The organism is Sulfitobacter sp. F26169L (genome assembly GCF_026410285.1).
In the GTDB taxonomy this organism is placed as follows: domain Bacteria; phylum Pseudomonadota; class Alphaproteobacteria; order Rhodobacterales; family Rhodobacteraceae; genus Sulfitobacter.
In genome coordinates this window covers 1-115,343 of the sequence record NZ_JAPMLP010000007.1, presented here as the reverse complement: position 1 = coordinate 115,343, position 115,343 = coordinate 1, and the positions used below count along the sequence as shown (strand labels likewise).

At 57.5% G+C, this 115,343-nt stretch carries 114 protein-coding genes, 1 tRNA gene and 1 pseudogene; 52 read left to right on the top strand and 64 right to left on the bottom strand.

The window, feature by feature from the left end:
- Window positions 1-153: 153 nt before the first annotated feature.
- From OS189_RS14905 to OS189_RS14890, 4 genes are all read right to left on the bottom strand, one after another.
- Window positions 154-1,392, bottom strand: coding sequence for an aspartate kinase (locus OS189_RS14905; RefSeq protein ID WP_267168120.1), 1,239 nt, complete (start codon window positions 1,390-1,392; stop codon window positions 154-156).
- A 61-nt stretch (window positions 1,393-1,453) separates the two neighbouring features.
- Window positions 1,454-2,098, bottom strand: coding sequence for an SDR family NAD(P)-dependent oxidoreductase (locus OS189_RS14900; protein WP_267168119.1), 645 nt, complete (start codon window positions 2,096-2,098; stop codon window positions 1,454-1,456).
- A 21-nt stretch (window positions 2,099-2,119) separates the two neighbouring features.
- Window positions 2,120-2,521, bottom strand: coding sequence for a DUF1178 family protein (locus tag OS189_RS14895; RefSeq protein WP_267168145.1), 402 nt, complete (start codon window positions 2,519-2,521; stop codon window positions 2,120-2,122).
- A 28-nt stretch (window positions 2,522-2,549) separates the two neighbouring features.
- Window positions 2,550-3,047, bottom strand: a complete 498-nt coding sequence (locus OS189_RS14890; RefSeq protein ID WP_267168118.1) for an NUDIX hydrolase — start codon at window positions 3,045-3,047, stop codon at window positions 2,550-2,552.
- A gap of 119 nt (window positions 3,048-3,166) precedes the next feature.
- On the opposite strand from OS189_RS14890, the gene modA reads away from it, so the two are divergent.
- Genes modA through modC form a run of 3 tightly spaced genes read left to right on the top strand, consistent with a single transcriptional unit; the run spans window position 3,167 to window position 5,654 of the window.
- Window positions 3,167-3,889 (top strand): molybdate ABC transporter substrate-binding protein, encoded by a 723-nt coding sequence (gene modA / locus OS189_RS14885; RefSeq protein ID WP_267168117.1) that lies wholly within the window; start codon window positions 3,167-3,169, stop codon window positions 3,887-3,889.
- Window positions 3,886-4,578 carry a molybdate ABC transporter permease subunit gene (gene modB / locus OS189_RS14880; RefSeq protein ID WP_267168116.1) on the top strand — a complete coding sequence of 231 codons (693 nt, stop codon included), beginning with the start codon at window positions 3,886-3,888 and terminating at the stop codon, window positions 4,576-4,578. The genes modA and modB overlap by 4 nt, the downstream gene beginning before the upstream one ends.
- Window positions 4,575-5,654 carry a molybdenum ABC transporter ATP-binding protein gene (gene modC, locus OS189_RS14875; RefSeq protein WP_267168115.1) on the top strand — a complete coding sequence of 360 codons (1,080 nt, stop codon included), beginning with the start codon at window positions 4,575-4,577 and terminating at the stop codon, window positions 5,652-5,654. Before modB ends, modC begins: the two co-directional genes overlap by 4 nt.
- A 28-nt stretch (window positions 5,655-5,682) precedes the next feature.
- Here modC and OS189_RS14870 read toward each other — a convergent pair whose 3' ends face one another.
- The 3 genes from OS189_RS14870 to OS189_RS14860 all read right to left on the bottom strand — a co-directional run bounded on the left by OS189_RS14870 (window position 5,683) and on the right by OS189_RS14860 (window position 7,307).
- Window positions 5,683-5,940, bottom strand: coding sequence for a hypothetical protein (locus OS189_RS14870; protein WP_267168114.1), 258 nt, complete (start codon window positions 5,938-5,940; stop codon window positions 5,683-5,685).
- Window positions 5,941-6,014: 74 nt separating this feature from the next.
- The gene (locus OS189_RS14865; protein WP_267168113.1) at window positions 6,015-6,776 is read right to left on the bottom strand and encodes an EcsC family protein; all 762 of its coding nucleotides are present in this window, start codon (window positions 6,774-6,776) and stop codon (window positions 6,015-6,017) included.
- A 45-nt stretch (window positions 6,777-6,821) separates the two neighbouring features.
- The gene (locus tag OS189_RS14860) at window positions 6,822-7,307 is read right to left on the bottom strand and encodes a GNAT family N-acetyltransferase (RefSeq protein ID WP_267168112.1); all 486 of its coding nucleotides are present in this window, start codon (window positions 7,305-7,307) and stop codon (window positions 6,822-6,824) included.
- 91 nt (window positions 7,308-7,398) lie between these two features.
- Between OS189_RS14860 and OS189_RS14855 the strand changes: the two genes are divergently transcribed.
- Entirely contained in the window at window positions 7,399-8,004 is a 606-nt protein-coding gene (locus OS189_RS14855; protein ID WP_267168111.1) for a flavin reductase family protein, read from the top strand.
- Window positions 8,005-8,266: 262 nt separating this feature from the next.
- Here the strand turns inward: OS189_RS14855 and OS189_RS14850 are convergent, their stop codons facing one another.
- From OS189_RS14850 to OS189_RS14840, 3 genes are all read right to left on the bottom strand, one after another.
- On the bottom strand, window positions 8,267-9,319 hold the full coding sequence (locus tag OS189_RS14850; RefSeq protein WP_267168110.1) for a permease: 1,053 nt from the start codon (window positions 9,317-9,319) through the stop codon (window positions 8,267-8,269).
- 53 nt (window positions 9,320-9,372) lie between these two features.
- Window positions 9,373-9,687 carry an ArsR/SmtB family transcription factor gene (locus OS189_RS14845; RefSeq protein ID WP_267168144.1) on the bottom strand — a complete coding sequence of 105 codons (315 nt, stop codon included), beginning with the start codon at window positions 9,685-9,687 and terminating at the stop codon, window positions 9,373-9,375.
- 196 nt (window positions 9,688-9,883) lie between these two features.
- Window positions 9,884-11,554, bottom strand: coding sequence for a SulP family inorganic anion transporter (locus OS189_RS14840; RefSeq protein WP_267168143.1), 1,671 nt, complete (start codon window positions 11,552-11,554; stop codon window positions 9,884-9,886).
- Between the two features lie 241 nt (window positions 11,555-11,795).
- On the opposite strand from OS189_RS14840, the gene OS189_RS14835 reads away from it, so the two are divergent.
- The 4 genes from OS189_RS14835 to OS189_RS14820 all read left to right on the top strand — a co-directional run bounded on the left by OS189_RS14835 (window position 11,796) and on the right by OS189_RS14820 (window position 14,493).
- Entirely contained in the window at window positions 11,796-12,668 is an 873-nt protein-coding gene (locus tag OS189_RS14835) for an S-methyl-5'-thioadenosine phosphorylase (RefSeq protein ID WP_267168109.1), read from the top strand.
- A 398-nt stretch (window positions 12,669-13,066) separates the two neighbouring features.
- Window positions 13,067-13,327: a hypothetical protein gene (locus tag OS189_RS14830; protein ID WP_267168108.1), complete on the top strand. Its 261-nt coding sequence runs from the start codon at window positions 13,067-13,069 to the stop codon at window positions 13,325-13,327.
- Window positions 13,328-13,336: 9 nt separating this feature from the next.
- Window positions 13,337-13,966, top strand: coding sequence for a LysE family translocator (locus OS189_RS14825; protein ID WP_267168107.1), 630 nt, complete (start codon window positions 13,337-13,339; stop codon window positions 13,964-13,966).
- Window positions 13,963-14,493, top strand: coding sequence for an adenine phosphoribosyltransferase (locus OS189_RS14820; RefSeq protein WP_267168106.1), 531 nt, complete (start codon window positions 13,963-13,965; stop codon window positions 14,491-14,493). Before OS189_RS14825 ends, OS189_RS14820 begins: the two co-directional genes overlap by 4 nt.
- An 81-nt stretch (window positions 14,494-14,574) precedes the next feature.
- On the opposite strand, the gene OS189_RS14815 is transcribed toward OS189_RS14820, so the two are convergent.
- The 10 genes from OS189_RS14815 to coxB all read right to left on the bottom strand — a co-directional run bounded on the left by OS189_RS14815 (window position 14,575) and on the right by coxB (window position 23,620).
- Window positions 14,575-15,993, bottom strand: a complete 1,419-nt coding sequence (locus OS189_RS14815) for an FAD-binding oxidoreductase (RefSeq protein WP_267168105.1) — start codon at window positions 15,991-15,993, stop codon at window positions 14,575-14,577.
- 72 nt (window positions 15,994-16,065) lie between these two features.
- Window positions 16,066-16,650 carry a GNAT family N-acetyltransferase gene (locus tag OS189_RS14810; RefSeq protein WP_267168104.1) on the bottom strand — a complete coding sequence of 195 codons (585 nt, stop codon included), beginning with the start codon at window positions 16,648-16,650 and terminating at the stop codon, window positions 16,066-16,068.
- The gene (locus OS189_RS14805) at window positions 16,650-17,912 is read right to left on the bottom strand and encodes a M16 family metallopeptidase (RefSeq protein WP_267168103.1); all 1,263 of its coding nucleotides are present in this window, start codon (window positions 17,910-17,912) and stop codon (window positions 16,650-16,652) included. The genes OS189_RS14810 and OS189_RS14805 overlap by 1 nt, the downstream gene beginning before the upstream one ends.
- Window positions 17,909-19,297, bottom strand: a complete 1,389-nt coding sequence (thrC, locus tag OS189_RS14800; RefSeq protein ID WP_267168102.1) for a threonine synthase — start codon at window positions 19,295-19,297, stop codon at window positions 17,909-17,911. Before thrC ends, OS189_RS14805 begins: the two co-directional genes overlap by 4 nt.
- A gap of 3 nt (window positions 19,298-19,300) precedes the next feature.
- The gene (locus OS189_RS14795) at window positions 19,301-19,981 is read right to left on the bottom strand and encodes an SURF1 family protein (RefSeq protein WP_267168101.1); all 681 of its coding nucleotides are present in this window, start codon (window positions 19,979-19,981) and stop codon (window positions 19,301-19,303) included.
- 95 nt (window positions 19,982-20,076) lie between these two features.
- Window positions 20,077-20,886 (bottom strand): cytochrome c oxidase subunit 3, encoded by an 810-nt coding sequence (locus tag OS189_RS14790; protein ID WP_267168100.1) that lies wholly within the window; start codon window positions 20,884-20,886, stop codon window positions 20,077-20,079.
- A gap of 25 nt (window positions 20,887-20,911) precedes the next feature.
- A complete protein-coding gene (locus tag OS189_RS14785) occupies window positions 20,912-21,487 on the bottom strand; it encodes a cytochrome c oxidase assembly protein (RefSeq protein WP_267168099.1) in 576 nt (191 codons plus the stop codon).
- Window positions 21,487-21,681 carry a cytochrome c oxidase system small membrane protein gene (locus tag OS189_RS14780; RefSeq protein WP_267168098.1) on the bottom strand — a complete coding sequence of 65 codons (195 nt, stop codon included), beginning with the start codon at window positions 21,679-21,681 and terminating at the stop codon, window positions 21,487-21,489. Before OS189_RS14780 ends, OS189_RS14785 begins: the two co-directional genes overlap by 1 nt.
- The gene (gene cyoE, locus OS189_RS14775; RefSeq protein ID WP_267168097.1) at window positions 21,678-22,616 is read right to left on the bottom strand and encodes a heme o synthase; all 939 of its coding nucleotides are present in this window, start codon (window positions 22,614-22,616) and stop codon (window positions 21,678-21,680) included. The genes OS189_RS14780 and cyoE overlap by 4 nt, the downstream gene beginning before the upstream one ends.
- 107 nt (window positions 22,617-22,723) lie before the next feature.
- The gene (coxB, locus tag OS189_RS14770; protein WP_267168096.1) at window positions 22,724-23,620 is read right to left on the bottom strand and encodes a cytochrome c oxidase subunit II; all 897 of its coding nucleotides are present in this window, start codon (window positions 23,618-23,620) and stop codon (window positions 22,724-22,726) included.
- 165 nt (window positions 23,621-23,785) lie between these two features.
- On the opposite strand from coxB, the gene tldD reads away from it, so the two are divergent.
- The 7 genes from tldD to OS189_RS14735 all read left to right on the top strand — a co-directional run bounded on the left by tldD (window position 23,786) and on the right by OS189_RS14735 (window position 32,064).
- On the top strand, window positions 23,786-25,207 hold the full coding sequence (tldD, locus tag OS189_RS14765) for a metalloprotease TldD (protein ID WP_267168095.1): 1,422 nt from the start codon (window positions 23,786-23,788) through the stop codon (window positions 25,205-25,207).
- A complete protein-coding gene (locus OS189_RS14760; RefSeq protein WP_267168094.1) occupies window positions 25,204-25,356 on the top strand; it encodes a hypothetical protein in 153 nt (50 codons plus the stop codon). Before tldD ends, OS189_RS14760 begins: the two co-directional genes overlap by 4 nt.
- 424 nt (window positions 25,357-25,780) lie before the next feature.
- Window positions 25,781-26,935, top strand: a complete 1,155-nt coding sequence (gene dprA / locus OS189_RS14755) for a DNA-processing protein DprA (RefSeq protein WP_267168093.1) — start codon at window positions 25,781-25,783, stop codon at window positions 26,933-26,935.
- Between the two features lie 178 nt (window positions 26,936-27,113).
- Window positions 27,114-29,903: a type I DNA topoisomerase gene (topA, locus tag OS189_RS14750; RefSeq protein WP_267168092.1), complete on the top strand. Its 2,790-nt coding sequence runs from the start codon at window positions 27,114-27,116 to the stop codon at window positions 29,901-29,903.
- A gap of 136 nt (window positions 29,904-30,039) precedes the next feature.
- Window positions 30,040-30,606 (top strand): L,D-transpeptidase, encoded by a 567-nt coding sequence (locus OS189_RS14745; protein ID WP_267168091.1) that lies wholly within the window; start codon window positions 30,040-30,042, stop codon window positions 30,604-30,606.
- Between the two features lie 130 nt (window positions 30,607-30,736).
- Window positions 30,737-31,441, top strand: a complete 705-nt coding sequence (locus tag OS189_RS14740; protein WP_267168090.1) for a CoA transferase subunit A — start codon at window positions 30,737-30,739, stop codon at window positions 31,439-31,441.
- A complete protein-coding gene (locus tag OS189_RS14735; protein WP_267168142.1) occupies window positions 31,441-32,064 on the top strand; it encodes a CoA transferase subunit B in 624 nt (207 codons plus the stop codon). Before OS189_RS14740 ends, OS189_RS14735 begins: the two co-directional genes overlap by 1 nt.
- Window positions 32,065-32,072: 8 nt before the next feature.
- Here the strand turns inward: OS189_RS14735 and OS189_RS14730 are convergent, their stop codons facing one another.
- The gene (locus OS189_RS14730) at window positions 32,073-32,888 is read right to left on the bottom strand and encodes a lytic transglycosylase domain-containing protein (protein ID WP_267168141.1); all 816 of its coding nucleotides are present in this window, start codon (window positions 32,886-32,888) and stop codon (window positions 32,073-32,075) included.
- 368 nt (window positions 32,889-33,256) lie between these two features.
- Here OS189_RS14730 and OS189_RS14725 point away from each other — a divergent pair, with 368 nt between their 5' ends.
- The 17 genes from OS189_RS14725 to OS189_RS14645 all read left to right on the top strand — a co-directional run bounded on the left by OS189_RS14725 (window position 33,257) and on the right by OS189_RS14645 (window position 49,947).
- Entirely contained in the window at window positions 33,257-33,463 is a 207-nt protein-coding gene (locus tag OS189_RS14725; RefSeq protein WP_267168089.1) for a Flp family type IVb pilin, read from the top strand.
- Between the two features lie 51 nt (window positions 33,464-33,514).
- On the top strand, window positions 33,515-33,778 hold the full coding sequence (locus OS189_RS14720) for a Flp family type IVb pilin (protein WP_323380236.1): 264 nt from the start codon (window positions 33,515-33,517) through the stop codon (window positions 33,776-33,778).
- Window positions 33,779-33,902: 124 nt separating this feature from the next.
- A complete protein-coding gene (cpaB, locus tag OS189_RS14715) occupies window positions 33,903-34,751 on the top strand; it encodes a Flp pilus assembly protein CpaB (RefSeq protein WP_267168088.1) in 849 nt (282 codons plus the stop codon).
- Between the two features lie 216 nt (window positions 34,752-34,967).
- Window positions 34,968-36,407, top strand: coding sequence for a type II and III secretion system protein family protein (locus tag OS189_RS14710; RefSeq protein WP_267168087.1), 1,440 nt, complete (start codon window positions 34,968-34,970; stop codon window positions 36,405-36,407).
- Window positions 36,408-36,420: 13 nt separating this feature from the next.
- Window positions 36,421-37,092, top strand: a complete 672-nt coding sequence (locus OS189_RS14705; protein WP_416237487.1) for an OmpA family protein — start codon at window positions 36,421-36,423, stop codon at window positions 37,090-37,092.
- A 281-nt stretch (window positions 37,093-37,373) separates the two neighbouring features.
- Window positions 37,374-38,609 (top strand): CpaE/TadZ family protein, encoded by a 1,236-nt coding sequence (locus tag OS189_RS14700; RefSeq protein WP_267168085.1) that lies wholly within the window; start codon window positions 37,374-37,376, stop codon window positions 38,607-38,609.
- 26 nt (window positions 38,610-38,635) lie between these two features.
- Entirely contained in the window at window positions 38,636-40,057 is a 1,422-nt protein-coding gene (locus tag OS189_RS14695; RefSeq protein WP_267168084.1) for a TadA family conjugal transfer-associated ATPase, read from the top strand.
- Window positions 40,058-40,131: 74 nt separating this feature from the next.
- A complete protein-coding gene (locus OS189_RS14690; protein WP_267168083.1) occupies window positions 40,132-41,094 on the top strand; it encodes a type II secretion system F family protein in 963 nt (320 codons plus the stop codon).
- A 9-nt stretch (window positions 41,095-41,103) separates the two neighbouring features.
- A complete protein-coding gene (locus OS189_RS14685; protein WP_267168082.1) occupies window positions 41,104-42,090 on the top strand; it encodes a type II secretion system F family protein in 987 nt (328 codons plus the stop codon).
- Window positions 42,090-42,680: a tetratricopeptide repeat protein gene (locus tag OS189_RS14680; protein ID WP_267168081.1), complete on the top strand. Its 591-nt coding sequence runs from the start codon at window positions 42,090-42,092 to the stop codon at window positions 42,678-42,680. Before OS189_RS14685 ends, OS189_RS14680 begins: the two co-directional genes overlap by 1 nt.
- Window positions 42,681-42,754: 74 nt before the next feature.
- Window positions 42,755-43,603, top strand: a complete 849-nt coding sequence (locus OS189_RS14675; protein WP_267168080.1) for a tetratricopeptide repeat protein — start codon at window positions 42,755-42,757, stop codon at window positions 43,601-43,603.
- 3 nt (window positions 43,604-43,606) lie between these two features.
- Window positions 43,607-44,101, top strand: coding sequence for a prepilin peptidase (locus OS189_RS14670; RefSeq protein ID WP_267168079.1), 495 nt, complete (start codon window positions 43,607-43,609; stop codon window positions 44,099-44,101).
- Between the two features lie 62 nt (window positions 44,102-44,163).
- Window positions 44,164-45,471, top strand: a complete 1,308-nt coding sequence (locus OS189_RS14665) for a DUF8689 domain-containing protein (protein WP_267168078.1) — start codon at window positions 44,164-44,166, stop codon at window positions 45,469-45,471.
- 109 nt (window positions 45,472-45,580) lie between these two features.
- A complete protein-coding gene (locus OS189_RS14660) occupies window positions 45,581-46,270 on the top strand; it encodes an NAD(P)-dependent oxidoreductase (protein WP_267168077.1) in 690 nt (229 codons plus the stop codon).
- Window positions 46,271-46,364: 94 nt separating this feature from the next.
- Window positions 46,365-48,818, top strand: coding sequence for a ligase-associated DNA damage response DEXH box helicase (locus OS189_RS14655; protein ID WP_267168076.1), 2,454 nt, complete (start codon window positions 46,365-46,367; stop codon window positions 48,816-48,818).
- A 43-nt stretch (window positions 48,819-48,861) separates the two neighbouring features.
- Window positions 48,862-49,524: a ligase-associated DNA damage response endonuclease PdeM gene (gene pdeM, locus OS189_RS14650; RefSeq protein ID WP_267168075.1), complete on the top strand. Its 663-nt coding sequence runs from the start codon at window positions 48,862-48,864 to the stop codon at window positions 49,522-49,524.
- 3 nt (window positions 49,525-49,527) lie between these two features.
- Complete coding sequence (locus tag OS189_RS14645; RefSeq protein ID WP_267168074.1) at window positions 49,528-49,947, top strand: PaaI family thioesterase; 420 nt, start codon at window positions 49,528-49,530, stop codon at window positions 49,945-49,947.
- Here OS189_RS14645 and OS189_RS14640 read toward each other — a convergent pair.
- On the bottom strand, window positions 49,944-50,618 hold the full coding sequence (locus OS189_RS14640) for a LytTR family DNA-binding domain-containing protein (RefSeq protein WP_267168073.1): 675 nt from the start codon (window positions 50,616-50,618) through the stop codon (window positions 49,944-49,946). The genes OS189_RS14645 and OS189_RS14640 overlap by 4 nt on opposite strands.
- A gap of 150 nt (window positions 50,619-50,768) precedes the next feature.
- Between OS189_RS14640 and OS189_RS14635 the strand changes: the two genes are divergently transcribed.
- Window positions 50,769-51,179, top strand: a complete 411-nt coding sequence (locus tag OS189_RS14635) for a DUF2306 domain-containing protein (protein WP_267168072.1) — start codon at window positions 50,769-50,771, stop codon at window positions 51,177-51,179.
- Here OS189_RS14635 and folD read toward each other — a convergent pair.
- The 17 genes from folD to ruvC form a co-directional block, all read right to left on the bottom strand.
- Window positions 51,168-52,070 carry a bifunctional methylenetetrahydrofolate dehydrogenase/methenyltetrahydrofolate cyclohydrolase FolD gene (gene folD / locus OS189_RS14630; RefSeq protein WP_267168071.1) on the bottom strand — a complete coding sequence of 301 codons (903 nt, stop codon included), beginning with the start codon at window positions 52,068-52,070 and terminating at the stop codon, window positions 51,168-51,170. The two genes, OS189_RS14635 and folD, sit on opposite strands and share 12 nt — an antisense overlap.
- Before the next feature lie 105 nt (window positions 52,071-52,175).
- Entirely contained in the window at window positions 52,176-53,852 is a 1,677-nt protein-coding gene (locus tag OS189_RS14625) for a formate--tetrahydrofolate ligase (protein ID WP_267168070.1), read from the bottom strand.
- A 190-nt stretch (window positions 53,853-54,042) separates the two neighbouring features.
- Entirely contained in the window at window positions 54,043-54,630 is a 588-nt protein-coding gene (locus OS189_RS14620; protein WP_267168069.1) for an MOSC domain-containing protein, read from the bottom strand.
- 107 nt (window positions 54,631-54,737) lie between these two features.
- Window positions 54,738-56,660 (bottom strand): ATP-dependent zinc metalloprotease FtsH, encoded by a 1,923-nt coding sequence (gene ftsH, locus OS189_RS14615; RefSeq protein ID WP_267168068.1) that lies wholly within the window; start codon window positions 56,658-56,660, stop codon window positions 54,738-54,740.
- A gap of 77 nt (window positions 56,661-56,737) precedes the next feature.
- Window positions 56,738-58,006 (bottom strand): tRNA lysidine(34) synthetase TilS, encoded by a 1,269-nt coding sequence (tilS, locus tag OS189_RS14610; RefSeq protein WP_267168067.1) that lies wholly within the window; start codon window positions 58,004-58,006, stop codon window positions 56,738-56,740.
- A complete protein-coding gene (gene ybgF / locus OS189_RS14605) occupies window positions 57,997-58,812 on the bottom strand; it encodes a tol-pal system protein YbgF (RefSeq protein WP_267168139.1) in 816 nt (271 codons plus the stop codon). Before ybgF ends, tilS begins: the two co-directional genes overlap by 10 nt.
- Window positions 58,813-58,828: 16 nt before the next feature.
- A complete protein-coding gene (pal, locus tag OS189_RS14600; RefSeq protein WP_267168066.1) occupies window positions 58,829-59,356 on the bottom strand; it encodes a peptidoglycan-associated lipoprotein Pal in 528 nt (175 codons plus the stop codon).
- Between the two features lie 71 nt (window positions 59,357-59,427).
- Window positions 59,428-60,750: a Tol-Pal system beta propeller repeat protein TolB gene (gene tolB, locus OS189_RS14595; RefSeq protein ID WP_267168065.1), complete on the bottom strand. Its 1,323-nt coding sequence runs from the start codon at window positions 60,748-60,750 to the stop codon at window positions 59,428-59,430.
- The gene (gene tolA, locus OS189_RS14590) at window positions 60,747-61,145 is read right to left on the bottom strand and encodes a cell envelope integrity protein TolA (RefSeq protein WP_267168064.1); all 399 of its coding nucleotides are present in this window, start codon (window positions 61,143-61,145) and stop codon (window positions 60,747-60,749) included. The genes tolB and tolA (OS189_RS14590) overlap by 4 nt, the downstream gene beginning before the upstream one ends.
- A gap of 62 nt (window positions 61,146-61,207) precedes the next feature.
- Window positions 61,208-62,302 carry a cell envelope integrity protein TolA gene (tolA, locus tag OS189_RS14585; protein WP_267168063.1) on the bottom strand — a complete coding sequence of 365 codons (1,095 nt, stop codon included), beginning with the start codon at window positions 62,300-62,302 and terminating at the stop codon, window positions 61,208-61,210.
- Window positions 62,303-62,305: 3 nt separating this feature from the next.
- Complete coding sequence (gene tolR / locus OS189_RS14580) at window positions 62,306-62,761, bottom strand: protein TolR (protein WP_416237486.1); 456 nt, start codon at window positions 62,759-62,761, stop codon at window positions 62,306-62,308.
- 15 nt (window positions 62,762-62,776) lie between these two features.
- Window positions 62,777-63,472 carry a protein TolQ gene (tolQ, locus tag OS189_RS14575; RefSeq protein WP_267168061.1) on the bottom strand — a complete coding sequence of 232 codons (696 nt, stop codon included), beginning with the start codon at window positions 63,470-63,472 and terminating at the stop codon, window positions 62,777-62,779.
- Between the two features lie 109 nt (window positions 63,473-63,581).
- Window positions 63,582-63,968, bottom strand: coding sequence for a tol-pal system-associated acyl-CoA thioesterase (ybgC, locus tag OS189_RS14570; protein ID WP_267168060.1), 387 nt, complete (start codon window positions 63,966-63,968; stop codon window positions 63,582-63,584).
- Window positions 63,965-64,594, bottom strand: coding sequence for a hypothetical protein (locus OS189_RS14565; RefSeq protein WP_267168059.1), 630 nt, complete (start codon window positions 64,592-64,594; stop codon window positions 63,965-63,967). Before OS189_RS14565 ends, ybgC begins: the two co-directional genes overlap by 4 nt.
- A gap of 47 nt (window positions 64,595-64,641) precedes the next feature.
- Window positions 64,642-65,661, bottom strand: a complete 1,020-nt coding sequence (ruvB, locus tag OS189_RS14560) for a Holliday junction branch migration DNA helicase RuvB (RefSeq protein ID WP_267168058.1) — start codon at window positions 65,659-65,661, stop codon at window positions 64,642-64,644.
- A 45-nt stretch (window positions 65,662-65,706) separates the two neighbouring features.
- Window positions 65,707-66,369 carry a Holliday junction branch migration protein RuvA gene (ruvA, locus tag OS189_RS14555; protein WP_267168057.1) on the bottom strand — a complete coding sequence of 221 codons (663 nt, stop codon included), beginning with the start codon at window positions 66,367-66,369 and terminating at the stop codon, window positions 65,707-65,709.
- On the bottom strand, window positions 66,366-66,872 hold the full coding sequence (ruvC, locus tag OS189_RS14550) for a crossover junction endodeoxyribonuclease RuvC (protein ID WP_267168138.1): 507 nt from the start codon (window positions 66,870-66,872) through the stop codon (window positions 66,366-66,368). The genes ruvA and ruvC overlap by 4 nt, the downstream gene beginning before the upstream one ends.
- Window positions 66,873-67,214: 342 nt before the next feature.
- On the opposite strand from ruvC, the gene OS189_RS14545 reads away from it, so the two are divergent.
- The gene (locus OS189_RS14545) at window positions 67,215-67,433 is read left to right on the top strand and encodes a DUF1127 domain-containing protein (RefSeq protein WP_267168056.1); all 219 of its coding nucleotides are present in this window, start codon (window positions 67,215-67,217) and stop codon (window positions 67,431-67,433) included.
- A gap of 162 nt (window positions 67,434-67,595) precedes the next feature.
- Here the strand turns inward: OS189_RS14545 and OS189_RS14540 are convergent, their stop codons facing one another.
- The 4 genes from OS189_RS14540 to OS189_RS14525 all read right to left on the bottom strand — a co-directional run bounded on the left by OS189_RS14540 (window position 67,596) and on the right by OS189_RS14525 (window position 72,581).
- On the bottom strand, window positions 67,596-67,943 hold the full coding sequence (locus OS189_RS14540) for a hypothetical protein (protein WP_267168055.1): 348 nt from the start codon (window positions 67,941-67,943) through the stop codon (window positions 67,596-67,598).
- 111 nt (window positions 67,944-68,054) lie between these two features.
- Window positions 68,055-68,927 (bottom strand): 50S ribosomal protein L11 methyltransferase, encoded by an 873-nt coding sequence (locus OS189_RS14535; RefSeq protein WP_267168054.1) that lies wholly within the window; start codon window positions 68,925-68,927, stop codon window positions 68,055-68,057.
- 87 nt (window positions 68,928-69,014) lie between these two features.
- A complete protein-coding gene (locus OS189_RS14530) occupies window positions 69,015-70,247 on the bottom strand; it encodes an MFS transporter (protein WP_267168053.1) in 1,233 nt (410 codons plus the stop codon).
- Window positions 70,248-70,397: 150 nt separating this feature from the next.
- Complete coding sequence (locus OS189_RS14525; protein WP_267168137.1) at window positions 70,398-72,581, bottom strand: primosomal protein N'; 2,184 nt, start codon at window positions 72,579-72,581, stop codon at window positions 70,398-70,400.
- 126 nt (window positions 72,582-72,707) lie between these two features.
- On the opposite strand from OS189_RS14525, the gene fsa reads away from it, so the two are divergent.
- From fsa to OS189_RS14505, 4 genes are all read left to right on the top strand, one after another.
- Window positions 72,708-73,361: a fructose-6-phosphate aldolase gene (gene fsa / locus OS189_RS14520; protein ID WP_267168052.1), complete on the top strand. Its 654-nt coding sequence runs from the start codon at window positions 72,708-72,710 to the stop codon at window positions 73,359-73,361.
- Between the two features lie 254 nt (window positions 73,362-73,615).
- Window positions 73,616-74,323 (top strand): DUF484 family protein, encoded by a 708-nt coding sequence (locus OS189_RS14515; protein WP_267168051.1) that lies wholly within the window; start codon window positions 73,616-73,618, stop codon window positions 74,321-74,323.
- Window positions 74,320-75,258 (top strand): tyrosine recombinase XerC, encoded by a 939-nt coding sequence (locus tag OS189_RS14510; RefSeq protein ID WP_267168050.1) that lies wholly within the window; start codon window positions 74,320-74,322, stop codon window positions 75,256-75,258. The genes OS189_RS14515 and OS189_RS14510 overlap by 4 nt, the downstream gene beginning before the upstream one ends.
- A 45-nt stretch (window positions 75,259-75,303) precedes the next feature.
- Complete coding sequence (locus OS189_RS14505) at window positions 75,304-76,002, top strand: CDP-alcohol phosphatidyltransferase family protein (RefSeq protein WP_267168049.1); 699 nt, start codon at window positions 75,304-75,306, stop codon at window positions 76,000-76,002.
- On the opposite strand, the gene OS189_RS14500 is transcribed toward OS189_RS14505, so the two are convergent.
- The 6 genes from OS189_RS14500 to OS189_RS14475 form a co-directional block, all read right to left on the bottom strand.
- Entirely contained in the window at window positions 75,999-76,454 is a 456-nt protein-coding gene (locus tag OS189_RS14500) for a methylated-DNA--[protein]-cysteine S-methyltransferase (RefSeq protein ID WP_267168048.1), read from the bottom strand. The genes OS189_RS14505 and OS189_RS14500 overlap by 4 nt on opposite strands.
- A 124-nt stretch (window positions 76,455-76,578) precedes the next feature.
- Window positions 76,579-79,497, bottom strand: coding sequence for an isoleucine--tRNA ligase (gene ileS, locus OS189_RS14495; protein ID WP_267168047.1), 2,919 nt, complete (start codon window positions 79,495-79,497; stop codon window positions 76,579-76,581).
- Between the two features lie 191 nt (window positions 79,498-79,688).
- Window positions 79,689-82,541, bottom strand: coding sequence for a DUF2339 domain-containing protein (locus OS189_RS14490; protein WP_267168046.1), 2,853 nt, complete (start codon window positions 82,539-82,541; stop codon window positions 79,689-79,691).
- Between the two features lie 21 nt (window positions 82,542-82,562).
- Window positions 82,563-83,576, bottom strand: coding sequence for a YcjF family protein (locus OS189_RS14485; protein WP_267168045.1), 1,014 nt, complete (start codon window positions 83,574-83,576; stop codon window positions 82,563-82,565).
- Entirely contained in the window at window positions 83,576-84,025 is a 450-nt protein-coding gene (locus OS189_RS14480) for a GNAT family N-acetyltransferase (protein ID WP_267168044.1), read from the bottom strand. The genes OS189_RS14485 and OS189_RS14480 overlap by 1 nt, the downstream gene beginning before the upstream one ends.
- Complete coding sequence (locus OS189_RS14475) at window positions 84,022-85,437, bottom strand: YcjX family GTP-binding protein (protein ID WP_267168043.1); 1,416 nt, start codon at window positions 85,435-85,437, stop codon at window positions 84,022-84,024. The genes OS189_RS14480 and OS189_RS14475 overlap by 4 nt, the downstream gene beginning before the upstream one ends.
- Before the next feature lie 87 nt (window positions 85,438-85,524).
- Between OS189_RS14475 and truA the strand changes: the two genes are divergently transcribed.
- Window positions 85,525-86,292: a tRNA pseudouridine(38-40) synthase TruA gene (gene truA / locus OS189_RS14470; protein WP_267168042.1), complete on the top strand. Its 768-nt coding sequence runs from the start codon at window positions 85,525-85,527 to the stop codon at window positions 86,290-86,292.
- Here truA and OS189_RS14465 read toward each other — a convergent pair.
- The 4 genes from OS189_RS14465 to OS189_RS14450 all read right to left on the bottom strand — a co-directional run bounded on the left by OS189_RS14465 (window position 86,289) and on the right by OS189_RS14450 (window position 90,034).
- Window positions 86,289-86,777: a hypothetical protein gene (locus OS189_RS14465; RefSeq protein WP_267168041.1), complete on the bottom strand. Its 489-nt coding sequence runs from the start codon at window positions 86,775-86,777 to the stop codon at window positions 86,289-86,291. The genes truA and OS189_RS14465 overlap by 4 nt on opposite strands.
- Complete coding sequence (locus tag OS189_RS14460; protein WP_267168136.1) at window positions 86,774-88,399, bottom strand: hypothetical protein; 1,626 nt, start codon at window positions 88,397-88,399, stop codon at window positions 86,774-86,776. The genes OS189_RS14465 and OS189_RS14460 overlap by 4 nt, the downstream gene beginning before the upstream one ends.
- 392 nt (window positions 88,400-88,791) lie before the next feature.
- Window positions 88,792-89,496: an anti-sigma factor gene (locus tag OS189_RS14455; protein ID WP_267168040.1), complete on the bottom strand. Its 705-nt coding sequence runs from the start codon at window positions 89,494-89,496 to the stop codon at window positions 88,792-88,794.
- Window positions 89,489-90,034, bottom strand: a complete 546-nt coding sequence (locus tag OS189_RS14450; RefSeq protein WP_267168039.1) for a sigma-70 family RNA polymerase sigma factor — start codon at window positions 90,032-90,034, stop codon at window positions 89,489-89,491. Before OS189_RS14450 ends, OS189_RS14455 begins: the two co-directional genes overlap by 8 nt.
- Window positions 90,035-90,336: 302 nt before the next feature.
- Here OS189_RS14450 and OS189_RS14445 point away from each other — a divergent pair, with 302 nt between their 5' ends.
- From OS189_RS14445 to OS189_RS14425, 5 genes are all read left to right on the top strand, one after another.
- A complete protein-coding gene (locus OS189_RS14445; RefSeq protein WP_267168038.1) occupies window positions 90,337-91,533 on the top strand; it encodes an NAD(P)/FAD-dependent oxidoreductase in 1,197 nt (398 codons plus the stop codon).
- Between the two features lie 20 nt (window positions 91,534-91,553).
- Window positions 91,554-91,997, top strand: coding sequence for a GNAT family N-acetyltransferase (locus OS189_RS14440; RefSeq protein ID WP_267168037.1), 444 nt, complete (start codon window positions 91,554-91,556; stop codon window positions 91,995-91,997).
- Window positions 91,998-92,011: 14 nt separating this feature from the next.
- Window positions 92,012-94,099 carry a hydantoinase/oxoprolinase family protein gene (locus tag OS189_RS14435; protein WP_267168036.1) on the top strand — a complete coding sequence of 696 codons (2,088 nt, stop codon included), beginning with the start codon at window positions 92,012-92,014 and terminating at the stop codon, window positions 94,097-94,099.
- Window positions 94,096-95,796 (top strand): hydantoinase B/oxoprolinase family protein, encoded by a 1,701-nt coding sequence (locus tag OS189_RS14430; RefSeq protein ID WP_267168035.1) that lies wholly within the window; start codon window positions 94,096-94,098, stop codon window positions 95,794-95,796. The genes OS189_RS14435 and OS189_RS14430 overlap by 4 nt, the downstream gene beginning before the upstream one ends.
- 98 nt (window positions 95,797-95,894) lie before the next feature.
- The gene (locus tag OS189_RS14425) at window positions 95,895-96,758 is read left to right on the top strand and encodes an NAD-dependent epimerase/dehydratase family protein (RefSeq protein ID WP_267168034.1); all 864 of its coding nucleotides are present in this window, start codon (window positions 95,895-95,897) and stop codon (window positions 96,756-96,758) included.
- A gap of 277 nt (window positions 96,759-97,035) precedes the next feature.
- Here the strand turns inward: OS189_RS14425 and OS189_RS14420 are convergent, their stop codons facing one another.
- Entirely contained in the window at window positions 97,036-97,503 is a 468-nt protein-coding gene (locus tag OS189_RS14420) for a CIA30 family protein (protein WP_267168033.1), read from the bottom strand.
- A gap of 156 nt (window positions 97,504-97,659) precedes the next feature.
- Between OS189_RS14420 and OS189_RS14415 the strand changes: the two genes are divergently transcribed.
- Genes OS189_RS14415 through OS189_RS14405 form a run of 3 tightly spaced genes read left to right on the top strand, consistent with a single transcriptional unit; the run spans window position 97,660 to window position 101,748 of the window.
- On the top strand, window positions 97,660-98,316 hold the full coding sequence (locus OS189_RS14415; protein ID WP_267168032.1) for an ABC transporter ATP-binding protein: 657 nt from the start codon (window positions 97,660-97,662) through the stop codon (window positions 98,314-98,316).
- Window positions 98,313-100,700, top strand: a complete 2,388-nt coding sequence (locus OS189_RS14410; protein ID WP_267168031.1) for an ABC transporter permease — start codon at window positions 98,313-98,315, stop codon at window positions 100,698-100,700. Before OS189_RS14415 ends, OS189_RS14410 begins: the two co-directional genes overlap by 4 nt.
- The gene (locus OS189_RS14405; RefSeq protein ID WP_267168030.1) at window positions 100,690-101,748 is read left to right on the top strand and encodes a lipocalin-like domain-containing protein; all 1,059 of its coding nucleotides are present in this window, start codon (window positions 100,690-100,692) and stop codon (window positions 101,746-101,748) included. The genes OS189_RS14410 and OS189_RS14405 overlap by 11 nt, the downstream gene beginning before the upstream one ends.
- Before the next feature lie 312 nt (window positions 101,749-102,060).
- On the opposite strand, the gene OS189_RS14400 is transcribed toward OS189_RS14405, so the two are convergent.
- The 5 genes and pseudogenes from OS189_RS14400 to OS189_RS14380 form a co-directional block, all read right to left on the bottom strand.
- Window positions 102,061-102,264, bottom strand: coding sequence for a hypothetical protein (locus OS189_RS14400; RefSeq protein WP_267168029.1), 204 nt, complete (start codon window positions 102,262-102,264; stop codon window positions 102,061-102,063).
- Between the two features lie 28 nt (window positions 102,265-102,292).
- The gene (locus tag OS189_RS14395; protein ID WP_267168028.1) at window positions 102,293-102,466 is read right to left on the bottom strand and encodes a VCBS domain-containing protein; all 174 of its coding nucleotides are present in this window, start codon (window positions 102,464-102,466) and stop codon (window positions 102,293-102,295) included.
- Window positions 102,463-102,747: pseudogene (locus tag OS189_RS14390) on the bottom strand (VCBS domain-containing protein); the annotation flags it as partial. The gene OS189_RS14395 and the pseudogene OS189_RS14390, both read right to left, overlap by 4 nt.
- 193 nt (window positions 102,748-102,940) lie before the next feature.
- A complete protein-coding gene (locus OS189_RS14385) occupies window positions 102,941-104,086 on the bottom strand; it encodes an amidohydrolase (protein WP_267168027.1) in 1,146 nt (381 codons plus the stop codon).
- Window positions 104,087-104,160: 74 nt separating this feature from the next.
- Window positions 104,161-105,537 (bottom strand): aspartate aminotransferase family protein, encoded by a 1,377-nt coding sequence (locus OS189_RS14380; RefSeq protein WP_267168026.1) that lies wholly within the window; start codon window positions 105,535-105,537, stop codon window positions 104,161-104,163.
- Between the two features lie 353 nt (window positions 105,538-105,890).
- Between OS189_RS14380 and OS189_RS14375 the strand changes: the two genes are divergently transcribed.
- Window positions 105,891-107,075 carry a M24 family metallopeptidase gene (locus OS189_RS14375; RefSeq protein WP_267168025.1) on the top strand — a complete coding sequence of 395 codons (1,185 nt, stop codon included), beginning with the start codon at window positions 105,891-105,893 and terminating at the stop codon, window positions 107,073-107,075.
- 977 nt (window positions 107,076-108,052) lie between these two features.
- Here the strand turns inward: OS189_RS14375 and OS189_RS14370 are convergent.
- From OS189_RS14370 to trpA, 4 genes are all read right to left on the bottom strand, one after another.
- A complete protein-coding gene (locus OS189_RS14370) occupies window positions 108,053-108,718 on the bottom strand; it encodes a 50S ribosomal protein L25/general stress protein Ctc (protein ID WP_267168024.1) in 666 nt (221 codons plus the stop codon).
- Between the two features lie 258 nt (window positions 108,719-108,976).
- Window positions 108,977-109,567, bottom strand: a complete 591-nt coding sequence (locus OS189_RS14365) for a hypothetical protein (protein WP_267168023.1) — start codon at window positions 109,565-109,567, stop codon at window positions 108,977-108,979.
- Window positions 109,567-110,733 carry an alpha-hydroxy acid oxidase gene (locus OS189_RS14360; protein WP_267168022.1) on the bottom strand — a complete coding sequence of 389 codons (1,167 nt, stop codon included), beginning with the start codon at window positions 110,731-110,733 and terminating at the stop codon, window positions 109,567-109,569. The genes OS189_RS14365 and OS189_RS14360 overlap by 1 nt, the downstream gene beginning before the upstream one ends.
- Window positions 110,734-110,908: 175 nt before the next feature.
- On the bottom strand, window positions 110,909-111,700 hold the full coding sequence (gene trpA / locus OS189_RS14355; protein ID WP_267168021.1) for a tryptophan synthase subunit alpha: 792 nt from the start codon (window positions 111,698-111,700) through the stop codon (window positions 110,909-110,911).
- 101 nt (window positions 111,701-111,801) lie between these two features.
- On the opposite strand from trpA, the gene OS189_RS14350 reads away from it, so the two are divergent.
- Both OS189_RS14350 and ychF read left to right on the top strand, forming a co-directional pair.
- Window positions 111,802-111,987 carry a hypothetical protein gene (locus OS189_RS14350; RefSeq protein ID WP_267168020.1) on the top strand — a complete coding sequence of 62 codons (186 nt, stop codon included), beginning with the start codon at window positions 111,802-111,804 and terminating at the stop codon, window positions 111,985-111,987.
- A gap of 69 nt (window positions 111,988-112,056) precedes the next feature.
- Entirely contained in the window at window positions 112,057-113,154 is a 1,098-nt protein-coding gene (gene ychF / locus OS189_RS14345) for a redox-regulated ATPase YchF (RefSeq protein ID WP_267168019.1), read from the top strand.
- Between the two features lie 55 nt (window positions 113,155-113,209).
- On the opposite strand, the gene OS189_RS14340 is transcribed toward ychF, so the two are convergent.
- Window positions 113,210-113,926, bottom strand: coding sequence for a hypothetical protein (locus OS189_RS14340; RefSeq protein WP_267168018.1), 717 nt, complete (start codon window positions 113,924-113,926; stop codon window positions 113,210-113,212).
- 375 nt (window positions 113,927-114,301) lie between these two features.
- Between OS189_RS14340 and OS189_RS14335 the strand changes: the two genes are divergently transcribed.
- Together OS189_RS14335 and OS189_RS14330 are read left to right on the top strand one after the other, a co-directional pair.
- Window positions 114,302-114,389 (top strand) — tRNA-Ser (locus tag OS189_RS14335).
- Between the two features lie 539 nt (window positions 114,390-114,928).
- Window positions 114,929-115,105: an F-box protein gene (locus OS189_RS14330; protein ID WP_267168017.1), complete on the top strand. Its 177-nt coding sequence runs from the start codon at window positions 114,929-114,931 to the stop codon at window positions 115,103-115,105.
- Window positions 115,106-115,343 lie beyond the last annotated feature (238 nt).

Genomic DNA, 115,343 nt, shown 5'->3' with positions numbered 1-115,343 from the left:
ATTTATAGCCCCTGACAACACGGATTGGGAGAGGCAATCGCGCCGTTGGCATAATTGCCCCATCCCTTGAGACGAAGTTAATCCGTTACTTCAAATGTTGACGACATTTCTTTGATTTCAAAGCGTAAATTCTAACGAAGTTCGTTAAGGCAATTAGGCAGCCTTATCCAGATCGAACGCATCGTGCAGGGCCTGCACTGCAAGCTCCATGTATTTGCGATCAATCAGCACGCTGATCTTGATTTCAGAAGTGGTGATGACCTTGATGTTGATACCTTCGTCCGAAAGCACCTTGAACATCTTGGCAGCAACACCTGTGTGGCTACGCATCCCGATGCCTACGACAGAAACCTTTGCAACACCTTCATCCGCGATCAATTCGTCATAGTTGATCACACCTGCCGCAGCGGCCTTTTTCATCGCCTCGTCCGCGCGCTTGACCTGATCAACAGGGCATGACCATGTCATGTCAGTGCGCCCTTCTTCGGCGATGTTCTGGACGATCATATCCACGTTTACGCCACCATCGCTTAGCGCTGTAAAGATGTTGGCCGCAATGCCGGGACGGTCGGCAACAGATACCAGCGTCATCTTTGCCTCGTCACGGCTAAACGCCACGCCCGCTACTATGTTGCTTTCCATAATTTCCTCCTCATCGCAGACGAGCGTACCAGCATCGTCGCCTTGTTCATCAAAACTTGACAGCACACGCAATTTAACCTTGTAGCGCATTGCCAGCTCGACCGAGCGTGTCTGCAAAACCTTTGCACCAAGGCTGGCCAGTTCAAGCATCTCTTCATACGAGATTTTATCCAGCTTGCGCGCCTTGCTTTCGACCCGTGGATCGGTGGTGTAAACCCCGTCCACGTCAGTATAAATATCGCACCGCTCCGCGCCGAAAGAGGCCGCAAAAGCCACCGCTGTAGTGTCAGAGCCCCCACGACCCAATGTAGTGATCCGCTCCTCTGCGCTGACCCCCTGAAAGCCGGCTACCACCGCAACTTTCATGCCATCCGCGAATTTCGCCTGAATATTCGCCGGTGGAATGTCTTCGATCCGCGCTGCCGAGTGGGCCGACGTCGTCTGCACCGGCACCTGCCAGCCCTGCCAACTGCGCGCGGGGATGTCCATTTCCTGCAACGTCAGCGCCATCAAGCCTGCGGTCACGTTCTCGCCCGATGACACGACCGCATCATATTCACGCGCGTCGTACATCGCCGAGGTTTCACCGACCCAGCCGACAAGTTCGTTTGTTTTTCCGGCCATAGCAGAAACAATGACGATCACGTCATAACCTTTGGCCACCTCAACGCCCACACGTTTTGCCGCGCGGCGGATACGGTCCAGCGTGGCCACAGACGTGCCACCGAATTTCATCACCAATACAGGCATAAGACCCTCGTCATCTATTCCGCGTCGCGTCTACGCCAGTGCGCGCGCAGGCGCAAGATCATCAGTAAGGGTGCGCGCGTCCATCCCAAGTCTCGAAGCTCCCTGTCGTCTCAACGTTCAGGGAGGCAAATCGCTCTACCAGTCCCGCAACAGATTCCTCGACCGTGATTGCCGCTGCATCCCCGCCCATGTCGGTCTGCACCCATCCGGGATGGTAGATGCCCACCGCGATGCCCTCGGGCTTCAGATCTGTCGCCAGATTACGGCCCAGATTAAGCACTGCCGCCTTGGACGCGCGGTAGATATAGCTGCCTCCGGGGGCAAGCTCGCTGGATGCCATTTGCGATGAAATAATGGCGATGCGCGGACTGCTTGCGCGCCGCAGATGCGGCAATAGCGCCTGAATGGCCAGAAATACGCCGGTCCCATTGGTGGCAAAGCTTTGCGCCCAAAGATCGGCGCCATATCCGGTTTCCAGATTATCGCCCTTGTCCAGATACACACCTGCATTGCACACCAGCAGTTCCACAGGCTTTTCGCCCAGCGCTCTGGCCATTTCCGAATGATGGCTCGGGTGGGTAACATCCAGGGTAAAATCCGCGGCAAGCGAACGGCTTGTGCCCATCACTTCCAACCCCTGCGCGCGGTAATGCGAGGCCAGACCGGCGCCGATACCACGGCTGGCACCTGTAATCACTACTGTCATGTCGCCACTCTCCGCTTGTCGTTACTGCAGTTTTTGTTTGGGTTTGAATGGCAGCGGCAAGACCGGCACGCCATCTTCGATCAGCGCGCGGGCCTCGGCCAGATTTGCCTCCCCGTATATCGACGTCTCGGGTGCTGTACCTTCATGCATTTCGCGGGCTTTTTGCGCAAACTTGCGCCCGACGTAGGTCGAGTTCTGCTCAACCTCGCGGCGGATCTCGGCAATCGCTTGGGCTTTGGGGTCTATGACAGCTTCGCTGTCGCTGCCGACCCGCGGTGCCATCAGTGATTTCTTTACGTCCGAAACGCCACACACCGCGCAGCTAAGGTGCCCCGCTTTTTCCAGTATCTCGAACGCCGAGGCCGACTGAAACCAGCTTTCAAATTCATGGCCCTCCCGACATTTCAACGCGTACCGGATCATCGGATCCTCCAGAATAGGTTTTGCTTCGCTAAGATGTGTCACGCAGTGCGGCATGGTCAAGCGGCACTGCCTTTTTGGGTGGCGAAAAGCCCTTAATTAGCTTGCCTAATTCCCTGTGCTGCACCATCTTAGCCGCCTTCTTTCGTGATACCCATTTACGGCGGCGATCCCGCGCCTCGGGATATTTCTTTTTCAGCTTTTTAACTCTGACCGGATACAGCATCGCCAGACAAGGGATGGTTTCCTCGCCTTCACGCAACCGGGCATAGGAGTAAACCCCGATACAGGTATCACTGGCACTGCCTTTTACGCCAGCTTCTTCCCATGCCTCGATCAGCGCGCATTCGGCGGGAGTTTTACCATCCATCGGCCAGCCTTTGGGCACAATCCAGCGCTTGCGGCGGCGTGAGGTGATCAACAGCACCCTAACCTTACCACGATGCCGACGCCAGCAAAGTGCGGCAAATTGTGTGCGTGCGCTGCCCTTTGCCCCGCCATGTAGCGAGATCGGCAATTGCTTCGCCATAATGCGGAAACCCCGCCTCAAATTTCATACCTGTTTCTGTCCTAGCGTGAAACTTTCGCTATTGCCAGCCACCCGCCATCCCCCTTGCAGGGCGCAGTGACTTGGCCGATAACATCGACATGCGCTGTCTCATCACTCTTTTCCTGTCGTTGTACTGCTTTGTCGCGCCTGCGCAGGCCGAAAGCGCAAGCGTGTTTGCCGCCGCATCCCTGCGCGGCGCGTTAAACGAAATTGCAGACAGTTATCCCGAGGATATCACGCTTTCTTTCGCAGGTTCGGGCACTTTGGCGCGACAAGTTGCGGCAGGTGCTCCTGCGGATGCGATTGTACTGGCGCACCGTGATTGGGCCACATGGCTGGACACGCGCGGCCTGATCCTCACGGATACACTGGTGGAGGTTGCCGGCGGTCAACTGGTTCTGGTTGGCCCGCCCGATGCCGCTGACATCACTGCCCCCGATGCTGCAACACTTATCGGCGCTCTGAAAGGAGGCCGTCTTGCCATCGGTCAGCATGAGGCAGTACCGGCAGGGGCTTACGCGCACGAATGGCTCCAACACATCGGCGCCTGGGACACAATGACCCCCTATCTGGCAGAAACCGACAACGTTCGCGCGGCGCTTGCCCTCGTGGCGATGCGCGCAGCCCCTCTGGGTGTTGTCTATGCCTCTGATGCGGTGGCAGAACCGCGTATCCGGATCGTTTATACGATCCCGCCGGACACCCACGCAGCGATCCGCTATCCCGCGGCAGCGCTTACCGAGGCAGGACGCGGGTTTGTCGCATATCTGTCAACGCCCGAAGCCACGGCAATCTTTGCCAAACACGGTTTTGCGCAGTGACACTTGATGCCGTTGCATGGGATGCCTTGCGCCTGTCGCTTTGGGTGGCGGTCTGGGCCACCTGTATCGCGGTGCCCCTTGCCCTGTCGGTTGCATGGCTGCTGGCACGGCGGGAATTCTGGGGAAAATCACTGCTGAATGCGCTGGTGCACCTGCCGCTGGTCTTGCCCCCTGTGGTGACCGGATATATCCTGCTTGTGCTGTTCTCACCAGCCGCGCCTGCAGGGGCTGCACTTGCCACAATCGGACTGACGCTTGCGTTCAAGTGGACGGGTGCTGTCCTTGCCGCGATTGTCATGGGTTTTCCACTGATGGTGCGCGCCATGCGGCTGGCGATAGAGGCTGTGGACCCCAAGCTCGAAGAAGCCGCCGCAACGCTGGGGGCGCCGCGCATCGGCGTGTTCACCCGCGTGACCCTTCCCCTCATCGCGCCTGGTGTGCTGGCCGGTGCCGTTATGGGGTTTGCCAAGGCGATGGGGGAATTCGGCGCAACGATCACATTTGTCGCCAACATTCCGGGCCAGACGCAGACTTTGCCTATCGCGATCTGGACCGCCCTGCAAATTCCCGGCGGGGAAAGCGCGGCGGCGGCCATGGCGCTGCTGTCTTGCGCGGTGGCACTGGGGGCTGTGATCGTGTCCGAAGCATTGGCGCGCCGCGTTGCCAAGCGCATCGGGGGCGCGCGATGAAACTGGTGCTTAAACACAGCTTTGGTAACTTTACACTGGATTTCCAGCTCGATGCAGGCGCAGGGATCACGGCGCTTTTCGGGCATTCCGGTTCTGGTAAAAGCACAATCATCAACGCTGTTGCCGGTCTGCTGCGCCCCGATTACGGGCTGCTGGAGGTGGATGGTGAAATCTTGATGGATACCGCCCGCGGCATCCATACCGCGCCGCACAAGCGCCGCTTTGGCACGGTGTTTCAGGACGCGCGCCTGTTTCCGCATCTGTCTGTTGCGCAAAATCTCGATTTCGGCACCCGCTACGCGCCGCAGGGCATCAGCGTTTCACGCGATGATGTGATTGACCTGCTTGGCATCGCCAGCCTGATGTCGCGCGCGCCAAACACATTGTCTGGCGGCGAAAAGCAGCGTGTCGCCCTTGGCCGTGCCTTATTAAGCGCTCCGCGCATGTTGCTGATGGATGAACCGCTCGCCAGCCTTGACAGCGCCCGCAAACAGGAAATTTTGCCCTACCTCGAACACCTCCGCGACGGTCCGCTGGGCCTGCCGATTTTGTATGTTAGCCATGCGGTTGACGAGATCACACGCCTTGCGGACACTCTGGTCCTGCTCAAGGACGGGCGCATCGCAGCGCAGGGGACGCTGCGCGCGGTAATGTCAGACCCCGCCGCCGTGCCGCTGCTGGGCGTGCGCGAGGCTGGTGCTGTGATCGAAGCGACCGTACTGAGCCACGCCGATGACGGATTATCACAGCTTGCAATCAGTGCCGGCACACTTGAGCTACCTGGGGTTCGCGCGTCCGTCGGTTCAAAAGTACGTTTGCGAGTTATGGCGCAGGACATCATGTTGTCACGCACACGCCCCAGCGGCCTGAGCGCGCTGAATATCCTGCCTGTGACCATCGCAAACATCCGCTTTGGCAGCGGCCCCGGCGCGGCAATTGCCCTGACTGCCGGAGAAGACACTCTGCTGGCACGTGTAACGCGCCGTGCAGTAGCATCATTGGAACTTGCAGAGGGCGCAGAGATTTTTGCTGTGCTCAAAGCCACCACCGTTGCCCCCGAAAGCATCGGCCATTGAAAGCACGGGCAATCGCGCATTTTGCGCTTTATCTGTTAGCGCTGCGCTCTTTGCGCTTTAGATGGCAGACCTTGGTTTTGGACCCGTCCCTGTTTTTCTTCCACACACAGCCCGGCGCCTTCGGCTGGTTTTCATGGATCACATATTTACCGCGCTTTTTGGCATTGAACGTCTGGTTGGACACATCATGCCCGCCGATACGCACATTTTTACCAAATCGCACTTCTGCATCCGCTGGCGCGGCAAAAGCTGCGAGGGCTGTACAAAGCAATAAGGTGCGGATCATGCAAAATTCCGTTTTTCGACGATAGTGTTAGAAGCCGGCTACAATGACAAACGGTCAGTCGTCTTGCGGTACGTCTAAACGATTTTCAAACTGCGCATTTTTACAATCAACCGCTTGTTCAGGTCTTCGGGCCTGACGTCTGCCTCTATCGCCAGTTTGCGCAGACCGAAATGGACATGCGCCATGTTCTGATAATAGCTGGTATAGGCATAATTTGTGGCGGCCCCCGCCACAGCGCCCAATACGGGCACGGTTTGCGCGGCCAGTTTCTGGCCCATCACCACCGCCAGACGCGGCGCAACCTTGTGGATGATCGCCTGCACTGCCTTGCCCGACAGCGCCAGACGCGTGGTCAGAAAAGCAAGATCCGCGCCATCATCATCCGAAAGCGGACCCGCGGCCGAAAACACCTGAACACAATCAAACCGGACTGATTCCAGCTCGGGGTCAAAGTCATACTCCACCGCCACACCTTCAATGACGCGCAAAAGCAGGGTTGTTGTTACCGGAAGCTCTGCCAGTGCTGTTGGCAAGCCGCCTGCGCCCCCCGCAGCGCCCATGGCCGCCGACACGGCAGAGTTCAACCACGATGCCTGATCCGGCACCGCGCCGCGGCTTTTGTGCGCTGCTGTCATGGCGTGGCTCAATGCCCGAACCGTTGTGGCTTCCAGTTGCTGGCGTACCTTTGCCGGCAACCGTTCCAACAGGTTTTCGGCCTGCCCGCCAATCAGGTTAAGCACATTGATCCCGACACCTCCCGCGGCATTATAGCGCTTCGCAATCTTTTCAAGCTCGGCTTCGACGTCAATCGCGACAGGTACTTGGGTTTTGGTCATCGATGAACTCCTCTGGGTCATATGTGGGTTACAATCGCACTGTTTTCAACGCGCCCGCGTGACCTCCCCGCTGATTTCGTCCCATGCGTGCGGCGTCAATGCACGCCCTAAAACTCTTTCGGGATTAGTTGGCGGTGGCATGATAACGCCCTCCAAACGCGAAAACCCGTAGCGCCCGTAATAGGGAGCATCGCCGACCAGCATCACACGGTCCCACCCTTGCGGCCCTGCCAGCGCCAGCGAAGTTTCGATCAGCAATCCCCCAAGCCCCTCTCCCTGCCGCGTCGGGTGTACGGCAACAGGGCCCAGCAACAAAGCCACGTGCCCCCCCACCAAAACCGGCCAGAAGCGGATCGCACCCCCCAGAATCCCCAGATCGTCCCGCGCCACAAGGCTGAGGCCGGCGACGGGCGGAACCCCTTCGCGCAGACGATAAGACGACAGCGCCGTACGACCGGGGGCAAAGCAGGTATCATAAAGCGCTTCTGTCTCCCAGTGATCCTGAGCAGTTTCGGGGGTGATAACGTACACGGCAGATGATGCTCCGGCGGGGTTTCTACTGGTCAGGCGCTTATCACGGCGCTAGCTCTGTATTCAATCACAACGCAAAGGTGCCCTGAATATGTTCTACCGTCCCGCCGATGGCCACGGCCTGCCCCACAATCCGTTTAACGCAATTGTCACACCGCGCCCTATTGGCTGGATATCGAGCCGCGATGCACAGGGACGTGATAACCTTGCGCCTTATTCCTTTTTCAACGGCGTCGCTTACGTGCCACCACAGGTTATGTTTGCATCAACCGGCGTGAAAGACGACGTGGACGGCACCAAAGACAGCATGGCCAACATTCGTGAAACAGGCGTTTTCTGCGTGAACATCGTGGAGTATGCAGCGCGAGACGCGATGAACAAATCCTCCGCAACTCTGGATCATGGCACGGACGAATTTGCCCACGCCGGAATTGAAAAAGCGGAATGTGACCAGATCGCCTGCGCACGCGTCGCTAACGCCCCCGCATCTCTTGAATGTCGCATGACGCAGATCGTTCAGATTGAAGGTACTGCAAACTTTGTCTGCTTTGGGGAGGTTATCGGTGTGCATTTACGCGATGATTGCGTGGTGGATGGCCGCTTTGACGTTACCCGCTACGCCCCGCTCAGCCGCCTGGGGTACCGCGACTACACAGCAGTGCGCGAAGTGTTCGAAATGATCAGACCGGATGATTGAGAGGTTGGATTTAATACCGCTGACGGAAATGATTACCGCGTTGGAGAAACCGAGGACCAACGAACGTCGATTACAGTCCAGAATATGAATGGGGTTTTTCGCGGCTTAAATCGGGATGAATCCCGCATGTTCTGCCAATGATCAATGTTGGCCAAGGTGTTCTAAAGTGCAGTTTTCGATGCAGCTTTATTGCCTGACATCCGGGAAATTGCAGACCCGCGCCCCGGGCCTGCAATTCGTCACGCAGAATTAAGGGTTTAGCCTAAAGCGCAGTCCAGAGCTGGAACAACAGACCTATGGCAAATGAACCTGTCAACGCGATGCCGAGATACAGCAAAAACACCTCTTTTCTGACCAAGGCCCAGACCGCGATTGCAGCGGGCAGCGAGCTAACCCCGCCTGCGACCAGAAACGCCATGCCCGCCCCCGGTGCCATACCCTGTCCCATCAAACCGCCCACCAATGGCAGAGCAGCATAACCATTCAGATAAGCAGGCACACCTACTAGGGTTGCAATACCGATGGGAGCGATGCCCGCGCCACCAAGCGAGCTTGCGACCAGATCGGCAGGCAGCCATGCCAGCATCAGGCTTTCGAGGATAAATGCAAGCGTCAGCCATTTGGCGAGAAACAGCGTGGTCTTGATGCCCTCGCGCCAGAATTTAGCGACACGTTCATCTTCGCCCCAGAATTTCCAAACAACTGGCTGAACCGTGCGGACCTTTGCCCCCCCGCAACCGCCATTGCCAACACCGTCACGCAGGGGATCGGACAAAGCACCCGAATTGGCCAGAACGTGAACCACGAAACCACCAAAAATACCCAAACTTAGGGCAGCGATCGTTTTGCCTATGGCAAATTCGATGCCCAGAACGCCTGTGGTCAGAAAAAACATTGATGGATCCATCACCGGCGAGGCAAGCCAGAATGCCATGACCGCGGAAAGCGGCACGCCCATCGCGAGCAGCGCAGCAATGAGAGGAATGACACCGCAGGAACAGAACGGAGAAAGCCCGCCGACAACAGCGGCAACAAAGATCATCATGACCGGTGAGCCGGTAAAGGCCCGCGCGATCAGCCCGTCCGCGCCAGTTGCCCCGGCATAAGCCGCGATCCCGACAGATAGGGCAAGAAAGGGCACTACATTCGCGAGGTTCTGGGTGACAAAACCCGCAGTGGTGAGACCAAGGGTTGGCGCGAAGATAAACAGCAAAAAGAGAATGCCTGCCGAGACCAGCCAGACCTTCTCTTTTGTCCAGAACCGTTGAAATAGGTCATTGGTACGGGACGGGACATTGGAATTGAGTTCGGTCATGTCTAAATCCTTAGGTTTATAGTTTCTTTTGGGCGAAAAAATAGCGATAGCCATTATGCAGCATCCTTCCGCGTGAGCTTCACCCCTGTGCAGCATTCCGACGTCAGGAACGACACAGTTTGATGCATGATATCGAAATCCACGCGGTTTACGATCTGCCGTCCCTGCCGCTCTTGTGTCACCAAGCCGGCATCCACAAGAGTTTTGAGATGGTAAGCTAGGGTAGACGCCGCCATGTCCAGATGCTGCCCAATCTCCCCGATATTGAGTCCGTCTTTTCCCGCACGGACCAATAGGCGAAATATCGTCAGCCTGGTGTCATGGCCAAGAGCGGCGAGTGAGAGTGCTGCGGAAGTATGTTTCATCATAGAAGCCATGATAAAACTACAAATGTAGTTGAGTCAAGATACCTTATGAACGCTGCTCAGTTCAGTCAGTATTGAAAATGGCTCAGCGATACAGGACCGCCCCATATTCCCCAAAGTATCATTTTGAGAGCAACGATTAGTCGCCTCGAAAACCGGTGTTCTCTTCGGGAGCCCCTGTCAGGCATCGCTACCCGCCTCAGTGGCTGCCCAAAACGCCCGTACGGACCTGATAGTTCACCGCAACCTGATAATCCGGATCATCGTCGCTATCGATCATCAGGTGGCCCGCTTTGGTCAGCAGCGCGTGACAATCGCGGGTCAGGTGGCGCAGCTCCAGACGTTTGCCTGCAGCTTCGTACTTGCCTGCCATTGCCTCGATCGCCTGAAGGGCGGATTGATCGACAACGCGGCTGTCTTTGAAATCCACAATCACGACCTCAGGATCTTCTGCCACGTTGAACAGCTCGGCGAACCCCTCGGCTGAGCCGAAGAACAGCGGCCCCTGCACCTGATACACTTTCGCACCCTCGGGCGTGGTGTAGGTACTGGCATGGATACGGCGCGCGTTGTTCCATGCATAGGCCAGCGCGCTTACAATCACACCAACGACAACAGCAACCGCAAGATCCTTGTACACCGTCACAACGGTCACCAGCAGAATTACAAATGCATCTGTAAACGGAACTTTCCGCAGGATCGTAAGGCTGTTCCAGGCAAATGTGCCGATCACAACCATGAACATCACCCCAACAAGTGCAGCAAGGGGGATCAGCTCGATCAGCGGGGCGGCCGCGACGATAAACACCAGCAAGAACAAGGCCGCGGCAATACCCGCAACACGGGTGCGCCCGCCCGATTTCACGTTAATCATCGACTGGCCGATCATCGCACAACCGCCCATGCCGCCGAAAAATCCGGTGACAGTGTTGGCCACACCCTGCGCGATACATTCCTGGCTGGCACCGCCACGGGTGTTGGTCATATCGCCCACAAGGTTCAGCGTCAGCAGGCTTTCGATCAGGCCGATTGCCGCAAGGATCACGGCGTAGGGCGCGATAATGTACAATGTCTCCATGTTTAGCGGGGCAAGTGCTGTGCCATACAGCCCCTCACCGGTGCCGAACGGATTGTGGAACGATGGCAAACCGCCCTGAATGGAGGCAAGATCACCGACGCGCGGGACGTCCATACCTGTAAAGATCACCACGGCGGCAACAATCCCGATACCGGCAAGCGGCGCAGGAATAACGCTTGTAATACGCGGCATCACCCAGATGATCGCCATCGTCGCGCCAACCAGCGCCAGCATCAGATAGAGCGGCATACCCGACAGCCACTCGCCCCCTGACATGCCGTGGCCTGTATCAACCATAGTGCCCGGCACCTTGAATTGCCCCATCTGGGCCAGAAAAATCACTATGGCGAGGCCGTTCACAAAGCCGAGCATCACCGGATGCGGCACCAGCCGGATAAATTTGCCCCACTGCATGACGCCTGCAAAAATCTGCAATAGACCCATCAAAACGACCGTGGCAAACAGATACTCAACCCCGTGCTGGGCAACCAGCGCCACCATCACTACCGCAAGCGCCCCCGTGGCACCCGAAATCATGCCGGGACGTCCACCGATCAGCGCTGTAATCAGCCCCACCAGAAATGCCGCATACAGACCCACCAGCGGGTGCACACCTGCAACAAACGCAAAGGCCACGGCCTCCGGCACCAGCGCAAGCGCGACCGTAAGGCCCGACAACAGTTCAATCCGCATCCGCGACACCGAAAACCCGTCTTCGCCCATCCAGCGTAGATCGGTTACATCCTTGGGCGTCAGGTTTTTTGTAAAACTACGGAATGTCGCGCGCACAATAGCGTCTCCTACGGGGAAATGGGGGATGGGTAGTTGCGCTGCACCTAGACCATGTATGCAAAAAAGGAAAGCGGCAGCGCGGATTTCTCTCGCACACGCGACGCGGCAATATTGATATGCCGGATCGGCGCGCGTTACAGGCAGGTACATAAATCACAGGCTTGTCAGGTGACCTTTTGTACGGTTGCAATAGTTTTGCCAGAGCGCCACCATTGCCACAACACGATCAAAGGAAAAACCCATGAACTCCACCAAAATTGCCATCATCGGCGGCTCCGGAATTTATGACATCGACGGGCTTGAAGGCGCGCAATGGACAACGATGGAAACGCCATGGGGGGCGCCCTCGGATGCGATCCTGACAGGCAGCCTGAACGGTATTGACATGGCATTCCTTCCCCGTCACGGACGCGGGCATATCCACTCCCCCTCGACAGTGCCCTACCGCGCAAACATCGACGCACTCAAGCGTCTGGGGTGTACCGATGTGATATCCGTCTCGGCCTGCGGGTCATTCCGTGAGGCAATGGCACCAGGGGATTTTGTAATTGTAGACCAGTTCATCGACCGGACCTTTGCGCGGGAAAAGTCGTTCTTCGGCACCGGATGCGTGGCCCATGTAAGCGTGGCACACCCCACCTGCCCCCGCCTGTCCGACGCCTGCGAGGACGCGGCGAAAGCAACCGGCGTAACGGTTCACCGTGGCGGCACGTATCTGGCTATGGAAGGTCCGCAGTTTTCCACCCTGGCTGAAAGCAAAATGTACCGCGAAAGCTGGGGCGCTGATGTGATCGGCATGACCAATATGCCCGAAGCGAAACTCGCCCGCGAGGCCGAACTGTGCTATGCATCCATTGCGATGATCACCGATTATGACAGCTGGCACCCCGATCACGGTGAGGTCGATGTGACCGAGATCATCAGGACATTGCAGGGCAACGCTGCCAATGCGCGCGATCTGGTGGCGCGTCTTCCCGCTCTTTTGGGCGCAAATCGCGCGCTTTGCCCGCACGGTTGTGACCGCGCACTTGAATACGCCATCATGACCCAGCCCGAAGCGCGCGATCCAGCTGTGCTGGCAAAACTTGACGCGGTCGCGGGGCGGATGCTCTGACGCTGCTTCGGTTGGCATCTACGCTCTGGTTTTGCGCTGCCTTTTCCGCGCAGGCCTAGGATTACGTCGAAACTGTCGGCCAGCTGAATGATAATGCGTTTTACCGTCATGTCGCCTGTGCGGCGCCGTCTTGCCACCCCTCTGCCAAGCCGTTTTACAGGTGGCGAAAATCTACGGTAAGCGTCGCCATCATGCAACGCGATGCCCCGTTTCTGGGAGGCGAAATTTAACGCGCCGAAGCCAGTGTCGTGCGCGCCTTGCAGCACCTCAACAAGGTCGGCGTGGGCTTGGCGTTACGACTGTCATCTGATGCCCCCGATATACCAATATATCTACCGGACACCGCGCGCGGCGAGAGAATTGCCACTGCAAACAGAAGCATCCTTGACGGATTAACTATGGCCAACGCCATCACCGCGCTGGACGTCGAAATCAGCACAATCAACGGTGCTGTTATCGGCTTGTCGCGCAGCATGTCCATCCGGCAGTACGAAACCGGCTTGCTCGAAGAAATCACCCAAGCTTTGGGGTTAATGAGCGATATCGCCAATCCGCACTACCGCGGCCGGTCTATCCTGTCCCAAAACGCCGACAACAGCTTGAAAGCCTTGGGTGATCAGGACAAGATCGCACTCATCCGCCATTATCCTCCTAGCTGAAAGAACCCTATGCCCTTTGATCTCTGGCTTACTTTCGTGGCCGCCTCTATCGCCTTGCTCCTTATTCCAGGACCAACCGTTTTACTCGTGCTCAGCTATGCGTTGTCCAAAGGCCGCTCGGTTGCAGTAGCATCCGCCGCCGGTGTTGCTCTGGGTGATCTGGTCGCGATGACCGCATCCCTTGCCGGGCTCGGCGCACTGGTGCTGGCCTCGGCGACCTTGTTCACGATCCTCAAATCGGCGGGCGCCGTCTATCTGGTCTACCTCGGCATAAAACTGATCAGCTCGGCTTCCACAGGCGGGCTGGAGATGCCAAAGACCGATAACATCACAGCGCCACAGGTTTTCACACATGCCGCGGCGGTGACTGCGCTGAACCCCAAAAGCATCGCGTTTTTCATCGCCTTCGTGCCGCAGTTCATACGCCCTGATGCGGCGCTGTTGCCGCAATTTGCCATCCTGATCGCCACTTTTGTCACACTTGCCGCCGCAAATGCGCTGGTCTATGCGCTCGCAGCCGACCATTTGCGCCGCTTCATCGCCAAGCCTGATATCATCGCGTGGATCACCCGCGCAGGCGGGGGAGCATTGATCGCCATGGGCGTTCTTACCTCAACCTTGCGCCGGAGCACATCATGAAAACTGTCCGTGACTATATCCGCACTATCCCCGACTTCCCTCACGAAGGCATTATGTTTCGCGATGTGACCACACTTTTTGCCGATCCGCGCGGATTTCGCATGGCGATTGACCAGATGCTGCACCCTTACGCAGGGCTGCGCATAGACAAAGTTGTGGGTCTTGAAGCCCGTGGCTTTATCATGGGTGGCGCGATCGCCCACCAACTCAGTGTCGGCTTCGTGCCCATTCGCAAGAAGGGCAAACTGCCGGGAAAGACGCTCAGCCAAGATTACAAACTTGAATACGGCGAAGCCACAATGGAAATCCATGACGATGCGGTAAAACCAGGTGAAAAAGTGCTCGTCGTGGATGATCTCCTCGCCACAGGCGGAACGGCAGAAGCAGGCATTAAATTGCTTCAGCGTCTCGGTGCGGAGATCGTTTCCACCAGCTTCATCATCGACCTACCCGCTCTCGGTGGCCGGAAAAAGCTGGAAAGCATGGGAGTAGACGTACAGATATTGTGTGAATTCGACGGGCATTGATACCGCCCAATTTCTTTTGGCCATAAATATCCCGGGGGAATCGGGCTCCAGCCCGATGGGGGCTGGCCCCCGGACAACATCTCAGCGTAAAACAGCGCCGGGATTCATTATGCCCAGCGGATCCAACGCCGTCTTTATCGCCCGCATCGCAGAAAGTTTTGCCGGATCAGCGTATTTCTCCAGATCACCAACCTTCATCCGCCCCACACCATGCTCTGCCGAGATTGAACCGCCAAGGGAATCTACCAGATCATGCAAGCAGGCTTTTATAGCATCACGCTGGTTTTCATGTTCACGACGGCTGCGTCCAACTTGCGGGAAAATATTGTAATGCAGATTGCCGTCTCCCACATGGCCAAAGCAGTTGATCCTGAAATCACCCATCTCGGACATCTTCTCGCCTGCCTGTGCAATAAACCCGGGGATCGCCCCCAGCGGCACAGAGATATCATGGCTCGACACTGATCCGATGCGCCGGTTGGCTTCGGGTATGCTCTCACGGATCGTCCAGAAACTCTGCGCCTGCGCGGTGGATTGCGCGATCAGTCCATCTGTCACCAGCCCGGCTTCGGCGCCCTGCGAAAACAGGCTCTCCAGCGCAGCTTGCGGGTCCATATCGGCAGTCAGCCCCAATTCAATCAAGACACACCATTCCGGCGGGGTCGTGAAGGGTTGGCGCACATCGGGCATCGTTTCGCTCAGAAAATCAAACCCCTGACGGTGGATCAGTTCAAACGCGCTGACCATTTCACCGAACAGCCCGCGCGCAACACTCAAAAGCTTCAGCGCGGCGTCGGCGCTCTCCACCACCAGCAATGCGGTGCCGGTTTGCGCAGGACGCGCAAACAGTTTCAACGCGGCAGCAGTGATCACACCCAGCGTCCCCTCCGCCCCGATCAGCAGGTGCCGCAGATCATAGCCGGTATTGTTTTTGCGCAGTCGCGTCAAACCGTGCCAGATTTGCCCGTCAGGCAGAACCGCCTCCAACCCCAAACACAAATCGCGCGCATTGCCGTACCGCAGCACTCCCGTACCACCGGCGTTGGTGGCCAGATTGCCGCCAATCCGTGCAGTGCCTTCCGCAGCTAGGGACAAAGGGAACAGACGGTGCGCGGCTTCTGCCGCGCTTTGTACATCGGCCAGAACCGCACCCGCTTCGGCAACCAACACGTTTTCATCGGGGTAAACCGCACGAATGGCGCTCATCCGTTCCAGCGACAAAATCAGCGGTGCAACGCCATCGGGTGCAACCTGCCCGCCAACCAACCCCGTACCGCCACCATAGGGGATCACGCCTACACGCGTTTGCGCCGCCAAGCGGATGAGGGTCGCGACATCTTCGACACAGCGCGGCTTGGCCAAAACCCCACCCTGCCCCGCGTAACGGCCACGCGGTTCTTCCAGATAGCGCTGCGAGGGGTCAGCGATGGTTCCATCCGGCAACGCTGCGCGCAAGGTTTCAGCAAAGGCGGCATCGGCGGGATTCAAATCGTATGTCATGTGTATTGATCTAATGCGCCCGAAGCGGATGCAAGCCCTAAGAGAACAAGATTGGGCTCGGCAGACCAACCTTCAGACGGCGGTTGCCTTGCCCCGCCGGTCGCTGCGCAGACATGCATACAGAACGTGGGTGCGCCAGCGCCCGTCGATTTGTAGATAGCTTTGCGCAACACCTTCATACTTGAAACCCGAACGTTCCAGCAGGCGGCGCGACGCGGTGTTTTCCGGCAGGCATGCCGCTTCGATCCGGCTAAGCTCAAGATGGGTGAAAGCGTAATGCACAACGGTTTCAATTGCTTCGCGCATATAGCCTTGGCGCGCAAATGCCTCGCCCGTCCAATAGCCCAACGTGCCGGCCAGCGCCGGACCACGACGGATATTATCCAGCGTTATCGCCCCCAACAGCATCTGGTCCTGACGGCGTACCAGAAACAGCGGCATTGCCGTGCCCGCGTTAATCGAGCGGTTGGCCCAGTACACGCGGTTTGAAAACGCCTTGCGGGAGAGGTGATCATCCGCCCATGCAGGCTCCCACGGGGTCAGAAACGCACGGCTGGCACTGCGCAGCGCCACCCACGGGCGGAAATCCTGATGCACAGGCGGGCGCAATGTCATGCGCTCGGTTTCCAGCTTCAGTTTACGCCGCGCCAGCAGCATCAGGCGACGCGCCGCGCCTCTAGGGCCTCCAGCGTGGGCGCGCCCTCGACAGGACCGTAGAGGGCCAGCGCGGCAGGTGCGGTGGCTGCCATACGTTCGGCAAAATCGCGCACATCACCTGTGGTCACTGCATCAATCTGGGCAATGGTTTCTTCTAGCGGCGGGATGCGATCCCAGATCTGGATCAGCCGCGCCAGCCGTTCGGCACGGTTTGACGGGCTTTCCAGCCCCATCAACAGCCCAGCCTTCATCTGCGCACGCGCGCGCGCAACTTCGGCGGGTGACATATCGGTTGCGGCACGCTTCATCTCGTCAATGGTGATGCCTGCCAGTTCCGGCAACTGTGCGCCGGAGGTTCCGGCATAGACAGTCATCATGCCTGTATCGGCATAGGCCCCCGCCTGGGCGAAGATCGTATAGCACAGCCCACGGTTTTCGCGTACTTCCTGAAACAGACGCGATGACATACCACCACCAAGCGCCGAGGCATAAATTTGTGCCACATAGATGTCATCGGCGCGGTAGCCCGGCGATTCAAAACCCAATGCGAAATGCGCCTGCTCAAGCTCTTTGACCTGCCGGTGTTCACCCCCTGTAAACACGCCGGCCAGCGCCGGAACCACAGGTTTGGCCGCCATATCGCCAAACAGGTTTTCCGCCATCGCCACAAGGGCATCATGATCCACCGCACCGGCCGCTGACAGAATCATCTGCTCGGGTCCGTAGTGCTGGTCGATGAAACCGTTTAGGTCCGCACGGCTAAAGTTCGAAACCCGCTCTGACGGGCCAAGAATTGTGCGCCCGATTGGCTGGTCGGGGTATGCCTGCTCCTGCAACCAATCAAAAATCACATCGTCGGGCGTGTCGAGCGCCTGACCGATTTCTTGCAGGATCACGCCGCGCTCTACCTCGATTTCCGCATCGTCCATCACCGGATTGCGGAGGATATCGGCAATCACCTCAAGCCCCAGCGGCACATCATTTTCCAGAACGCGCACGTAGTAGGCTGTCACCTCGCGCGAGGTGTACGCGTTTATATAGCCGCCCACATCTTCGATCGCTTCTGCGATTTGCAAAGCGGTGCGAGTTTTGGTGCCCTTGAACGCCATATGCTCCAGAAAGTGGGCGATGCCGTTTTGCGCAGGTGTCTCGTGGCGGCCACCTGCCCCCACCCACACCCCGATAGAGGCAGAGGCAAGGCCCGGCATATGTTCTGTCACGATGCGAAAGCCGTTTGAAAGGCGGTGCGTTTGCAGTGTCACTGAGCAATCAGTCCTTTAATCTGGGTCTTGAGCGCTTCGAGCTCGTTTGGCACGCGTGTCAAACGCTCGGGGCGCTCAAAAAGGTCGGCCATACGCGCAGGCAGTGGCGGGCGGATACCCGTGGCCGCCTCTACCGCGTCGGGGAATTTGGCGGGGTGCGCCGTGGCAAGTGTGATCATCGGCGTGGCCGGATCGCGCATTTCGTTGGCAACCTTCACGCCCACAGCGGAATGCGGGCACAACAGCTCTCCGCTGCGCGCCAGCGTATCCTTGATGGTGGCGGATGTCTCATCTTCGGAGGCGCGGCCGGATGTGTAATGTTCCGATAGCGCCTGTGCCGCCCCTTGGGAGACATCAAACCCGCCCTCCGCCAGTTCGGCCATCAGCTGCGCCACGGCATTGCCATCGCGGTTATAGGCATCAAACAGCGCACGTTCGAAATTTGAAGACACCTGAATATCCATCGACGGGCTGATAGAGGGGTGAACCGCATCCTTGTGATAGCCCTGCCCAGACAGGCAGCGGTGCAGAATATCGTTCTGGTTGGTTGCAACAACCAGCTGGTCAATCGGCAAGCCCATCTGCTTTGCAATGTAGCCTGCGAAAATGTCACCGAAGTTACCCGTCGGCACGGTAAAGCTGATGCGGCGATCCGGTGCGCCCAGCGACACGGCGGATGTGAAGTAATACACCACTTGCGCCAGCACACGGCCCCAGTTGATCGAGTTTACCCCCGCCAGCTTCACACCGTCGCGGAATTCGAAATCGTTGAACATATCTTTCAGGCGCGCTTGGCAGTCGTCGAAATCGCCATCTACGGCCAGCGCATGTACGTTGCTTTCGGAAGGTGTTGTCATCTGGCGGCGCTGCACATCGGACACCCGGCCATGGGGATAAAGGATAACAACATCCACATTGTCCAAACCGCGAAACGCCTCAATCGCCGCCGATCCGGTATCGCCCGAAGTTGCGCCGACGATTGTGACCCGTTCGCCTTTCCGCCCCAGCGCAAGCTGGAACATCTGGCCGATCAGTTGCATTGCAAAATCCTTGAACGCCAGCGTCGGACCGTGGAAAAGCTCCAACAGAAAATGGTTTGGGGCCAACTCCTTGAGCGGTGCGCGGCTGTCGTGACCGAAATCTGCATAGGCTTTGGCGATCAGATCGCGAAATTCTGCATCGGTGAACGTATCGCCAATAAAGGGGCGCATCACGGTAAAGGCAACATCTTCGTAAGACTGCCCCGTCATCGCGGCGATCTCATCACGGCTAAGCTGCGGAATGGTTTCGGGCACATACAAGCCACCGTCACGGGCAAGCCCAGTCAGCATCGCTTCCTCGAAGCTTAGAGTCGGGGCAGTGCCGCGGGTAGAGATATAGCGCATGGGTTAGCTCGCAGAGGTTGGGGCGCGACGGGCGCGCAAGATAAAGGCCAGTGACATCGCCACCCAGATCGCAGCAAGCGAAAACCACGTGATGGCATATTGCAGGTGGTCGTTTGGAATCGCGCTGGTGTCAACAGGCAGAGGGCTGACAGGCGCATCATCGAAGGAGGTTTGCCGCGCCACAACAAGAACCGGATCGGTGTCCAGCGCCTTGGCCATGGCATCAACATCACGGGCGAACCAAATGTTATCCTCCAGATCCGGTGCCGGTGTGAAACTGTCGGTTTCCTGCGGCCATTGCAGATTTCCCTGAACGGTCACGGTGTCTGCATGCGCGGGGATATCACCCAGCGCCACAGGCACGAAGCCGCGATCAAGCAGAACACGCCGCTCGCCCGTTTCAAGGGCGGAAATAATACGATATCCCGCGCCGATGTCTTTCTGGCTGACCAGCACACGCAGATAGGCCGGCGCGATTTGCCCTGTGACCGTTACCGGCAGGTATGAATCGTCCTCACGATCGGGCGTATCCGGGATCGTGACCGGAGCCGCCTCTATCCGCGCATCGATATCTGCAATCACGCCCAGTTTCCAATCAAGCCGCTGCACCTGCCAGATGCCAAGCCACAGCAGAATCGCTGCACCACCGGCACCAATGACAACAAGGAAAAGACTGCGGCGCATGACGGCTCCAATAAGAGTGGTCGGTAACAAAAACGCGCGAGGCCCTGCCCCGCGCGTGTGTTTTAGCCTGTGTCGCTAAAGGTGCAAGCCCGTGCTTAGTTTGCAGGAATGCCCCAGATGTAGACAGCGAAGAAAAGGAACAGCCATACAACATCGACAAAGTGCCAGTACCATGCGGCGGCCTCGAAACCGACGTGGCGTTCGGGTGTAAAGTGGCCCGCGCGCGCGCGCAAATAGCATACAAAAAGGAAGATCGTACCGATGATCACGTGAAAGCCATGAAATCCTGTGGCCATGAAGAAGTTGGAGTAGAACATCTCTCCGCCAAATTCCCAACCTTGATGCAATACATGCGAATATTCATAACCCTGCAAAAAGGTAAACAGCACACCCAGAACCACCGCGATCAGCAGGCCGTTCTTGAGGTCTGCACGGTTGTTGCCATGCACCAGCGCGTGGTGTGCCCAAGTCACAGCACAACCTGACAACAGCAAGATAAGCGTGTTGATCAGTGGCAGGTGAAAGGCATCAACCTGATAAACTTCCGATGGCACATAAGTGGAACCGACGTATTCATTCATCGGATACAGCGCTTGTTTAAAAAAGCCCCAGAACCACGCAACAAAGAACATCACTTCGGACATGATGAACAGGATAAAGCCATAGCGCAGACCGATCTGCACTACCTTTGTGTGATCGCCGATTTTGCTTTCGTCAACAACCTCGGACCACCAGCCGAACATGCAGTACAGCGTACCTGCAAGACCGATCAGAAAAACAAACGGCGTGATCGAGTGCATCCAGAGAACACCGCCCGTCAGCATGACAAATGCAAACAGCGAGCTGAGCAGTGGCCAGATGGAGGGGGCTAGAATATGATAATCGTGATTTTTTGCGTGGGCCATGGCGCGCGTTCCTGTGTCCTTGTGTTTAGTTCAAGTCGGTTGGCTGATCTGTTTCAAGGGCGGCATACCCTTCCGGCAAATCAATTTCGTAGAATGTATATGACAGCGTGATGGTATGTATATACTGACCTTCACGATCATCAACAATTTCGGGGTCAACATAAAAGCTGACGGGCATCTGAACCCGCTCCCCGGGGGCGAGTACCTGCTCTTCGAAGCAGAAGCAGTCGATCTTCTGGAAAAACGCCCCTGCCTGATAAGGCGTCACGTTGTACGATGCCTGACCCGCAATCGGTCGGCTGGTCGGGTTGTAAGCCTCGTAAAAGGCCAGCCCGGTTTCGCCGATACGTACTTCCATTTCACGCTGGACGGGTTTGAACTCCCAGCCCATGTGGTTGTTGAGCGACCCGTCAAAGCGGATTTTGACCGTCTGCTCTAGCACGTCATCAGATGCTACCGCCGAAACGCCCGGAACACCGCCAAATCCGGTTACACGACAGAACCAATCATAAAACGGGACAGACGCCCAAGCGAGGCCCCCCATCATCACAACCACGCCAACAGTTTGAAAAACAGTTTTCTGTGGACCTGAAAGCGCCATCAGTCTGTGCCTCCTGTGTTCTGCTGCTCCCCTACCCCGTTCGCCTGCGAAGCGGGAATACGGAAATCAGTCGAGGTGATTTTGGTGAAGGTCAGGACCATCACCAATAATACAAATGCGCCCAGCAAAATCCCGACACCGATGTTCAGGCTTTTGCGGCGGCTGTGCAGTTCGTGTTCCGGGCGCAGGCTCATCCCCATGCTCCCATTCCGAAGGACGACAAAGCCGCCTCTACAAGAATCGCGACGAAATGGGCAAACAGATACCAGAGCGACAGGCGGAAGAACTTGCGCTCGGTGGCGAAGTTATCGGCTTCCGACATGTCCTCGTCGCGCCGCCAAATCTCAAAGGCGCCTTTCAGGAACAATCCGTTCAGAACCAGCGCAGTCACCAGATACACCCAGCCGCCAATCGCGCTGAATGCCGTTCCCACGGCCAGAACCGCCAGTACAATAGTGTAGCCTAGAATATGATTGCGCGTGGCCCGACGGCCATGGGTTACCGTTAGCATTGGCACCTTGGCATCGTCGTAGTCGTTGCGCATGAACAGCGCCAGCGCCCAGAAATGCGGCGGTGTCCACATAAAGATCAAAGCGAACATCAACCATGGTTCGAACGCAAGTGTTCCGGTTGCTATCGTCCAACCGATCACGGGCGGAAACGCACCGGCGGCGCCGCCGATAACGATGTTCTGCGGGGTCGAGCGTTTGAGCCACATCGTATAGGGCACAACATAAAAGAAAATTGTGAAGGCCAGCATGAATCCGGCCAGCAGGTTCGCGCTAAGCGAAAGCATCATCACCGATAGGCCGGACAGCGCGGCACCCAGATACAGCGCGGATTGTGCTGTCACCTTCCCCGCCGGAACGGGCCGGTTCACTGTGCGCTTCATCACCGCATCAATATCCGCATCCCACCACATGTTCAAAGCACCGGATGCTCCCGCACCAATGGCAAGAAACAGGATAGACGCAAAGCCGACGACCGGATTGACCGAAACAGGCGCGGCCAGCATCCCCACAAGGGCAGTAAACACCACCAGCTGCATAACCCGAGGCTTCAGCAGGGCGTAATAATCACCGAACTGCGGATCTGCGTCAAAAGATTGTGCATTTGTCACGTCAGTCATTGTATCTGAATCCCATGGCAATTCATGTAGCGAGGCCGCAGCGCAGGGTCATGCGCGGCGGCGTCAGGGTTTTGTGGGCGGGGGGCATTTGCACCCCGCCAGAGATATCAGTCAGCAGATGCAAAGGTCCGTGTTTGCGGAATACCTGCGTATTCTTCCTTCGCACGGCCCAGCCATTCTGCATAAGCCTCCTCGGAGACGACTTTTACAGTGATCGGCATGTAAGCATGTGCTTGACCGCAAAGCTCAGAACACTGACCAAAGTACACGCCTTCTTTCTCAGCGCTGAACCAAAGCTCTGCCAGACGTCCCGGAACCGCATCCTGCTTCACGCCGAAGGCCGGGATCGTCCATGCGTGGATCACGTCGGACCCAGTTACCTGCACCACGATTGTTTTGTTCACAGGCACAACAACCGCCGTATCGGTGGCCAGCAACCATTCGCTTTCGGTGTATCCCGCCTCTTCCAGCTGCGCGACCACCTCGGGCGTTTTTACGTTTTCGCCGCCCAGTGCCGGTGCGCCGATCATGTAGCTGTCAAAACCGAAATCCTCGTCAACGTACTCGTATGACCAGTACCATTGGTTACCGATCGCCTTGATCGTAACGTCAGCAACAGGAATTTCCTGCTGGCGGAACAGGATGGGCAAGGACCATGCACCAATCGCGACCAGAACCAGAATCGGCACCACTGTCCACGCGATTTCGACCGGCGTGTGATGTGTAAACGAAGCAGGTGTCGGGTTACGTTTCGCGTTGTAGCGGAACGCGACCCAGAGGATCAGGGCGGTCACAAACAGAGTGATCACGGTGATGATCACCAGAATCATTCCATCCAGCCATTGCTGGTCAATCGCCAGTTCGGTCACGGCGGGCTGGAAGCCCATCTTGCCGTCCACCGGCACGCCGATGATCTCAAGTCCTTGAGGATCAACGCTTTGCGCCCATGCAGGTAGGCTTGTAAAGCCAGCCAAAAGACCGGCAAGTGTGAGGTGCTTTGTCATCATTTTCGTCCTGATATTCTTGACCCTGGTTGTCGAAAACGCACAGGAACTCCCCCTGCCGTTGTAATCTTGCGCCTTACAATCATATTCTGGATACGAAAGAAAGTCCTATGCTTGCGTCATATAGACACGATGCGCCTTTCCCCACCTTACGGAGTACACCCCATGGCCGACACCCCCTTTTCGCCGTTTGACGACAGTCTTGATCGCGACACCGCCCTGAAAGTCCTGCGCGAGGCAGTAGCTGGGGCCGATGATGGCGAGCTGTTCTTCGAACGCCGTCGCTCGGAAGGGTTGGTCTTTGACGACGGCCGGCTGAAAACCGCAAATTATGACGCGGCGACAGGTTTCGGCCTGCGTGCGGTACGTGGTGAGGTCGCGGGATACGCCCACTCCACCGAGATATCGGAAGCCGCATTGCGCCGTGCTGCGCAAACCGCGCGTCTGGCTGTGGGTGACGGGGGTGGGACATGGGCAGACGCTCCCGATGGCACCAACAAAAAGCTCTACACCGATGAAGACCCCATCGCTGGCGCCGCATTCGCGGTAAAGGTAGAAACCCTGCGCGAGATTGACGATTTCTGCCGCAGTCTCGATCCGCGTGTGGTTCAGGTCAGCGCTTCTATCGCGGCCTCCATTCAGGAAGTCGAAATTCTGCGTCCCGAGGGCAGTTCGGTTCGTGATATCCGCCCGATGACGCGGGTGAATGTGTCTGTCATCGTTGAACATGAAGGCCGCCGCGAAAGCGGCACCGCAGGTGGTGGCGGACGCATCGCGCTCGACGGAATGCTCGCCGCTGATGATTGGCAGGGCAAGGCGCGCGAGGCATTGCGGATCGCCCTGGTAAATCTCAAGGCAGTTCCTGCGCCGGCTGGCGGGATGGACGTGGTGCTTGGCCCCGGCTGGCCCGGTATCCTGCTGCACGAAGCTATCGGTCACGGGCTTGAGGGTGATTTCAACCGTAAAGGCACCTCCGCCTTTGCAGGTCTGATGGGCCAGCAGATCGCCGCCAAAGGGGTGACCGTGCTGGATGATGGCACCATCCCCGACCGCCGCGGCTCCATCTCGGTCGATGACGAAGGCACGCCCAGCGCCAAAAACGTGCTGATCGAGGACGGCAAATTGGTCGGCTATATGCAGGACCGCCAGAATGCGCGCTTGATGGGCGTCAAAAGCACCGGCAACGGACGCCGACAGAGCTTTGCCCACATTCCCATGCCGCGCATGACCAACACCTATATGCTAGGCGGCGATACGAGCCCCGGGGACATCGTGGCAGGCCTCAAGGACGGTATCTACGCCGTAGGATTCGGCGGCGGTCAGGTGGACATCACCAACGGTAAATTCGTGTTCTCCTGCACCGAGGCCTACCGCGTGGAAAACGGCATCGTCGGCGCACCTGTCAAAGGCGCCACCCTGATCGGAGACGGCGCAACAGCGTTGAAGCACATCCGCGCCATTGGGAATGACCCGAGCCTTGATCCCGGCATGGGCAATTGCGGCAAGCAGGGCCAGTGGGTGCCTGTGGGCGTGGGACAGCCAACCTTGATGATCGGCGGGCTGACGATTGGCGGTGCGGCGGCGTGAGACGGTTGCCGCTGCCGATATGGGCGAACGACCGCAACGCAGCCAAATCGCTGTCAGTTGGCGACGTGCTATTGGCGGGTTTCGCGATGATCTGCGCGATGCCGCCGCTTGGATTGGCGTTGATAGTCGTGGGTCTTGTGCTTGAGTAGATTGACGTATCGCGCGCGGTAAATATGTATCCTCAATTGTACGGCGCTTTGTTGTTTATCAGCACATCCGTGATTTGGCCCGGTGTCATAGTCGGTGCGATTTGCACCCTGTTTGCCGCAAAAAAAACGGATTTGGCGGATGGGCCTTTACAGCCCTGATCGGTGCGGCCTGCGCGGGCTTGTTCTTGTTGCCATTTCAGGAATTTGTTCAGTGACAGGCTGGCAGCGGCTATCTTTTCTTATGGTGCACGGCGCAATCGGTTCATTTGTATTTTGGGTCATTCTACGCGTCAGGCGCCCCACCGCGATAAAGCCATGCTCAGCGCAGCCAAACGCCCATTGAACCGAATTGCCCCTATATGATTCACTCCCTGTTAACCACCTCTAGCTATACCTGATTCCAGCAACAGACGGAGCGACGGGAATGACTGACAGGAACACCAATCCTTCTTCCACTCACCCCCCACTCCCACCCACCCAGGAAGACGAACAGTTTGCCCGTCTCCGTCTGTTGCGCTCGCGCCGGGTTGGTATTGCCACGTATAAACGATTGCTGACTGAACACGGCACTGCGCAAAACGCGCTGGCCGCGCTGCCCGAGGTGGCGCGCGCCGCGGGCGTTACCGGATACGAAATTTGTCCCGAAGGCGTAATCCGTGCGGAATTGCGCGCGGCCCACGCGATCGGGGCAAAGCTGCTGCATATGGATCACCCCGATTACCCCGCCGCGCTGGCCGAACTTGACGATGCACCGCCTTTTCTTTGGCTTTTGGGCGATCCTGCGCTGTTCGCGCGGCCCGTCATCGCCCTTGTCGGTGCACGCAATGCATCCTCGTTGGGCACCCGAATGGCGCGCACCCTTGCCCATGATCTGGGTGAAGCGGGATTTGTCGTGGTGTCCGGACTTGCCCGCGGGGTTGATGCGGCGGCACATCTGGCTGCCTTACCCTTTGGCACGATTGCAGTGCAGGCCGGTGGCGTGGATATAATGTATCCTGCCGAAAATACCGCTCTTGCGCAGGATATCGCAAAACAGGGCCTGCGCCTGTCCGAACAACCGATCGGTCTGCAACCGACTGCGCGGCACTTTCCCAGACGCAACCGGATCATTTCCGGCCTTGCCCGCGCCACGGTGGTGGTAGAAGCGGCAGCCCGTTCGGGCAGCCTGATCACAGCGCGCGATGCGCTGGATCAGGGGCGTGATGTGCTCGCTGTTCCGGGCCATCCGTTTGATGCGCGCGCCGCAGGCTGCAATATACTCATACGTGATGGTGCTACATTGGTGCGCAATGCCAGCGATATCATCGAGGCCCTCGGCCCCCTTCACGAAGAAGCGCCGGAACGTCCCATCGCCGCACCCACATCGAAGCCGGTTCCGCCCAAACCAAAACGCAGCCTGCGCGAAACGGCCAGCCTGCACCTGTCCATCCTGCAACGGCTTGGCCCCTCCCCGGTTGCAGAAGATCAACTGATCCGCGATCTGCAAATCAGTTCCGCCGCGATGACACCGGCCCTTGTCGAGCTTGAGATGGACGGCAAGGTCAGACGCAGCGCAGGCGGGCTTTTGTCGCGCCAGTGACAGGGCCGATCAACCCCGAAAATTGCTGACCGCAATGGCTAAACTGCCCTGAAACGTAGCATTTCCGGCATGGTCTGCGCATTGTCAAATACCGGCCTGCATTGACAATGCCCCCTTGCATCCCACATGTCAAAGACCGTAGACGCCGCCAAACACTCCGTCGAAGGACCCTAATTGCATGCCAGTAGTCGTTGTCGAATCTCCCGCCAAGGCCAAGACGATTAACAAATACCTTGGTGACAATTTCACAGTTCTCGCGTCTTATGGCCACGTCCGTGATCTGCCGCCAAAGAACGGATCGGTTGATACCGACAACGATTTCGAGATGCTGTGGGAAATTGACAGCGGCTCCAAAAAGCATGTCAAAGCGATTGCAGACGCGCTGAAGCTGGACAACGAACTGATCCTCGCAACCGACCCCGATCGCGAAGGCGAGGCGATCAGCTGGCATTTGCAGGAAGCGCTGACAGCGCGTAAGTCGATCAAGAAGGACACGCCTGTCAGCCGGGTTGTGTTCAACGCGATCACCAAAGCTGCCGTAACTGAGGCGATGAAAAACCCGCGTCAAGTAGATATGCCACTGGTGGAGGCGTACCTTGCCCGCCGCGCGCTTGATTATCTTGTCGGGTTCAACCTCAGCCCTGTTTTGTGGCGCAAACTGCCCGGCGCAAAATCTGCCGGTCGTGTGCAATCGGTCACCCTCCGCCTGATCACCGAGCGTGAAATGGAGATCGAAGCGTTCCGCCCCCGCGAATACTGGAGCGTAAAGGCTCTTCTGGCCACCCCCTCCGGCCAGGAGTTCGAGGTGCGGCTGACCGAACTTGCAGGCAAAAAGCTCGACAAATTCGATATCGATGACACGACCAAAGCCGAAATGGCCGTGCAGGCCGTGTCCAGCCGCGATCTGAGCGTTTCTTCCGTCGAAGCCAAACCCGCGTCGCGAAACCCTTCGGCCCCGTTTATGACATCAACCTTGCAGCAAGAGGCCAGCCGCAAATTCGGCATGGGCGCGCGCCAGACGATGAGCACCGCGCAGCGTTTGTATGAAGCGGGTCACATTACCTACATGCGGACAGACGGTATCGACATGGCCCCCGAGGCCGTACAAATGGCGCGTGACGCCATCACGGACCGCTACGGCAATAAATACATCCCCGAAAAGCCCCGTGTTTATAAAAACAAGGCGAAAAATGCGCAGGAAGCGCACGAATGTATCCGCCCAACCGAAATGTCGAAAGATGCCGATGCGCTGAAGCTGATGGATAGTGACCAGCGCAAGCTTTATGATCTGATCTGGAAACGCACGCTGGCCTGCCAGATGGCAAGCGCGCGGATGGAGCGGACAACGGCTGAGGTGTCCTCGAAAGACAAGCAGGTTTCGTTGCGTGCAACTGGTCAGGTCGTGTTGTTCGACGGATTTCTCAAGGTATACGAGGAAGGCCGCGATGATGTGGCGGATGATGATGAAAAACGCCTGCCACAGATTGCTCAAGGGGACGCGCTGAAAAAAGCCGCCGCTGCGCGCTATCATGAGGAATTTGCCAAAGCAGCGGGTGTGGGCGACGAAGACCTGATTGACGCTGGCGACAAGGGTGCATCCGGTATGCAGCGCAAATCAGGTGCGGTGCTGGCCGAAAAAGATGCGGTTCTGGGCGCGCAGCATTTCACCCAACCGCCCCCGCGCTACACCGAAGCAACTCTTGTCAAACGTATGGAAGAGCTCGGCATCGGCCGCCCGTCAACCTACGCCAGCATTGTCACCACTATTCAGGATCGTGGCTATGTGCGCCGCGAGGGCCAGCGCCTGATCCCCGAAGACAAAGGCCGTCTGGTTACCGCCTTCCTTGAAAACTATTTCCGCCGCTATGTCGGATATGATTTCACCGCCGATCTTGAAGACCAGCTGGACAAGGTTTCGGCAGGGGATGCGGAATACAAGAAGGTGCTCAGCAGGTTCTGGGAAGATTTTTCCGCAGCGATTGCCGAAACATCCGATCTGCGCATCACCGAAGTGTTGGAAAAGATCAACGATGTGCTGGCCCCCCACCTCTTCCCCGAAAAAGAGGACGGAAGTGACCCGCGCCTGTGCCCCAACTGTGAGATCGGGCGTCTCAGCATGCGCACTGCCCGTTCCGGCGGCGCATTCATCGGCTGCTCGAACTACCCTGAATGTCGTTATACCCGCCCCTTCGGCCCCCCCACCCCCGAGGCAGAGGCATCCGCTATCCCGCCGGAGGGGAAACTGCTGGGCGAAGACAACGGCGACGAAATCCGCGTGTTCAAGGGGCGTTTTGGCCCCTACGTCCAGCGCGGCGACGTGACCGAGGAAAACAAAAAACCGCCGCGCCAGTCGATTCCCAAAGACTGGGCACCAGAAGAACTGGATCTGGAGCGCGCCGTGATGCTGCTCTCTCTGCCGCGTGAAATCGGGCCACACCCCGAAGATGGCATCATGGTCTGGGCCAACATCGGGCGCTATGGCCCGTATCTAAAACACGCGCCCAGCACGTCGGACCGTGGTGGCACGAATGCCAACCTTGAAGGGATCGACGAAGTTTTCACCGTCGGAATGAACCGTGCTGTGCAGTTGCTGGCTGAAAAAGTTGCTTCCCGCGGGAAGCGCGGCGTGGCCGCAGCCCCCCTGCGCGAGTTGGGCGAACACCCCACTGCCGGGGGTCCGGTAAACGTGATGAAGGGGAAATACGGCCCCTACGTGAAATGGGAGAAGATCAACGCGACCATTCCCGACACGATCGAGCCGGAAGACATCACCATAGACCAAGCCGTTCACCTGATCGACGAGCGCGCTGAAAAGACGGGCAAGAAAAAACCGGCCCCGAAAAAGAAGGCAGCGCCGAAGAAGGCGGCTGCCGCGAAGAAGAAAGCGCCGGCAAAGAAGGCGAGCGCGTCAAAAACGGCAGCTAAGAAAGCACCGGCAGAGAAAGCTGCTGCTAAAAAGGCCGATTAGCGGCAGTGACCCCCGCGCACCTGCGCGGGGTTTGTCACATCGTGATAACATTCGCGTCACTTCCGGTTTGGCCCCTTTAATACATTCAAAAGCTCTTATATTTAGATTTGGAAACAAAACTAAAGAAAGCAGAGTCATGTCAGGAATGAAATTTTCCCGTCGCCATATGATGATTGCATCTGGCGCCGCACTTGCCACCCCGTCACTGGTGCTGGCACAAGAAGCCCCCGTAGTCAAAACCCACCGTCACAACATAATGAGCTTTAGCCCACAGCGCTGGCAGGACCATTTTGACGAACTGGGCAAAGGCGCGATTGTGTCCGATATCAAATCGCGCGCCCTGCACTTTTGGAGCGGGGACGGAAAAACCTATAATATCTATCCCACGTCAGTACCCCGTACCGACGAGCTGACCAAGCGCGGCTATACCGAGATTGTGCGTAAACGTGTTGGACCCGACTGGACGCCGACCGCCTCCATGATGGAACGTGATCCGACGTTGAAATATATGCCACCCGGCCCCGGCAACCCGCTTGGCACCCATGCGATGTACCTGTCATGGCCTGCCTATCTGATTCACGGCACCCACGACACGCGCAAAATCGGGCGCCAGTCATCTGACGGTTGTATCGGTCTGTATAACCACAAGATCGAAGAACTGTTCGCAATGGTCGAAATCGGAACACAGGTCCGCCTGTTCTGATACACGCTCAAAAATACTGAAATAACTGATGCTGCGGCAATCTCGCCGCGCCGCAGCATCATATTGACACCCCCCTTCCCTAAGGTCACAACAGACCTGACAACTTCTATGATCAGGGGAGCTTTATTTCATGAAAAAAATCTACGGTAGCGCCGCAGAGGCCCTTGAGGGGGTTCTCACCGACGGTATGCTCATCGCATCAGGCGGATTTGGCCTGTGCGGGATTCCCGAACTGCTGCTGCAGGCAATTAAAGAAAACGGTGCGAAAGACCTTACTTTCGCCTCCAACAACGCAGGCGTTGACGATTTCGGCATCGGCATCCTGTTGCAGACAAAGCAAGTCAAGAAAATGATCTCCTCCTATGTGGGTGAAAACGCCGAGTTCATGCGCCAGTATCTCAGTGGCGAGCTTGAGCTTGAGTTCACGCCGCAGGGAACGCTGGCAGAGCGGATGCGCGCAGGGGGTGCCGGCATCCCCGGTTTTTACACAAAAACCGGCGTTGGAACTGTTATTGCCGAAGGCAAAGACGTGAAAAGCTGGAACGGGCAGGATTACATCCTTGAAGAAGGTATTTTTGCTGATCTGGCCATTGTGAAGGCATGGAAAGCAGACGAGACAGGCAACCTGATCTTCCGCAAGACCGCGCGCAACTTTAACCCGCCAGCCGCCATGTGCGGCAAAGTCTGCATTGTCGAAGTGGAAGAGATTGTACCGACAGGCAGCCTTGACCCCGATAATATCCACCTGCCCGGCATCTATGTGCACCGCATCATTCAGGGCGAGCATGAAAAGCGCATTGAACAGCGTACAACCCGTAAACGTGAGGAAGCATAATCATGTGGGATCGCAACCAAATGGCGGCACGCGCCGCGCAAGAGCTTGAAGACGGCATGTATGTGAACCTCGGCATCGGCATTCCGACGCTGGTGGCAAACTATGTGGGCGACAAGGATATCACGCTGCAATCGGAAAACGGTATGCTCGGCATGGGCCCCTTCCCGTTCGAGGGCGATGAAGACCCGGATCTGATCAACGCGGGCAAACAAACCATCACCGAGCTGAACCGCACAGCCTATTTTGATTCAGCGACCTCCTTTGCCATGATCCGTGGTGGCAAGATTGCCGCGGCGATTCTGGGCGCAATGGAGGTCGCCGAAAACGGCGATCTGGCGAACTGGATGATTCCGGGCAAGTTGGTCAAAGGCATGGGCGGCGCGATGGATCTGGTGGCCGGTGTGGGCCGCGTGATCGTTGTTATGGATCACGCCAACAAGCATGGCGAAAGCAAAGTGCTGAAGGAATGCACTTTGCCACTGACAGGTAAAGGCGTCGTTGATCGCATCATCACCAACATGGGTGTGCTGGATGTGGTCGAAGGTGGCTTGCGCATCGTTGAATGTGCAGAAGGCGTCACAGAAGAAGAACTGCGCGCCGCAACCGAGGCAACAATCGTCTAACCTCGACTTTATTTCATCGAAGCAAACACGCAGCCGTCCGAGATCAACTCGGGCGGCGTTTTACATAGCCCTTTAGCCACCTGAAACGCGGCAAGCACCTTGGGTACGTAATCACGGGTTTCGGCAAACGGCGGCACCCCGGAATGTTTGCGAACCGATCCCTCGCCCGCGTTATATCCCGCCAGCACCAGAATCGGATCATTGCTGAACTCTCCCATCAGCCAATCGAGATATTTGATACCGCCTGCGATGTTTTGTTCGGGAACGGTGCTGTCTGTCACGCCAAACCGGCTGGCCGTATCGGGCATCAATTGCATCAACCCCTGCGCCCCCGCACTGCTGACTGCATCCGTTCGCCCGGATGATTCAACAGATATTACCGCCAGCGCCAGCGCGGGCGATACTTTCGTCCCGATGGTTGATCGCAGAATATCAATGCCGTGCAGTTTTGCGATGTCTTGCATGTGTTGCAGGCGCGGTGCCGGAACCCGTGATGTCCCGCCCGACAGGGTTGTCATCGCCATTTCAAGCCGCCCCGGCCCCGATTCAGATGCATCGGGCGAAATTTTCGCCCAGAACCAGTCATATTGTCCTGCTTTCGGCCGTGTCACCGCGCCCGATGGTGCCGCGGCTACGACGGGATCGGGGGGTACCGAAGGTGAAGGGCGGTTAATTTTAACATTTACCCGCTTTCGCGCGCCCGATTTGGGTGGTTTTACAAATTTGGGTTTGAAATCGGGGAACGCAGGCGGAGAATCTGCCCGTAACGGTGTGCCGGCAAGGGCGAACGATACGCCTGCGCACACTATTAACGCCGGAAACATAGATTTCATGGTGCCTGCCTTCGGTTATATGACTGCTTTTTCCACCAACATCGCGCAAAAACACTGCGCAATCCAGTAAATGAGGCGCCCAATCATGGCGATTTTGCCGCAATTGGGGTGTTTACGCCGCAGCCAATATTAGATCAGAAAACCTTTTCGACAAAAAACACAAACAATACAGCGCCTTGGCTAATTTTTAGTAAAATAATCGGCAGATAGTGCAAAAGCCGTATTTGCCGCCAAATTCATGCCCCAATCATACAGCTATATAGGGTCATACCAAGTCAAGCAGGCCTGAATGAGAGCGGGCCACACAGCAAGGCAGGGTTGAAACCTAAAACCTAAAAATCCTTTGGAGGGATATTAACATGATGAAATTCGTAAAAAACTTCCGCAATGACGAAGACGGCGCAGTAACAGTAGACTGGGTTGTTCTGACAGCTGCGGTTGTTGGTCTGGCGATTGCTGCCTATGGCTCCATCAAAACCGGTTCCGACAATATGACAGCACAGACAGCAACCTTCCTTGGCGCGCAGACTGTTGGTACCGCTGGCTTCGGTAGCGTTACAGAATAAGTTTTTCTGACTTTGTCAGAACTATTGCAAGGGGGCTGCGTTCTGCATGGAATGCAGCCCCCTACTGCCTTCCCCCTTCCGGTAACTCCGGCGCATAACAACAAGAGTGCCAAGATGATCAAAAAAGCCCACGCATTCATAAACGACGAAGAAGGCGCGGTTACGGTAGACTGGGTCGTCCTGACCGCAGCTATCATTATCGTCACCATCTCCGCTTATCTGGCCATTCAAGATGGCAGCAACGAAATGGCGGATGCTGTTGGTGTGTTTCTGATAGAAACAGATCATGATCAGCTTCGTAACCCGAACCAGTAAAGCCGACCGGCATTAAGTCACCCTGCGGGCGATGCAATGATGCCACAATCCGGCGATACAATGATGGTCAGCCGGATTGGTCCGGCAAGCTATTCATTGGTATTTAACAAATGAGGAACACAAAATGCGTATGATTTTTGGACTCGTGCTGTTGGTAGGCATCGCGTTGGCTGGCGGCGCTGTGTACCTGGCAAAAGGTCAGATTGGCCAATACAAAACCGCAATCGCCCACGCAGAAGCGGCGAAAGCAAAAATTGTTCCGACAAAGAGCATCTTTGTCGTGAATCGCGCCATGAAATACGGTGAGAAGCTGACGAAAGAAGATGTCCGCGCCGTCGATTTCCCTGTCGCGGCCCTGCCCGAAGGCCATTTTAAAGATATTGCAACCATCTTCCCCGAAACAACGGACCAGTTGCGCGTTGTTTTGCGGCCGATTGAAAAAGACGAAGCCTTGCTTGAAGTGAAGGTCACAAAACCGGGTGAAGATGCCGGACTTACCTCAAGACTTGAGCCTGGCATGCGTGCCTTTGCGATCAAGGTCGATGTGTCCTCAGGTGTATCGGGCTTTCTGCGCCCTGGCGACCGTGTCGATGTTTACTGGACAGGTCGTGCCGGTGGCCAGTCAAACGCAGAGATCACGAAGCTGATCGAAGCAACAGTTCCCCTTATTGCTGTTGACCAGCGTGCCGGCGATGTTGAAGGGGCGCAGATCGCCCGGACTGTCACCGTGGCGGTAAGCCCCAATCAGGTTGCATCCCTTGCCCAAGCGCAATCAACCGGCCGGTTGTCCCTGTCGCTGGTAGGTGTCGGTGATGACGTTGTGATTGCCAGCAATATCGAAGTAAACCAGCGCGATCTGCTGGGCATTGCCGAAACGGTTCAGGCTCCCGCGCCCGAACAGGAAAAGGTTTGCACCATTCGCACACGCCGCGGTGCCGAGGTCGTCAACCTGCCCATTCCCTGCACGAACTAACCGCGCAATCAGCGAAAATAACTGATAAACAACTCAAAACCAAACGCCGCTCCTCAACGGGGCGGCGTTGTGCGTTCGCGGTCTGTTGCCATTTATCCACAGCAATAGCCCCCCTGAACGCATTGATTCTTGCAAAAAATTTCGAATTGCCCCAGTGTTATCCAAACGACGGGCAAAAAGACCCTATTTTGAGGCGTGATCAAAAAGGCAGGTCACATGAAAATCGATAGATTTATTAAAGCAGCCCTTCTGGGGTTAACGCTAAGTGTTTCCGCGTACGCAGTGACCGCCCCCACGGCTGTCAGTGCCGACAACTTACGGGTGGTGAAAAGTGGCACCAGCTCACGGCTTCAGGTACCACTGAACCGTGCGATTGTTGTCGAAAGCGATACACCTTTTGCAGAGCTCAGCATCGCCAATCCCGGCATTGCGGACCTGTCTTCGCTTTCGGATCGCACAATTTACGTGTTGGGCAAATCCCCTGGCACTACAACCATGACGTTGTTTGATGCGGCCGGTCGCCTGATCACGAATATCGATGTGGTCGTCACCCCCGATCTTTCGGAATTCAAGGAACGCCTGCGTCAGATTCTGCCGGGCGAGAAAATCGAAGTGCGCTCTGCAAATGACGGCATCGTTCTTTCCGGCATTGTATCCTCGGCGCAGAAACTTTCCCGTGCTCTTGAATTGGCCGAACGCTATGCACCCGAGCGCGTGTCGAATTTGATGAGCGTTGGCGGCATTCAGCAGGTTATGCTGAAAGTCCGCTTCGCAGAAATGCAGCGTTCTGTTTCAAAATCCCTCAGTTCGTCCCTATCGCTGAGCGGTGGTATCGGTAGCGATCTGGGTGTGCGCGCAGGTAGCGGCACCCTTACCACCAATGGCGGCAGTACAAGCGCGATCGCAGGCGAGCTGCCGGGCGCAAACACAAACACCGGCGCGATCTTGTTCGGCTTTAATGCAGGCTCCACACAGGTCGGCATCCTTCTTGAGGCGCTAGAGCAAAAAGGCGTTGTGCGTTTCCTTGCAGAGCCCAACCTTGTTGCGCTGTCAGGTCAGGAAGCAAAATTTCTTGCCGGTGGTGAATACCCCATTCCAATTGCGCAGGATGATGGCGGAACTGCTATTGAGTTCAAGCCTTTCGGCGTCGAACTGTCGTTTATTCCGCGCGTTGTGGATAAAGACCTGATCAACCTCGAACTGAAGGCTGCTGTTTCAGCCATCGATCCGGCCAACGGCATCACGCTCAACGGCGGGTTTTCTGTCGCGGCTTTCTCCCGGCGCGAAACATCCACAACCGTAGAAATGCGCGACGGCGAAAGCTTTGCCATTGCCGGATTGTTGCAGGACGATTTCACCGACAATTCGTCGCAACTGCCATGGATCGGCGATGTTCCGGTATTGGGCGCCCTCTTCCGCTCTGCCAATTACCAGCGCAGCCAGACCGAGCTGGTCATCATCATCAGTTCGCACCTTGTCACGCCCACCCGCGGCGAGGCATTGACCCTGCCAACCGATCGCATCAAACCGCCCACGGAAAAAGACCTGTTTATGTTTGGTCGCACCGCCGCCGGAACACGCACGCCTAAAAAAGGTGCTGCAGGCGAGGTTGCCAAGCAGGACTTTACCGGGTCATATGGCTATGTACTGGACTAAGAAAATGCAAAGCATGACCAAACGGAATATCATCATCGGCAGCGTAGTGTCAGCAACCTTGGGGCTGTCTGCATGCACTTCCACCAGTTCCGATCCGGTTTACACGCAGTTTTACTCCGAAGCCGGCTCACTGGTAGATGCAGGTGATTTCGGGAATTCTACGCTGAACAACCGGTTGGTTATGACAGGCGAACGTCAATACACCTTCGATCTGGCTAGACGGTTCTCCACCGAAGTCGACAGCACCGTTAACTTCGCATTCAACTCCGCACAACTTGACCGAACAGCCCAAGCGATCCTGCGCCAACAGGCAAACTGGATCAGACAGTTCCCCGAGATTCGATTCCGCGTGTACGGGCATACTGATGCTGTCGGCTCCAACCGCGCGAACAAAAGCCTTGGTCAGCGGCGCGCGAATGCTGTCGTAAACTACTTCTCGACGCTGGGCATAAGCCGCCAGCGGTTGGAAGCAGTTGTTTCCTTCGGAGAAACGCAGCCGCTGGTTGTGACCCAAGGCCGCGAACGCCGCAACCGTCGCACTGTCACAGAGGTAAGCGGTTTTGTTAAGCGTCACCCCACCGTGATGGACGGAAAATACGCCCAAATCATATATCGCGACTATGTTAACAGCGCAGTATCGCAACCGACACTGTCGTCAACAACTGTCCAAGGGCTCGATGGATGACCCCCCTGTAATTTAACCGTTAGCCGCCCCCTGAGGGCGGCTTTTTCCGTTTTGACCCCCGATTTTGTGTGGTCCAATCCCGCCAGAAACCTGTGATCGTTTCAAGAAACCCAACAATCGCAGCTTTTCGGCCCCAATCTCGCCTAACTTCCCTGCGATTAATTCTTCAACGAGAAAACTCTGTCCGGCAAAACGTCGGCGGGGGCAGCTCGGCCTTTGAAGAATACCACTCCGGTATCCCGATCCGGCCTCGCAGCCCTTTGATAGAAGGAAAGAAGGCAATGAGCAGCGTGATGCCACAACCAGATCGGGATGTAATCCTTGCGTGTACCGTCAGCCGGGATGTGCAAAATTTTGATTTGCTCATCGAGGATATGGAAAGCGCATTGGGCGAAAGCTGGGGTGATCTAGGCTTCGCCGAAGCACTGGCGTTTTTCGGTCAACCCGAAGCCGACGGGATGGAGTTCATTGCCCTTGCGATGGACGACGAAGACGAAGAAAACATGCCCCTGATGAGCGAGATCATTGTTCAGGCCAAAAACCGCGGCCTGAAGGTGATCCTGATCGCCGAAGATGTAACGCCAAGCGCGCTGCATTCCCTGTTGCGCCAAGGTGCTGATGAATTTGTGCCCTACCCGCTTCCCGAAGGTGAATTGGCACAGGCAATCGCTCGTCTACGCGTGCCAGAAGCCGTACCGACCCCTTCAGAGTCTTCCAGTCCCTTGAAGGCCGGGGCGCAGAAGGATGGCGCAGTGATTGTTGTGCACGGTCTGGCAGGCGGCACAGGGTCCACCACCATGGCAGTCAACCTCGCCTGGGAGTTGGCAAACATCGAGAAAAAAGACGCACCGTCGGTCTGTCTGCTTGATCTTGATCTGCAATACGGGTCCGTTTCGACCTTCCTCGATCTGCCGCGGCGCGAAATTGTCTACGAAATGCTGGCCGACACCGAAAGCATGGACGAAGAAATCTTTGGTCAGGCGTTGGTAAGCTACGAAGACAAGATGAGCGTGTTGACCGCCCCTGCGGATATGCTGCCGCTTGATCTTGTCTCCTCCGAAGACATCAACCGCGTTCTGGATATAGCGCGCAACCAGTTTGACTATGTCGTAATCGATATGCCCTCGACATTGGTCCAATGGTCCGAAGCTGTGCTGTCATCGGCGCACCTCTACTTTGCTACATTGGAGCTGGACATGCGCTCTGCCCAGAACACGCTGCGGTTCAAGCGCGCGTTGCAATCGGAGGATCTGCCGATTGAAAAGGTGCGGTATGTGCTGAACCGCGCGCCAAAGTTCACCGATCTGAACGCAAAAAGCCGCGTCAAACGGATGGCGGAAAGCTTGGCAATTTCCATTGATATCCAGTTGCCCGATGGCGGCAAGCCGATCACGCAGGCCAACGATCACGGTATGCCGCTGGCGGCTTCGGCTCCCAAAAGCCCCCTGCGCAAAGAGATCGTCAAACTGGCGTCGTCCATCCACAGCCTGCGCAATTCCGATGCCGAAGCGGCCTAATCCCTGAACATAGAAAGCATAACGCCATGTTCTCCAAATATAAAAAAGCCGAAGCAGCCGCTGCGCCCAAGGCAACGGTAACCCCGATCGAGACGGCAAAACCGGCCGCGCCCGCATCCATGCGCAAGGCATCCCAGCCCGCAGCACCTGTCGCCGTAGACAAGGAGTTAAAGCGCAAGCAGCGCATGGGCGAGATCAAGCTGGACCTTCACCGGGTCCTGCTGGACAGCCTGAACCTTGCCGCGCTTGAACACGCCACCGAAGCGGACCTTCGTCAGGAGATCAATGCAATTTCGGCAGAACACCTCGCCGAAAACTCTATCGTTCTAGGCCGCGAAGACCGCATCGCGCTGAACTCAGAACTTTATGACGAAGTCACCGGTCTGGGCCCGCTTGAGACATTGCTGAAAGACGAGTCGGTTAACGATATTCTCGTAAACGGGCCGCAGCAGATTTTTGTTGAACGCTCGGGCAAGCTGGAACTGACGGACGTTACGTTCAAAGACGAGCGCCATCTTTTGCGGATCATCGATAAAATCGTTTCCGCTGTTGGCCGCCGTGTTGATGAATCAAACCCCTATGTTGACGCGCGTCTAAAGGACGGTTCGCGCTTCAACGCAATGGTGCCGCCTGTTGCGGTTGACGGATCGCTTGTCTCTATCCGGAAATTCAAAAAGGACAAGCTGGGTATCGACGACCTGGTGCAGTTCGGCGCCTTTACCGAGGAAATGGCCGCATATCTGCAAGCCGCAGTTGCGACGCGCCTAAACGTGATCGTGTCGGGCGGTACGGGTTCGGGTAAGACGACCACGCTGAACGCCCTGTCCTCATTCATCGACAACGCAGAACGCATCCTGACCATCGAGGACACGGCGGAACTCCAACTGCAACAGACCCACGTAGGCCGGATGGAATCCCGCCCCCCCAACGTGGAAGGCAAAGGTGAGGTTTCACCGCGCGACTGTTTGAAAAACGCTCTGCGTATGCGCCCTGACCGCATTATCGTTGGTGAAACACGTGGCGAGGAAGTGATCGATATGCTTCAGGCCATGAACACCGGCCACGACGGTTCGATGACGACGATCCACGCAAACTCCGCACGTGACGGCGTATCACGTCTGGAAAACATGATTGCCATGGCCGGTATCGAAATGCCCCTGAAAGCGGTGCGCAGCCAGATTTCAAGCGCTGTGAACCTCATCGTGCAGGCCAGCCGCCTGCAAGATGGTAGCCGCCGCATGACCTCAATCACCGAGATTACGGGCATGGAAGGAGATGTTATCTCCATGCAGGAGATTTTCCGCTACCAGCGTGTGGGCCTGACACCCGAAAACAAGATTATAGGTCATTTCACCGCAACGGGCGTGCGCAGCCACTACGCGGAACGTTTCCGCATGTGGGGCTATGATTTGCCTGCGTCCATCTACGAACCCATCGCTGCCGAATAACGCAAGGGAGCGAATTTAGCCGCTCTCCGCACACGGAAAAAACCACGCGCCGAGGCGCAAAAAGGACCGGAACCATGAGTGCAGAACCAATTATCTACGGGTTGATCTTTGTCGGCGTCCTTGTGCTGGTCGAAGGTCTGTATCTTGTGGCGTTCGGCAAATCCATCTCGCTGAACTCGCGCGTGAATCGCCGCCTGGAAATGCTGGAAAAAGGCCAGCGCCGCGAAGAGGTACTGGAAAAGCTGCGCAAGGAAATGCAGCAGCACATGAATGCAAAGTCCATTCCGTTGTATTCGTTACTGGCTGAAAAGGCGCAAAAAGCCGCGATTGCGTTTACCCCACAGCAGCTGTTGATGGTAATGGCAGGTCTGTCAGTGGTAGTGTTTATGGGCCTGACGGTCGGCACCGCCGCCGAAGCGCCCGTCCGGATCGTTATGTCTATCGGTATGGGGGTCGGCGGGGTCTTTATGTGGATCTCCATGAAGGCCAACAAACGCATGGCCATGATCGAGGAACAATTGCCGGATGCGGTGGAACTTATGGTGCGATCGCTTCGGGTCGGCCATCCGTTCACCAACGCAATCACCATCGTTTCAAAGGAAATTCAGGACCCGCTTGCCTCCGAGTTCGGGGTCATCGCGGACGAGGCAGCATACGGGCGCGATATTGGCGAAGCACTGAAAGACATGGCAGAGCGGCTGGATATGCAGGATATGCGTTTTCTTGCGGTGGCCGTAACGATCCAACAGCAATCCGGTGGTAACCTTGCTGAAATTCTGGCCGGTCTGGCCAAGGTGATCCGCGCACGCTTCCGTCTGTTCCGCCGTGTAAAGGCGATCACCGCCGAGGCGAAGTGGTCAGGCAAGTTTCTTTCGGCGTTCCCACTGCTTGCTCTGGTTGTGATCAACGTCGCCGATCCGAACTATTACGACGAAGTTAAAGAAACCCCCTATTTCATTCCCGCCTGTTTCTTTGTCGGTATCTTCTTGGGCGTTAACCTCATTGTGATGCGCGTGCTCACAAACATCAAAGTGTAAGGGGCTGTCATGTTAAACGACATCAACACTGCCATCAGTGATGTGATGGGGCCATTCGGCCTGATTATCATCCTTGGGGTTATCGGAATTATCCTTGTTCTGGCGACTGTCGCCATGATGATGAACCAGCCCGAAGACCCGCTGGAAAAACTGAAGCGACAGCAAAGTACCCCGCGCAAGGGTGCAGGCGATGCCCCCGCAGCGCTGCGCCAGAAAGGCAGCAACGCCCAGTTGCAGAAATTCGCGACCTATCTTGAACCAAAAGACGTCGAAGAGCTGAGCCAGAAACAGCTGGAACTGCGTCAGGCGGGATACCAGTCACGCGATGCCGTTCGTATGTTCTATTTCGCCCAGATGGCATTGGGTTTGCTGGGCCTGGTGATCGGCGTGGTTTACACCAACTTCATCGTAGAGGGCGAGATGACCACCCAGAAAACCATCATGTGGACCCTCGGTCCCGGAGGGATCGGGTACTGGTTGCCCAAATACTGGGTCACCCGCCGCGTTGCGGCGCGCAAGGAAGAAATCGAAAACGGCTTTCCCGATGCGCTTGATATGATGCTGGTCTGTGTCGAAGCGGGTCAGGCGCTGGATCAGTGTATCGTGCGTGTTGCCGCAGAATTGCGCGCCTCCTACGCCGCGCTTGCCGATGAATTCGAAGTCGTCGCACAGGAAATGAAAGCCGGTAAAGACAAGGTAAACGTGTTGAATGACATGGGGACACGTTGCGGCGTGCAGGATGTCTCCTCTTTTGTGACGGTCTTGGTCCAGTCGGCCGCCTTTGGTACATCCATCGCTGATGCGTTGCGTGTTTATGCGGCGGAAATGCGTGACAAACGCGTTATGAAAGCCGAGGAAGCCGCAAACAAGTTGCCAACCAAGATGACACTTGCCACAATGATGTTCACGGTCCCGCCGCTGCTGATCATTCTTGTTGGTCCATCGGTGCTTGGTATCACGAAAATGGGTGAAGTGATGGGCCCTGGAGGCAACTAATGAACTTACGGTTGGGGCGCGGTGTCGCGCTCCTGATCCTGCCACTTTCTTTGGCCGCCTGTTCATCGGGCGGCTTTGGCATATCTGGTTTCGGCGACAAAAACCCCGATACGCTCGACGCGCCGGGGGTAGATCTGCGTGCAGACGGTGCCGACAATCTTGAAACCGGTCACCGGCTGGTGTCATCGGGCCAGTACGAACTGGCAATCCGCTCGTTCAACCGCGCAGCGATTGACCGCGGCACTGTCGATGCCGAGATTCTGTCTGGCCTGGGTACGGCCAATTTGGGGTTGGGCCGGCTGGGACAGGCCGAAAAACTTTTGCGCCGCGCCGTTGAGCGGGACGCAACCCAGCCCGAAATCTGGAACAATCTAGGCGTTGTTCTGATGGAACGTGGCAAAAATGCCGATGCGACACAGATATTTCGCAAGGCTTTTGCCCTCGACAATGGCGAAAGTGTCTCAATTCGCGACAATTTGCGATTAGCGCTCGAAAAAAGTGAGAACTCTGGTACATCTTCGGATAACTTAAATGATTATAAACTGGTGCGCCGCGGATCGTCCGACTACGTGATCCGCTCGGGGCTGTGACCTAAAAATAGGCATGGCATCTATCACCCGCGCAGGGGCACCGGATGAGGCAGAAGCAGTAAAGGACGCAAACCATGCGCCACAAATCCGTTTTGATCACCCTTCTTGCAGGGGCCACGATGCTGGCAGCCTGCGCTGAAAAAAGCGCGGAGGAAACCGTAGAGCGCGCGTTTCAGGATGTGAACGTCATTGACGATGCAAACCTCAACGATGTCATGCTGACAGTCGCCGACCCGAACGAGGCGGTCACCTATTTTAAACGTGTAACGGGCGAGCAACCCAACAACATAGAATTCCACCGCGGCTTGGCATTGTCCCTGATCCGCGCCAAGCGCCACGATGAAGGGGCCGCGGCATGGCAACGCACGGTAGCGCTGGAAGGCGCAACAGACGCTGATCGTGTCGAACTGGCCGATGCACAAATCCGTTCAGGAAACTGGGCCGGTGCCGAGAAAACGCTGACAGCGATCCCGCCGACACATGAAACTTTTGCCCGCTACCGTCTCGAAGCGATCGTCGCCGACAGCAAACAGCAGTGGAAAAAAGCAGACAGCTTTTATGAAATCGCCGTCGGGCTCACCACCTCCCCCGCGCCGGTTCTGAACAACTGGGGTTATTCCAAACTGACGCGCGGTGATTATAAAGATGCCGAACGGTTGTTCAGCAGCGCGGTCGCTCAGGACGGCACATTGTTCACAGCGAAAAACAATCTTGTGCTCGCCCGTGGTGCCCAGCGTGATTACAATCTGCCCGTTGTCCCCATGGACCAGACAGAGCGCGCACAGCTTTTGCACACCATGGCACTTTCGGCGATCAAGCAGGGTGACGTAGAGACAGGCAAGGGCCTGCTGCGCGAAGCAATCGATACACACCCACAGCATTTCGAGGCGGCATCACGTTCCCTCGCGGCGCTCGAAGCCTGAGCCATGGACATCACAGCGACCACAGCTGCATGGTTTTTGCCGTTTGTAACGCCGATCTGCCTTTATGTTGTATACACCGATGTTTCGCGCATGAAGATCACCAATGTCGCAAATATGGCGCTTGTCGGCGTGTTTGTGGTCATCGGCCTGATCGCTCTGCCCTTCGAAACCTATTTGTGGCGGCTGCTTGCCATTGTGATCATGCTGGTGGTCGGAATGGTGCTGAACGCCGCTGGCGTTATGGGGGCGGGCGATAGCAAATTCATCGCAGCCGCAGCCCCCTACATTGCGATCGGCGATTTGCGCGTCCTGATGTGGCTGTTCATCGGCATCCTTCTGGCATCGTTCATCACCCATCGTATTGCCAAAAACACCCCGCTGCGCCGCTTGGCACCCAATTGGACCAGTTGGACCGAAAATAAAAAATTTCCCATGGGCCTCGCCCTTGGAACCACACTTATCGCCTATCTTGTCCTTGGTTTCCTTTATGGCGCCTGAATAACGCCATTTTTATCCCCTATGGGTCACAAAAGCCCAACTGAGCAGAGGGACCTACCACAATGAACGCCCCAACAAATGCCGTCATGGCACCGCCCCCGCCAAAAACACTGGCAGATATGCGTTTGCCCATCGTCATGATGCGCGACATTCTGATCAAAACAATCTTCCGCAAAAACCTCGATCTGGTGAGCGAGTTGTCAAAAGCGGTCTGTCTGCCGATCCCTGTTGTTCAGGAACTGGTGGATATGTGCAGAACCCAGCGGCTGATCGAAGCAACAGGTACATTGAACGCCCAAAACGGTAACGAAATGGGCTACCAGTTGACGGACACCGGAAAGGCGCGCGCCCTTGATGCGCTTGCGCAGTCGGAGTATTTCGGCCCCATGCCCGTCCCCCTTACGGTCTACAAAGAGCAGGTGCAGCGCCAGTCGGTGCGCAACATGCAAATCACCCGCTCGCAACTGACCGGCGCTATGGGCCATCTGATTTTGCCCGATGATCTGGTCGACAATCTGGGTCCCGCTGTCTCTGCCGGTCGCTCGATCCTCATGTATGGCCCCCCAGGTAACGGGAAATCCTCAATCTCGAACGGTATCCGCGACGCGCTGGGGGATCAGGTCTATGTGCCCCACGCCATCGAATACGCCTCACAGGTGATCACGGTATTCGATCCGATCGTTCACAACGAAATCGCCAGAGAGGAACAGGATCCGCACTCCCTGCGCCGGATCACCCGCTTTGATGCACGCTATGTCTGCTGCGAACGCCCATCGGTCATCACCGGTGGTGAGCTGTCGCTGGATATGCTTGATCTGGTCTACAACCCGTCCGCCAAGACCTATCAGGCTCCGCTCCAGCTTAAATCCACCGGCGGTATCTTTATTGTGGATGACCTTGGCCGCCAGAAAGAACCACCACAAAGCATAGTCAACCGCTGGATTGTACCACTGGAAGAAAGCAAGGATATCCTCGCCCTGCAATCGGGCGAAAAATTCGAAGTGCCCTTCGACACGCTGGTGATCTTCTCCACCAACTTCCACCCGAACGAAATTTTTGACACCGCGGCCCTTCGCCGTATTTTCTTCAAAATCAAAATCGACGGGCCCAATCAGGCGAATTTCCTGAAAATCTTTGCCATGGTCGCCAAAAAGCGCAAAATCCCGCTTGATGAAGCAACACTGGTTCACCTGCTGAAAAACAAATACCCGACCATCGAAAACGTCTATGCGAACTATCAACCGATCTTTCTGATCGACCAGATGATTGCCGTGTGCGAATTCGAGGGTATTCCCTACCAGATGTCACCGGCGCTGGTTGATCGCGCCTGGGCCAATATGTTCGTCAAAGACGAACACATCGTGCGATAACGTCATGCGCTCGCGCACCGGTATCGCAGGCTGCGGCAGAATGGGCGCTCCTATGCTTGCAGCGTAGCGTGCCGCAGGTGTACCGGCGCGCGGATATGACATTGTCCCGATGCATGTCCCCCATATCACGGATGACATCGCGGTCTTCAGCGAAGACCTCGACACCCTCATTACAGTGGTGCGCGACATCGACCAGACAGAAGCAGTGTTGTTCGGTGAACAGAACCTCGTAGAAATTCCGACCCTGATCCGCATCATCATCTGTTCTACACTTTCCCCGCGCTACGTTCGGGATCTGCGCGCACGTATTCCCGCCCGCATCGCGCTGATCGATGCCCCGATGTCAGGGGCACAAATCGCCGCACGCGAAGCACGCCTCAGCTTCATGCTCGGCGGCAATACAGCAGACCTCGACGCAGCCCAGCCCCTGTTCAGCGCCATGGGCAAACATTTCCATCGTATGGGTGAATTCGGCGCAGGTATGCAAGCCAAGGTTCTCAACAATCTTCTTGCCGCATCAAACACCACCATGACACGGCTGGTGCTCGATTGGGCCGATGATGCGGGTCTTGATATCAGCGCCCTCCTCGATCTCATTCACACATCGTCAGGTCAGAACTGGTTCGCGTCAGGCTTCAACAGCATCGAATTCGCCCGCGACGGCCATGCCCCCGACAACACAATCGCGATACTCGTAAAAGATATCGCCAGCGCACTCAATGCCGCCCCGCAAGGCGCCGACACCAGCCTGCCGGAAGCCATCCAGGATACAATCAAAAATCTAAAATCACGCCCCTAGCGCAATTTCTTTTGGCCGGAAATATCCCGGGGGAATTGACCCGCAGGGTCAATGGGGGCTGGCCCCCGGCTGGCGCGACACTATCTTGCACAACATGCATGATATCCCCGAAACTTTCCAAAACTGGTTTGCCGCTAAAGGCTGGTCAATCCATCCCCACCAGCAGGAAATGCTTGCCCGCGCCGATGCTCCGGCATTGCTGCTGATCGCACCCACAGGCGGGGGCAAGACACTTTCGGGCTTTTTGCCAACACTCATCGATCTTGCCGGACAGGATCATGACGGAATGCACACGCTCTATATCTCTCCGCTCAAGGCGCTGGCCGCGGATATCAAACGAAACCTCACCACGCCGGTGACAGAGATGGGCCTGAACATCCGAATCGAAGAGCGGACCGGCGACACAACCGCCAGCCTGCGCAAACGTCAACGCGCCGACCCGCCCCATATTTTCTTAACCACTCCCGAAAGTCTTGCACTACTAGTCAGCTACGAAGACGCGCCGCGCATGTTTCGGGGCCTCAAACGGGTGGTGATCGACGAAATTCACGCTCTGGCAGAGTCCAAAAGGGGGGACCAATTGATGCTCGCCCTCGCGCGGCTCAATGCCATCTGCCCGGATCTCAAACGTGTCGGCCTTTCCGCTACGGTCGAGGATCCGGCCGCCATCGCGCATTTCATGGCCCGTCACCCGGATCCCTGCGAAATCCTTCTGGCCGATCCGGGGCCGCCCCCCGATATCCGGATGCTGAAAACAGACGAAGCGCCCCCATGGTCGGGCGGTGGTGCGGCCTATGCCATCCCTGCCGTGCTGGAACAGGTCAGGCAGCACAACACGACGCTTATCTTCCACAACACCCGCGCGCAGGCCGAGATTTTCTTTCATAAACTCTGGCTTGCAAACACCGAAAGCCTGCCCATCGGCATCCATCACGGCAGCCTTGACCGCACCCAGCGCGCCCGTGTCGAGGCCGCGATGGTGCGCGGTGATCTGCGCGCCATTGTCTGCACAGGCTCTCTTGATCTGGGTATCGACTGGGGTGATGTTGATCTGGTGATCCAGATCGGCGCGCCCAAAAACGTCAAACGACTTGTCCAACGGATCGGCCGCGCCAACCACCACTACAATGCCCCCTCAAAGGCGCTTCTCGTCCCTGCCAACCGCTTTGAAGTGGTTGAATGTGTCGCCGCCCTTGAGGCTGTTCTCGACGGCGAACTTGACGGGGAGCCGCGCGGCGCAGGCCCGCGGGACGTACTCTGCCAGCACATCCTGATTTCAGCCTGCGCCGGCCCGTTTGACGCCGACACCTTGTTCCGGGAGGTTACATCCGCCGGCGCATACAGCGCCCTCAGCCGCGCCCGGTTTGATGCCTGCCTCGATTTCTGCGCGACCGGCGGCTATGCCTTGCGCGCCTACGACCGCTGGCAGCGCTTGATCCAGCGGCCCGATGGGATGTGGCAGCTGCGCGATCCGCGCGCCGCGCGCAACATCCGCATGAACATCGGCACCATACAGGACACAGACACCCTCAAGGTGCGCATGAAGCGCAACCGTGGCGGCAAACCGCTTGGCGAAATCGAAGAAGGCTTTGCCGCCACGCTCACTCCGGGCGACACGTTTCTGATCGGCGGACAGATCGTGAAATACGAAGGCTTGCGCGAAATGATTGTGGAAGTTTCGCGCGACAGCGCCAAAAAGCCCAAAGTCGCGACCTTTATGGGCACCAAATTCGCCACATCAACCCAGCTATCTGCCCGCGTACAGCGGATGTTCGCCAAGGACAGCTGGCCCGAACTGCCCGATCACACCGCGCAATGGCTGCACCTGCAACGCGAACGCAGCCAGCTTCCCCAATCGGGCCGTCTGCTGATCGAAAGTTTCCCGCACGAGGGCCGCGCGCAAACGGTGATCTACGGCTTTGCAGGGCGTAACGGACAACAAACACTGGGCCTGCTGCTGACCAAACGGATGGAGGAATTGCACCTCCACCCGCTCGGATTTGTCGCAACGGATTACGCGACCCTGATCTGGGGACTTGATTTCGTAACCGATCCCGCACCCCTGCTTGATCCCGATGCCCTGCACAACGGCTTTGAGAATTGGCTCGCAGGTAATGCCGTAATGAAACGCACCTTCCGCGCCAGCGCCACCATTGCCGGATTGATCGAGCGCAACAGCCCGCAAGCGCGCAAATCGGGGCGGCAAGCGACTTTCAGTTCCGACATCCTGTACGACACCTTAACCAAATATGATCCGGATCACCTGATGCTGGACATCACCCGCGAAGAAGCCCTGCGCGGACTGGTCGATTTTGGCCGGATAGAAGAAATGCTGAACCGCACGAAGGGTCGCATTGATCACCTGACGCTTGCGCAGGTCACACCATTAGCTGCACCTATGTTGATGGAAATGGGCCGTGTTCCCGTGAAAGGCGCAGCGGAGGAGCGACTGCTGGCAGAGGAAGCGCGCCGTCTGATGGAACATTCGGGCCTTGCACAAATTACGCCTGCACCGTCAGATCAGCCGCGCTGGCGCGCCAAGCAATGATCATCCCTTGCGGTTGGGCTTGCAGTGTTTCAAACCGTTAACCATGAACGGTTATAACTTCACCCTTTCCGGTGCGCGTCTGGTGGCGCTGGGGTCCGGCGCGCTTTGGTGGCCGGACGAAAACCTGTTGGTTGTCAGTGACCTGCATCTGGGCAAATCCGAGCGGATTGCGCGGCGCGGGGGCACTTCCCTGCCCCCGTATGATATCCGCGATACACTCAACCGCCTCGCCGCCGACCTGGCCCTGTGCCACGCGCGCACTGTCGTGTGTCTGGGCGACAGCTTCGATGATCTGACCGCTGCCCAAACCTTGCCGCAGGAAGAACGCCACTGGATTTTGCGCCTGCAAGCGGGGCGGCGCTGGGTCTGGATTGAAGGCAACCACGATCCGGGACCGGTCGAACTGGGGGGGGCGCATCTGGCTGAATTACCCCTGCCTCCGCTAACTTTCCGCCACATCGCGCACGACCATGCAACCGGCGAGGTATCGGGCCACTATCATCCCAAAGCCGCTGTTAACCTGCGCGGGCGCGCCATCACCCGTTCGGCGTTTTTGATTGACACAAACCGCGTGATCCTGCCTGCCTATGGCACCTATACCGGTGGCCTCCATACGCAAACACCGGTATTGTCCGCCCTTATGCGCCCCGAAGCGATTGCCGTTCTAACCGGCCCCGTGCCCACAGCCATACCAATGCCGAGGTAACCCATGGATCAAACAAGCATAGACCGCATCAAACAAAGCTTTGCAGCGCAAACAATGATGGCGACGCTGGGCGCCCAACTGGCCAGGGTCGAGCAGGGTCTGGTGCGGATCACCGCGCCGATTTTGCCCTGTGCAAAGCAACAACAGGGGCTGGGCCACGGCGGGCTGACGTTTTCAATCGGCGATGTTGCGTGCGGGCTTGCAGCCCTTTCCATGATGCCGCTGGATCAGGAAGTCGTCACCGCCGAGATAAAGATCAACATGCTTGCCCCCGCCCAGGGTGATCTGTTGATTGCAACGGGAAAGGTCGCCAAAGCAGGCAGACGGCTCAGCGTTGTTACTGCCGAAGTACATGCCGAAACTGCAAGCAACAGAACGCTGATTGCCATTCTGCAAGGCACGATGGTGCCTGTACCGCGCTAGAACAGTCCGGCACTTTGCACCGCACTGCGAAAGCTGCGGCTGACAGGTACATCGCTGCCATCCGACATCTGTAATACATCGCGCCCCTTTTCGCGACGGTGCCCTGTGACGGCATCGGGCGACACCCAATGCGAGCGATGCACCTGCACCCCTTGTCCGCGCAGCTCGGTCATCGCATCGCCCATTCGCATCAGGATCAGCTCGTTTCCCCGCTTGGTCACAACATTGAGATAGTGATCCTGCGCCTCGATCCTCACCAGTGGCGCGCGGGCCTGCAGTGGCAGGCGGTGCATAAAGGTATCAACTAACGGCGCGCCCTCATCATTTTCGCCAAAACCAACAGCCCAGATCACAAGATGCACTGCCGCCGTGACCAGCGCAACATTGGCAAGCAGTGAAACCGCGTTTGGAACACCGGCCCACCCCGCAAATATAAACATGTTGATAACGTACACGCACAACGACAGTACAAAGCAGGTCCAAACGGCGACAGCACCTTTGAGCCTATAGCCCCGCGCAAAAGATATCGCCGTCAAGCACAGCGCGATCGACCCACCGACAATCCCGCACCAATACAGCAATCGCGGCCACAGACCCAGCGCTTCCAATGTGCCGAAAGGCCCTGCCACACCGGCAACAACGCTCAGCGCGAACCAGATCAACAATGGCATACGAACTCTGTGAAATTCACGAAGCGTGAGTTGCATAGCCCCGTTCATCCTTGTCTTTCACGTATCATATATGCCGTTCACGTAAGGTTTCTGGCCCCCTGCAAGCCACTTTGCCATGACAGGCCAATCCGACACAACGAGGAATTGCCCGTGCCCCTTAGCCTGACCCTGACGCCTCTCGCCAATGCATCGTTGATGATCCAAATTCACACGATAATGGCCCTTGCCGCCGTGATCCTGACGCTGTGTATCTTTTCACTGCGCAAAGGCAGTCCGCTTCACCGTGTTCTAGGGTGGGCGTGGGTGGTGATGATGGCAACAGTTGCGCTCAGCAGTTTCTGGATAAACGAGGTGCGCCTGATCGGGCCATTCAGTCCAATCCACATTCTATCGCTCTTCACGCTGTGGGCCCTTATCTCGGGCGTGGCAGCCGCTCGCAGCCGCCGGGTCAAGGATCACAAGCGCCAGATGACGGCGCTTGTCTTTGGCGCACTGGTTCTCGCGGGGAGTTTTACATTACTTCCCGGACGGATCATGCACGCAGTTATCTCAGGCGGTTAGGCCTTCGGGCTCGGCCAAACCGTTAGCGCGACAGCAAGCGGTGATCGTATTGGCCAGCAGACACGCAATGGTCATCGGCCCCACACCGCCGGGCACGGGAGTGATGGCACCGGCAACTGCCGCACAGCTTTCATAATCCACATCACCCACCAGCCTGGTCTTGCCTTCACCTTTTTCCGGCGCATCAAGACGGTTGATGCCGACATCAATCACCGTGGCCCCTTTCTTCATCCAGTCGCCCTGCACCAGTTCAGGACGCCCGACAGCAGCAACCACAATATCGGCACGGCGCACAACATCAGCCAGATCCTTGGTCCGGCTGTGCGCAATAGTTACGGTTGCGCTGTCATTCAACAGCAGCTGCGCCATCGGTTTGCCCACAATATTGGAGCGACCGATCACCACCGCATCCATCCCCGAGATTGAGCCATGGTGATCGCGCAACATCATCAAACACCCCAGCGGCGTACAAGGCACCATGCTTTTCTGGCCTGTCCCCAACAGACCCACGTTCGATACATGAAACCCGTCAACATCCTTGGCCGGATCGATCGAATTGATCACCAGATCTTCATTCAGATGCTGGGGAAGCGGCAGTTGCACCAGAATACCGTGGATTTCAGGATCGTTGTTTAACTGCTCGATCAGCGTCAGCAGCGCGTCCTCGGACGTGTCCGCATCCAGTTTGTGCTCGACCGATTTCATACCGACCTCAACCGTCATCTTCCCTTTAGAGCGCACATAAACCTGCGAGGCCGGATCTTCACCCACCAGCACCACCGCCAGACCGGGTGTGATCCCGTGATCGTCTTTCAGACGTGTCACATGCGTAGCAACCTGCCCCCGCACCCGCGCCGCAAATTCCTTACCGTCAATAACTGTCGCAGCCATTGCCCCACATCCTCTCTTCATTTTTCCTCTAAACTCATGGCCGGCAGGCCAAATCGGGGCAAAGGGTTCACCCTTTGCCCCGATTTCCCAAACAGAATCCGCCGATCAGAACAAGCCTTCGACATCACCATCGGCATTCAACTTGATGTTCTCGGCTGAAGGCGTGCGCGGCAGGCCCGGCATGGTCATGATCTCACCACAGATCACCACCACAAAACCCGCACCAGCCGACAGGCGCACTTCGCGCACCGGCACAGAGAACCCCACAGGCGCGCCGCGACGGTCAGGATCGGTGGTAAAGCTGTATTGCGTTTTCGCCATACAGACCGGCAGATTGCCATACCCTTGCGCTTCCCAATCTTTCAACTGGTTGCGAATTTTCTGATCCGCCAGCACCTCGTCCGCGCGGTAAATCTTTTTGGCAACTGCTTCGATCTTCTGGAAAAGCGGCATGTCGTCGGGATAAATGGGCTCGAAATTGGCCTCTCCGGCATCGGCAATTTCGGCCACGCGGGTGGCAAGGTCTGCAGATCCTTCCGATCCAAGCTCCCAGTGGCGGGACAAGACCGCTTCGGCCCCCTGAGCAGCCACGTAATCCTTGATTGCCTGCACTTCTGCGTCTGTATCGGTTACAAAATGGTTGATCGCCACAACCACCGGCACACCAAACGATTTCACATTCTCAACATGACGCCCGAGGTTTGCACAGCCTTTCTCAACCGCCTCAACATTCTCTGTGCCCAGATCGGCCTTGGCCACGCCGCCGTTCATCTTCATTGCACGCACGGTAGCAACAACCACCACAACCGACGGCGCCAGTCCGGCTTTGCGGCATTTTATGTTCATAAACTTCTCGGCACCCAAATCGGCACCAAATCCTGCTTCGGTCACCACATAATCCGCCAATTTTAGTGCAGTCGTCGTGGCAATAACCGAGTTGCAGCCATGCGCGATATTGGCAAACGGGCCACCGTGTACAAACGCGGGGTTGTTTTCCAATGTCTGGACGATGTTCGGCTGCATTGCATCTTTCAACAGTACCGTCATCGCACCATCCGCCTTGATGTCGCGGCAATAGATGGGCGAGCGGTCACGACGATAGGCCACAATCATCGCGCCAAGACGCTCTTGCAGATCTTCCAGATTTTTCGCCAGACACAGGATCGCCATCACCTCGGAAGCAACAGTAATATCAAAACCGGCCTCACGCGGGAAACCGTTGGAAACACCACCCAAAGACGCGGTAATCGTGCGCAACGCACGGTCGTTCATGTCAACAACGCGGCGCCATACAACGCGGCGCGCGTCAATCTCCAGCTCATTACCCCAATAGATGTGGTTGTCGATCATCGCCGACAGCAGGTTATGCGCGGATGTGATCGCGTGAAAATCGCCTGTAAAGTGCAGGTTCATTTCTTCCATCGGGACAACCTGAGCGTAACCACCACCTGCGGCACCACCCTTCATCCCGAAGTTCGGCCCAAGTGACGCTTCGCGGATGCACACACATGCATTTTTGCCGATACGGTTCAGACCATCACCCAGACCCACGGTCGTTGTCGTCTTGCCTTCACCAGCAGGTGTCGGGTTGATCGCGGTCACAAGGATCAGCTTGCCGTCCTTACGGTCCTGAACCGAATTTATGAAACTCTGGCTCACCTTCGCCTTGTCATGGCCGTAGGGCAGCAGATCATCCGAAGAGATACCCAGCTTTTCGCCGATCTCCTGAATGGGTTTCTTGTTCGCTTCGCGCGCAATCTGAATGTCGGTTTTGAAAGCCATGGTTTACCCCGTTTTGTGCTGGTTTGGCAGATTCTTAAAAGTGTGTACAAGGGCCTGACGCGCAGACAGGTCTGGATTACGACATTTATCACGCGCGTTGCGGCGCGGCCCCACGACAATCTTTCCTTTTGGAAACCTGTAGCACCAGCCGTTTCCGATCATGCACCCATATCTTCCGCGAAATTTCCGGTCAGATCATTCCTGGCGCCCATGGCCGTTGGTCGGGAATATGCAGGCGCAGTTTTTCACCGATGCGCAGCACGCCTTCCCGTTCGACCCATGCGGTTACGCCGCGCCGGCCTTTGGCCGCGTTTTTTACCGCCTTTCCGTGGCCTGGCATGTCTGCCTCAATGCCCCGCGCTGGCAACATGCAGGGGCGGTTTTCCATATCGACAACGATCGTCGCGCCGGATTCTGCCTGCAAGCGCGATGAAGGCGGCACATAGGTGAAATCCGCGATCCCCTCGATCACCATCGTTGCGCCCATATAGCCGGGGTCCAGCGCGGCCACATCAATGCCCGCTGCGATAACGGCCAGTTCTTCCGCGCTCATCACGCACAACTGACGGGTGTTGCGGATTTCCGTATCACGGGGATATTGCGACAGCACGCGGCTACAGGAAGGGCGGGTCAGCCCGCCGTGGTCTTCCTCCTCCGGCCCCGCATAAGTGAGGGTCAGTGCCTCACGCGGCATTGCTTTCAGGCTTGCCGCACGGTCCGGCACAACCCCGAGCCATCTGATCGTCGCATAGTGTTCTGTTGGGATCAGTGCAGGCATTTAATGCTCCTCGTTTTGCGCACAGCGCAACCAGACGTCCAAGAAGGAAAGGCCCCGCAATATGCGAGGCCCATGAGTATTTGTAGCGTGTCTTTAATCAAAACCGATCAAACAGATGGCTCAGGCTCCATCCCGCCGGAAGGGGGGGATTTTTTGCCCTTGGCCTTTGGAATGGCGGTGACGCTGGGAGCAGAGCCGCCGTCAGATGTATCGTCATCCTCAGGCTCGGCGGGCGGCTTGCCTGCCATGACGCGTTTGATTTCGTCACCGGTCAGGGTTTCGTATTCCAGCAATCCTTGCGCCAGACGCTCGAATTCTTCCGCGTTATCCTCGATCAGCTTATAGGCCAGCGCATATCCTTCATCGATGATCCGCTTCACTTCTGATTCGATCAGTTCTTTGGTCGACGCGGAAACGCTGAAGCCGCCAGCCCCGCCGTTGGCCTGATACCCTGCTGCCGCTTCCTGATAGTCGATATTACCGACCTTGTCAGACATGCCATAGCGCATCACCATCGCACGGGCCAACGCGCTGGCCTGCATGATGTCACCAACAGGGCCGGACGAGACACTGTCCGGACCGTATTTGAAAATTTCAGCCGCTTTGCCCGCCATGGTCATGGCAATCCGCTCTTCGGCTTCGTCCTTGAACATCTGCAACTTGTCCATTTCAGGCAGGCTCATCACCATGCCCAAGGCACCACCGCGCGGGATAATCGTGGCTTTGTACACCGGATCACATTTCGGCAGCTTGATACCGACAATCGCGTGGCCAGCTTCGTGATACGCTGTTTTTTCCTTCTGGTCCTGCGTCAGCACCATCGAGCGGCGCTCGGCACCCATCATGATTTTGTCCTTGGCGGATTCAAAATCCATCATCGCGACAAAACGGCGGCCCACACGTGCGGCAGTCAACGCCGCCTCGTTCACAAGGTTCGCAAGGTCTGCACCGGAAAAGCCCGGGGTGCCGCGCGCAATAATGCGCAGATCAACATCAGGGCCAAGCGGCGTTTTGCGCGCATGAACGCCCAGAATTTTCTCACGGCCTTTGATATCGGGGTTGCCAACGGTGACCTGACGGTCAAAACGGCCGGGACGCAGCAATGCAGGGTCCAGCACGTCTTTACGGTTTGTGGCCGCGATGATGATAACACCTTCGTTGGCTTCAAAACCGTCCATCTCGACCAGCAACTGGTTGAGGGTTTGTTCACGTTCGTCGTTACCGCCGCCGTAACCGGCACCGCGTGAACGGCCTACAGCGTCGATTTCATCAATGAACACAATACAGGGCGCGTTCTTTTTCGCCTGCTCGAACATGTCACGCACGCGACTTGCCCCCACACCCACAAACATTTCGACAAAGTCGGAGCCGGAAATAGTGAAGAACGGCACACCTGCCTCGCCCGCAATGGCACGGGCCAGCAATGTTTTACCCGTACCGGGAGGGCCTTCAAGCAAGGCACCTTTGGGGATTTTACCACCAAGGCGGCTGAATTTCTGCGGGTTGCGCAGGAATTCTACGATCTCTTCCAGTTCTTCCTTCGCTTCATCAATGCCTGCCACATCATCAAACGTCACACGCCCGTGCTTTTCGGTGAGCATCTTGGCCTTGGATTTTCCAAAACCCATGGCACCGCCTTTACCGCCGCCCTGCATACGGTTCATGAAATAAATCCACACACCGATCAGCAGAAGTATGGGAAGCAGCGAGACAAGGAATGTCTGCAAGCCGCTTTCCTGCTGGCTCTCTGCACGGAAAGGAATGCTGTTATCGGTCAGCAGCTTTGTAACCTCTGCATCGGTCGGTTTGATCGTGATATAATCGCTTCCGTCTGACTGGCGAAAGCGCACCTGCTCACCGTCCAGCGTTACGTTGCTGACATTGCCGTTTTCAACGGATGTCACGAAATCTGAATAGCTGATCTCGCGGTTTTGCATATTACTGCCGCCGCCGCCGTTGAACAGATTGAACAACGAAAAGACGAGAACAAGCAATACAGCCCAGAATGCAAGATTGCGGAAATTGCCCAACGAAACTCTCCTGAATACATCTCAGCCGAGGGGACTCCTCCGACTACTTCCCTAAGATAGAGACTGACGCGGTTAGTTCAATGCGAAAGCAGGAAAGAGGCGAAATCTGCGACGATCTGTGCTGTCCAGTCGCGATTGTACCCTGCCAGCGGCACCGCAACGGGTGTTTCACCCCGCCAAACCGCAGGAGATGCCATTAAACTGCGTCGCGGCACACCGGTTTCGCGCCAGTCGGGGATGTCATTCACAGCCCCGCCCAATGCACGGATGGACAGATCATGCGCATGGGGGCCGTTTAACGCCCATCGCGAATCCCACAGCGCGCCCGTGGGGGTGCAGGTGTTTTTCACCGCGTTATATTCGCGGGTGATACGCAAATGGTGCTGCCGTTTCATAATCACACAGCCCGACAGGGTGACGCGCTGCTTTCGGTGCAATTCACACTCCAGATCACGTACCGAAAACTTGCGCGGCGGATAAGCGCGCGACCCAACCCATTGCAACGCAGCCCCCCACAACCGCCGCCTGATATCTTCGGGAACCGTCTGCAACATTGACAGTGGAAACAGCAAATCGCCTGCCTGTTGTGTCACATGCCGCTCGGCTTCGACGCGCGTGTAATGTGCCAGCGCGCTTTGTGCCTGCCTTAGCGCGGTGGCGGTGTGCTGGATGCTGCCGGGGGTCACGCCTATTTCGGCCAGTGCGGGCAATACGCGGCGCGCTTTTGTACGGGTATAGCGGGGATCATCATTGCTGGGGTCTTCCACCCAATGAATTTCATGCCGCACCAAATATTTGCGCAGATCTTCCCGTCGATGCTGCCCCAACGGACGGGCGAACAAAACGCTTTCGCGCTGAAAACACCGCTCCATTTCGGACAAACCGTCAACACCCGCTGCCCGTCCCAGTCGCATGATGAAATTTTCGGCGCTGTCGTCAAGGGTATGGCCCAAAGAGATGCCGCCAATGCCGCGCTGACTGGCCCAGTGCGCCATCAGCGTATATCGCCCATCGCGTGCAGCTGCCGCCAGATTGCCGGCACCTTTCGGCTTTTCCCACGTCAGAATGTCATGCGGCACTGCCAAGGAGCGACACATCTGCGCAACGCCATCCGCTTCGGCGCGGCTTTCCGGGCGCAGTCCGTGATCCACTGTGACCGCAGCGATGGGGTGGCCGGTTTGCACCGACCAGCGCGCAAACAGATGCAACAACGCCATGCTGTCTCCACCGCCAGAAACGGCAATGCCGATACGTCCGGGCAAATCGTTCTGAAACGCAGCATCAACCGCTTGCAGCAGCGCGCAATCAGCGCCCTGCTGCTGCACCCAGTTTTGGTCTAGCCGCATCCGAGCTTGCTCCGCTCGCCCTCCGCGCTTGTTGCTGCTGGCGTATCGGGAAAGCGTACAGGCACTTCGGCCAGTGTCACACAGGCTTCCGATGTCTGGCCAAGCACACCGAGCGCGGCGCCCAGCTTGTACAGCGATTCAGGCGCGTTAGGCCCTGTGGGCGCAGCGCCAAAGCTTGCCAGATAGGCCCGCGCGGCTTCGCGTGTGTCTCCGACACTTTCCAGCGCATCCCCGCGACGCAGCTCGGCTTCCGCCGCTAGCGGAGACCCGGGGTAGGCCTGATTGAAGGCCGCAAACTGGTCTGCGGCGGCGCGAAAGTCACCTGATGCGAGCGCCTCCTGCGCCCGCTTGAAATCGTCTTGCTCGCCCACGGCGAGCTGGCTTGTGTTGGTTTCAGGTACGGGTGCCGGTGCGGGTGCCGTGGCCTGATCCGCACCCCCCAATGTTGTCGTCTCGCCCAGCGATGAAATATCACCGCCCTCCAGCTCTACCAGACGAAACTCAAGATCGGCAATCCGGCGGGTGCCGTCATCGACAATGCGATTGATGCGGAACTCAAGCTCTTCTGTCTTTGCGGTCACCCGCGACAACTCGCTTTCCATTGCATTCACACGCTCCAGGACAGAAGCAGGCAGTTGCACACCGCCTGCGGTGCCGGTTGTCGCCAGTTCGCGTTTGAGCTTGGTCATCTCGACATTCAGCACGGTCAGCTCCTGCCGGATATCGGCAAGGGTTTGCGCATCCTGCGCAACGGCACCCATCGGAACCGCCCCCAGAACAACGGCAAAGATAAAAGCAAAACGCATCATCCGGTTCCCCTACTTAGCTTGTTTGACCACCGGCCAGCACAGTGACCGCGCGGCGGTTTTTGGCATAACATGCCTCGTTCGAGCAAATCTCGATCGGGCGTTCCTTACCATAGCTGACAACCCGCAGGCGGGATGCAGGCACGCCTTTGGACAGCAGATATTCACGCACGGCATTTGCGCGGCGCGCACCAAGGGCAAGGTTGTATTCGCGCGTGCCCTGCTCGTCCGCGTGGCCCTCGATGATCGCCTGATAATCGGAGTTTGTCATCAGCCAGCCAGCCTGACCGTCCAGCGTGCTGCGCCCTTCGGCCGTCAGCGTTGACTGGTCAATCAGGAACAAGACGCGGTCCCCGACGGTCTGGTTGAAATAGGCCGTTGAGGTGGGATCATTCGCACTGCCCGGAACGATGCCGTTTAACCCTGCGGTTCCCGCCGGATTGGCAGGGGTGCTGAGGGCATCATCATTGCCGAAACGGTTTGGATTGGTACAGGCAGACAGCGCAACGGCCGCCACCAGAAGGCTCATGGGTAGGAATTTCATCTGTCTCGATCTCGCTTAAGATTTTTTATTGTTTCCCCAAGCTAGCACAAGGGGGCACAACGGGGAAAGGATTACTGCTGAAGCGGTGACCAACTGGGGTCTGATCCGCCTTCGGGTGTGTTTACCTGCCGCAAAACGCGGCCTGTGATGTCAACGGAGTACAGCGAAGATGCGCCGCCTTCGCCCTGCGTTTCGCGCGTGAACATGATCACACGGCCATTGGGCGACCATGTCGGACCCTCATCCAGAAACGACGCGGTCAGCAAACGCTCTTCTGATCCATCGGTGCGCATCACACCGATATGGAACCGCCCTGCGTGTTGCTTGGTAAAGGCCACAAGATCACCGCGCGGCGACCAGACAGGCGTGCCGTACCGCCCCTCACCAAAGGAAATGCGCCGTGCCTCACCACCCGAAGCGGACATGATATAGAGCTGCGGCGTGCCGGAACGGTCACTTTCAAAAACGATCTGGCTACCATCGGGGTTGTAGCTGGGTGCGGTTTCGATCGCTGGCGTGTTGGTCAGACGCACCGATTGCCCCGATCCGATATCCATCGAATAGATATCCGTGTTCCCGCCCTGGCTGATCGAAAACACAACCGTGTTGCCGGAGGGCGAGAAACGCGGCGCAAAGCTCATCGTGCCTTCCGCGCTTTCCAGCACCCGCTGCTGTACCGAGCCGATATCAAGAACGTAAATGCGCGGAAATCCGCTTTCGTAGCTGGTATAAAGCACGCGGTCGCCCGATGGTGAGAACCGCGGCGCCAATACAATCGCGTTGCTGTCGGTCAGATAGCTGACATTCGCACCGTCATAATCCATGATTGCCAGACGCTTTTTACGGTCATCCTTGGGGCCGGTTTCAGAGACATACACAACGCGGCTGTCAAAATACCCGCCCTCGCCGGTGATGCGCGAATAAACCTCATCCGCAACCTTATGCGCCATGCGCCGCCAGCCGTCGGTGGTGCCGGAAAATTGCAGCCCCTCACCCAGATTGGTGCCCGATACCACGTCATAAACGCGGAACTTTACATTCACATTGTTGCCAGACACCGACACGGCGCCCGTCACCAGCGCCTGCGCGTTGATTGCTTTCCAGTCGGGAAAGGAAACCGGCGCGTTGAAATCATCATATTGCGCGATATAGGCCGAGTTGGGAATTTCCCTGAAAACACCGGTGCCTTGCAAATCCGCGGCAATTACCCGCGCCAGATCACCGGCCAGCTGGCCCGCCTCGCCTGTTTCAGCTTGAAAATCGGGGACTGCAAAAGGAAGCGGCTGAATGATGCCTTCCTCGATGGTAATGCGAAGCGGCCCCTGCTGCGCGCTGACAGCGGTTGCAAGACCGAGCGCACAGATCAGCGCTGCAAAGATGCTCAAAAACTTCATCGTAAACTCGTCCTTTCAGGGTTGAACGTCAGTTCAATATCCCGCCATTGTTGGTATTTCTCAACGGGGAGAGTGTATCCATCTCTCCCACAGCGCAAAACCGCCCGTTTTGCAGCAGCAAACGCCGACTGAACAGCCGTTTTCGCCCCTCCAACATGGGAAATCTCGCGGATTGAACCCGTCTTCGGCTTTCCGCTTCTGTCCAGCGAGAAACCAAGCTTCACTTGCGGCGCACCTTTGGGCACCGACCAGCATGCAACGATCTCGCCAAGCAATGTCGCCTTTTGTGCATCATTCAGCGACGCGTCTGATGCGGCCTTTGGCAATACCGGCGACATTACCTGCACAAGCTGTACGACCTCGTCCTGCACCAGCGGCCTTTCCTTGGGGCGCATAGCATTGTCGGCACCTGCAGCTGTGCCGCAACACGCCATACCCAACAGGCAAACCACACCCCTCATCTTATCCGCATCCTCTCGGGGTTGAATGTCATCTCGATTTCTTTCCACTGGCCGTATTTTTCCTGCGGCAGCGGATAGCCCTCTTTCTGACAGAGCAAAATCGCCCTGCGCGCCGCGCCAAACGCAGCATTGGCGGTAGAGGCATCACCGCCTTCGCTGGCAATCATGCGCAGCGACGAGGACACAACCTTGCCATCCTGGGTCATGCTCATGGCGATGGTCACGGTCGTTTGCGCCCAGCGCGCACCGGGATCAACGTTCCAGCAGTTTTGCACCGCCAACCGCAGCGCATCCTTTTCGCCCGATGACATCGGCGGCCCTGTCGGCACGTCTGTTGCCGCAGAACTCAGCGCCGCCTCAAGTGCGGCCTGTACCGCCGCATCGTCCACAGTGCTTTCTTCCTGAGAAGGCGTAGCGGGCGCCTGTGTGGTTTGTGTCGGACGCGGCGCCGACGGGCGGCGCGCGGGTGGGCGCATTGACGCGTTGGGAGCCGATGCAGGGGGCTGGGCCGCCTCGGTTACAATCCGGTCGGTTGCTTCGGGCGTTTCAGCGGCTTCTTGCGGTTGCTCTACTGTCTCGCCCGTTTCCTCGGGAACCACTGCTTCTTGCGGTGTCGGTTCCTGAACTGTTTCGGGTTCGGGGCGCGGTGCAGGCTCCGGCGCAACCACCTCTGCCGGGCGCTCGACAGGTGTTTCCTCCACCGGCGCATCCTCAACAGTCACTTCGGCAGGTGGCTGCGGCAGTTCGGGCGCTGCCTGCGACACTTCGGGCGCAACCTCTTCAACAGGTTCCTCCGCGGGCTCTGCAACTTCGGGGATCGGGGCGGCAGCAGGCTCTTCCGGCGCCGCATCCACTTCAGGCGCGTCTTCTGTCACTTCCGGCGCGGCAGGTGTTGGTGTCTCTGCCACTTCTACCGGCTGGCGCGACGCATCCACCATAGCCTGAAACTCCTCACCCGAGATCATCGCGACCTCTTGCACCTCGACAGGATCGGGGCGCGACGTGAACACCCCGCCAAACAGAATCCAGCCGATGAGGACAAAATGCCCGACACCGGAGACGATATTGCCTGTTTTGCGCGCGCGCGACATCACTTAGTTTCCGGATCCGTCCAGCGTTGGACCGCCAATATCCGTCACCAGACCAATGTTTGAAAAACCGCCGGCGTTCAACGCGCCCATGATCTCCATCACAGTGCTATAAGGCACAGCACCATCCGCGCGCAGGAACACGCGGTCTCCCTCACGCTCTGCGGCAACGGCGCGCAGCTTTGTTACCAAATCTTCACGCTGTGTCTCGGTCGTCATGATTTGCACGCCACCTTCGGCAGTGATCGTCACGGTCAGCGGCTCTTCTTGCTCCGCAGGCAGCGCTTGCGCAGCCGTTTTTGGCAATTCAACCGGCACACCCACCGTCAGCAATGGTGCCGCCACCATGAAAATAATCAGCAACACCAACATCACGTCAACAAAAGGCGTGATGTTGATCTCGGCCATCGGTTGGGCACCGCCGCGCCGTCTGCGCCGCCTGCCGCCACCGTTTTTCTGCATCACACCCGCCATGGTTCAGCTATCCAACTGGCGGCTGAGGATGGTGGCAAATTCGTCCGCAAAAGCTTCGTACCCACCAAGGATGCGGTCACTGTCAGCATTTAGCTTGTTATAAAACACAACAGCCGGAATCGCCGCCATCAAACCCAGACCCGTCGCCAGCAACGCCTCTGCAATACCAGGGGCAACAACAGCAAGATTTGTATTCTGCTGCTCTGCAATTTCAATGAATGCGTTCATAATACCGAATACAGTTCCGAAGAGCCCAACAAACGGCGCGGTCGATCCTGTGGTTGCCAGAACAGGCAGTCCTTTCTCCAGACGCTCCGCCTCTTTCGCAATCGCCACATCCATCGAACGGTCGATCCGCGCTGTGGCGCCCGGAATCAGCCCGCCGTCCTCACGGTGCGAGCGCCGCCATTCCGTCATTCCTGCGGCAAATATCTTCTGTGCCGCGCCAGCAGGCTCCGGACCAATCTGGTCATACAGCCCGTCCAGCGGTTCACCGGACCAGAACGCACGGTCAAATTCTTCCGCTTCCCGCTTGGCTGCGCGGTACTGAATGGTTTTCTGAACGATGATCGACCACGTCCAGAAACTTGCCACGATAAGCGCGATCATCACCAGTTTCACGGTAAACGTCGCTTGGGCAAACATGCCCCATACGGTAATGCTGCCGCCAATTTCGGCTGCGATCAATGCTGTCTGCATGTGTTTGCTCTACTCTTCTGCCTCGGTCGGGCCCGTTGTCAGGCTCCATTTGGCGTAAATCTAGCGCAGCGCAAGGCAAAAAGCGAGAGCCAAGCGTAGCCCCGCCCGATCACGTTTGCAGCAGGCGGCATTCCGCCGGAAGCCGGACAGGCTTTCCACTGGCACCAATACAGACAATCAGCACTTTCGCGGTGAATATCAGTAAATCGTCCCGCCAAACTTCCTGCATCATCACCATGCGCGCGGGGCCGAGGCTGTCCAGCGTGGTGCGCACTTCCAGCACATCATCAAATCTCGCAGGGGATATGTAGTCCGCCTCGACCCGGCGCACGGCAAACACAACGCCTGCGTCCTTCATCGCCAGTTGATCAATACCGACATCGCGCACCCAGTCACTGCGCGCGCGTTCGATGTAGCGCAGGTAATTGGCGTAATACACAATCCCTGCCATGTCGGTATCTTCGTAATATACGCGTATTTTCTTGCGGTGTATCACTGCACACTCCCCGCCTGCATCCGCGCATACAACCGCAAAGCATGGCTGGCGTCAGTTGCGGCCGCCGGCAAAACCGGATCATAGGCCGCACGGACAAGCCCGGCTATGTCAGGGCGCAGGATCGTCGTATCACCCGACACCGCCAGAGGAGACTGCGCCTTGAATGCCTCGTCCGACCACAGCAGATAGGACTGTACAATCTGGCTCAGCGCCAACGTCTGCGCCGGAACCGCGCTCAGGTGTTCATCCATGCGCAAAAACACAAAACACGCCTTGATCGCACCTTGCGCGTCAAACCGGAAAAACCTGTATTGATTGGCATCGACGCCTATCAATTTTTCCACCAACGGCCCCAAGTCAGGCACCAGCCGATCCATTCCCGGCACATCCAGCAACTCTTTCCAGTCGGAAAAGAAAAACATCATCAGGTTGGAGCCAAGCTCGGCATCCGTCTCTGCCATCTTATGCCCAGCAAGCACGCTCACCGCTTCCAACGCGCCTTTGACGACTTCAAGCGTGGCCTCTTCAACACCGAAAACAACCGGCGCGATGGGCCGCCCCCAACGCGCAAAAACAAACTGCCCGTCCTCGCGCGTGAACAGTGCTTCTATTTCATCCGGTTTCATATCGTGATGCCCTATTTCTTTTGGCCTTAAATATCCAGATCCAGCCCTCAGCCAAACAGATCAACGTCCCGTTTGGGCGGCTGCATTCCCAAATGCACCCATGCTTTCTGCGCCAGCATCCTGCCGCGCGGGGTCCGCTGGATCAAACCCTGTTGCAGCAAAAACGGCTCGATCACTTCTTCCAGCGCATCACGGCTTTCGCTCAGCGCCGCAGACATTGTTTCGATCCCGACAGGGCCGCCCTGATAGTTCTCCGCGATCAAGCGCAAATACCGCCGGTCAGCACCATCAAGTCCTAGATGATCCACCCCGAGACGCGTCAGCGCCATATCAGCCAGTTCACGGGTGACGCGGCCATCCCCCTCAACCACGGCAAAGTCGACAACGCGGCGCAGCAACCGTCCGGCAATACGCGGTGTTCCCCTTGCGCGGCGCGCAATCTCGCGCGCGCCGCCCTCGTCGGCGGGGGATCCCAATTTGCGCGCATTGCGCTCAACAATAATGAACAATTCGTCTTCTGTATAAAATTCCAACCTTGTGGGTATGCCGAAACGGTCGCGCAGGGGCGTGGTCAGCAGGCCCATCCGCGTTGTCGCCCCGACCAGCGTAAAGGGTTGTAATTCAATCCGCACAGTCCGCGCGGCGGGGCCTTCCCCAATCACCAGATCAAGCTCGAAATCTTCCAGTGCGGGGTACAGAACCTCCTCCACCGCCGGATTGAGGCGGTGGATCTCGTCGATAAACAGCACATCGCGCGCTTCCAGATTGGTCAGGATCGCAGCAAGGTCACCGGCTTTAGCCAGTACGGGGCCGGACGTCATCCGGAACCCGACCCCCAATTCGCGCGCCATAATCTGCGCCAGCGTCGTTTTTCCCAATCCCGGTGGGCCATGGAACAACGTATGATCCATTGCCTCTTCGCGCTGCTTCGCACTCTGGATGAAAACCCGCAGGTTCGCGCGCGCCTCCGCCTGGCCGACAAATTCTTCCAGCATCTGCGGACGCAGCGCGCGGTCAAAATCTTCAGGCATGCCCTCTGGCCGCACTATCGGATCACTATCAATCATGCCGCCCCCGAGCGATTGGCCCCGAGGGGGCGTGTTTTGCGCACATTACTCTCTTGGCGCCAGAAGTTTCAACGCCGCACGAATGAGCCCTGTAGTATCCGCATCCGGCGCTTCGCCCGCAGCTTGTGCCACCGCCCCCGCCGCGTCACCCGGACCGTACCCCAGATTTGAAAGCGCCGAAAGCGCCTCTGACTGCGCCGATGCGTTAGGCGCGGGTGCGGGCGCGCGGCGCTTGGCAGGTGTCTCGATGACCTCAGCCTCGACCTCGCCTAGCGCCTCGGCAACACCGCCCCCCATCGCCATCATGGCGGGGGCTTTGTCTTTCAAATCCAGTACAACGCGCTGTGCAATCTTGGGCCCGACCCCTTTGGCCACTTTCACTGCATTCCAATCGCCCAGCGCAATGGCGCGGCCAACACCATCAGGGCCAAGCGCACCCAGAATCGCAAGCGACGCCTTGGCGCCTACGCCCTGCACACTGGTTAGCAGCCGATGCCACTCTTTTTCGGCAAGCGTGGTAAACCCGAAGAGCTGCATCAAATCCTCGCGCACCAGCAAATCAGTGTAAACCGCCGCCACCTCACCCACAGGCGGCAGACCGGCAAGCGTGCGCTCGGAGCAAAACACCAGATAGCCAACCCCGCGCACATCAATCAGCACATGATCCGCAGCGCGGTATTCGATACGGCCTGTCAGTTTTCCAATCATGCCGACGCCCTCGCAACTGCGGCAGCAAAGCTTGACGCGCCGCCGTGGTGGGCATGGGTGATTGCCACGGCCAGCGCATCTGCGGCATCCGGCCCTTCAAACTGCACACCGGGTAATTGCATCCGCACCATATGCGCGATCTGCCCTTTATCCGCGTGGCCTACTCCTACAACCGTCTTTTTCACGTTATTGGGCGCATATTCGCCCACGGTGAGACCCATTTGCGCGGGCACCAGCAAGGCAATCCCCCGCGCCTGCCCAAGTTTCAATGTCGCCACCCCGTCCTTGTTTACAAACGTATGTTCAACCGCGGCCGTTTGCGGCCGGTAGGTCGTGAACACACGGGTCAACTGGGCATGAAGAGTCAGCAGACGATCTGCCAGATCAACACCTGTGTCAGAGTGACAGATCCCGTTCGCAACATGACTAAGCTTGCTTCCCGCCACGTCGATCACGCCCCACCCCATATTCCGCAGGCCCGGATCGATTCCGATCACTCGTATCATCTGCCCAAATCCTCGATATTGTTGCTTTTTGGATGCAGTAGCACGAAAGGCGAACATTGCATACATCTTTTGATCGCACCCCCAATCGCGACACCGCAATGTCGCCAACAGACATCAGGCGCTGCACCACAGCAAAATACGACACTCCGCGCACCAATAACGACACTTTTCGAGCTTGATTTTCACAACATTTTCGGTAATTTAGCAGGTAATGACGCCATGCAGACAGCGCATATCAGCTGTGCATACTCGTCCCTTGCCCGAAATCATTTTGCGGCCTATCTGCCCCCCATGGCGTCGGGGAAACCGGCACAACCCCAAAATAGAAGGACGGCTCCAATGGCTACTTTTGACACTACCCGCACAACCTACGGCGTTGCGACATTTGCAAACCGCGTTTCTGCCTTTGCAGCCGATCTGGCGAATTCATTCAGCGCATGGAACGATGCACGCGTTACCAGCAAAGCGCTGTCAAACCTGACAGACCGTGAACTGGCTGACATCGGGCTTGACCGTGGCGACATCGATAGCGTCGCACGCAGCACAATGATCCGCTAAGAAATCAGGTGGCGCTGTGGCGCCACCGATTTTTATCGCAATTTATTAAAGGGCCGCACTGGAAATACCGGTGCGGCCCTTTTGTGCACAAAAGCCCTGTGCATACACCCGCTGTAGCCGCCTCTCCCCCCGGAAAGCTTGGCCACAGCGGTATCCAATAACCTAGCGCAAGAAAGGTCCTACATGATCGACAATAAATTGCGTCGCAGGATCAATGGCGAGAACACGCGCCCCCAAGATTTCGATGAAATTGCCGTTTTGCAAGGTCGCCAAGCGGTCCTGATACGTGTCAGGACCGTTTGCAAACAGCATAAACGCCTTAAAACATAGGAAACTGAGAACCAGCAGAAACGCACCCTTGACAGGAAACCGCAGCCGCATCGATTTCGGCTTGGCAATAATCATGCCGTTTTTATCAACACGGGTGGTATAGCCGCGGCGGACCAGACGCGATTGCTTCTTATCTACGTTACCGACACGGGCATTAAAGTCTTCTCTTGTGTAAACCATGGCAGTGGTCTCTCTTAACAACAGCCCCCACCGTTGTTGGGAAAAGTTTTAGTCACAGAATGTGGCAAAATTTGGGCAAATGCGGCGGATTCACCATAAATAGGGTTAATTCTAGTTGATTTTCCGAAGCACAATTGTCGTCCAGTCACCAATGCTCTCCCTATGATGCAGATTGATGCCGAATTTTGCATAAACCGAAATCACTTCATCGGCTTGCTCGTTCAGGACGCCAGATAGAATCGCATACGCCCCTTCTGACATGGCTGCCGCCATGTCCGGTGCCAGCGCAATTAGCGGGCCTTTCAGGATGTTGGCAAAAACCAGATCAAAAGGGGCTGCGGCTGCAAGCGAGGGATGATCAAAACCCGCCGCCTCGACACAGTTCACCCGCCCCTCCAGACCGTTTGCAGTTACGTTGGCGCGGGCAACATCCACCGCGACCTCGTCAATATCGGACGCCAGCACCGGATCGTCCCAGATCCGCGCAGCACCCATCGCCAATACTGCCGTGCCACAACCGATGTCGACCACGCGGCGTCCGACAAAGCCGTCATTCGCCAACATGTCGAGCGCGCGCAAACATCCCAGCGTAGTACCATGATGTCCTGTACCAAACGCCATTGCGGCCTCAATCAACAACGGCTCGCAATTATCCGGCACCTTGTCCGAATCATGGGAGCCATAGACAAAAAACCGCCCTGCCTCGACCGGGGCAAGCTCACGGCGCACATGGGCGACCCAATCTGTCTCCGGCAACTCGGACACGACAAACGTCTTTGCGTCCATCGCCGTTGCCAGCACCGCAAGGGCAGTCTCGTCGGGGCGTTCCTCAAAATACCCTCCAACTTCCCACAAGCCGGATCCGTCTTCCATCTCGAAAACCCCTACCCCCGTGGGTTCAGGGGTCAACGCTTCCATAGCTTCGCCTAGCTTATAGGCAGCATCACGGCCGCTCAGCGTGGTCAATGCGGTAAAGGTCGGCATCTATCGGCTCCTGTTTATGTCAGCGTTCGGGTAGGGCCGCGCGCATGGCGCGTCAAGTGTGACTATGTCATCGTGCTGTTAGCCTGTTCACTCTGCCGCTTTCAGCCTGCGTGCCACAAATACCGTTTCATTGCCCGTGTCGGGGTGGCGGGGGATCAGGGTGGACAGCACAAATGATACAAACGCCATCCCCGCCGCCAGCAAAAACACCGCCGCAGGCGACACCAGCCACAAAAGCCCCAAGGTCACAGGTAAAAACACCGCCGCAATGTGGTTGATGGTAAACGCGACTGCCGCAGTGGGCGCCATATCACCCGGCGCACCGATCTTCTGGAAATACGTCTTCAATGCCAAAGCAAGACCAAAGAACATGTGATCCAGCACGTAAAGCACTGCGGCCACCTGAAATCCCCAGTCAAAGAAGTACACACCGCCGTAGGCAAGGAACACACACACCAGACCGGTATATTCAAACATCAGCGCATTACGCTCGCCAAACCGGCCGACGATGCGCCCCAGCAATGGCGCGATCAGCATGTTCAGAACCAGATTGACCAGATACAGGCCCGCAACCTCATGCACGGCAAAGCCGAATTTTTCGACCATCATAAATCCGGCAAATACCATAAATATCTGTCGACGCGCGCCGGACATGAATTGCAGCGCGTAATACAACCAATACCGCTTACGCAGCACCAGCCGCTTGATCTGCGGATGCGGGCTTTCGTATTGCGGAAAGGCAAGCAGGGCGAACAGCGCAATACCCATTGTAATACCGCCACCTGTCATAAAGACGATGTTATAGGTCAGCCCCAGAGGCTCCCAAAGGACCATAATCACAAAATAAACGCAGAACGTCGCCGCCGATCCGGTCGCCATAAGCCAGCCCAGAATTTGCGGCGCGCGCTCTCGCGGCAACCATTGCAACTGCAGCGACTGGTTCACCGTCTCATAGTAGTGAAACCCGACCGAGCTGAGAAATGTCAGGATCATAATTCCTGTCAATTGCGGAAACCACGCCGTCACAGCAGTCGCTGCGCCCAGCAAAATTAGCGAGACAAGCCCCAACACCTGCTCACGCACGATGATGATCAGAAAAATCACCAGAAACGACAGAAATCCCGGTATTTCGCGGATTGTGTGCAGCAGGCCAATGTCCGCACCGTCAAATTGCGCGACCTCCTGAACAAAATTATTAAGCAGCGCATACCATGTGAAAAACGCTACCGGCATCGCCATCGCCATTAGAAACAACAGCGCTACGGGGCGGCGCCACAACGGCTGGTTTTTGGCGTCATCAAGGGTCAGAAAATCTATCATAGCCCAGCTTTACGCCCGCGATCAGACAAAAGCGATAGGAATAAACCGAACATTATCCGTGCGAAGGTGCACTCTTCAACCCGCACAGCCATCGCGTTTTGCTTCCCGATAAACAGATCGTTGCGCCGGTCGGGGCCGAAAACACTACGATCAATAGAAACTCTGCGGATCAATATCGACTGCAAGGCGCAAATCACCCTTCAGTTTGATCTGGCTCACCCAAATGCCCAGCGCCCGTTGCAGGGCCACATTTTTATCCGCCTTGACCAACAGCCTTACGCGGTGACGCCCCCGCACCCGCGCAATCGGGGCTGGTGCAGGTCCGTAGACCTGCGCTCCAACGTCACGCAAGGCACGATCGTTTCTCGCCAACTGATTGCCGGCATCAAATACTGCGGCCACATCCGGCCCGCTTAGAATAATCCCCGCCAGTCGGCCATAGGGCGGCATCCCTGCCTGCATCCGTTCTTTGGCTTCCGCTTTCCAGAAACCTTCCTCATCCCCTGCCAGAATCGCGCGAATGACCGGATGATCAGGCTGATAGGTCTGCAAAAGTGCGGTTCCGGGGGCTTCGGCACGCCCAGCGCGCCCCGCAACCTGCCGCATCAATTGAAACGTCCGTTCCGCCGCACGCAGATCGCTGCCCGTCAGGCCCAGATCCGCATCAATCACACCCACCAGTGTCAACTTGGGAAAATTATGCCCCTTCGCGACCAGTTGCGTGCCAATGATGATATCCGCCGATCCTTGCGCGATGCCTGCAATCTCGGCTTTCAATGCGCGCGCCGACCCGTACATATCCGAACTCAGCGTCGCGATACGCGCATCAGGCCACAATACGTGCGCCTCCTCGCCCAACCGCTCCACACCCGGCCCGACAGGCGCCAGTTTGTCCTCCGCCTCACAGGAAGGGCAGACAGTAGGCATCGGCTTGCTCTCGCCGCATTGATGGCAGATCAAACGCTTGAGAAAACGGTGCTCCACCATTTTCGCATCACAATCATCACAGCCGATCTGGTGGCCGCAGGCACGGCACAGGGTCACCGGCGCATAGCCGCGGCGGTTGATGAACAGCATCGCCTGCTCGCCCCGCGCCAGCCGCGCATCGACTTCGGATTTCAGTTTGGGCGATATCCAGCGATCCGAGGGCAGACCTTCGCTGCGCATATCTATCGTGCCCATTGTCGGCATTACCGCAGGTCCGAAACGCGATGTCAGTTCCAGTTTGGCATATTTGCCCGATTGCGCATTCGCCCAGCTTTCCAGTGATGGGGTGGCCGATGCCAGCACCACATGCGCCCCGCAGATAGAGGCACGCAGCACCGCCATATCCCGCGCATTATACAAAACACCGTCTTCCTGCTTGTAAGAGGTATCATGCTCCTCATCGACGACAATCAGACCAAGGTTCTGATACGGCAAAAACAGCGCCGAGCGTGCGCCGATCACCAGTTGCGCCTGCCCCTGGCCGACCATCCGCCAGATGCGCCGCCGCTCTGTCATCGTCACACCGGAATGCCACTCGGCGGGTTTTGCGCCAAAGCGCGCTTGCACGCGGGTGTAAAATTCGGCCGTCAGGGCAATTTCCGGCAGCAACACCAATGCCTGCCGTCCCGCACGCAGGGCCGCTGCCACCGCTTCCAGATAAACTTCGGTCTTGCCCGATCCGGTTACACCGCGCAGCAGCGTTGTACCATACTCACCCGATGCCACCCCCGCAGCCAGCATCGCTGCACCCGCCGCCTGATCCGGCGTTAGTTCCTTGCTTGGCAAATCAGGGTCCAACCGCTGAAACGGTAAGTCGCGCGGGCTGTCTTCCTCATAGACTACGTCCTGCTTGACCAGCCCCTTGATCACCGAAGACGTCACCCCCGACATCTCTGCCAGTTCCTTGAGGGTGAAGGACAAATCCCCGTATTCGCTGAGCGTTTCCAGAACCTTGGTGCGCGCAGGCGTCATGCGGTCAGGCTCCCCTGTGCCGCGCCGGTATATTTTGCGCATCGAGGGCGGATCGCCCAATCCCGGGGCGCGGGTGGTAAGGCGCAGCATCGCGCTGAGCGGTGTCAGTGTGTACGCGGCGGATTTTTCAAGAAAGCTGACCATTTCAGCGCGCATTGGTGCTGCGTCAAGCACCCGCAGAACCGAGCGGACTTTGCTGTAATCATAATCTCCCTGCCCCGCACCCCAGACCACGCCAATCACCTTGCGCGGCCCCAGCGGCACTTCGACAAATGCACCCAGATGGCAGCCCCCTTCGGGCGCTTTATAATCCAGCGCACGGTCCAGCGGCTGTGTCGTCAACACAGAAACCAGCATACCTTCATCAAAGAACATACTTGGGGACAACCGTGGCTTCCTTGCGCCTGAGGGGAACGGGGGCTATCAGCGTCATGGAACATGTGCCAATCTCTGGCCCAACATAACCGCCCTGCGCCCCATTCCAACCGTGAAGGACCAGATATGAAATTTTTTGTTGATACTGCCGAAATCAAGGACATCGCCGAGCTGAACGATCTGGGCATGGTCGACGGGGTGACAACTAACCCCTCGCTGATCCTGAAATCAGGCCGCGATATTCTCGAAGTGACCAAGGAAATCTGTGACATCGTCTCCGGCCCCGTTTCTGCCGAGGTTGTTGCTATGGAAGCAGACGCGATGATTGCCGAGGGCCGCAAACTGGCCGAGATCGCGGATAACATCGCCGTTAAACTGCCCCTGACATGGGATGGCCTGAAAGCCTGCAAGGTACTGTCGGATGAGGGTAAAATGGTAAACGTGACCTTGTGTTTTTCTGTTAATCAGGCGCTGCTTGCGGCCAAAGCCGGTGCGACGTTCATCTCGCCCTTTATCGGCCGTCTGGATGACATCGATCTGAATGGCATGGACCTGATCGAAGATATCCGCACAGTTTATGACAACTACGGGTTTGACACAGAAATCCTCGCGGCCTCCATCCGCTCTGTCGGGCATGTGCGCGAATGTGCGCTGGTTGGCGCCGATGTGATGACCGCGCCGCCAGAAGTGATCCGCAAGCTGGCCACCCACCCGCTGACGGACAAAGGTCTGGAGCAGTTTATGAAAGACTGGGAAAAGACCGGCCAGAAAATTCTGTAAACGCGCCTGGCGAGGCCCCCTGGCAGGTCGCGCAAATGGTCCCGTTTTAACGCAAAATGTGGTGCAGGGTTGTCCGGATGTGTTTGTGACCTGCACCACCTCCACACGAGTATTGCTTGCAAAATCAGGGCAATGTGTCATTCACGCCGTCCTGATGAACGGCAATTTTAGCACGTTTGCGCACCGACATCCAAAAAAGGGCAGAAAACCGAAATCTGCCGTGCTATAGAGCCACAAAACAACACGAGAGCAGCATGAGCAGCAGCCCAAAGATTGAAGACGCCCTACGCGAGGCGATCATTTCGCAACCCGATGTGATTCTGGACGACAGTGATGTCATGCAGGCCCTGATCGCTGCCAATGAAAAAGCGATGGGCGGTAATATCGTCGATCTACGCGGCATCGCGATGGAACGGCTGGAGACACGGCTTGACCGTCTGGAAGACACCCACCGCAGTGTTATCGCCGCAGCCTACGAGAATCTTGCAGGCACCAACCAGATACACCGTGCGATTCTCCGTATGCTTGATCCGGTCGAGTTCGAGACATTTCTGCGCGATCTGGGCGGCGAAGTGGCGGATATTCTGCGCGTCGATGCCGCCAAGCTGGTTCTCGAATCAGTTCAGAATGACAGCGACCCCGCCGTGCAGCGCCTTGGCGAAGTGCTGAGCGTGGCCGAACCCGGTTTCATTGACAATTATCTAAGCCAGGGGCGCGGCGGTGCCGTGCGGCAGGTCACCCTGCGCTCGGTGCAGGATGCCTCCGAGATGATTTATGGCCCGAATGCGGAATGGATCAGGTCCGAAGCCTGCCTGAAGCTGGACTTTGGCGCAGGCCGCCTGCCCGGCCTGTTGGTTCTGGGGTCCGAAGATCCGCATATGTTCGGCCCACAGCAAGGCACCGATCTGTTGGCGTTCTTTACCGGCGTTTTCGAGCGTTCGATGCGCCGCTGGCTGTCTTGAGCACGCCGCAAGATACGCTTGCCATTTCTCCCGCTGCGCGGGACGCGCTGCAAACGTGGCTGGACCAACAGCGCGCCCTGAAAGGGGCCGCAGAAAATACGCTGACCGCCTATCGCGGCGATGTGACCGAATTTCTGGCCTTCATCAGTGTGCATCACGGGGGCACCTCTGGCCTCGGCGCACTGGCAAAGATCACCGTGAGCGATATGCGTTCATGGATGGCGCAGACCCGCAGCGCCGATGTGGGGCCGCGCAGCCTTGCACGCAAACTATCCGCGGTAAAAGCGTTCTATCGCTGGCTGGCCGAGCGTGAAGGATTTGAACCTACGGCCGTTCTGGCCACCCGCTCGCCGAAATTTACCAAAAAGCTGCCGCGCCCGCTGGCCGTTGATGCCGCGCGCGAGTTGATCAGCTGCGTCGAAACCCAAGCCCGCGATCCATGGGTGGCCGCGCGTGATGTTGCAGTTTTGACGCTGCTTTGGGGCTGTGGCTTGCGCATATCAGAAGCACTTGGCCTGTGTGGCGCCGATGCGCCGCTGCCCGATGTGTTGCGTATTGTCGGCAAGGGGGGCAAGGAACGTGTTGTGCCGGTTCTTCCTGCTGCGCGTGATGCAGTTGATGCCTATTTGCGCGTCTGCCCTCACCCGCAACAAGCCAAGGAACCACTGTTTCGCGGTGTCCGAGGCGGCGCATTGTCCGCCGGGGCGATCCAGAAAGTCATGGCCAGCGCGCGTATGCAGTTAGGCCTGCCCGCCAGCGCCACGCCCCACGCCATGCGCCACAGCTTTGCTACCCACCTGCTGGATGCCGGTGGAGATCTGCGCGCCATTCAGGAATTGCTGGGCCACGCATCCCTTTCGACCACACAGGCCTATACTGCGGTTGACACGCTGCGCCTGATGGAAGTTTACAACCGTGCGCATCCGCGCGCCTGATATTTTTCCTTTTGCATCCCCGCCCCTGATTTGCGAGACACCCTTATGACTATCACTCAAAAAGCCCTCGCTGTTCACCTGCTCACCGCGACAGGTGCCGTTTTCGCCATGCTTGCCATGCTTGCCGCTGTGGATGCGCGATATGACATGATGTTCTTGTGGCTGGTTGTTGCATTCTTTGTGGATGGTATCGACGGGCCGCTGGCGCGCAAATACGATGTCAAATCCAACGCACCCGAATTTGACGGCGTGCTGCTGGATCTGATCATTGATTACCTCACCTATGTCTTTATCCCCGCCTTTGCCCTGTTCAAATCCGGCCTTATGGACGGATGGAGCGGGTGGTTGATGATTATCATCGTTACCTTTGCCAGCGCGATGTATTTTGCAGACAACCGCATGAAGACAAAAGACAACTCTTTCTCCGGCTTTCCCGGATGCTGGAACATGCTGGTGCTGGTGATCTTTGCGCTCAACGTGCCGTGGTATATCAGCCTCGTTCTGGTGACCTTCCTTTCAATCACCATGTTTATCCCTCTGAAATTTGTTCACCCCGTCCGCACAGAGCGCTGGCGCGCTGTAACGCTGCCAATGGCAATAGCGTGGACATTTTTTGCTGGCTGGGCCGCTTGGGTAAACTTTCATCCCGAAAGCTGGGCCGCGTGGGGGTTGGTGATTACGTCGATCTATTTGCTGTTTGCCGGGATCGCGCAACAAATCATGTATGATGGCAAAGACATCTAGATCAGAAAACCGCCAGCACCCTCGTGGCGTAACAGCGCGACTTTCGTTTCAACCCCGCCTGCGCCGGAAAACCCTGTCAGCCCCTTTGCGCCCATTACACGGTGGCAGGGAATAATCACCGGAATCGGATTGCCACCACAGGCCTGCCCGATCGATTGCGCAGGCACGCCAAGCTGTTTGGCAATATCGCCGTAGGTACAGGTATCGCCGAACGGAATCGCGGACATCGCAGCACAAACCGCGCGCTGGAAATCCGACCCCTGCACGCGCAACGGCAAATCAAATACTTCCAACGCTCCGGCGTCATAGGCCAATAACTGGCGACGCGCTTCGTCCAACAGATCTGTACTGTCCTCACGCGGGGCCTGCCCCCAGCCAAGCTTGGTGATGTGCCGGCCATCCTGTGTCAGGACCAGATCGCCGAATTGCGTAGGGACAGTGCATGTTTTCATCAGGCCAATATGGCTGTGGCAATGCCAATGCTCAATCCGGTTTATGCGGGTTGAGCCGCCGCATGTTAAACCAGAAAAGGGGCAGACCCGTGCCTGCCCCTTTTATCATTAGTCGGTAACCCGCTCAGAGCGCGCCATCACACCGCGCACATACTGCGTCGTGCGTGTGCGTGCCAACGTCCGGCAACACCTTCCAGCAGCGCGCGCATTTGTCCCCGTCCGCTTTGGCAAATGTCACGCCAACGCCTGTGATGTCGGGCAAAGTAAAGGCATCAGCAGGCGCATCCTCGGCGATCAGCGTAATCTGGCTGGTGATGCACAGATCGGCGAATGTATCCGCATCCGGCATCACTTCCGCCAGCTCCGCATCCAGATATACGGTCGGGTCGGCCTCAAGTGACGAACCGATCACCTTTGCCGTGCGCTGCGCTTCAAGCGCGCCTGTCACTACGCGCCGCACCATGCGGATTTTTTCAAACCGCGCGGCCAAAGCATCGTTGCGCCAGTTGTCAGGCGTGGCGGGGAAATCCTCCAGATGCACCGATGTGTCGGCTCCGTTACGCTCCAGCCAGACTTCCTCCATTGTGAACGGCAGAATCGGGGCCAGCCATGTGGTCAGCCGCGCATAGAGGTGGTCCAGCACCGTCAGCGCAGACAGGCGGCGCGTTGTATCGCCATCACAATACAGCGCATCCTTGCGGATGTCGAAATAGAAGGACGACAGGTCCAGCGTTGCGAAATCGAATATCGCGCGGAACACACCCTGAAAATCAAACCTTGCATAGCCGTCGCGCACCACACCATCCAGCACCGCCAGCTTGTGCAGCATCAACTGCTCAAGCTCTGGCATGTCTTCGGCTTGCACAGCGCGCGCCGCATCGAAATCGGGCAATGAGCCGAGCATGTAACGCATGGTATTGCGCAAGCGGCGATAGCTGTCGGCAGTGCCTTTCAAAATTTCCGGCCCGATCCGCTGGTCGGCGGTATAATCGGTCTGCGCCACCCAAAGACGCAGGATATCCGCGCCGTATTGCTCGATGATCTTTTCCGGCACAATTGTATTGCCGACAGATTTGGACATCTTCATGCCCTTTTCATCCAGCGTGAAACCATGGGTCACGACCTGCCGATAAGGCGCACGCCCGTAGGTGCCGCACGACTGCAACAGTGACGAGTGGAACCAGCCACGGTGCTGGTCGGTGCCTTCCATGTAAACGTCAGCGATCCCGTCTTCCGATCCGTCCTCGCGGTCGCGCAGGGTGAAGGCGTGGGTCGAGCCGGAATCAAACCACACATCCAGAATGTCGGTCACCTGATCGTAGTCGTCAGGGTTGACGATGCCGCTCAGGAAACGCTCTTTCGCGCCATCTTCATACCAAGCATCCGCGCCCTCGGCCTCGAATGCCTCAACGATACGCGCGTTCACTTCTGCATTGCGCAGCAAAAACTCTTCGTCTGTGGGCAGGACACCTTTGCGTACAAAACAAGTCAGCGGTACACCCCATGCGCGTTGGCGCGACAGCACCCAGTCGGGGCGTGCCTCCATCATCGCATGCAGTCGGTTGCGGCCCGATTTCGGAGTCCATTTAACGTTATCAATCTCGGTCAGCGCACGCTCGCGGATGGTTTCGCCGTGCTGGTCCTGACCATCACCGACCTTTTTATCGATTGCAGCAAACCACTGCGGCGTGTTGCGATAGATCACCGGCGCTTTGGAGCGCCAGCTGTGCGGGTAGCTGTGTTTGATCTTGCCACGTGCCAGCAGGCCGCCCACCTCGACCAACTTGTCGATGACGGCGGCGTTGGCGTTGCCTTCCTTGCCGTTAGGCTTGAGGATCGCCTTGCCGCCAAAGAACGGCAGGTCATCGCGGTAACGTCCATCGGGGTTCACGTTATAGGTGATCACCTGCCCCAACATCCCCAGCTCGCGGTAAAGGTCATATTCCTCCAGACCGTGGCTTGGCGCACAATGCACAAACCCCGTACCTTCGGTATCGGTCACAAAATCAGCCGCGCGGAAATCACGCAGGTCGTCCCACTCTCCGTCCGCGCCCTCGGCACCGGCCAGCGGGTGCTGCAATTTGATCTTTGCCAGATCATCCTGGCTCACATCGCACAAGCGGCGGTACATCGTCTCATCAAGCCGCGCAGCCGTCAGCACGCCCTCGGCCAGATTATCCGCCAGCAGATAGCGATCGCCGATCTTGACCCAGCTTTCCTCGGGACGGCCCGTGATCTCGTACAGGCCGTAAGAGATGCCCGCGCCGTAAACAACGGCCTTGTTGCTTGGCATTGTCCACGGTGTTGTCGTCCAGATCACAACCTTTGCCGAATCCAGCGTCGCATCCCCCGTGCCCACAACGTTGAACTTCACCCAGATCGTGAAGCTCTCCTTGTCGTGATATTCGACCTCGGCCTCCGCCAGTGCGGTCTGCTCGACCGGTGACCACATCACGGGCTTTGATCCCTGATACAGCGTCCCGTTCATCAGGAATTTCATAAATTCCTCTGCGATCACGCGCTCGGCGTGGAAATCCATCGTCAGATAGGGGTTTTCCCAGTTGCCTGTGATGCCAAGGCGTTTGAACTCTTCGCGCTGAATATCTACCCAACCGGCGGCAAACTGGCGACATTCGGCGCGGAATTCATTGATTGGCACCTGGTCCTTATCGCGGCCCTTCTTGCGGTACTGCTCTTCGATCTTCCATTCGATCGGCAGGCCGTGGCAATCCCAGCCGGGGATATAGCGTGCGTCAAAACCCATCATCTGATGACTGCGCACAATCATATCCTTGATGGTTTTGTTCAGCGCATGACCGATATGCAAATGGCCGTTGGCGTAGGGCGGGCCATCGTGAAGGGTAAACGGCTTGCGCGCTTCGGTCTTGGCCTTTTCGCGCAGGCGGTCATAGATGCCGATCTGCTCCCACCGCTCCAGCCACGCAGGCTCGCGCTTGGGCAGGCCGGCGCGCATTGGAAAATCGGTCTTTGGCAGGTTCAGGGTGGATTTATATTCTGGTGTCTGTGGAGTGTCGGCACACATGTGGCGCGTCCTTTATGGTCGGAAATTTCAAAATCAGGGAAGCGGTGCGAGCGGTTCAAACACCTTTGCCCGGCAGCTCAGGACAGGCTGAGCGCCGGGGAAGTAATTCGCTGTATGATCAGGTGAACTGTCATCTTGACGGGCTTATAAGCGCGCAGGCCAGAGGGGGCAAGCGTGTCTTGAAGACAGGGCTACTCCTGTGCGGGCAAATCAGGCGGTCCGGTTGTGCCACCCTCTGCTGTGCGGTCACGGTCCTGCGCCCAGCGGTTCAGCCATGCAAGGGCCGCCAGCGACAGGCCCAGCACCAGCAGCGAGAATACCCGCGTCAGGCCATCCAGATCGGATATGTCGATCATGAATACCTTGGCCACAGCCAGACCGATCACCACCAGCCCCGCCTTGCGGATCACCGCAGAACGACGCGCAAGCGATTGATAGAACAGACCGGCCCCGACAATAAGCAGCACGATTGTGTAGGTGTACTGTTCGGGTTGCGATATACCGAAGGTCAGGCGCATTTCATCGCCCCCCTGCCAGAAATGGCGGATGACGGCAAAGCCCCAGAACGCCAGCAGCGCAGCACCAGCCGCCGCGAGTACAACACGCAAACGGTGATCAATCCTGACCAGCCGCCACGCCCCCAGCAGCAGCACCAGCGCAGGCAACGCATAAGCCGCAGCCAGCGTGTTGACCAGCACCGGGCCAAAGACAAAGCTTGTTTCGCCACCAATCAGCAGCGGGTTCTGATCACTCAGCGCAATTGCCAGCGCGCTGACACCGATCACGGAAAACACTCCCGCCAATCCCCAGCGGATCTTGTCCAGCAGGGCGCTTGTGCGACCCTCGGTGCGTTGCACCTGCGCCAGCGCCAGCCCGAGCCAGATCGCCGCATTCAGGCCAAGGCTCCAGTGTGTATCGACATAGGATCTCCCCACTGCGCTTTCGATCCAGCGCAACAGCAGCAGACTGACCAACAGGCCAGCGGTTGACCATGCAGCAGAATCCAGCATGACCTGCGCAGTCCTGCGCGCAAGCGGGCGCAACAGCCACAGCGCGGCAACAAACGCAACCAACGTGCCGCCATAAGCCAGCAGAACACCGCCCAGCGGCCCCTCTGCGCCGTATTGCAGCCCCGGATCGACCACCAGACGATAGCCAAGTGTCACAACACCAACTGCGATGAACCAGCCCAGCGGTGGCAGGCTCCATTGGCGGTCCAGCGCGGCAGCAGCAACAACCGTGACGGCCAGCGCCACCGTCAACGCAACCGAACTCAGCACAATCACGAAAGCGAACGCCATACACGATAATGCAGACATCACCGCAAAACTGACCCTGAGGCGGGCCGCCCCGTCATGGCGGGCAAACCGCTCGGCAAACAATGCCATCAGCACCGCCAGCGCAGCCGCGTGAAGGGCCCACGGATAAGGGCCGATCACTTTCGCAGGGTGCCAGCTTGCCTCCAGCACAATGGCCATTGCGGGCGCATAGACTGCGGCAACCACGGCCCAGATCACGCCAAACTGCCCCCCGCGCAGGGAACGCCATATCGCAACAAACGAAATGGCCACGCCGATGCCCACCAGGATCGTGATTACCCAAGGAAAGACCGCTTCGACATTCTCACTATAGGTCTGGGTAAAGCGGGTGTAGCTGATGCGCCGGTTTTCCGCCTGCGCAAAGATCGACAGCAACAAGGTAAGGGCCGGCAGCAATGCCGCATCCTGCAATGCCGGCGCCCGGCCGGACCAACCGATCAGCACAACGCTCAGCACGGTGAGCAGACCAACACTGAGCCAGATCTCCGCCTCCCCCGGCTTCCAGAGGATCAGCAGAATCACACAGCTTGCCGCGACGCTGGAAAATGCCATCAGCGTGGGGAAGGATGGCCAGTGGACACCGCGTGCTTTTGCGCCGATGGTCATCCGCCCCAGTACCCCGAGCATCGCTGGCGGGCCAGCATGATCGGGTGAAAAGCTGCGTGCAGGGATCAGGATGGCCAGCAGCGCAAGTGTTGCAAAGTACAACTGCCCCGTCCAGGCAGTTGCGCCGCGTCCGTCCAGCACAATGGCAAGGCCCATAAGATATGCCAGAAAAAGCGTCAGCGCAGATATCCAGCCCCAGCGCCGGATTGTATCCACGCCCAGTCCCAGTACAGCGACAACCGCGAAATAGCCGAACAACGGACTGGGATCACTGTTGGAATTGCCCAGCACAACCGGCGCACCATACGCACCGATGACACCCACCGCCACCAATAGCGGCCCGTGCATCCAGCCCAGAACAATCGCGATCAGTGCAACAATCACCATGCCGCCCATCGCTGCTCCACCGCCGATCAGGTCATACAGCATACGCGCCGACAGGATTGCCCCGAACAATGTAACGATCCCTGCACCGGAAAACACCGAAGGCAGATAGGCCGTGGCCGAACCCGCATCATCGCCAAAGCGGCGACGAATAAACTCGCCCACACCGATCAGCGCCGCGCCAAAGGCAAGTGCCGCGGCGACACGCGCCCGCGGCGGCAGCAGGCCGTTTTCCATGCCGTATTGCACAAGGAATATCCCCGCCAGTGCCAGCGATGCCGCCGAAACTGCATAAAACCAGTTCTGCTGAAGCCATGGCCCGAGGTTTGAGAGAGCCTGGGCGATAGGTGATGGCGCCCGCGGGGGCGGTGAAGATGCCTCGACAATAGGCGGCGGCGCGGTTCGCGCTTGCGCCCGTGGCTCGGGGGTTGGGCCAGAGTCGCGCGGGATTGCAGGCGCAAGCTCGGGGTCTGCGGCTGGGGGTTTTGGTGCTACGGGCTGCGATGCGGTTGAAGGCGTGACATTTGTTTGCGCTGCAACACTGCCACGGCGCAGCGCCTTGATCTCACGCTCCGCGTCTTCCAGACGTCTGCGCAGACCCGATTGGCCGATCACCAACACAACCAGCGTTACGGGAATGGCCAGCACCACAAGTGCCAAAAATACCAAAAGGGCTTCCATCTGCTCGTATCCCGTTTCTGTCTTTGCGTTCTGATAACCTAACCGCGCAGCCATGCCATGCAAATTATGGAAACCCTAGCTTTCCTTGTCCGACTTACTGAACAATCCACCGAGACTGCGCGCGATTATCTTGCGTACTCTGGGTCGTGCGGCAGGGGTAAAAGGCAGCGGGCGACAGACCTCCATCGCGGCCACGCCGACACGCGCGGTCAACGCACCGTTCACCAGCCCTTCGCCAAACCGGCGGCTGAGCTTTGCCAGCAACGATCCCCCGAGGATCGGTTCGATCATATCATCGCCCACCGCGACTGCGCCCGTTGCCACCAAATGCGACAGCACCGCACGGGTCAGCCGCCAACTGCCGAAAAAGCCGGAGCGCCCGCCGTAAACTTCGGCAATACGCCGGATCATCCGCAGATTTGCCGTAAGCGCGGCAGCAACATCTGCCAGCGCCAGTGGCACCAGCGCGGTCACGGTTGCAACCTGCCGCGCCGCCGCTTCGACTTCACGTTGAGCGGCAGCATCCAGCGGCGCCAGCACTTCGGTCTCGGCAACGGCCAGCAACGCCGCCGCGTCGAACTGGTCTTCGCGCAATTCCGCCAGACGCTCACGGCCCCAGCGCGTGTCCTCGCGGCCCTTGTACAAGCGCACAAGCCGGTCGGTTACATCGCGCGCGGCAGCAAGATCTTGGTGGGCAAGTGCCTGAACCGCACTGTGACGCAAGCCATCCAGCCGCCCCAAACGCCCAATGGCGGCCAGTTCACGCAGCGCAACCAGCGCCAGCACCAGCAAAAACGCGCCCAGCAAAACGGACATCGCCGTGCCGACCAGCGGATACCGCGCCATGAGATCGGTGATGAAATTCCACGCCGCGACGGATACCAGCGCACCGATCAGCGCCGCCAACAGGCCCCAGAACAGCCGCGTCAGCCGCGAAGGTTTGCGCGCGGCCAAACGCGCCGCAATCTGCATCGCCTGCCCCTTCGGCGCGTCCGGTTCGCCAATATCATTTACGGGCGGCGCATCCGCCACAGAGGGACGCGTGCCCGCTTCGTCATCCAGATCAAAAAGTACGGGGCCCTTGGCCATCAGCCATTCTCCCTTTGCCACTCGAACCGGATGTCCGGCAGTTTGGCATCATTGCCCTCACCATCCGTGCGGCTAATCTCTCCAAATCCGGCCTTGCCGTAGAATCGCGTCGCGCGTTCGTTGGCCTGATAGCTCCACAGGCCCAGGTTATTTGCGTTGCGCTGCGCATCCGTGATCAATTTGCGCGCCACCCCCTGCCCTTGCAAGTGCGGTCGCAGATACAACCCGTGAATCTCGGTCCCCTTGCGGGCAATAAATCCGGCAAGCGCGTCGTCCACATAGGCCGTGCGCACCCAACCGGCGGCAATCATATCGCCCACCAGCATAATTTCTTCTGCACCGCTGTAGAGCTTTGGCAGCCATCCAAGCTGCGCGTTGGCCGCCCCCATGATATCAGCCAATTTACCTGCATCCAGCGTGCGTGCAGGGCGGATTGTGACGACGCTCATAACCGGTCTCCAATCAAAAATTCTGCGGCGCGGTCCAGCCGGATGTGCGGCGGCCCGTCACCGGGGCGCAAGGTAAGCGGTGAAGGCGCAAAGCGCATAATCTGGTAATCTGCATCAAGCCATTTTTGCGCCCCCGTCCGTGCAGGGTTCAGCAAGGCCCCCGGATCATCGGGCAGATCACCGGGATAGAATGCGGCCTGTTTGCCTGTCTCAAGCAGGGTGCCGCGCACGACATTCAGTTCTGCTCCTTCGTGTGTCATCGTCGCTTCGGTGGTCGCGCGCAGGGAAGCAATGGCAAGCGCCTGCGTTTTGGCCCCGGCAAATCGCGCCCGCTCACGCGCATCACGGGTCAGCGCCTCCATAATCGCCGTCAGTTGCGCGTGCTGGCTGTGGTGCAAATGATCTGCCTTGGTCGCCGCAAACAGAATTTTCTCAACCCGCCTGCCGCCCAGCAAACCGGTGAGGAAACTGTTTCGTCCGGGCCGGAACGCGGCGAGGGTTTCACTCATCGCTGCGCGCAGGTCTTCGACCGCTGGGGGGCCTGCATTGATTGCGCCCAGCGCATCCACCAGCACAACCTGACGGTCGATACGGGCAAAGTGATCACGGAAAAACGGCTTGACCACTTCGCGCTTGTAGGCCTCGTAGCGGCGGGCCATTTCCCGACGCAGGCTTTTGCGATTGTCTGCGCTGCTGGCGGGCAGCGGTGCAAATGTCAGCACCGGTGATCCGGCCAGATCGCCGGGCAACAAAAACCGCCCCGGTGTGCAATCGGAAAAGCCGTCGGCGCGCGCCTGCGTCAAATACGCGGCAAAGCTATGCGCCAATGCCTTGGCCTGCGGCTCTTCAAGTGGTGCCTGTGCATCTGTTTGCGCGACCAGCGCCAGATATTCGCGCGCTTGCTCGCGCGGGGCGATGCGGCCCAGCGTTTGCGCGCTCCATTGATCATAACTCAAATCCAGCAGCGCCAGATCCAGCAGCCATTCGCCAGGATAGTCGACAATATCCAGATGCACGGTGCGCGGCCCCTGCAATCCCGAAAGCAGCCCCTTTGGTCTTACCCGCAGGCTCAGCCGCAATTCGGACACTGCGCGGGTGCTGTCGGGCCAACTGGGTGAACCGGCGGTCAGCGCGCCCAGATGTGCCTCGTATTCGAAACGCGGGATCGTATCGTCTGGCTGGGGCTGTAGAAACGCCGCCTCGATCCGCCCTTCGCTTGCCGCGACAAGCGCGGGCATCCGGCCACGATCCATCAGATTGGCCACCAGCGACGTGATGAAAACCGTCTTGCCCGATCGGGCAAGCCCCGTCACACCCAGCCGGATCACCGGCTCGAAGAAGGTTTCCGAAACTGTATCCTGCACGGCTTCGACCTGCCGCCAGATGCCGTCGGCGATTTGAGAAAGTACCACGCGCGTTCATGCCCTTTTTGTTGGGTCTTACATAGGGCGGTTCCACAGGGATTGCCACAGGGCAGCACCCGCGATAAAGCCCCTTTTATGCCACGCTATGTACTTGCAGTTGAATATGACGGCGCGCCGTTCCACGGATGGCAGCGTCAGGCCGATCACCCCTCGGTGCAGGGAACGATCGAGGCTGCGCTGGCGCGGCTGGAGAAGGGCACCCACAACATTGCAGCGGCGGGGCGGACAGACAAAGGCGTTCACGGCTTGCGGCAGGTGGCCCATGTCGATCTTGCGCGCGACTGGACGCCCTTCCGCCTGTCCGAAGCGTTGAATTACCACATCAAGCCGCATCCGGTGGCGATTGTGGATTGTGCCATTGTGCCGGATACGTTCCACGCGCGGTTCTCCGCGCTGGAGCGGCGCTATCTCTTTCGCATCCTGCCCCGCCGCGCACCGTTGACCCTGACAAAAGGCCGGGTCTGGCAGGTAAAGCAAAAGCTGGATCTGGCCGCGATGCAGGAAGGGGCAAGCCATTTGCTGGGCCAGCATGACTTTACGACATTCCGTTCCACCATCTGCCAATCGCTAAGCCCTATCAAGACATTGGATAAACTGGATATTTTCGAGGTCGAGACAGAGTACGGCCTGGAAATACGCCTCGACGTGCGCGCGCGCTCGTTTCTACACAATCAGGTGCGCAGCTTTGTCGGGACGTTGGAGCGGGTGGGCAGTGGATCGCTGAAGCCGGCGGATGTAAAAGCCGCGCTAGAGGCGCGGGACCGCGCGGCTTGCGGGCCTGTGTCGCCGCCCCACGGGCTGTATCTTGCAAGCGTCACCTATGAAACATCGCCCTTCGCCTAATCGTTATCGCTTAGACCGGCACCCGCGCCGGACTGGCGCGATGCAGCGCTTTCCGGCACCAGAATACGCGCCGCCAGTGCGGCCCACCCAAGATAGATTTCGTCACACAGATCAATCCGCTGCACCGGCGTCCGCTGTGCCGGTTTTGTCAGGTCAATGCGCAGGATGTCATCGTCATTCAGAGCAGCTGTGTAGGGCAAGGTCGAAACATAGCTTTGGACAAGGCTGCGCTCAAAGCCATGCAGCGCACCGCATGCCCGGCCCTGCTCTGCGCGCTCTTCAATACAATTGATGGCCAGCGGCAATTCGATGATTGCACCTTTTGGCAGTGCGGCCAGCGCACGGCCCAACACCCCATCATCACGCCCCGCCATCAAATGCGCCGCTGCCGCCACTCCGAACCGTGCCGCCTGCGCAGGGGGCGCACCCGCCCCGCGCGCGGCCTTGGCGGCCAGCATCATGACTTCGTTTGCCGAGCAGTTCATGCAGCAAACACCGGCAGCCACCAATCGTCTGCGTCCCAGTTCAGCTCGTCCGCGAGGGGCGCACCCTGACACAGATTAATCCGTGTCCAGCGATCCGACTTGGGGTCGAATTTGGAGGCGCCGAAAAAGGACAGTTTGCAGCGCAGCATATCGACAGGCAAGCATTTCTGCGAAATCAGATTATCGCGGATTTCAGCGTAGGGGTAAGTGGCTGCAAGCGTCACACGCTCGACTGCAAGGGCGTGGTCGGGATGACGGGCCAGAAACCCGCTGACCCGTTCGGCAGTGTCAGGCAGGTCAGCATAGGCCGCCTGTACGCGGCGCGCGATGTCTAACGGTGTCTCCATCAAAGCGCCGTCTTCCTCGAAACGCTGGCCCAGTCGCGGCTCCATTTTGGCCTCGGAGACATACCAGAACTGACCGCAGTTATCTTTTTGCGCATAATCCACGTCCAGCGCCCAACCGAACGACTGCTTGATCTGCGCGCGCAGCGCCTCCGTGTCTGGCAGGCACGGCGCATAGGCCCCGAACGGATCGGCCATGCTATCGGCCAACCCGTCGACCAAATCGCCGAACGGCTCTATCAGCAGCGCCGCCATCAATTCCTGAACATCCTTGCTCATCTTCCGGACGGACTGCATGGCAGCACAAACGGGCATTTCGCGCGCCAGTGCCTGTGGGGTCAGCACAGCAACCGCATTCGCCCAATCCTCGCCCAACAGTTCGATGCGGGCTTGATGGGCGTTATCGGAAACAGTCCACTGCGCCAGATGCGCGCTGGCGCGCGCCGCCAATACCCCCAACCGCGCGATCTGCGCCTCTGTCAGATGTGTCACCGCGCACACACGCGCCAGCGCCGTTTCGCGCGCCATCATCCAGTTGTTCAACAGCACCGGATGGGTCACCAGAAAGGGTGCCATGCCAAGCCCTGTGGAGTTCCCAACCCCCAGATGCCGCTTGGTTTCACGGTCAAGCGTGCCGCGCCCAACGTGTTCTGCCAGCGCGTGGGTGAAATGCCGGATCAGCCAGACCGTCAGCATTTCAGCGGCAAACGGGCCGCCCAGTCCGGGACGGGTATCGTAGCTGGCCCGATCCGCGATGCCGAATTTGCCGTTGCCATAGACAGCGGTTGTGCGCATCAGATAGCCGATATCACGGATCAGTTCTGCGTCGGGCTGGCGTCCGGCGCGCAGTGCCTGTGTGACATGATCGAACAGGCGGACAGATTTGTTTGCACGACTTAACACCAGATCGCGCGGCCCGAACCGGCCTGCCTCTTGCAGGGGGGCATTTTTCACGATCCGCGTGATGTCATCTGCATCGGGAATACCGTCAAACAAGACATAGGCACTATCCCACGCGGTAGCGATCGCACGATCCGTCCGCAATTCCGCTGGCAGATCGGTTGAAACAGCAACCAGCGAATAGGTAAAGCCCCCTAGATCGATGCTGAATACAGCATGGCCAAATCCATTGTCGCACATCTGCCAGACGTGCTGGCTCACCTGCGCCTGTTCATCAGACAGGCGGCGGATAAGGCAGCGCAAAAACGACAGACGCGTCGGAAACATCGACCCCAAACGCGAAAGGCGCATCACCTCTTCGGGGGGGCGCAACGGCATTTGCGGTAGGGGAGCAATAAAGTTCTTCACTCCATCACCCTCGACCTGTTGAAACAAACCGGAACAGCCAAGCCGCGTTAAAACCACGCCTGAGAACATCAGGCCTAGCGCAAGCGCGGTGCAAAGCGTCGATCACAGGTGCATCCATACTCTATTGATGACCATGTGTTATGCGCCGGTCCAGAAAAAACGAATCCAACCAGCACCGAAAACCAATTCCGCAATGCTAATGCAGCGATAATTGCAGACACTCATACAAGAGAGGTTTGCACATCTTTGATGGTCTTAAATCAACATGCCGAACCAAGTTATCACTGCGGCCCAACAGCGCATGCCGGATTAACCGCACATGCGCAAAGTATAGATTTCAACAGGTTGGCATATCTTCCGTTTTAAATTTCCGTGACGGCGGATGCTGCCAGCACAGCCCCTGTAGGCGCACCTGTAGGGGAGCCGCCTTGCGGTTCGTCAGATATTGCCAGCGTGATTTCAGCAGCGCGGCTGCGTAAATCATTCGGCAAGACCACGCGCATTTTTTCGTCAACAGGCAGAACGCCCAAAGATACCGGCGCCTGCTGCGGTAGAATCGCCCAGAGTTCGAATGCCCGTCCGCGCGCCTCTTCGCCCGCGACACGGCTGACGGTAAGATCACCGCGCAAGGGATCAAGTACCGCCAACACCTGTAGGGGCACTGTTTCGCCCGTCAGCTGCGTGGCGTACAGCACGTCACCTGCAACCGGCGGTTCCGGCCCCAATTGCTGAATGCCCAAATAAGCCGCCAACGCAATCGCGGCAAAGCTAAGACCTTTCCACACCCAGATACGTTCGGAGAGCGGCACAGCAGGCGCGTTGAACAGCGCTTTCATCAAACGCTTTTTTACCCGCTTGGGCGGCACCACCGGTTCGATGCTGTCGGTCATGGCGACCATACGTTCCTGCCATGCGGCAACCAGCGCTGCAAATTCAACGTCACTGGCCACCCTGCGCTGCGCGGCAAGACGCTCTTCACCCTCGAGCAGGCCCAGAACAAGCTCTGCTGCAAGAAGGTCGGCCCCTTCGGGCTGGGGTACGTCGTCTATATCGGAAAAATCACTCACGGCGCATACACTCCCTGAGGGAAATAAGCCCCCTGCGCAACCACGTGCGCATCGTATTGATCGGCACTGAAAAAGCTGCCGCAAGCTCTGCATAGGTTTGCCCGTCAAGATACGCGCCGCGCACGGCAGCACCGCGATCCTCTGCCAGTTCATCCAGACAGTTCACCAGCCGCTTCGCCTCAGCCCCCGCAACAGCCAGCGCTTCGGGCCCTGCCCCTGTCGCCGCCAGCTCCAGCCCGGGAGTGTCAATGTCCTGATGCCCCTTGCGGGTTGCGCGTATCCGGTCGATCGCTGTGTTTCGTGCGATCGTGATTAGCCAGGTCATCGGACTGAGCCCATTGGCCTGATACCGCCCGGCGTTCTTCCAGATTTTAACAAAGCTGTCCTGCATGGCATCCTCTGCTGCGGCGCGATTGTTCAACACACGCAGGCAGACACCGAAAAGTTTCGCAGAGGTAGCATCGTAAAGCAGGGTAAAAGCTGCACGGTCATTCAGTGCGACCCGACCAATCAGCGTTTCGATTTCGTGACGTTCCATTCAATGACACCCGCTACCCTAAGGATTTGAAAGTGACGCATTGGATCGCAATGTCAAATGCGCGGATGATATTGCCGGACATTTGCAATTCGTTGAAAGCGGTCAGGCTGAACCGCCCGGGTGCTGTCGATAGACGCGCACGCAGGATATTTGTGCAAGACAACAACAGCCTGGCCGGACCTGATACCGCAACCGCAAAACCCTGCGCACGATCGCGCGACATTTTCGGACAGAAAACCACTGGGCATCTACGGTTTGACATGATTATCCTCACCCCATCGAAACAACCGCAGAGCGACGCCATGCATACCCCTTCCCGTTCCAGTTATGATGTGGTGATCATCGGCGGCGCTGTCTTTGGCTCTTCCGTGGCGTGGTGGCTGACGCAGATGGCCGGATTTGACGGGCGCGTTTTGGTTGTGGAACGTGATCCAACCTATACCTATGCTTCAACTTCGCACACGAACAGCTGCATCCGGCAGCAGTTCAGCAATGCAACCAACATATCGGTCAGCCAGTTCGGCGCAGAGTTTATCAAGAATTTCCGCACCTACATGGGCGGCAACCCCGACGTGCCGCATCTGACGATCCACAGCTTTGGCTATATGTATCTGGCCGACACGCCCGAATTCGCGCAAACCCTGAAACAGACACAGGCCGTGCAGCACAGTCTGGGTGCAGGCACAAAACACATGAGCCGCGATGAAATCGCCGCCGCCTACCCCTTCTACCATTTGGATGACATTCTCGCCGGCAATCATAATCTGGTGGATGAGGGTTATTTCGACGGGGGCACCATGTTTGACTGGTTCAAACGCGGTGCGCGCGCGAATGGTGTCGAGTATATCCATGCCGAGGTTTCCGCGATTACACGCGCAGGCGATGCCGTGCAAAGCGTGACACTGGCGGATGGCACCGAAATTGCCTGCGGCACAGTCGTCAACGCCTCGGGCCCGCGCGCGGCGGCTACCGCGCGTATGGCGGGGCTGGAAATTCCTGTTGTGCCGCGCAAACGCTATACGTTTATCTTTGATGCCGCGCAGCCGCTTGACCGTGATCTGCCACTTACTATCGACCCTTCGGGTGTGCATTTTCGCACCGACGGAAAATACTATATGGCGGGTGCCGCACCTGATGACGATACCGATGTTGCTTACGATGATTTCACTTTTGATCACAGCCTTTGGGAAAACAAGGTCTGGCCGACAATCGCCGCCCGTGTTCCGCAATTCGAAGCGATCAAGGTAGTCAACGAATGGGTCGGGCACTACGCCTACAACACACTTGACCAGAATGCGCTGCTGGGCCGCGCCGAAAGCTGCCCGAACTTCATCTTTGTGAACGGCTTTTCGGGCCATGGGTTGCAGCAATCTCCCGCGATGGGGCGCGGCATTGCCGAACTGATTGCATACGGTACATACCGCTCCCTTGATCTGGGCGCGTTTGATGTAAACCGCGCACCGCGCGGCGTGCCTTTCCTTGAAACTGCCGTGATCTGAATGCCGCACAGGAGCCTGCCATGACCGTAACCACCCGCCCCGTTGCCCCCGCCGACAAAGAAGCGTGGGAAAAACTGTATCAGGGGTACGCAGATTTCTATGGTGTCAAGCAAACCGATGCCATGCGGCAGACCGTTTGGGGCTGGCTGAACGACGACACCCACGAGGTAAACGGCCTTGTCGCCGAGCAAGACGGAAGGCTGATCGGCCTTACCCATTATCGCCCTTTTTCATCACCACTGGCGGCAAATACGCGCGGTTTTCTGGATGACCTGTTTGTTGATCCCGCCGCGCGCGGCAGCGGTGCGGCGCAAGCGCTGATCGACGCGGTCAGCGCTGTCGGGCGCGAAAAGGGCTGGACCATGATCCGCTGGATCACTGCCGAGGATAACTACCGTGCCCGCAGCGTCTATGACCGTATGGCAACCCGCACACCGTGGGTGACCTACGACATAAAGCTTTAACGCGAGGATAAAGCATGACCAAGCAAGAGGCGCGTCTGGGCGTTGATATTGGCGGCACGTTTACCGATGTGGTGCTGGAGGTTGACGGAGAAAGCTTCTCCACCAAGGTTTTGACAACCTACGCCGCCCCCGAAAACGCGATCATTGACGGAATGCATCAGGTTTGCACCAAGGCAGGGCTGACCCCGCCTGCAATTACCCAGATCATCCACGGCACAACGCTGGCCACCAACGCCCTGATCGAGCGACGCGGCGCAAAAACCGCCCTGATCACCACCGAAGGTTTCCGCGACGTGATCGAAATGCGCACCGAGTCACGGTTTGAGCAGTACGATCTCAATCTGCAACTGCCCGAACCGCTTCTGCCGCGCCAGATGCGCTATACCGTTCCGGGCCGCATTGATGCGACCGGTGGCGAGCTGGTCCCCCTCACCGCTGCTGATATCGAACCCGTGGTCGAGGCAATTGCGGTTGCCGGATATACCAGTGTCGCCATTGGCCTGCTGCACAGCTATCTGAACCCAGCGCATGAATGTCTTGTGCGCGATGTGTTGGCCAAACGCCTGCCCGATGTGATGATATCGCTCAGCCACGAAGTATCGCCGCAAATGCGCGAATACGAGCGCTTTAACACCGTGGTCGCCAACGCCTATATCAAACCGCTGATGAAATCCTATCTGGGACGCCTTGAAGGGCGGTTGCGCGAGGAAGGTGTGGGGTGCTCCATCTTCCTGATGCATTCGGGCGGGGGAATTATCTCTATCGAGAGCGCCGCCGACTTCCCTGTGCGGCTGGTTGAATCCGGCCCTGCGGGTGGTGCTGTGTTTGCCGCGCATATCGCTGCGCGCTACGGGCTGGACAAGGTGCTGAGCTTTGACATGGGCGGCACCACCGCCAAAATCTGCCTGATCCAGAACCAGACGCCGAAAACATCCCGCGTTTTCGAGGTCGCCCGCAGCTATCGTTTCAAAAAAGGCTCGGGCATGCCGATATCTATCCCCGTGATCGATATGGTTGAAATCGGCGCGGGGGGTGGGTCCCTTGCCCATGTCGATGCCATGCGCCAAATCCGCGTCGGGCCCGAAAGCGCCGGATCGGAACCCGGCCCGGCGTGTTACGGCCGCGGCGGCGCCCGTCCCGCTGTCACCGATGCCGATCTGGTGCTGGGCAAGCTTGATGGCGATAACTTTGCCGGTGGTTCCATCAAACTGGACGTAAAAGCCGCAAATGACGCCATGCTTGCGACACTGGGCACACCGCTGGGGCTGGATGCGACAACAGCTGCTTTCGGACTGGCCGAAGTTGTCGATGAAAACATGGCAAATGCCGCCCGTGTCCATGCCGTTGAAAACGGCGAAGACCTGTCGGAATACACGATGATCGCCTTTGGCGGTGCCGCCCCGCTCCACGCGGCGCGTCTATGCGAAAAACTGGGCATTAATCGCCTGCTTGTGCCACCGGGGGCGGGCGTGGGCTCTGCTATCGGGTTCCTGCGCGCACCGTTCAGCTTTGAAGCGACCCGGTCTGTCTACATGACCCTTGCCGGATTTGACGGGCCCGCAGTGACCACTTTGCTGGCCGAACTGAAATCGGAAGCGACCGCATTTGTGCGCACCTGCGCCCCTGATGCGGAGATTATCGCGGAATACAAAGTCTATATGCGTTACAAAGGCCAAGGTTGGGAAATTCCCGTCACATTGACGGCGCAGCAGGCGCAGAACCCTGATCCGGCAGCGTTCGAGGCGCTGTTCGAGGCCGACTACACCCGCCTGTTTGGCCGTGCCGTGGCGGGTATGGACATCGAAATCACCGTTTGGTCGGTCAACGCCACCACCCCGCCCCAACCCGTGGCGCGGGTGCAGCAGGATAGCGGCAGCAGCATTGCCGAAATAAACAGCACATGCAGCGTTTTCGATGCGGCCCTCGGCAGCACCGTGGAGGCCAAAAACTATCATCGCAACAAGATCGTATCCGGCGCAACAATCAGCGGCCCCGCAACCATCACCGAGGACGAGACGACGATCATCGTTCCCGCCAGCAGGGTGGCCGTGCGCCAGCCTGACGGCTGTATCGACATCACCACAAGGGAGACAGACGAATGAACAGCCCGTCAAATGTGGCCTATCAGGTGATGTGGAACCGCTTGATCTCGATCGTAGAGGAGCAGGCACAAGCGCTTGTGCGCACAGCGTTTTCAACATCGGTACGCGAAGCGGGCGATCTGTCTGCCGGTGTTTATGATGCACGGGGCCGGATGCTGGCCCAAGCGGTCACAGGCACCCCCGGTCACGTCAATGCCATGGCGGATTCCGTCGCGCATTTCATCCGCCGTATCGGGCGCGAAACGATGGCGCAGGGCGATGTGTACCTGACCAATGATCCTTGGGAAGGCACTGGCCACCTGCATGACATAACCATGGTCACCCCGTCATTCCACAACGGCACGCTGGTCGGTTTTTTCGCCTGCACCGCGCATGTGGTCGATATCGGCGGTCGCGGTTTCGGGGCGGATGCGAACTCGGTCTACGAAGAGGGGCTTTACCTGCCGATCATGCGCTTTGCCGACAAGGGCGAAGTGGACCAGACGCTCCTGCGCATTGTGCGCGGCAACGTGCGCGAACCTGATCAACTGGTTGGTGACCTCTATGCCTTGGCCACCTGCAACGAAATCGGCCACCGCCGTCTGATAGAGATGATCAACGAATTCAACCTGCCCGACCTGACAGGGATTGCCGAATTCATCTTTGACAACTCCCGCCGCGCCACGCTGGAGCGGATCGCCGCCCTGCCCCGCACCACCGCCAGCGGCGAAATGACAGTCGACGGTTTTGCTGCGCCCATCACCATGCGCGTCGCCCTCACGATTGAGGAAAACCGGATTTTGACCGACTTCACAGGCACCTCGGGTCTGGACCCCAAGGGCATCAACTGTCCGCTGGTTTATGCAAAGGCCTACGCCTGCTACGCGCTAAAATGTGCCATCGCGCCTGAAATCCCCAACAACGCGGCCTCGCTGGAACCGTTCGAGGTGTATGCGCCGGAAAACACCATCGTAAACGCGCTGCACCCCGCGCCTGTTGCCCTGCGCCACATCGTGGGACATTTCGTCCCCGATACGGTCTATGACGCGCTGGACAAGATCCTGCCCGATGTTGTGCCTGCTGAAGGCGCTGGATGTCTGTGCAATTTCCAGATCTCCCTGCGCCCGCTTGACACTGCGCCCCAAGGGGCAAAGCGCGCCGAAGTGCTGACATTCAATTCGGGTGGTGCAGGTGCGCGCCCGCAGGTGGACGGGCTAAACGCCACCGCCTTTCCTTCGGGCGTTATGACAATGCCGGTTGAAGCGACCGAGCACGCAGGCCCGGTGATCATCTGGCGCAAGGAATTGCGCCCCGGATCTGGCGGCGTGGGTCGCCAGCGTGGCGGGCTGGGGCAATACATGGAGGTCGGTGCGCGTGAAGGGTACGAGTTCGATATCTCTGCCATGCTGGACCGTGTTGATCACCCCGCCCGTGGCCGCCGTGGCGGCGGTAATGGCGCGCCTACTACAATTGCCCGCGATGACGGTACACCGATGCAAGGCAAGGGCCGCCAATCTGTGCCGCCCGGCACCCGCGTCCGGATGGCATTTCCCGGTGGTGCAGGTTACGGTCTCCCAGCCGAGCGCGACAAGGCCGCAATCATGCGTGATCTTGCAAAAGGTTACATTTCTGAAAGATCTGCGCTCGATGACTATAGCGTATCCGCCGAAGATATCGAAAAAGTGAAAGACGCCATTCGCGCGGGAGAGGATATCTAGCGCCCGCAATCACCATAACGACCAATCTAGCGCGCCAACGGTCACGCCCAGCACACACCACTGCGTCCACTGCGAAACAACAATCCGAAAAACCCATAATGAAAGGCCGGATCATGCCCGAAAAACTCAAGAAATTTGTTCTGACAGGGGCCGCAGGCCGCCTTGGATCATATCTGCGTGAACCACTTGCGGCGCTGTGCGACGAACTTGTTTCCACCGATATCAAGGACTCTCCGGGAAACCTCTATGCTGGAGAAACCTATATGCAGGCCGATCTGGCCGATTTTGACGCCATGGAGACGGTCATCAAAGGTGCCGACATGGTGGTTCACATGGGCGCGTTTGTGGACGAAGGACCTTTCGAGCAATTGCTCGGCCCGAATTTTATCGGCTCTTACAATGTCTGGGAAGCCGCGTCGCGCCATGGTGTTCGCCGCGTTGTATACGGATCATCCATCCACGCGGTGGGCATGTATCCGAAAAACCAGTTTATCGACACCGAAGTGGCGCACCGCCCCGATACATTCTACGGGCTCGCCAAATGCTTTACCGAGGATCTGGGCCGCATGTATTGGGAAAAGCGCGGCTTGGAAAGCGTACACATGCGCATTCTGTCCTGTGCGCAGGTCAACAATGCCCGCGCGCTCGGTTCATGGCTCAGCTACGATGATCTGATCCAGTTGGTGACCCGCTGCATTGAAACGCCTGTCACCGGATTTGCGGTGATCTACGGCGTCAGCAACAACGACCGCGCGCCTGTCAATAATTCAAAAGCCAGCTTTCTGGGCTATCGCCCGAAAGACAATGCCGAACAGTTCGCTGCCGAAGTGCTCGCTGCCGAGCCTACTATGGATCCGCAGGACCCCCATCACATGTGCCACGGCGGCCCATTTGCAGGAGTCGATTTGGGCAACTCCGGATTGGCCGGAATGAACGTAATCGACGATACGAAGAAGAGTTGACCTTTTGCGCAGACCGCCCGTTTATCAACCGGCGGTCTGCACAAAGCAGCCGCCACGACGACCAGCCCCGATAAACAAAAGAATTAATACTTATCTTTATCAAATACTTAGGATGTACTCTTTGCACGCATTGCGTCAACGAGCGTTAACTTAGTGAAATAAGCCCTTGAACATTAAAAGTATTTTCAAAAAATGCATATTAGCTCCAGATATCCACCTTAGAAACCACCCTCAATCCATTGTATAAAAACAATATTACAAAGATACTCACAGCCCCCTAGCCGAAAAGACGGATTGACGCGACAGAGATGTCGGCACTCATTTCCGCACCTATCGCCAGCACACCGATCCGGCGCAGACGCGCGGGGTTGAACGGTTGTTCGGTTTTCCGCTTCTCGAAATCGCCCCATGGCAGGCGGACGGTTTGCCAATTCTGCTGCGCGTCGAAAGCCGCACGGTATGATTGCCAGGGCTTTGTCAGCTCGTCGGTGCGCAGGCGCAATTCGTACTGCGCCCCGTTGCCCAGCACGTCCAGTTCCACCCCACACCAGCCAGAGGCATCCATCACCGCCCCGCCTGCCAGATCAAACGCCATCTGGACGAACCCGCCATGGTTTTCCAACGACACCTCACCGCTCAGGCGGGTTGCCATGCGCCCGTCAATCCGTGTGCGGGTGATCCCGCCGGTTGAAATGCCCCCCATCACGGTATCGGCAACATATTCCCACTCCGGTGTCAGTTCCATTGTTCCACTCTCCTGCCAAACATCATCAGATTGGTCATCTAGCGGCCCACAGTGCAGCGACCAGCCCCAGCGCGACAAATGGCCCGATCGGGGGCGATTGTGGCTGGCCTTTGCCCGCATCTGGGATAGGTCTTGTCACAACCTGCGGAGGCCCGAATGTTGCTGACTGTCAAAGCTCTTACTAAATCATACTCCGGTGCCGAAGGGCCTGTGCCGGTACTGCGCGGGATCGACCTGACTGTTGCAGCGGGTGATACGCTGGCCCTCACAGGTGAAAGCGGATCTGGCAAAAGCACGCTGTTGCATCTGATTGCAGGGTTGGACGCCGCCGATGGGGGGAGCATCACGCTGGCAGGTCAGGATGTGACGCAACTGGATGATGGAGGGCGCGCGGCCCTGCGCCGCGAAAGTGTCGGGATCATTTTCCAGCAGTTCAATCTGATCCCCTCGCTTGATATCGCAGCGAACATCGCGTTTCAGGCGCGCCTAGCGGATTCTTATTCCCCCACCAGCGCGCGCGAGTTGGCCGATGCGCTGGGATTGGGCGACCATCTGCAAAAATACCCCGATCAGTTATCAGGCGGCCAGCAGCAGCGGGTCGCGATTGCGCGCGCTCTTGCCGCCCGGCCAAAGCTAATCCTTGCCGACGAACCTACCGGAAATCTGGATGAGGAAACCGCGGGCGAGGTGATGACCCAAATGCTCGCGCTGGTGGCCCAAACCGGTGCCGCGCTGGTCATGGTGACCCACTCGCCGCGGCTGGCCAACCAGATGTCGCGCCAGCTTCACCTGCGCCAGGGGTTACTGGCATGACAGCAGCCGGTCTGTCTGCGTTGTGGTCCCATTGGCGGCGTAACCCGCTGCAATTGTTTACGCTGATTGCAGGTCTAGCGCTGGCAACAGCGCTATGGTCGGGTGTGCAGGCCGTGAACGCGGAAGCGCGCGCAAGCTATGATGCCGCCGCCGCAACGCTGGGTGAAGGGCAATACGACCAGCTTCTGCCCGAAACCGGAAACCAAATACCGCAAGAGACGTTCATCGCGCTGCGCCGCGCGGGCTGGCTTGTCAGCCCCGTGGTTGAGGGGAAGCTGGTGTCTGTGCAACTGCTGGGAATTGATCCGCTGACAGCGCCAAACGGTCTTGGGCCTGTGGGCGACGGTGGCGGTATGTCGCTGCCCGACTTTCTGGAAAATCCGGCTGTTTTCGCCAATGAGGATACCGCTGCGAAATTGCGCGGCATTATTGACGCGCCCCTTGTTATTGAACCGGCAATCGCGCCGAACACCGCCATCACCGACATCTACCAAGCGCAGCGCTTGCTGAATGCCACGGGTACGCTGAGCCGTCTGATTGTGGCGCGCAACCAACCTGTCGCGCAGAAACCGCTGGGAGTGGTTGCCCCCGATCTGGTCCGCCGCGCGGCGCAAGGCGGCTCTGATGTGGCGCGCCTTACGGATAGTTTCCACCTCAACCTGACCGCCTTTGGCCTGCTCAGCTTTGCGGTGGGGGTTTTCATTGTCCATGGTGCAATCGGCCTCGCGTTCGAGCAGCGCCGCGCCATGGTGCGCACCCTGCGCGCGCTGGGAATGCCCCTGCGGCGGTTGGTGGTGCTGATGGCGGCGGAACTGCTGCTTCTGGCGCTGGCGGGCGGGGGAATCGGCGTCTGTCTGGGGTATATCGTGGCCGCCAGCCTGCTGCCCGATGTCGCCGCCACGCTCAAGGGACTATATGGCGCGCAGGTATCGGGCACATTGCAATTGCGTCCCTCCTGGTGGCTGTCGGGTTTGGCCATATCGGTTCTGGGCACAGCGATCGCAGCCACCGGAGCGTTGGTTTCGGTGGCGCGTATGCCGCTGCTGGCCAGTGCGCAGCCGCGCGCATGGGCAAACGCGCGCGGCGCCATGCGCCGGATACAAATGCTGGCAAGCCTGTTATTGCTGGTGCTGGCGGGCGTTCTGGCGCTGTTCGGGGACGGGTTGATCATGGGTTTTGGTTTACTCGCCTGCCTGTTGATCGGTGCGGCCCTTGCCTTGCCCCTGTTTCTGGATGCTGTTCTGTCAGTCGCGCAATCATGGGCAAAAGGCGTTACAGCGCAGTGGTTCTGGGCCGACACGCGGCAGCAGCTTTCGGGCCTCAGCCTTGCATTGATGGCATTGCTTCTGGCAATGGCGGCAAACGTGGGCGTATCGACAATGGTCTCCAGCTTCCGCCTGACGTTTACCGGATTTCTGGATCAACGGCTTGCATCCGAACTTTATATCGAAACCGACAGCCCGCGACAGGCCGCAGCGCTTGAACGCTTTGTAGAACCGCTGACATCGGAAATTCTGCCGCTTTTGTCGATCGATACGAAGTTGGCGGATATGCCTGCGGAACTATATGGCGCGCGGATCGGGGCGACCTATCGTGACAATTGGGATTTGTTGGCGGCAACGCCAGATGTTTGGGACCGCATCGCCGCAGGAGAGGCCGTGCTTGCGAATGAACAACTCGCGCGGCGCGCGGACCTGTGGATCGGCGATACGCTGCAAATCGCCCCCGATGTCGCGCTGCCCATCGCTGGCGTGTTCGGCGATTACGGCAATCCCATCGGTCAGGCAATTGTCGCCGAGCCGCTGTTCACCGCGTTACACCCGCAGGTGCGCGCCACCCGATTTGGCCTGCGCACGGATGATCCCGCCGCCCTGCGCACCGCACTGATGGATGATTTTGGCCTTTCCGCGCAGTCGATAACGGATCAAGCACAGATCAAAGCATTCTCTCTCGGGGTTTTTGAACGCACTTTCACCGTTACCGCCGCATTGAACGTGCTGACCTTGAGTGTGGCAGGTTTCGCCATTTTTATGAGCTTGCTGACACTTGCGGGGATGCGGGTGCCGCAACTGGCCCCTGCGTGGGCGTTGGGATTAACGCGACGGCGCCTGGGGCAGTTGGAACTGATCCGCGCGGTTATCCTTGCGATCCTGACCGCAACGCTTGCGCTGCCACTGGGTCTTGCGCTGGCGTGGGTCTTGCTTGCTGTAGTGAACGTAGAGGCATTCGGCTGGCGTCTGCCGATGTATGTTTTCCCGCGTGATTACGCAGTGTTGGGGCTTTTTGCTTTGGTCGCGGCGGTGCTGGCCGCTGCTTGGCCTGCGCGCAGGCTTGCGCGCGTACCGCCGGCTGAACTGTTGAAAGTATTTGCAAATGAACGTTAAATTCGCAGCCTTTGTCGCTCTCATTGCGTTGTGCGCCCCTGTTGGCCTGTCCGCGCAGGGATTTTCCGGTTTGGGCAGCGATGCTGAAGGGTTTTCAACGCCCGCACCCGCACCGCAATTCGATTTCCCTGCCGATCACGGCGCGCATCCCGATTACCGCATTGAATGGTGGTATCTGACCGCCAACATGACAGGGCCGGACGGCACCGCCTATGGTTTGCAGTGGACGTTGTTCCGCTCGGCGCTGGCACCGCACACCGGCAAGGGCTGGGACAGCCCCCAGATATGGCTGGGCCATGCAGCCGTGACCACGCCCGATGCCCACTACACATCAGAGCGGCTGGCGCGCGGCGCCATCGGACAGGCAGGTGTGAGCGCCGCCCCTTTCGAAGCCTGGATAGACGACTGGCACCTGCGCGGCGCATCCTTTGACGCCCTGAAACTGCGCGCGTCAGGATCGCAATTCGCCTATGATGTCACGCTTGACGCTCAAGGACCGCTGGTTTTCCACGGCGAAGGGGGCTATTCCGTCAAATCGCAACAGGGGCAGGCCAGCTATTACTACTCGCAACCCTTCTTTGCACTGGCTGGCACCATCACGCTGCCCGAAGGTGATATTCCTGTCACCGGCACCGCCTGGCTTGACCGCGAATGGTCTTCCCAGCCGCTGGCCGCCGACCAGACCGGATGGGATTGGTTCTCATTGTCTTTCGATGCAGGCGAAAAGCTGATGGGATTCCGCCTGCGTCAGGCGGACGGCACCTATTACACTTCCGGCACATGGATCACACCTGACGGCGCCACCACCGCCCTGCCCGACGGCAGCTTTGATGCGACACCGCTGGCCACGTCGGATGTAGGCGGGCGCAGCATCCCTACCCGCTGGCATGTGCGCGTGCCTGATCACGCTGTCGACGTGATTATAGAGGCCGTGAACACGCAGACGTGGATGGACATGTCGGTCCCCTATTGGGAGGGCCCCGTGCGCGTCAGCGGAAACCGCAGCGGCATCGGTTATCTGGAGATGACAGGGTACGACCAACCCTGAACGGCGCTGACAAAAGCGCGTCAACGCAACCTCCCGAGACTGATTTCGAACCGAAGAAGGTTTTTGGACGAATATCAGCGGCAAACCCACGAACCGCAAAATGCACCGCATTGGATATCCGGCATCGCCTAGGTGTTTTCAGGATACGTCCACTCCACACGCCAAGAAAACCATTGCAAAGCTCCCGTCCCGCTCTTTCAGACCGACATCATGCTTGGAGGCCACGGTAAACAAAACAAAAACGGCGCCCCTCTAATGATGAAGACGCGCCGCATAATGTATGTATGCGTTAGATTGGAGTTTAAATCCGTATCAAATTATTGCAAACGGATCATCCGAAACCGTAAGTTCAGTCACACCCCAGTGATAAGCGTTATCAATAGATTGCACAAACTCCAGCGGGTTATCCCCGATCTGCTGGTCAGCGGCACTCAGCACGAACTGGTATTCCTTCAGACCATCGCGGACACCTGCACGCAAGAACCCGAGCGATAATCCGTTCAGAAGCAACTCCACTTCTCTACTGTTGTCTATATCGTAGCCGTCAAAGGTAAGGACAATCGTCCGCGCCATTGATCGTCACGCTGACCTGCTGCGCAGTCATGTCCCGCGACATGATTGTGAAAGTATCCGTCAGCATACCACCCGCCACCAGTGCTTCAACCGCCGCATTGTCATTGTCCAACGTATAGGTCCAGATACCAGCCGCATCAATCAAGAGGCGCCATACTCCATATCGGCGGAGCCGGATATGATTGGGAGAAACGTGTTGTTCGCCTTGTCGCTATCCGAAGCTGTAGTAGTACCACTGACAATGCTACCATCCGGATCGGTGTTGTTAATTACCTCTCCGGCTTCAATGACCGAACCTGAAATTACCCCTCCTATGTCCGCTGCGTCGTTGGTGCCGGTCACGGTGACGGTGACTGTCCCGGTGTATGTGCTGCCCTGACCGTCATCCACGGTATCGGTCGCTGTGGCCCCTGCTGCAAGGCTCTCGAACGCGCTGTTGGCACGTAGTCGAAGGCGCCGTCGTTATTGTTGGTGACACAGCCGACGGTTCCCGTCGTGTCCATGCTGAACGTGTGGCTGTCAATAAGACCGTAATCCACGCCAAAGCGCGCCCCCTGTTCGGATAGCATCGGTCGTATTTCAGGAAACACAGGCTTGGATGACTGAAGTACGGTAGTTACTAATCCTGCTGTTGTGCAATTTTGATCAGTTCATAAAACACACGAACACCGCCATAGATTATCTCATCCGGAAAGTCATAATCTGCATTGTGCAGGTCGGGCTGGTTTTCACCCGCACCCAGCCCGAACATTCCGCCATCATAACGTTTGAGAAACTCACCAAAGTCCTCACCCCAGCGGAAAGGCATTTTTGCACAATGATAGGAAAGGTCCGCTTGGGCTGCTGCGCGATGGATCATCGTCACCGCGGTGTCCCTGTTGACCGTCGCGCCAAATTCTTCTTTCGTCTCAAAGCTAACATCCAACCCGTCCCGTGTTGCAAGGTTTTGTGCAGCTTGGGACAATTCAGACCACATCGCCTGCACGGTTTCACCATTGGCTGCGCGCAGGGTATATTGGACCTCACCTGCGGCGGGGCTGATGCCGGACGCCTGCACACCCATCCGGCTATAGACCGGCACAACAAGAGCGTAGCTGTCAGGCGAATCATACTGCGCCTGAATTTCATAGGCTTTCAACGTCAGTTCGGCCATGGCGCGGGATGGGCTGGCACCCGTTTCGGGCTGTGCGCTGTGGGCTTCGCGCCCTCTGAATGTCACGGCTGCATATTTGACTTCGGACGAGAATGTTCCGGTACGGCAAACAACTTGGCCTTGCGGATATCCGGGAAGGTTATGCAGGGCGAATACAAAATCCGGCGCAAGAGCCTGAAATGCCGGATGGTCGCAGCATGATCTTGCGCCTGTGCCGGTCTCTTCGTCCGGCTGGAACAGTAAAACTACCCGTCCCGCCGCAGGTTCGCGCATAAGCCGCAGCGCAACACCTGCCATGATCGCCATATGGCCGTCATGGCCGCATTTGTGCCCGACGCCGTCATAGATCGACCGATAGGGCAGATCGGTGTTTATCTCGTGGATCGGAAGGGCGTCCAGTTCGCACCGCAGCATCACGGTTTTGCCGGTCTTCGCAGCACCGTAAACGGCAGCGAACCCTGCGCCGTGCAGAGGCACTATGCTGTCGGGCTTTGCGTGCTGGTCAAGAAACCGGCGCATGTATCTGGCGGTTTCAACCTCTTGGCGGGAAATTTCGGGATGGGCATGAAGCCAGTGGCGCAAGCGGGTCAATGCTGCAAGATCAGATGCCATCACGCGCCGCCCCTATGCGTTCGGGTATCGCACCGCCTGCCCGGCGCGATACCCCACACCAATTCCCGACTGGCCTACAAAACATCCAGAACTGCGGCTTTGGTGGCGGCAACCACCTCGTCCGCCTGATCATGGGTCAGTGAAAACGGCGGCGCAAACCCGATGATGTCGCCCTGTGGCATCGCGCGCGCGATGACACCCAGATCAAACATTTTCGCAACAATCCGAGGGCCGACTTTATCTGCTGCATCAAAGAAAACCCGATCATCGCGGTCCTTGACCAGCTCGACAGCGCACAGCATTCCTTCGCCGCGAATGTCCCCGATATTGGCGTGATCCCCCAACGCATCATTCATGGCTTTGTTCAGGTAGGCCCCCACATCGCCCGCATTCGAAACTAGGTTCAGTTGATCAATCAACTTCAGGTTGGCGACACCCGCCGCAGCACCGATTGGATGGGCCGAATAGGTCCAGCCGTGACCGATGGCCCCGAATTCATCTGTACCACGCTCCAGAACATCCCACATGCGGTCGGAGACGATAGACCCCGAAAGCGGCGCATAAGCAGATGTCAGACCTTTGGCGATGGTGATCAGGTCGGGCTTAAGCCCGTAATGATCCGACCCCATCATCGTGCCTAACCGGCCAAAGCCTGTGACGACTTCGTCCGCGATCAGCAGGATATCATACTTTTGCAATACCTTCTGGATGGCATCCCAATAACCAGCGGGCGGTGGCACGATGCCACCTGTGCCCAGAACCGGCTCACCTATAAATGCGGCGATGGTGTCGGGGCCTTCGTGCAAAATCAGTTCTTCCAGCTTTTGCGCGCAATCGGCGCTGAAATCGGCCTCGCTCATCGTGCGATCCTTGCGGCGGAAATAGTAAGGCGCTTGGGTGTGGACAACCTGCGATAACGGCAAATCGAACTTGTTGTGAAACAGCTCCAGCCCCGTCAGCGAGCCTGTCATCAGGCCCGATCCGTGATAGCCGCGCCAGCGCGAAATGATCTTTTTCTTTTCGGGCCGCCCGAGGATGTTGTTGTAATACCAGACCAGCTTGATGTTTGTCTCGTTCGCATCGGAGCCGGACATGCCGTAGTAAACATGGTTCATGCCTTCGGGGGCGCGCTCTGCGATCATGCGGGACAGGGTGATGGAGGCCTCGGTGCCGTGCCCGACATAGGAGTGGTAATAGGCCAGTTCATGCGCCTGCTGTGCAATTGCATCAGCAATTTCCGTGCGCCCGTACCCGACATTCACACAATAAAGACCCGCAAACGCATCCAGCGAGCTTCGGCCCTCGCGATCCGTGATATGTACGCCGTTTGCTGTCTGGATAATCCGGTTGCCCATCTCGCGGCGGGCGAACTGCGCCAGATGTGTAGAGGGGTGGAAAAAATGGTCATGATCCCATTGCGTCAGTTGATCGTTGTTCAGTTGCTTGTTCACTTTATGCTCCTTGCTTTGCGCCACGGATCAGGTCCAATCCCAGCAAACGTATTTCACTTTTTGACATGCTTCCAGTGCGCGCCGCGATTCCATTGGGATATTCGATTGCGCACTGACCCGATGTGATGTCCCGTTTTGCCGGCCAAGCCGATGAAATGGCCGCCGCCGTCTCTGAACTGGCGCGTCGGTTCAGGGCATCCGCTAGCCGCATTTTTCTCCAATTCTGGCAAAAGGTCGGACCAGAACGGTTTGGCGGCGCAATTGGTCGGCATACACGCTGAAAAGGGACCAATAATCAGCCATATGAGAAATGTCTCCGCCCCTGTGGCAACCCATCTATCAAAGGCCGGCACATGACCACATTTCAAAACAACTTCACAACTGCCGAATACCAGCGCCGAATTGCCAAAACCCGCGCGGCCATGACCACCAAGGGCTATGACGCGATTTTTGTCAGCGATCCTTCGAATATGTCATGGCTTACGGGGTATGATGGCTGGTCGTTCTATGTGTTTCAGGGTGTGATCCTGACGCTGGAGGGGGATCCGCTGTGGTGGGGCCGAGCGATGGATGCACTGGGCGCGCGGCGCACTGTGTTCATGGACAATGATGACAGCATCCGTGGCTACGATGATACGTTTGTGCAGAACCCCGACAAACACCCGATGCAGGAACTGGCCGACCTATTGGCAGAGGTCGGGCTGGAAAACGCGACAATCGGCGTCGAGATGGACAATTATTACTACTCTGCAAAAGCGCATGAAACGCTGACGGGCGCTATTGGAAAAGCCACTTTCAAAGACGCAACCGGACTGGTCAACTGGCAACGCGCCGTGAAATCGGAGCGCGAGATCGAATACATGCGCCGCGCCGCGCGCATCACCGAAGTGATGCACGAGCGCATTTTTGAATTTGCCGAGCCTGGTACGCGCAAAAACGAATTGATCGCCGAAATCTACGCCACCAGCATCCGCGGTGTGGACGGGTTCTGGGGGGATTACCCTGCTATTGTGCCAATGGCCCCGTCCGGAATGGACGCGACTGCCCCGCATCTGACATGGGATGACCGCCCCATGCAATCCGGCGAGGCGACATTTTTCGAAATTGCGGGCGCGCACCGGCGTTATCAATGCCCGCAGTCACGCACGCTGTTTCTGGGTGAAGTGCCGCAAAAATACCGCGACGCTGAAACCGCCGTTCTGGATGCCATCGAGGCCGGTCTGGAACAGGCCAGACCCGGCAATCAGGCGCAGGACATCGCCAACGCATTCAACGCAACGCTGAACAAGGCCGGTTTCGAAAAGGACAGCAGATGCGGTTATGCAATCGGGATCAGCTATCCACCTGATTGGGGCGAGCGCACGATTTCATTCCGGCGCGGCGATACCACCATACTTGAACCGGGAATGACGTTTCATTTCATGCCTGCCCTGTGGCTGGATGATGGCGGTCTGGAGATAACAGAACCTATTCTGATCACCGAAAGCGGCCACGAGTGCTTGTGTAACACCAAACGCGAGCTTTGGGTGAAATCATAATCAAGGGCGCGATCACACCGATGAGTTTACTAAACGTTCCAAAGGTCCATGGCGTATCAGGAAACAGCCCCAGAGTTGCGACATCGAACTTGAATGATGATCAAGCCGTCTATCGCCCTGACTTAAATTATTTTCCACGGTCGATGTGAGGATACTGTCAGCTTCGTAAATGTTTATCAGACCACCATAGACAAAAATGAATGGGGAAATGCCATTCATTTGATTCCGGCCAGCGTGTATCACTTGACGGTGTCATAAGATTCATCGAACCGGTTCACTCAAAACGATGCGTTGGCGCTCGTCAGGAGCCTGTAATTTCGGCTCGTATCATTCGGAATAACTTGTTGGCGACGACCACCTCTTGCTCACTGTTGCCAAAAGCGTCCAGTTTCTTCGCAAGTCGGGGCTAAGATTATCCTTGATGTTTCAACACTAGCTTGAGCAGACTTGCAGCGTTCTTTGACGCTTTGCTTTAATCTGGCAGATCTCATCCGGTGAAATAAAATTGTGTACTTTTCATCTGCTCCACGCGAGATGCAGAAATATCTCATTCGATATGTAAGCAATCAGCGCACAAGCTATGAAATTGGACAGCCTTTCGTTCTTCTATGCCGATTCACCCACTAAAAACACCACAACATCTAGAACAACGAGGCGGCTCCGCATCAGAATTTCTGGAAAATGCGCGGGCATAAAACAGTCCACGAAGCCGGTTCGCACTGCTTGTTTCTATGTCAACGCGTACAGGATCTCCACGCACTGCAAGCCCGGATGCAAAACGACCACCTAAAATTTGGCGTCACGTCCGGCAGAATCTATCCACCGCCCAAGATGCGGTTCGTTGATTTGCTGACGCTACCTGATCCAATGGTTAGAACGACTATAACCGCTGGATTTATCTGTACTGTTGCAAACCCCGAAAACGAGAACGGGGCTCCCCGAAGGGAACCCCGTCTAATTTTTCACGTCCGGTAGATTTAGCTGTCGGCCTGTTCGCCGTTCGGGGGATCCATCTCGGTCGTTGGCACTTCGTCTGCGGCAACATCATCGTCTTCGTCACCGGCAGAAACCAGTGCGGAAGGTGCGGAAACCTGTGCAATCACAAAGTCACGATCGATGACCGGCTTGGAGCCTGTGGGCAGCGTTACATCCGAAATGGTCAGATTGTCGCCAATCTCCATTTTGGAGATGTCGATCACGATGCTTTCTGGAATATCCGAAGCCGTAACAACCAATTCGATTTCCGGGCGTACAAGCGTCAGTGTGCCGCCCTTTTTCAGGCCCGGGCATTCATCTTCGCCTTCTACGTCGACATTGATGAACAGGTTGATTTTTGTGGTCCGCTTCAGGCGCATGAAGTCGACGTGCGTTGGCAGGTCTTTTACAACGTGACGCTGGACATCGCGGCAGATAACGCGCACGTCATCGTGGCCTTCCACCTTCATGTTGAACAGGGTCGCCTTGAAGCGGCCCTTGCGCAGCATGGTCAGCAGTTTGTTGAACGGGATGTTGATGGGAAGCGGGTCAACATCGCCACCAAAAACAATACCCGGTACCATGCCATCACGGCGTGCCTGACGAGCGGCGCCCTTGCCTGTCCCCGTGCGTACCTGAGCTTCAAGATCTGGGATCTCTCCGGCCATAATAATTCTCCAAATGTTAGGGCGGAACGCCTCCAAGGCTGTCGTCCCGCATGAAGTGGCGCGTATAGACGCGAATCTGTTTTAGGGAAAGAGATAAATGCAATGTGTTGCTACCGCGATGGTGGCTGTGTGTCGGGGCTGTTGTCTTCGAGTTATTTTGCGGAGAACACGGTGCTGGTTGCAAGGGTTATTAGGGGCGCTGCCCCCTTGGTCCTGCGGACCAATTCCCCCGGGATATTTTTGGCCAAAAGAAATAGCCTAGGGCATCTGGATGAGGTGGCCGCCTGCGGCAACTGTTCTGGCGTGTAAAGTGGTTTCTGCTGCGTAAGCTGTCTCGAAAGCCGAGCGGGTGGAAGATGTTATGGTCGTGTCGGCGGGAGGGGATACATTTTGCGGCTTGAATGTTATGTTAGCGCCCATGCGCTGATTTAGCCAGTTGCGCAGGGTTGGCTGGGCTTCGTAGGCAAACAGGTGGGTGATGCCCAATATTCCTGACGACGTAGTTAGGAAGTTTAACTGTGTGCCTATGCGGGCCCAATCAGGCGGGTCAGGAGAAATGACGGCCTGAACGAAAGTGTCGAAATTTACGTCCAGCGTTGACGCGCGATAGCGGTACCAGCTGCGCAAGTGTTCAAGCGGAGCGCGGATGACGGCCATGGTTTCGGGCTCCAGCCCGAAGGCATCACAAAGGAACGGCGCGATTTTACGCTGGTAGCGCCCCACGGGAGTATGTTTGCGGTGTTTGTAAAACGCGATATCCGCCCAAGGCTTTAGCGCCACCTCCATGGCGGTCGAGCCCGTTTTTGGCACGGAAAGCAGGACAAGGTTTTGCGCTGAAAAGACCAGCATCAGTCCTGCCAGTCACCTTCGAAGTTTTTGGGTACCAGCAGGTTGTGCCGACCAAGGTTGGTCACTTTTGTCTCTCCGCACAGCGCCATTGTGGTGTCGAGTTCTTTGTGGATGACCTCAAGCGCGCGGGTTACGCCAGCCTGACCCATCGCGCCAAGCCCGTAGATATAAGCGCGTCCGATGTAGGTGCCCTTGGCCCCCATCGCCATCGCTTTCAACACATCCTGACCCGAGCGGATGCCGCTGTCGAGGTGGACTTCGACCTGATCGCCGACCGCATCGAGGATCGAGGGCAGCATGCGGATTGAACTGAGCGCGCCATCAAGCTGTCTGCCGCCGTGATTGCTGACAATGATCGCGTCAGCGCCAACTTGCAGCGCCATTTTTGCGTCTTCGGCATCCAGGATGCCCTTGAGGATGACTTTGCCGCCCCATTGCTCTTTGATCTTGGCGATTTTGCCCCAATCCAGTGTGGGATCGAACTGTTCCGCCGTCCACGCGCTGAGGTTTGATGCGTCGGAGATGTTTTTCACATGACCGACAATATTGCCAAAACTGCGGTTTTTGGTTTGCAGCATTTCGATGCCCCAGCGCCATTTGGTTGCCAGATTGGCGATGGTGGAGGGGGTGAGCTTGGGGGGTGCTGTCAGGCCATTCTTGATGTCTTTGTGGCGCTGACCGAGAATTTGCAAATCCAGCGTGATTACAAGTGCGGAGCATTTCGCAGCGCGCGCGCGTTCGATCAGGCGCGAGACGTAATCGGTATCGCGCATGGTATATAGCTGGAACCAGAAAGGCTTATTGGTGGCTGAAGCCACATCCTCTATGGAGTTGATGGACATAGTGGACAGGGTAAACGGCACGCCGAAGGCTTCGGCAGCGCGTGCCGCTTTCATTTCGCCATCTGCGTGCTGCATGCCGGTAAGCCCCACGGGGGCCAGCGCCACGGGCATTGCCACCTGTTCCCCGATCATCGTGGATTTAGTGCTGCGCCCCGACATATCGACTGCCACGCGCTGGCGCAGGCGGATCTGGTCAAAATCCGAGGTGTTCTCGCGGAAGGTCTGTTCAGTCCAGCTGCCGCTTTCGGCGTAGTCATAAAACATCTTTGGGACGCGGCGGCGGTGAATGCGTTTGAGATCGTCGATGTTGGTGATGACGGGCATGGCTGCTTTCCGGTTGTTGGTTATGTTTGTGTACCAATCCGCCGAGCGTGGAGCAACGATGCAATTTCTTGCAGCCGCCCGTCATTTTGTGCGTCTTGCACAGCGTGAAACGAACGGGCCGGATTACCTCGCTTAGACATGGGAGCGCGACGTTGTGTGCATCCTGATGCTGGCGTCAGCCTGAATGGGCGCCGTCTGACAGGGTTTTCACAAACGCCAGTATGTCATCTGTGCTTTTGCCCGCTGCGATCTGGCTGACGATAGCGGAGCCGACAACAACACCGTCAGCAACTGCTGCAATGGCGCGGGATTTTTCAGGCGTGTTAACCCCAAATCCGACCACGACGGGCAGGCCCGTCGCTTTGCGGATACGCTCAACAGCGGGGGATACATCATCTGCCTGCGCTTCGGCAGCACCGGTAATGCCGGTGATCGAGACATAATACACGAAGCCGGAGGTGTTTTCTGCCACACGGGTCAGGCGCGCGTCATCTGTTGTGGGCGTGGCCAGACGGATGAAGTTCAATCCCGCCTCTTGTGCAGGGATGCATAGCTCTGTGTCTTCTTCCGGCGGCAGATCGACGATGATCAGCCCGTCAATTCCTGCGGCCTTTGCAGCGACCAGAAATGCGGGAACGCCCATCGAATAGATCGGATTGTAATACCCCATCAGGACAATCGGCGTCGTGTCGTCTTCCTTGCGGAAGGCCGCCGCCAGCTCCAGCGTCCGCTTGAGCGTCATGCCAACATCCAGCGCGCGCTGCCCTGCCATCTGGATTGTGGGGCCGTCAGCCATCGGGTCGGTGAAGGGAAGGCCAAGCTCGATAATATCGACGCCAGCAGCGGGCAGACCGCGCACGATCTCCAGCGAGCGGTCAAAGTCAGGGTCACCGGCCATCACATAGGAAACAAACGCCTTCTTTCCTTGGGCGGCAAGCTCGGCAAATTTGGCGTCAATACGGGTCATGGAAAGGCCTTTCGGGTAGGTGTTGGCGATGAATGCCCAATTCGGCGGGGGAAATCAATGCAGGGCTGGAAAATTCGGACAGAGCCCCTATTTGATGGGTCATGAATTACATACTCGCTATTTTGCTACCGCCGCTGTCTATCATCCTTACGGGGCGTCCGATCCTTGGGGTGGTTGTGTTTTTCATCTGGGTCCCTGCCCTAGTGTTTTCCGGCGGATTGACCCATCCGATGTTCATTTTGTTGGCATGGCTGCTCATATTTTCTTCTCGGGAAGCGGCACAGTAGTACAAGGCTGTGCTTGCGTCCGTGCCTGTGACGCCATAACAGGTGCCAAACGCAAAAGAGGACGCCGTCATGGGTTTCAAAATGGGTATCGTAGGCTTGCCAAACGTGGGCAAATCGACGCTTTTCAACGCACTCACCCGCACTGCCGCCGCGCAGGCCGCCAATTTTCCTTTTTGCACGATCGAGCCGAACGTAGGCGAAGTCGCCGTTCCTGATGCGCGTCTGGATACATTGGCCGAAATCGCCGGCTCGAAAAGTATCATCCCTACCCGCATGACTTTTGTCGATATTGCCGGTCTGGTCAAAGGCGCATCCAAAGGCGAAGGTCTGGGCAACCAGTTTCTTGCCAACATCCGCGAAACAGATGCCATTGCCCATGTACTGCGTTGTTTTGAAGATGCTGACGTTACCCACGTCGAAGACCGTGTGGACCCCGTTGCGGATGCGGAGACGATTGAAACCGAACTGATGCTTGCTGACTTGGAAAGCATTGAAAAACGCCGTGCGGGGCTGGTGCGCAAGATCAAGGGCAACGACAAGGACGCGGTGCAGCAAGACCGTCTTCTGGCCGCCGCCCAAGCCGCTATCGAAGATGGCAAGCCCGCGCGCGTTGTGGAAATCGACGAAGAAGACGCAAAAGCGTGGCGCATGTTGCAGCTGCTCACCACCAAACCCGTGCTTTACGTCTGCAACGTAGGTGTGGCGGACGCGGCGGACGGAAACGAATTCTCCCGCGCTGTTTCTGAAATGGCAACGGCACAGGGAAATTCAGCTGTCATCATTTCAGCACAGATCGAAGAAGAGATCAGCCAGCTTGATGCCGAAGACGCAGCGATGTTCCTTGAGGATATGCATCTGGAAGAAGCCGGTCTGGACCGTCTGATCCGCGCCGGGTACGAGCTGCTGCACCTTGAGACCTATTTCACCGTAGGACCAAAAGAAGCACGTGCCTGGACCATCAAACAAGGCACATCAGCTCCGAAAGCCGCAGGCGTGATTCACGGGGATTTCGAAAAGGGATTTATCCGCGCGGAAACCATTGCCTATGATGATTTTGTGTCACTTGGCGGCGAAGGCCCTGCCAAGGAAGCGGGAAAAATGCGCGCAGAAGGTAAGGCCTATACCGTAAAAGACGGTGATGTGCTTCACTTCCTGTTCAACACCTGATCACCGCTTTAATCGGCGCTCAATGCAGCCAATATGCATCAACTACTGAATTAGATTACTGGACAAGGTATTCGTGCGGGTACCCGTAGGCGCGCGCAAGCTCGTATGTCGCCTCGGAAAGCACGGTAGGCGGCATTTTTCGTGGACGGTAGTTCATTTTCAGATTTTGCGGCGGTACATCCAGAGTGAAGCCTCTCAGGCCGAAAAATTTACCGAGCTCCCCGACGTTGTTCCCCAACTGCTCCAACTGGATCCGCCGGTACGATGCCCCTGTTTTGGTAGCCTTGTCCTCGATCATCTGGTTCCAATGCCACCAGTATTTGTCCAGCCGCCCGGTTTCGGTCTGCGGCTCAAAGAGTTGCCCGTTCGTTTGTAAAAATTCCCGATGGCGCATAACAAATTCTGTTCTAGCCGCAATTTTCTCAGCTGGTCGGTTGGGATTGCCGAAATAGCGTTTTGGATAACCTTGGGAGATATGCCGCAAAGGGCCGGATGCCAGCATCCCGATACGGTAGAAGGATGACATCACTTTCAACGGGTTGCGCACTAAATGAAATACGTGCGTCAACCCTTCTATCCGGTCAATATAAGGTGCCGCATACCATGAAGACTCGCACAGAAAAGGAGTCTGCATGTCACTGTCTGCCAACTCTTTTTCGAGGTTAAAAATACCCTCGTGAGTTGCTGGAATGCCATTTCTTTGCAGGGTTTTCGCAAAATAACCCGTACCCGAACGCCCGCAACCGACAACCAGAATTTTCACCTTATCCATCGCTGTAAACCAACCCCTGATAGCCATGCTAGCCGGACAATTCGGAGATTCAGCACGCCAGTGCAAACTGCCCGAACCATAACAGGTTTCTTCATGCGCCAACGAACGCCGTAGGACAACAAAATTCAATCTCCAACTGACTGGCTCGTTTCTCCGACGTGCCCCTCAGACGCACAGGCGTCAATGCTTTAATGCGAAACCAGGCACAGTCAGGCAAACCGGTTCAGGAACAAAGTACGTACCCACAGCTTTTTGAAACACACAGACCGTCGACAGACCACGGGAAATCAAATGAAAACAAACCCCTCGACAAAAAGTGCCGGATACATAAAAAAGGAGTTGTTATGCGGTGCTTTAGATCATAGACACGGCGGCGGAGACGTGGCCGAGTGGTCGAAGGCGCTCCCCTGCTAAGGGAGTAACGTGCAAGCGTTCGAGGGTTCGAATCCCTTCGTCTCCGCCATAATCCTCTTTAGGTTCTTGTTTTTATTGCAAAAATTGAAGGGCGATTGTTGCTTTGCATGTTGTGATGCATGTCGCGGATTTGGCTGGAAGCAGTGTCCCTTCGGCCAAGTTTGCTCACAATTGCGACGAACTTCGACAGTTATTCAGGTCGTGACGTTCGAAATTATCACACTCAAGGATAGCCGATTGATCTTAACTTCATATCTCGCAATTTACGCGGCGGTGCTTTCGACAGCGGTTTTCTTCTGGAACGTGGTTCGGGCGCAGCCCAAAGTTCGGGTTTACGTTGTCTTTGGGATGGAAACGGTTGGTGACGAAACCGTTCACGGGGCAATGATTTCGGTTCAAAACCCTTCGGCTCATGCCGTCCATATTTCGAATGTCTCTCTTGTTTATCATTGGCGACGGACCAAGTTGTCCGAAAGCTTTGAACACATTTTTCGATTTCGGAGGTTTCCGCGCCGCATTGGGTGGTGCCACACCAGCCTAAGCAACTAGGACATTGACGACAAATGCCCCGTTAAGCTTGAACCGGGAATGTCGCACCAAATTCTTGTTCCAGCCGAAGTTCTTGAACAGGTACTTTCCGATGCAAAAACACGAAGGTTTGTTGCCGTAGCTCAAGACGCGCTTTGGCGAAACAAATATTCTTCGGTTTTCGAGTATCCCGCCGACGAAAAGCAGCAGATTGCCGATCAAAGCGAAGATGAATAAAAAAAGCCCCCCGAAGCATTGCTGCAACGGAGGTCAGTTAGCTTTCAAGTGGCCCGAGGAAGATCGTTAGAAACAGGCTGCGGGGATTCCCACAATCAAGCGGTCGGCGTCGAGGTCAATGCCTCTTGCATCATGCGCAGCGCGCGCTGCCGCAATGAGAAGTTTGGACGGCATACAGCCTGTGGTCGCGCAAAGCGTACCGCGAAAGGCTTCGTCAATCAGCAGGGTGCGCGCGCCT

Coding starts and splice junctions, on each gene's coding strand:
- truA (WP_267168042.1), top strand. CDS start 85,525: ATGCCACGCTATGTACTTGCAGTTGAATATGACGGCGCGCCGTTCCAC.
- OS189_RS14545 (WP_267168056.1), top strand. CDS start 67,215: ATGGCTACTTTTGACACTACCCGCACAACCTACGGCGTTGCGACATTT.
- coxB (WP_267168096.1), bottom strand. CDS start 23,620: ATGACAAAGCACCTCACACTTGCCGGTCTTTTGGCTGGCTTTACAAGC.
- tolQ (WP_267168061.1), bottom strand. CDS start 63,472: ATGCAGACAGCATTGATCGCAGCCGAAATTGGCGGCAGCATTACCGTA.
- tolR (WP_416237486.1), bottom strand. CDS start 62,761: ATGCAGAAAAACGGTGGCGGCAGGCGGCGCAGACGGCGCGGCGGTGCC.
- OS189_RS14490 (WP_267168046.1), bottom strand. CDS start 82,541: ATGGCTGCGCGGTTAGGTTATCAGAACGCAAAGACAGAAACGGGATAC.
- OS189_RS14820 (WP_267168106.1), top strand. CDS start 13,963: ATGAAAACTGTCCGTGACTATATCCGCACTATCCCCGACTTCCCTCAC.
- OS189_RS14835 (WP_267168109.1), top strand. CDS start 11,796: ATGAACTCCACCAAAATTGCCATCATCGGCGGCTCCGGAATTTATGAC.
- OS189_RS14680 (WP_267168081.1), top strand. CDS start 42,090: ATGAACTTACGGTTGGGGCGCGGTGTCGCGCTCCTGATCCTGCCACTT.
- OS189_RS14435 (WP_267168036.1), top strand. CDS start 92,012: ATGACCAAGCAAGAGGCGCGTCTGGGCGTTGATATTGGCGGCACGTTT.
- ychF (WP_267168019.1), top strand. CDS start 112,057: ATGGGTTTCAAAATGGGTATCGTAGGCTTGCCAAACGTGGGCAAATCG.
- OS189_RS14855 (WP_267168111.1), top strand. CDS start 7,399: ATGTTCTACCGTCCCGCCGATGGCCACGGCCTGCCCCACAATCCGTTT.
- OS189_RS14655 (WP_267168076.1), top strand. CDS start 46,365: ATGCATGATATCCCCGAAACTTTCCAAAACTGGTTTGCCGCTAAAGGC.
- pal (WP_267168066.1), bottom strand. CDS start 59,356: ATGAAATTCCTACCCATGAGCCTTCTGGTGGCGGCCGTTGCGCTGTCT.
- OS189_RS14445 (WP_267168038.1), top strand. CDS start 90,337: ATGCATACCCCTTCCCGTTCCAGTTATGATGTGGTGATCATCGGCGGC.
- OS189_RS14830 (WP_267168108.1), top strand. CDS start 13,067: ATGGCCAACGCCATCACCGCGCTGGACGTCGAAATCAGCACAATCAAC.
- OS189_RS14890 (WP_267168118.1), bottom strand. CDS start 3,047: ATGGCGAAGCAATTGCCGATCTCGCTACATGGCGGGGCAAAGGGCAGC.
- OS189_RS14530 (WP_267168053.1), bottom strand. CDS start 70,247: ATGATAGATTTTCTGACCCTTGATGACGCCAAAAACCAGCCGTTGTGG.
- ruvB (WP_267168058.1), bottom strand. CDS start 65,661: ATGATTGATAGTGATCCGATAGTGCGGCCAGAGGGCATGCCTGAAGAT.
- OS189_RS14330 (WP_267168017.1), top strand. CDS start 114,929: ATGTCGCACCAAATTCTTGTTCCAGCCGAAGTTCTTGAACAGGTACTT.
- OS189_RS14450 (WP_267168039.1), bottom strand. CDS start 90,034: ATGGAACGTCACGAAATCGAAACGCTGATTGGTCGGGTCGCACTGAAT.
- OS189_RS14675 (WP_267168080.1), top strand. CDS start 42,755: ATGCGCCACAAATCCGTTTTGATCACCCTTCTTGCAGGGGCCACGATG.
- ileS (WP_267168047.1), bottom strand. CDS start 79,497: ATGTGTGCCGACACTCCACAGACACCAGAATATAAATCCACCCTGAAC.
- OS189_RS14620 (WP_267168069.1), bottom strand. CDS start 54,630: ATGCCTGCACTGATCCCAACAGAACACTATGCGACGATCAGATGGCTC.
- tolA (WP_267168064.1), bottom strand. CDS start 61,145: ATGCGCCCCAAGGAAAGGCCGCTGGTGCAGGACGAGGTCGTACAGCTT.
- OS189_RS14385 (WP_267168027.1), bottom strand. CDS start 104,086: ATGGCATCTGATCTTGCAGCATTGACCCGCTTGCGCCACTGGCTTCAT.
- OS189_RS14705 (WP_416237487.1), top strand. CDS start 36,421: ATGACCAAACGGAATATCATCATCGGCAGCGTAGTGTCAGCAACCTTG.
- OS189_RS14815 (WP_267168105.1), bottom strand. CDS start 15,993: ATGACATACGATTTGAATCCCGCCGATGCCGCCTTTGCTGAAACCTTG.
- OS189_RS14640 (WP_267168073.1), bottom strand. CDS start 50,618: ATGCCATTGTTGATCTGGTTCGCGCTGAGCGTTGTTGCCGGTGTGGCA.
- OS189_RS14670 (WP_267168079.1), top strand. CDS start 43,607: ATGGACATCACAGCGACCACAGCTGCATGGTTTTTGCCGTTTGTAACG.
- OS189_RS14460 (WP_267168136.1), bottom strand. CDS start 88,399: ATGCCGTTGCGCCCCCCCGAAGAGGTGATGCGCCTTTCGCGTTTGGGG.
- OS189_RS14625 (WP_267168070.1), bottom strand. CDS start 53,852: ATGGCTTTCAAAACCGACATTCAGATTGCGCGCGAAGCGAACAAGAAA.
- OS189_RS14565 (WP_267168059.1), bottom strand. CDS start 64,594: ATGAAACCGGATGAAATAGAAGCACTGTTCACGCGCGAGGACGGGCAG.
- OS189_RS14685 (WP_267168082.1), top strand. CDS start 41,104: ATGTTAAACGACATCAACACTGCCATCAGTGATGTGATGGGGCCATTC.
- trpA (WP_267168021.1), bottom strand. CDS start 111,700: ATGACCCGTATTGACGCCAAATTTGCCGAGCTTGCCGCCCAAGGAAAG.
- OS189_RS14710 (WP_267168087.1), top strand. CDS start 34,968: ATGAAAATCGATAGATTTATTAAAGCAGCCCTTCTGGGGTTAACGCTA.
- OS189_RS14480 (WP_267168044.1), bottom strand. CDS start 84,025: ATGAGCGTCGTCACAATCCGCCCTGCACGCACGCTGGATGCAGGTAAA.
- OS189_RS14745 (WP_267168091.1), top strand. CDS start 30,040: ATGTCAGGAATGAAATTTTCCCGTCGCCATATGATGATTGCATCTGGC.
- OS189_RS14430 (WP_267168035.1), top strand. CDS start 94,096: ATGAACAGCCCGTCAAATGTGGCCTATCAGGTGATGTGGAACCGCTTG.
- OS189_RS14645 (WP_267168074.1), top strand. CDS start 49,528: ATGGATCAAACAAGCATAGACCGCATCAAACAAAGCTTTGCAGCGCAA.
- OS189_RS14785 (WP_267168099.1), bottom strand. CDS start 21,487: ATGGCGCTTTCAGGTCCACAGAAAACTGTTTTTCAAACTGTTGGCGTG.
- OS189_RS14465 (WP_267168041.1), bottom strand. CDS start 86,777: ATGAACTGCTCGGCAAACGAAGTCATGATGCTGGCCGCCAAGGCCGCG.
- cyoE (WP_267168097.1), bottom strand. CDS start 22,616: ATGACTGACGTGACAAATGCACAATCTTTTGACGCAGATCCGCAGTTC.
- OS189_RS14485 (WP_267168045.1), bottom strand. CDS start 83,576: ATGGCCAAGGGCCCCGTACTTTTTGATCTGGATGACGAAGCGGGCACG.
- OS189_RS14525 (WP_267168137.1), bottom strand. CDS start 72,581: ATGTTCTTTGATGAAGGTATGCTGGTTTCTGTGTTGACGACACAGCCG.
- OS189_RS14350 (WP_267168020.1), top strand. CDS start 111,802: ATGAATTACATACTCGCTATTTTGCTACCGCCGCTGTCTATCATCCTT.
- OS189_RS14900 (WP_267168119.1), bottom strand. CDS start 2,098: ATGACAGTAGTGATTACAGGTGCCAGCCGTGGTATCGGCGCCGGTCTG.
- OS189_RS14375 (WP_267168025.1), top strand. CDS start 105,891: ATGACCACATTTCAAAACAACTTCACAACTGCCGAATACCAGCGCCGA.
- OS189_RS14515 (WP_267168051.1), top strand. CDS start 73,616: ATGAGCAGCAGCCCAAAGATTGAAGACGCCCTACGCGAGGCGATCATT.
- OS189_RS14410 (WP_267168031.1), top strand. CDS start 98,313: ATGACAGCAGCCGGTCTGTCTGCGTTGTGGTCCCATTGGCGGCGTAAC.
- OS189_RS14540 (WP_267168055.1), bottom strand. CDS start 67,943: ATGGTTTACACAAGAGAAGACTTTAATGCCCGTGTCGGTAACGTAGAT.
- OS189_RS14360 (WP_267168022.1), bottom strand. CDS start 110,733: ATGCCCGTCATCACCAACATCGACGATCTCAAACGCATTCACCGCCGC.
- tldD (WP_267168095.1), top strand. CDS start 23,786: ATGGCCGACACCCCCTTTTCGCCGTTTGACGACAGTCTTGATCGCGAC.
- OS189_RS14810 (WP_267168104.1), bottom strand. CDS start 16,650: ATGCTGCTGGCGCGGCGTAAACTGAAGCTGGAAACCGAGCGCATGACA.
- OS189_RS14825 (WP_267168107.1), top strand. CDS start 13,337: ATGCCCTTTGATCTCTGGCTTACTTTCGTGGCCGCCTCTATCGCCTTG.
- dprA (WP_267168093.1), top strand. CDS start 25,781: ATGACTGACAGGAACACCAATCCTTCTTCCACTCACCCCCCACTCCCA.
- tilS (WP_267168067.1), bottom strand. CDS start 58,006: ATGCGGCTAGACCAAAACTGGGTGCAGCAGCAGGGCGCTGATTGCGCG.
- OS189_RS14440 (WP_267168037.1), top strand. CDS start 91,554: ATGACCGTAACCACCCGCCCCGTTGCCCCCGCCGACAAAGAAGCGTGG.
- modC (WP_267168115.1), top strand. CDS start 4,575: ATGAAACTGGTGCTTAAACACAGCTTTGGTAACTTTACACTGGATTTC.
- thrC (WP_267168102.1), bottom strand. CDS start 19,297: ATGCGCTATATCTCTACCCGCGGCACTGCCCCGACTCTAAGCTTCGAG.
- OS189_RS14370 (WP_267168024.1), bottom strand. CDS start 108,718: ATGGCCGGAGAGATCCCAGATCTTGAAGCTCAGGTACGCACGGGGACA.
- topA (WP_267168092.1), top strand. CDS start 27,114: ATGCCAGTAGTCGTTGTCGAATCTCCCGCCAAGGCCAAGACGATTAAC.
- OS189_RS14535 (WP_267168054.1), bottom strand. CDS start 68,927: ATGCCGACCTTTACCGCATTGACCACGCTGAGCGGCCGTGATGCTGCC.
- OS189_RS14795 (WP_267168101.1), bottom strand. CDS start 19,981: ATGCGCCGCAGTCTTTTCCTTGTTGTCATTGGTGCCGGTGGTGCAGCG.
- OS189_RS14420 (WP_267168033.1), bottom strand. CDS start 97,503: ATGGAACTGACACCGGAGTGGGAATATGTTGCCGATACCGTGATGGGG.
- ybgF (WP_267168139.1), bottom strand. CDS start 58,812: ATGCGTTTTGCTTTTATCTTTGCCGTTGTTCTGGGGGCGGTTCCGATG.
- OS189_RS14665 (WP_267168078.1), top strand. CDS start 44,164: ATGAACGCCCCAACAAATGCCGTCATGGCACCGCCCCCGCCAAAAACA.
- fsa (WP_267168052.1), top strand. CDS start 72,708: ATGAAATTTTTTGTTGATACTGCCGAAATCAAGGACATCGCCGAGCTG.
- OS189_RS14500 (WP_267168048.1), bottom strand. CDS start 76,454: ATGAAAACATGCACTGTCCCTACGCAATTCGGCGATCTGGTCCTGACA.
- OS189_RS14865 (WP_267168113.1), bottom strand. CDS start 6,776: ATGACCAAAACCCAAGTACCTGTCGCGATTGACGTCGAAGCCGAGCTT.
- OS189_RS14340 (WP_267168018.1), bottom strand. CDS start 113,926: ATGGATAAGGTGAAAATTCTGGTTGTCGGTTGCGGGCGTTCGGGTACG.
- OS189_RS14895 (WP_267168145.1), bottom strand. CDS start 2,521: ATGATCCGGTACGCGTTGAAATGTCGGGAGGGCCATGAATTTGAAAGC.
- pdeM (WP_267168075.1), top strand. CDS start 48,862: ATGAACGGTTATAACTTCACCCTTTCCGGTGCGCGTCTGGTGGCGCTG.
- OS189_RS14425 (WP_267168034.1), top strand. CDS start 95,895: ATGAAAGGCCGGATCATGCCCGAAAAACTCAAGAAATTTGTTCTGACA.
- ruvA (WP_267168057.1), bottom strand. CDS start 66,369: ATGATTGGAAAACTGACAGGCCGTATCGAATACCGCGCTGCGGATCAT.
- modA (WP_267168117.1), top strand. CDS start 3,167: ATGCGCTGTCTCATCACTCTTTTCCTGTCGTTGTACTGCTTTGTCGCG.
- OS189_RS14730 (WP_267168141.1), bottom strand. CDS start 32,888: ATGTTTCCGGCGTTAATAGTGTGCGCAGGCGTATCGTTCGCCCTTGCC.
- OS189_RS14870 (WP_267168114.1), bottom strand. CDS start 5,940: ATGATCCGCACCTTATTGCTTTGTACAGCCCTCGCAGCTTTTGCCGCG.
- tolB (WP_267168065.1), bottom strand. CDS start 60,750: ATGAAGTTTTTGAGCATCTTTGCAGCGCTGATCTGTGCGCTCGGTCTT.
- OS189_RS14660 (WP_267168077.1), top strand. CDS start 45,581: ATGCATGTCCCCCATATCACGGATGACATCGCGGTCTTCAGCGAAGAC.
- OS189_RS14505 (WP_267168049.1), top strand. CDS start 75,304: ATGACTATCACTCAAAAAGCCCTCGCTGTTCACCTGCTCACCGCGACA.
- OS189_RS14850 (WP_267168110.1), bottom strand. CDS start 9,319: ATGACCGAACTCAATTCCAATGTCCCGTCCCGTACCAATGACCTATTT.
- OS189_RS14905 (WP_267168120.1), bottom strand. CDS start 1,392: ATGCCTGTATTGGTGATGAAATTCGGTGGCACGTCTGTGGCCACGCTG.
- cpaB (WP_267168088.1), top strand. CDS start 33,903: ATGCGTATGATTTTTGGACTCGTGCTGTTGGTAGGCATCGCGTTGGCT.
- OS189_RS14415 (WP_267168032.1), top strand. CDS start 97,660: ATGTTGCTGACTGTCAAAGCTCTTACTAAATCATACTCCGGTGCCGAA.
- folD (WP_267168071.1), bottom strand. CDS start 52,070: ATGGCTGCGACAGTTATTGACGGTAAGGAATTTGCGGCGCGGGTGCGG.
- OS189_RS14740 (WP_267168090.1), top strand. CDS start 30,737: ATGAAAAAAATCTACGGTAGCGCCGCAGAGGCCCTTGAGGGGGTTCTC.
- OS189_RS14790 (WP_267168100.1), bottom strand. CDS start 20,886: ATGGCCCACGCAAAAAATCACGATTATCATATTCTAGCCCCCTCCATC.
- tolA (WP_267168063.1), bottom strand. CDS start 62,302: ATGTCGCGCGCGCGCAAAACAGGCAATATCGTCTCCGGTGTCGGGCAT.
- OS189_RS14405 (WP_267168030.1), top strand. CDS start 100,690: ATGAACGTTAAATTCGCAGCCTTTGTCGCTCTCATTGCGTTGTGCGCC.
- OS189_RS14690 (WP_267168083.1), top strand. CDS start 40,132: ATGAGTGCAGAACCAATTATCTACGGGTTGATCTTTGTCGGCGTCCTT.
- OS189_RS14845 (WP_267168144.1), bottom strand. CDS start 9,687: ATGATGAAACATACTTCCGCAGCACTCTCACTCGCCGCTCTTGGCCAT.
- OS189_RS14780 (WP_267168098.1), bottom strand. CDS start 21,681: ATGAGCCTGCGCCCGGAACACGAACTGCACAGCCGCCGCAAAAGCCTG.
- OS189_RS14720 (WP_323380236.1), top strand. CDS start 33,515: ATGCAGCCCCCTACTGCCTTCCCCCTTCCGGTAACTCCGGCGCATAAC.
- OS189_RS14695 (WP_267168084.1), top strand. CDS start 38,636: ATGTTCTCCAAATATAAAAAAGCCGAAGCAGCCGCTGCGCCCAAGGCA.
- OS189_RS14365 (WP_267168023.1), bottom strand. CDS start 109,567: ATGCTGGTCTTTTCAGCGCAAAACCTTGTCCTGCTTTCCGTGCCAAAA.
- OS189_RS14725 (WP_267168089.1), top strand. CDS start 33,257: ATGATGAAATTCGTAAAAAACTTCCGCAATGACGAAGACGGCGCAGTA.
- OS189_RS14700 (WP_267168085.1), top strand. CDS start 37,374: ATGAGCAGCGTGATGCCACAACCAGATCGGGATGTAATCCTTGCGTGT.